We start from the raw sequence: 85582 nt of genomic DNA, 5'->3' as shown, positions 1-85582 counted from the left end.
GACAGACGGGGACGCACGGCGGGTTGTCGCACTGCATGCAGGGGCGCGGGATAAATCGCCGGGTTACGTGGGGGTACGTCCCGATCTCCTCGTCCACCACGGGCCGGTACACCACCCCCGGCGGCAACTTGTTCTCGGCGACGCACGCAATGGTGCACGCACTACACCCCACGCACTTGCGCAGGTCGATGACCATCGCCCACCGCCGCAGGTGGGCGGGTTTGCGCAAGGCTCTCTGGAGATCTCGCTGCATACGCAGGAGCACGTCCTCCTGAGGGCGCTCGGCCGGGAGCGCTGCAGGGGGTGCCGCGGGCGCCGCCTCCGCGGGTCGCGCGGTGCTCTCCAGGACCTCCAGAGCCAGCAGGGTCGCGGCTCCCGCACCCAGGGTCTTCAGGAACCGCCGCCGTCCGGATCGGGAGTCTCTCGTCTGCGTGGCAACGGCGCGCTCTTCACCTTCCACGGGTCACCTCTCCTGCGATCCGTCGCTTCCACCGCGCAGGTTACGCGACTCCGGCGGGCGGCCAGAATCCGTCCGAAGCTCGATTCAGCGATCCTGCACGGTGCTGAGGAAGACGGGGTCTCCGCTCCTGCCCGGTCATCCGGTCGGGAGAGGAGTCCCTCGGTCACAGACCGGACGGCCCCGCGAAGGGGGACCTTACTGTCCCTCCGGGCCGCGGGCCAGAGACCGCAAGCCCAGCCGGGGCGCTGTCGAACCTCAGCGCGTGTTCTTTCTCTGGCTCCCCTTGTGCCGAGGGCGTCTGTCGTGGGCGGTGCCTAGTGGTCTTTTGCTTTCCTTGCCCGCAGCCGTTCCCAGTTCGCGTCCACCCAACGCTGGAGGTCCGCCACCGCGGCCTCGTCCTGCAGGAGGTGCCGGAACCGCCCCTGGACCTCCAGGAACGCCCGGACCGGTACGGGCTCCCGGGGCACGTAGGTGATCCGGTACCGGCCGCCTTCCACCTCGTACAGGGGCCAGTAGCGGCTCTCCACCGCGAGCCGCGCCACCTCCACGGTTTTCTCCGGCGGGTAGTCCCAGCCCGGCGGGCAGGGCGTGAGCACGTTTACGAAGGTGGGACCCGAGATCCGGAGGGCCTTCTGCAGCTTGCGGCCCAGGTCCGCCCAGTGGCTGACGCTGGCCTGGGCGGCGTACGGAATCCCGTGGGCGACCACGATCTCCGTGAGGTCCTTGCGGGGCTGGGGCTTCCCCCGCTGGGCCGTCCCGACGGGGCTCGTGGTGGTGCGGGCCCCCTGCGGGGTCGCACTCGAGCGCTGGATCCCGGTGTTCATGTAGGCCTCGTTGTTGTAGCAGATGTACAGGAGGTCGTGGCCCCGTTCGAGGGCCCCGGACAGGCTCTGCAGGCCGATGTCGTAGGTGCCCCCGTCTCCCCCGATGGCCACCACCTTGAAGTCGGTGTCCAGCTGGCCCCTGCGCCTCAGGGCCTTAATGGCCGCTTCCACCCCGCTGGCGGTGGCCGCGGCGTTCTCGAACGCGTTGTGCAGGTAGGGCACGGGCCACGCGGAGTACGGGTAGATGGTGGTCACCACCTCCATGCACCCCGTGGCGTTCACCACCACCACCGGCCGCTCCGCCACCGCCAGCAACAGCCGCACCACGGGCGGAAAGCCGCACCCTGCACACGCCCGGTGCCCGGGCGCGAGGCCCTGGGTCCGCTGGGAGAGCTCACGCAGGTTCAGGGACATCTCCTGCCTCCTTCAACCCCAGGTACACCACCCTCCCTCGCGGACCCGCCTCCAGGAACGCATCGAGCTCCGCATCCCGCAACTCCCGGCCGCCCAGTCCGAAGATGGCGTCCGTCAGACGCGGCCGCTCGGCCAGGTCGTACAGGGCCGCCCGGACCTCCACCGCCAGCGGCCCTCCCAGCCCGCTCAGGGTGTCCGCCCGCTCCAGCACCACCACCTCCGAAGTCCGGGCCAGGACCCTCCGGAGTTCCTCCGCGGGGAAGGGGCGGAAGACCACCAGCCGCACCATGCCGAGCCGCCTGCCGCGCTCGCGCCACCGCCGGACCGCCTCCTCCACCACATCCGCATACGCCCCCAGGATCACCACGGACTCCTCCGCGTCCTCCATCCCGAAGGGCTCCAGGAGGGCCGGGAGATCGCGACCGAAGTGGACGTGGAAGGCCTCGGTCTCCTCCTCCAGGATGCGGAGGGCCCGCGCGTGTGCTTCCGCCAGGGCCCTCCGGAACTCCATGTACGAATCCGGGAGGGCAAGGGGCCCGACGGTGATCGGCTCTTCCCCGAGCAGGGAGGAACCGTCTCGGGGGCCCTCGCCCAAAAAGGCCTGCACCGCCTCGTCGGGGTACACCTCCACGGGCTCCAGGCTGTGGGTGAGGGTGAAGCCATCGAGGCACACCATCACCGGGAGCCGCGCCCGCTCCGCCACCCGTACCGCGAGGATCGTCCGGTCGTAGGCCTCCTGCACGGTGCGGGCGAACATCTGCACCCAGCCCGCATCCCGGGAGCCCATGACGTCCGAGTGGTCGCCGTGGATGTTGATGGGAGCGGAGAGCGCCCGGGTGCCCACGTTCATGACGATGGGAAGCCGCAGGCCGCTGGCCACGTACAGGATCTCGTGCATGAGGGCAAGCCCCTGGGATGCGGTGGCCGTGAGCACCCGGGCACCCGCGGCCGCGGCGCCCACGCACGCGGAGAGGGCGGAGTGCTCGCTCTCCACAGGGATGAACTCCGTGTCCACCTCCCCGTCCGCCACGTACTGGCTGAAGCGCTCCACGATCTGGGTGGCCGGCGTGATGGGGTAGGCGGCCACCACATGCGGGCGGATCTGCTTCCACGCCAGGGCCACCGCCTCGTTGCCCGTGAGGGCCACCCTCCGCGTCGCCACCGTCTTCATGGCTCTCCCTCCGGTACCATGTGGATGGCCCCTGCCTTCGGCGGGCAGACCGCGGCGCAGATCCCGCACCCCTTGCAGTGATCGTAGTCGATGCCCACCACCCGTCCGTCCCGCACGAGGACCGCGGAGTCCGGGCAATAGAGCCAGCAGAACAGGCAATGGACACACCGCTCCAGATCCAGCACGGGCCGCTCCTGCCGCCAGTCGCCGGTCCGGTAGGCCACGCTGCTCCCGCCGGGGATCACCGGGCCGCGCTCAAGGGCCTGCCAACGGGCCGCCACTTCCTTCCCTCCTCGATGGCCTCCCGGGCGATCCGGACGTTGGCCTGGGCCAGCTCCTCCGGAAACTCCCGGCGCAGCCGCTCCAACAGCCACCGGCAGAACGCCTCCCCGGGAAGGCCCACCAGGTCCACCGCCACCGCGGCCAGCATGGCCATGTTCGGCAGATCCCGACCCAGGACGCGCCGGGCGATCCCCGAAGCGTCCACGGTCAGCATCTGCTCCGCGGGAACCCCGGGTACCCGCACGGGCCGCGGCGCGTTCACCACCACCCACGTGCTCGGCCGGGTCCCCCGCAACACCTCCGGCACCCTCAGCAACCGGTGATCCAGCACCACCACCACATCCGGCTCCTCCACAGGACCCCGACGCCGGATCGGATGGGGAGCGATGCGGGTGTAGGCCTGTACAGGTGCCCCCCGCCGCTCGGGTCCGAACTCCGGGGCAGCCTGGGCGTGGCCTCCCGCCTCGATCACCGCCTCCGCCAGCAGCAACGCCGCGGTCTTGGCCCCGAACCCACCCCGCCCGTGCCATCGGATGTTCAGAACCGGAAGGACTCCCACGATCCGCTCCATCTTCCAAACCTCTCCCATCCTCAGCGTGGAACCCTTCTGGACTTCGCGCGATCGGACGGGGGACCGATGCGGGTCGGGCTTTGAACGGATAAAATAAAAAAGAAAAATCAAGCCGGGAGGCCGGACTTCCATGCCGGGGCAGAAAATCCGCGTCCTCATCGCGGACGACCACGGAATTGTGCGGGAGGGCATCCGCATGATCCTCGCGGCCCAGGAGGACATCGAGGTGGTGGGGGAGGCGGGCACCGGACGGGAGGCGGTGGAGCTGGCCCGGAGGATGCAGCCGGACGTGGTGCTCATGGACATCAGCATGCCGGACCTGAACGGCATCGAGGCCACCCGGCGGATCCGGGAGGAGATGCCCTCCGTGCAGGTGTTGGGGCTCACCATGCACGAGGAGGAGAACTACGTCTTCCAGATGCTCCGGGCGGGCGGCGCGGGCTACGTTCTCAAGCGGGCCGCGGCGGAGGACCTGGTGGCCGCGGTGCGCGCCGCGGCCCGGGGGGAGGTGTTCCTGTACCCCTCTGTGGCGAAGCTGGTGGTCCGGGACTACCTGGAACGGGCCCGGCATCAGGAGGACGACGCCTCCCTGGAGACCCTCACACCCCGGGAGAAGGAGATCTTGAGCCTCATCGCGGAGGGCCTCACGAATCAGGAGATCGCGCAGCGCCTGTACATCAGCGTGAAGACCGTGCAGACCCACCGCGCCCACATCATGGAAAAGCTGAACCTCCACGACCGGACGGAGCTGGTGCGGTTCGCCATCCGCAAGGGGCTCATCGAGCCGTAGCCGCCACCAGCCGCTCCAGAAGGCTGGGAAGCAGGGTTCCGAGCCGGTGCTTGGGCACCCAGGCGTCCGCGGCCAGGGCATGGGCAGCCTCCGCATAGGGCCCCTCGTCCCCTGCCGTGGCCACCACGAGCCGCACCTGAGGCCACCGCTGCCGCAAGTCCTGCAGGATCGCGCGGTGGGGGCCGCTGCACGCTCCGAAGTCCGCCACCACCACGTCCACCTCCCCCTCCCAACCCAGGAGGTCTTCCAGGGAGTCCGCCTGGAGGACCACCTGGGCATGGTCCGCCAACACCGCCCGGATCGCCTCCCGGACGAGGGGGACTCGGTCCACCACCGCCACGCGCATCTTCCTCATCTCGTCCCCACCGTAGCCCTCCCGGTGCCCTGGCGGAAATCGGGCATCCACCCGATCCCGGCCCGAGGATTTTCGAGTCACCCTGGGAACGGAGGTGGGCTCCATGGAAAAGCGGGAACCTCAGGACTACGCGGGGGTATGCGGCCTCTACTGGATCGGGAGCGCGTGGTACGAGGTCTTCGAGGCCACCTGCGGGACCCAGGGGGAGGCGCAGCTCGTGAACCTCTGTCCCGTGTACGCGTGCGCGAAGACCCGGGGGGTGGCCCACTGCGGGGTCTGCCCGGAATTCCCCTGCGCCCTCCTCACGAACCTGGCGGCCCTGGGCGGCCCGGAGGACCGGCGGATCGAGTCCGCGGCGCTCCGGGCCCGACTGGGCGATCCGGCATGGGCGGAGTGGGCGCGGACGCAGAAACTGTGGCTCAGCTACTGCCCCCTCCGGGACCACGCCTCCGCGCACACGCCTCACCTGGCCCGGACATGAGGGGTCCCGCCCCGGGCATCGGGTCTGCGCCCGATTTTTGCTGACAAAAATCAGGCCTCTGCCGGATCCCCCTGTGGCCCGGGGCTCGGTACCGTCTCCTCCGAATTCCAGCGCGACCGGGAGGTGAGATCCGATGGAAGGATTCGACGTGGTGCAGCTCGCGCACGTGGAGATCTACACCCCGAAACCCGAGGAGACGTACTGGTTCTTCCATGACCTGTTGGGCATGGAGGAGACCACCCGGGAAGGGCAGTCCGTGTACCTCCGGGGGTACGAGGACTTCTACCATCACTCCCTGAAGATCACGGAGGCCCCCAAACCCGGGCTGGGGCACATCGCGTGGCGCGCGGCCTCCCCGGAAGCCCTCGAGCGGCGGGTGAAGGTCCTCCAGTCCAGCGGGGCGGGCCAGGGCTGGCAGGATGGGGACCTGGGGCATGGCCCCGCGTACCGGTTCACCACTCCGGACGGGCACGTGATGGAGCTCCTGTGGGAGGTGGAGTACTACCAGGCTCCCCCGGCAAAGCGCAGCCCCCTCAAGAGCCGCCCCTCCCGCAGGCCCCTGCGCGGCATCCCCGTGCGCCGGCTGGACCACGTGAACTGTCTGTGCGCGGAGGTGGCGCCCAACCGCCGGTTCATGATGGAGCAGCTCGGGTTCAAGCTCCGGGAGCAGAAAATCGGGGAGCGGGGCGTGGAGGTAGGCGCGTGGCTCAGCGTGAGCCCCCTCGTGCACGAGATCGGGCTCATGCGGGACGCCACCGGTTCCCGGGGCCGGTTCCACCACGTGGCCTTCTGGTATGGTTATCCCCAGCACCTCTCTGACCTGGCGGATGCCTGCTCGGACTACGGAATCCGCATCGAGGCGGGACCGGGGAAGCACGGGACCACCCAGGCCTACTTCATGTACGTGTTCGAGCCGGGAGGAACCCGGGTGGAGCTGTTCGGGGACACCGGATACCTCATCTTCGACCCGGACTGGAAGACCGTGGTGTGGGACGTGTCGAACGAGAGCGATCTGGAGAAGAGCACCATCTGGTTCGGTGGGCGCCTCCCGGAGACCTTCTACACCTACGGCACTCCCCCGGTGGAGGGGTGAGGACGGGGAGGGGTGGCCGTCCACCCCTCCCCCAACCCGATCTCTCCGCTTGCGGTGCGGGCCCGGCAATCGGGAGCCCCGAACCCGCGCCCCGCAAGAGAGCAGGATCGCGCGGTTTCTCTTGCTCTCCCCCTTGACGCCAATTCCTGAGCGCATTAGTTTAGAATTGTTAAGGGTTACCTAATGAAAATAGTTTGAAGATCCGATCTCAATGAGTCCGGCAATCCAACAACACTGAAGGAGGGAGGGGAGTGCGGAGCGGGCGTACCTTCCCCTGGACGGGTCTCGCGGTCGGGCTCGGGGTTCTCGTGGCGGCGCTCGGAGGAGGTCAACATGCGGCCCGGGGGACCTCCTCGAAGGGGGTGGTGGTGGAGGCGAGGGAATTCGCGTTCGTCCCCTCGCGGATCACGGCACGTCGGGGCTCCCCCTTGGTGCTCCGCATCCGGAACGTGGGCAAGCAGAAGCACGATTTCCTCTCGTCCCTGCTGCGTTCCGGGGAGGCGGAGGTGACCGCGGCGGGGGTCACCGTGGAGGGCGAGATCGAGGAGGTGGAACTCGAGCCAGGGGCGGAGGCGGTGATCCGGATGCTGCCGAAGCGCGCGGGGACCTTCGAGTTCTGGTGCAGCGTGCTGGAAGGAGGTCGTCTCCACCGGGATCTGGGCATGCGCGGCCTCATCCGGGTGGCGCCGTAGGGGTTACCCCCGGCTGACCGTGGGTTTCCGGCCGGGGTTCAGGGCGCGTTGCCCGGGCGAAAGACCGGGGTCGTCCCGGAGGCGATCCTTGAGCGCTCCCCGTCAGGGGTAGATCCCCATGGTGAACAGGGCGTCGCTGACCCGCTGGATGGCCCAGATGAGGGCGGCGGTGCGCAGGTCCACCCCGTGGGCCTTCGCCACCTCCATCACCCGGTGGAAGCTGCGCACCAGCATCCGCTCCAAGCGCTGGTGGATCTCCGCCTCCTCCCAGAAGAAGGATTGGAGGTCCTGCACCCACTCGAAGTACGAGACGATGACCCCGCCCGCGTTGGCCACGATGTCCGGCACCACCAGCACCCCGCGCTCCCGGAGGATGTCGTCCGCCTCCGGAGTGGTGGGACCGTTCGCGCCCTCCACCACCACCCGCGCCCGGACGCGGGCGGCGTTCTCCCGGTGGATCTGACCCTCCAGGGCCGCGGGCACCAGGATCTCGCAGGGGAGTTCCAGGAGCTCCGCGTTGCTCACCGGGTGGGCTCCTGGAAAGCCCGCCACGCTCCCGGTTTCCCGCTTGTGTCCCTGTACCGCCTCCGGATCCAGCCCCTCCGGGTTGTAGATCCCGCCCCGGGAATCGCTCACCGCCACCACCCGGGCTCCCATCCCGTGGAGGAGCCGGGCCGCGTGGTATCCCACGTTCCCGAACCCCTGCACCGCGACCCGAGCTCCTTCCAGCCGAAGCCCCACCGCCTTCGCGGCCTCCCGGGCCACGAGCGCGCACCCCCGCCCCGTGGCCTCCTCCCGCCCCGCGGTCCCGCCTACGGAGAGGGGCTTTCCGGTCACCACGGCAGGGACGGAGTAGCCCCGGTGCATGCTGTAGGTGTCCATGATCCACGCCATCACCTGCGGGTTCGTCCCCACGTCCGGGGCAGGGATGTCGCTCTCCGGGCCCATGAGCACGCTGATCTCCGTGGCGTACCGACGCGTGAGGCGCTCCAGTTCCCCCGGGGAGAGCCGCTTGGGGTCGCACACCACCCCACCCTTGGCTCCCCCGTACGGCAGCCCCGCCACCGCGCACTTCCACGTCATCCACATGGCCAACGCCCGCACCTCGTTCAGGGTGACGTCCGGGTGGTAGCGGATGCCGCCCTTGGTGGGACCCAGGACCGTGCTGTGGTGCACCCGGTAACCGGTGAAGATCTGCACGGATCCGTCGTCCATCTTCACGGGGAAGTTCACGGTGAGCTCCCGTCGGGGATGCATGAGGAACTCCCGGATGCCCCGCTTGAGGGGCACGTGTCGAGCTGCCCGCTGGAACTGCTCCAGGGCCATCTCCCAGGGATCCTGCTGGGGTCGGAGGGTGATCTGCATCCTCAGCCTCGTCTACGGGGTTTATGGGGTTTTCTGCTTGCGCTCCAAGAACTCCTTGAGGGCCACCGCGTTGTTGTGGGCGGGGTCCCGGGCGCTGTACAAGAGCGTCACGTTCCCGCTCCGCGCGGCCTCCCAGAGCGGCCGCCAGGCCTCCGGGCGGGCCTCCAGCTCCGCGAAGTACCGCCGCTTGAACGCCTCCCACTTCCGCGGATCGTGCCCGAACCACCGCCGCAGGCCGTCGCTGGGCGCCACCTCCCGCAGCCACCCCTCCACCCGCAGGTCCCCCTTCCGCATCCCCCGAGGCCACAGTCGGTCCACCAGGTACCGCTTCCCGTCCTCGGGTTCTGCGGGATCGTACACACGTTTCACCCGGATCATTCCCTCTCCACCGCAGGTAGGTACAGCCCCGCCCCTAGTACCTTCGGGATCTACCCGGCCGGATCCTCCGGCGATCAGAACGCGGGTACGCGAGAGGGCCCCGCGCTACAGACTCGGGGGATTCGAAACGCGATGCTCAGGCGGTTCCAGGCGTTGATGGTGATCACCGCCATGGTCAGCTCCACCAGCGCCCGCTCGTCGAACCCCCCGCCGCACCTCACACGTTCCACGAGCCTCCGATCCAGCGATGGCGGGGCTACACCGCGCTCCAGGTTCCGGATGGCCTCCAGGGCCCGGGAGCCACCTGTTGGACATCCACCCGTGTCGTCATGGCGTCTCCTTCCTTCTACCGCGGAATTCCCCGGACCAGCATGACCGCGAGGGCCAGGATCGCGAGAACGAATACGGCGTTGAGGCGGCCGAGCCAGGCGGCTCTTCGTCGCAGGGCAAGGGCCTTTCGCACATCCGGGTTCCCGTTCCGCATCAGACGCGTGCTCTGAGGCCCCAGGTAGAAGTCGTGGACGGCGCTGAGCAGGACAGCGGCCAGCACGAATCCCAGCTTCCACGCGAGCACCTGCCCGAAAGGGCTTTGCCACAGCCGTCCCGTGACCACGCTCTCCCAGGTGACCCCCCGGTACGCCAGGTTCACCACACCCGTGACCACCAGGAGCACGATGCACGTCCACGCCACCGGTCGGAACCGCTCCCCCACCCGGGCCACCAGCTCCGCCCGGTGCCGATCCTCGAGGTCTCGCAGCACGGGGATGGCCACCAGGGCCAGGAACAACATCCCGCCCACCCACACCACCGCGCTCAGGAGGTGCACGTACACGCTCAGGTGGTACATCCCGAAAGCATTCTATCCGCCCTCTCCGGAGGGCTCTTTGTCCCCCGTCAAGGAGAGGTCCTCCGCGATCTCCACCAGCGCGTGGGGAATGCGAATCACCAGCCGCTGCCGTCCGGCGAAGACGATCCCCTGCCGCTCCCACCGGCTCAGGATTCGGCTCGTGGTGAAGAGGGTGGTGCCCGTTAAGTTCGCCAGGTCTTCCCGAGAAAGCGGAAGGTCGATGAGGATCCCCTCCTCCGTCCGGCGCCCTGCCTGCCGCGCCAACCGCAGCACCGCCCGCGCCACCCGCCGCTCCACCCGCTCGGAGATGAGCTCCTGGACGCGCTCCTGCAGCTCCTCGATCCGCCGGGCCTGCAGCCGGAGGAGGTTAAGGGCAACTCGCGGGTGTCGGAGGAGGAGTCGCTGCATCGCCTCCCCGGACCACCCGAGCACCATGCTGTCCTCCAGGGCCTCCGCGGAGACGGGATAGCGGGCTTCCCCCAGGGCCGCGATCCCGCCGAAGAACTCTCCCGGTGTGAGGATCCGGTGGATCACTGCCCGGCCATCCGGGAATACCTGCACCAGGCGCATCCGCCCCGCCTCCAGCACGTAGGCGTGCGTGGCCGGATCTCCTTGGGAGAACAGCACCTCGCCCCGGCGCAGCATCCTCGACCGGGCCGAGGTCCGGACGCTCCTCAGCTCCTCCGGGGTTAGCCCGTGAAAGACCGGGCAGCGGGCCAGGACCTCCACGCTCACACCCTCATGGTGGGGCCGGTGACCTTTTCAGGGCAATGCGTTTGCGCGAGCGCAAAGACAAAGCCTAAGAAATCCGCTGAACTGAAGACGACATGGAGGTGCGCAAGGACGAGATCGTGGAGACGTTCCTCCGGCGAAGGCCGCAGGCGGTGCGGGTGTTCTTGCGCCACCGCATGGCCTGCCCGGGATGCGACCTCGCCCCCTTCGAGACCCTGGAAGAGGTGGCCCGGGTGTACCGGCTGCCCCTGGAGATCTTCCTCCGGGAACTCGCACAGGAGGGAAATGATGTCCATCGTGACCTACCTGCTGGGTGAGCACGGCGTGCTGTACGCCCTGCTGGACCGGGCCGAGGAGCTGGCGCCCCACGCGGGCCTCGAGGAGCTGCGGGCCTACCGGGACCTGCTGGCGGAGGCGATCCGGTCGCACGCGCAGGTGGAGGACGAACTGCTCTTCGAGCCGCTGGAGCGGGAAACTCCCCGGGCGGAGGCCGCGGTGCGCGGGATGCGGACCATGCACGACGACATCGACGGCGCCCTGGACGAACTCGGCCGCACGGGCGACCTCCAACGCGCCCGCCAGCAACTCCTCAACGTGGCCGGGCTGGCCAAACAGCACTTCTTCGCAGAAGAGGAGGCGGTCTTCCCGATGGCCGAGCAGGAGCTGCCCGCCTCTGCCCTGGAGGGACTGGGCCGCGACTACCTGCAGCGCCGCGGGCTGCTGGGGATGGGGAGCCATGTCTGAGTCGCCTCAGGAGTCTCTGCCGCAAGTCGCCGGAGGCCCGGGAGAAGCGGCCGGGGCGCTGCAGCGCCAGGTATGGGAGACTCTGCGCGAAGTGGTGGACCCTGAGCTCGGGATCAACATCGTAGACCTGGGGCTCGTGTACGACGTGACGGTAGAGGACGAGACGGTGCGCGTGGCGGTGACCATGACCACGCCCGCCTGTCCCCTGCACAGCTACGTGCTGGACGCCATCCACTTCTTCCTGCGTCGGGACGTCCCCTGGGTCAGGGAGGTGGACGTGCGGCTCGTGTGGGACCCGCCCTGGCACCCGGACATGATGTCTCCGGAGGCCAAGCGGCAGCTCGGCTGGGAGGGGTGAGGTGGAACTCAAGGACCAGGTGTGGGAAGTCCTGCGCGGAGTCCGGTATCCAGGCTACACCCGGGACATCGTGTCGTTCGGACTCGTCCGCCGGGTGACCGCGCAACGCGACGTGGTGGGGGTGGCGCTGGCGGTGGCACACCTGGCGCCGGAAGTGCAGGAGGCGCTGGAGCGGGAGGTGCGCCGCGCCGTCCTGGGCCTGCCCGGGGTGCGGGTGGTGGAGGTGGTGCGGGTCGCCCCCGCCGGGGGTCGACAGAACGCCCCTCGCTCTTCGCCTGAGGTACCCCTCGCGCGCCGGGCGGTGGCGGTGGCCAGCGGCAAGGGCGGGGTAGGCAAGTCCACGGTCACCACCAACCTGGCGGCGGCCCTCGCCCTTGAAGGACTCCGGGTGGGCGTCCTGGACGCGGACGTGTACGGGTTCAGCATCGCCCGCATGCTGGGCGTCACGGATCGTCCGGAGGTGCGTGGTGGCCGGATCGTCCCCATCCAACGCCGCGGGATCCAGGTCGTGACCATGGGGATGCTGGTGGACGCCGGAGAAGCGGTGATCTGGCGGGGCCCCATGCTGCACAAGGCCCTGCGGACCTTCCTGCACGAGGTGGCCTGGGAGGACCTGGATGTCCTCCTCCTGGACCTGCCGCCCGGGACCGGGGATGTGGCCCTGACCATCGCGCAGGAGCTCCTGTACGCGGAGTGGCTAGTGGTCACCACCCCGCAGCCCGCAGCCGTGGAGGTGGCGCTGCGGGCCGCGCGGATGGCCGAGAAGGTGAACCTCCGGGTGCTGGGGGTGGTGGAGAACCTCTCGTGGTACCGGCCCCTCCCGGACGGGCCCGTCGTGCACCCCTTCGGCCGCGGCGGAGGTCGGGAGGCGGCCCAGCGGCTGGGCGTACCGCTCCTGGCGGAACTGCCCCTGGACCCCGCGGTCCGGGAGTGCGCGGACCGGGGAGAGCCTGTGGTGTGGGCCCGGCCGGAGCTTGAGGTATCGGCGGTGTTCCGGGACCTTGCACGCCGAGTGCGTCCGCAGGAAGTCCGTGTCAGCACCGTCCACGCGTGAGGAGGTGAAATCCATGAGCCGTCTCGGTGAAGCGTTCCGCACCCACCACCGCCAGCTCCGGGACCGCCTCGACCGCCTAGCTCAGGACGTGGCCCGTGACCCGCAGCGGGCGGACCTCGATGGCCTAGTTCGGTTCCTGCGGGAAGAGCTGCTCCCCCACGCCCGTGCGGAGGAACAGCATCTGTACCCCGCGGTGGCCCCGCTCCTCCGATTGTACGGGGACCCGACCGCCACCATGCGGATGGACCACACCTTCATCGAGGAGCACGTGCGGCAGGTGGAGGCGGCTGCGGCGGAGGCCCAGCGGGGCGCGTTCCACTGGCCCGACCGGCTGCGGCGGGAGGTCCTGGGGCTTGCGGCCCTGTTCCAGGCCCACCTGGAGAAGGAGGAGCGGGTATACCTGCCCCTGGTGGAGGCCCACCTGTCCGAGTCGGAGCAGGACGCCCTGCTCGACGCCATGCACGAGCAGCCCTCGGCCTCCGCGGAAGCCGCCCTGGGCCGCGTGGTGGACGTGCGGCGGCTGCCGCCTCCGCAGCGTCACCCGCTCATCTTCCAGACCTTCCACGCCCTTCGGGCCGGGGAGGCCTTCGAACTCGTAAACGACCACGACCCCAAGCCCCTGTACTACCAGTTCGCCGCGGAGCTGCCCGGGCAGTTCACCTGGGAGTACCTGGAGCAGGGGCCGGAGGTGTGGCGTGTCCGCATCGGCAAGCCCGCGGTCTGAGGCTGCTGCCGCGCGAAGGGGGGCCCGGGACGCCCCGGCCCGGAAGCTGGCCCGGGCTCCCCTCCTTGCAGCCGGCGCCGTCTCCCTCCTGGCGGGCATGTGGGCGGGACTCCGTCGGGCCGGATGGGACGTGCCGCTCGCCTTCGGCATGGATCTCGCGGACCACGCGGCGCTGATGGTGAGCGGGTTTTTGGGGACGCTCATCGCCCTGGAGCGGGCCGTGGCGTTGCGCCTCCCGTGGACCTTCCTCGCCCCGGCCCTGTCTGGCCTTGCGGGCGTGGGGCTGCTGCTCGGCCTTCCCCGCGCGTTCTCCGTTTTGCTGTTCGCCCTCGCCGGCGGAGTGCTCACGCTCGGGTACCTGTACGTCCTCCGCCTGCAGCCCGCCACCTTCACAACCGCCATGGCGGCGGGAGCCGGGGCGTGGCTTCTGGGGACCCTTGCCTGGGGCGGAGGGCTCCCTGCGGCCACGTGGACCACGGGCTGGGCGGCCTTCCTTGTGCTGACCATCGTGGGGGAACGGCTGGAGCTGAGCCGCCTCACCAGGCTTCCGCGCGCCGCCTGGACCGCCTTCTCGCTCCTCGTGGCCGCGCACGGTGCGGCGGTGGGGCTGTCCGTTTTCGAGCCCTCCTGGGGGTTCCGGCTGGCCGGTCTGGTGTTCGTGGGCTGGGCGGTGTGGCTGGCCCGCCACGACGTGGCCCGCCGCACGGTGCGGACTCCTGGCCTCCCGCGGTTTGCCGCGGTGGGCCTGCTGACCGGCTACGGGTGGCTGCTGGTGGCGGGGCTGCTGTGGGCTGCTGGGCCGACCCTGCCCGCGGGGCTGCGCTACGACGCACAGATGCACGCGCTCTTCCTCGGCTTCGTGTTCTCCATGGTGTTCGCCCACGCGCCCATCATCTGGCCCTCGGTGCTGGGCGGAGAGATCCGCTTCTTCCGCCGCTTCTACGCGCACCTGGGCCTGCTGCACCTGTCCCTGCTCATGCGGGTCGGCGCGGACCTCGCGGGGTGGGAGGATGGCCGCCGGTGGGCGGTGGTGCTGAACACCGTCGCCATCGTGATCTTCCTGGTGAACACCGCGGTGGCCAGCCGCCCGAGCTCCCCAGCGGCCCACGGGCGCCGCTGAAAGGACGCGCTACCGCCACCGTCCCTCCCGCAACTTGGGGACCACCTTCCCGCGGTCCTGTCCCCGCCACAGGCACGGCCACGAATCCCTCCTGCTGGAAGCGGACGTGTTCCCGGTACGCGGTGACCACGGGCTGAGCGTGGTCCACCACGGGCTGCCTCCTTCTACCGGGACAGGCGCCGCCGCAGGGCCAAGTGCTTCACCTCGAGGATGGCCCGGGCCACGTCGATCCCCCGCGGGCACGCCTGCGTGCAGTTCTGGATCGTCCGACAGCTCCACACCCCCACAGCCGGTCCAGCCGCGCCAGGCGCGCGTCCGTGGCCCGGTCCCGGCTGTCGAACAGGAACCGGTGCGCCGCCACGATGGCGCCAGGTCCCACGAAGGCCCCGTTGCCCCAGAAGATGGGGCAACTGGACGTGCACGCGGCACACAGGATGCACTTCGTGGTGTCCTCGTACCGGGCCCGCTCTGCGGGCGTCTGGAGCCGCTCCCGCGCCGGCGGCGGCTCGGGGTTCACCAGGTACGGCATCACGGACGAGTACTGGGCGAAGAAGGGCTCCAGGTCCACCACGAGGTCCTTGATCACCCGGAAGGCGGGAAGCGGGGCCACCGCGATGCGACGGCCCAGCTCCCGCACCAGGGTCTGGCAAGCCAGGCGGTTGCGGCCGTTGATGAGCATGGCGTCGCTCCCGCACATCCCGTGGCCGCAGGAGCTTCGGAACGCCAGGGTGCCGTCGTACTCCTCCCGGACCCGCCGGAGCAGGTCCAGCACCCGGTCAAAGGGCGCCGCCTCCAACTTGTACCCGGCCCACCACGGGCGGCTATCGCGCTCCGGGTTGAACCGGCGGATCCGCAGCTCGACCCTCACACCCGCAGCGCCGTGCGTTCCTCCGGTGGGGCGGCCGGTACTGCCCGGCGCAGGAAGAACCGGTAGGTCCGCCAGAGGAGTCGGTACCGGCCCACCACCCGCTGGTCCAGCACCTCGTAGCCGTTCTGCCGCGCCCACGCGGGCAGCTCCCACCACGACATGGGGTCGGTGCTGAGCAGCTCCAGCACCTGCCCCGGCTCCAGCGCCCTCAGGGCACGCTGCACGTGCACGAAGCCCGCACACGGTTTGCCCCGGTTGTCCAGGGTGCGCGCGGGTCTCGGCAGGGCGTCCTCCAAGTCCCGCAGGTTGCACATGCCCCGCACCGGCGAGCAAGCCCGCCACAGCGGACACGTGATGAAAATCCCGATCAGGATCACCAGCGCTCCGGCCTTCACGAGGATCACCCGACCCACCCACGTGCCCGCCAGGTAGGCGAAGCTTCCTCCCGCGTACGGGACGGCCTGCAGTACACCGGTGACCGCCAGCGTGGGGAGCGCTACCCGGACCGTCCACCGGAACCGCTCCAGCTGCCGGGCCGCGGCCACCACCACGGGCACCCGGGGGTCCTCCTGGGCCGCGGGGATGGCCGCCCACAGGTTCCACGCGGCTCCGCCCAGCCACAGGCCGAACGCCACCACGTGCGCGCTCCGCAGGCCTGCCGCGGCCGCGTTGCCCGGGACCTGGAGGGCGGCGTCCAGCGCCCCGGTCCCCGCCAGCAAGCCCGCGGAGCTTACCAGGAGAACCCAGCGCCGGCCGTCGCGCCAGCCGCGCGTCCGGTGCCGCGGGCACAGCGTCAAGGAGGCGGTCAGGACTGCTACCGCCGCCACGAGGACTTCCAGGAGTCCCACAAGCCAGCTGACCCCGGGGCGCGTGAGCCACAGGAGGTGCAAAGAGCTGACCACCAGCCCGGCTGCGGCAGCCGGCAGGATCCGCAAGAACCGCTCGGCCTCCCGTCGCGCGAAGCGGTCCACGGCCTGCCGATCCCTGGCCTCGGGCTCCTCCCGCACGAACGCCGCCCACCACAAGCTCCCTCCCGCCACCACGGCGGCAGACACCAGGTACGCCCACCGCAGCAGCACCACGGCAAAGCCGGCTCCGTGCGTGCCCACGGTGATGGCGGTCCCCGCGAGCGACACCCCGAGCAGGACTCCGAACGCCACTCTCGGAAGCAGGTGGCGGTTCGTGAGACCCAGCTCGACCTCCGGGAGAGGGCTCGGCCGAAAGGCTCCCTGGATCCGGACGCCCATGCCGAGTTCAGCATGTGACGTACGCGGGGCTCCGTCTTTGCCCTGCGACAAACATGAGGCGAGCAGGACCGCGTCCGCGGACGTCGAACCGCTCCTGCGTGCGGCTGACCCTCCGCCGGGCGAACGCCGTCCTCGCCGCCGTGGTGTTCGCGAGCGCCGTGGCCCTTGCCTGGGGCACGGTGCAGACCTACCGACACCTGCCCCCCCTCCCTCGGGCCTTCACTAGGTCGGACGGGACGGTGCTCTTCACGGACGCCGACATCCGGGTCGGGCAGCAGGTCTTCCAGCGCCGGAACCTCATGGGCTTCGGGACCCTGTTCGGGAACGGGAGCTACTTCGGGCCGGACTACGGGGCCGAGTACCTGGCGTTTCTCCGGGACCACCTGGGCGAGCGCCTGTCCCGACAGGCCTTCGGGCGCCCCTTCCGGGATCTGGCGGGGGAGGAGCGGGAGCGGGTTTTGCTCCGCGTCCGCACCCTCCTTCGGGCAGCGCGGCTCGACGCCGACCGCGTCCTACTGCCGCGGCAGTGGGCCGAGGCGCACCGCGCCTTCGAGCGGTTCTACCGGCAGCGCTTCGTGGACGGAGACCGGGCTTGGGGAATCGCCCGCGGCACCCTCCAGCCCGAAGAGGTAAGGCCCCTGGCGGCCTTCGTCGCGTGGGCGGCCTGGGTTTCGCTGGCGCCACGTCCCGGGTCGGACGGCTCGTACACCAACAACTTCCCGCCCATGCCCGACCTCGGCCTGGTACCCACCCACGAAACCGTCCTGTGGACCGCGTGGTCCGTGGGGTGGTTCCTCGTCCTGGCCCTCCTGGTGGTGCTGGCCTTCGGGGCCGTGGACCTGGCGCCCATCCCCGCGCTTCCCGCCCTGGAAGAGCAACGTCAGGAGCCGCCGGGCTTTTTGGCCCGCGTGAGCCTGCTCCTCGTGGGCGGCTGCCTGGCGGTGTTCTTCGTGCAGACCCTGGCGGGCGGCTACCTGGCGAACGCCTACGCCTCCCGCGAGGACTTCTACGGGCTGTTCTCGAGACTGGGGCTCGAGCGGATGGCCGTCCTGCCCTTCCAGGCGGTCCGGTCCGCCCACACCGCCATGGCGGTGGTCTGGGTGGTGGGCCTGTGGATGTCCGCCGGTCTGTACGTGGCCCTGCTGCTGGGAGGTCGGGAGCGCCCCTGGCACCGGACGGCCACGTACGTGTCCGTGGCCGTGCTCGTCCTTTCCGTGGCCGGCACCCTGCTCGGCGTGTACGCCAGCGTGCGAGGGTGGGTCCGGTCTCCCCTCCTGGGCAGCGAGGGGACGGAGTACCTGGAGATGGGCCGGCTGTGGCGGGTCGGGATCGCCGGGGGATTCAGTCTGTGGGTGGCCATCCTCGCCAGCGCGCTGCGCGGCGCCGCAGTGAGGTGGAGACCCCTGCTGCACGTGCTCGTCTGGAACGGGGTCGGGATCACCGCGGCCTTCTACGCCAGCTTCGCCTACCGACCCGCGAGCCACTGGGTGGTGGTGGACTTCTGGCGGTGGTGGGTCGTCCACCACTGGGTGGAGGGGATCTTCGCCTTCTTCCAGATCCTGGTGCTCGGGTGGTTCTTCGCGGGGCTGGGGCTCGTGAGCCGCGAGGACGTGACGAAGAGCCTGTATCTGGAGGGCGCCCTGGTGCTGCTGGCGGGCTTCCTGGCCATCGGGCACCACTTCTGGTGGGTGGGGGAGCCGCCCCTGTGGCTCGGAATCGGAAGCGTCTTCAGCACCCTGGAGGTGCTTCCGCTGTTCTTACTGCTCGCCACCGCCCTGCGGGCCTGGCGCCGGGGGATCCATGTCCCCGCCTCCCTCCGCTGGCCGCTGCGGTTCTTCGTGGCCAGCGCTCTCTGGCAGTTCGTCGGCTCCGGGGTTCTGGGCCTGCTCATCAACTTGCCCGTGGTGAACTACTACGAGCACGGCACCTTCCTCACGGTGGCCCACGGACACGCGTCTTTCCTGGGGGCCTTTGGATTCGTGGCCGTGGGCATGGGGTTGTACGCCCTGCGGCATGCCTACCCGGAGGGGTGGAGCGACCGCACACTCGGAGCGGCCTTCTGGGCCCTCAATCTGGGCCTCTCCCTCATGGTCTTCCTCAGCGTGACGCCCGTGGGCGTCCTCCAGCTCCGCGAGGCCGTCCAGGCCGACTACGCCGCGGCCCGCGCCCTGACGTTCTACGAGCGACCCGACGTGCGCCTTTTCAACAAGCTGCGCCTGCCGGGGGACGCCCTGGTGATCCTGGGAAGCGCCCTCCTGCTGGTCGCGACGCGTCCCGCGGTGCGGGGGCTCGGGCGGACCCGTCGCGTTTGAGTCGGTCGCTCCAGCCTGCGTCCCTTCGAACGCCGGCCTTTCTTCGCGGTGCGTTCCGACGTATACTGAGGTTGTACGCAGCGGTTTCCGGCGACCGCGGTCCGGACTTCCCAGTGTCCGCCCCTGTGGACGTGACTGGGCGGGTGCAACGCATCGCGCGGTGGTGGCGGGCGCCACTTCCTCAGGTGAGCGGGTTCGAGGCCACCCGCTACCTGGCCAAGTGGATCGTGCTCGGTAGCCTCATCGGCGTGGTGGCGGGACTCGGCGCGGTGGCCCTCAGCGCCGGGATCCGGGGGGTGACCGAGTTGTTCCTGGGCCGGTGGGTCGGCTACCTCCCGCCCGCGCCGGTGGGCGAGGGCCGCACGGACTTCCTGCCCATGGCCCGGCCGTGGCTGCTGCCCCTCGTTACGGGCCTCGGCGGTCTGCTGTCGGGCATCCTCGTGTTCCGCCTCGCGCCGGAGGCGGAAGGACACGGGACCGACGCGGCCATCGACGCCATCCACCACCGTGGGGCGCGCATCCGCGCCCGGATCCCCCTCGTGAAGCTCGTGGCCTCCGCCATCACCATCGGGAGCGGCGGGTCCGGGGGTCGTGAAGGACCCACCGCCCAGATCTCCGCGGGGTTCGGCTCCCTGCTGGGCCGCTGGCTGAAGCTCTCCCCCCAGGACCGCCGCATCGCGGTGGTGGCGGGCATCGGAGCGGGCGTGGGGGCCATCTTCCGCGCTCCCCTCGGGGGCGCGGTGATGGGCGCGGAGGTCCTGTACACCCACGACCTCGAGGTGGAAGCCCTGCTGCCGAGCCTGATTTCCGCCATCGTCGGCTACACGGTCTACGGCGTCATCACCGGCTTCGAACCCCTCTTCGGCCCGCACCTGAGGGTCGGCCTCGGTTCCCCTCTGGAGCTCCCGTACTACGCCCTTCTCGGCCTCCTCTGCGGCGCGGTCGGGGTGCTGTACGCGCGGACCTTCTACGCCGTGGCGGACGGGTTCCGGAAGCTCCGCATCCCCGCCATGCTCAAGCCCGCCTTGGGCGGTGTGGCGGTGGGGCTGCTGGGCCTGGTCGCCCCTGCGGCCCTCCACACGGGCTACGGCTGGGTGCAGGAGGCGATGGACCGGGGGCTTGTGTCCGTACCGCTGCGGCTCGTCCTGCTCCTGCCCTTCGCGAAGATCCTGGCCACGGCGCTGTCCATCGGCTCGGGGGGCTCCGGCGGCGTGTTCGGCCCCGGCATCGTGGTGGGAGGGCTTGTGGGCGTGGCCCTGTGGCGCCTCCTGCACGGGGCGCTGCCGCACGTCCCGGCAAGCCCCGCGCCCTTCGTGATCGCGGGCATGATGGCCCTGTTCGGCGGCATCGCCCACGCGCCGCTGGCCGTGATGCTCATGGTGGCCGAGATGACGGGCAACCTGTCCCTGCTGGCACCCGCCATGATCGCGGTGGCGGTGGCCACGGCCCTGGTGGGCGATGGGACCATCTACCGCAGCCAGCTGCTGGACCGCTCCCACGCGCCCCTGCACCGGGTGCGCCTGGCCTTCCCCCTTCTGGCGTCATTGCGAGTCCAAGACGCCATGCAGCCCAACGCGCACGGTGGGACCTCCACGGACGTCGCCGTGCGACCGGACCAGCCGCTCGACGAGGCCCTGGCCCAGCTCCTGGAGGCGGAGCAGGTGCAGGCGCCCGTGGTGGACGACGGACGGGTGGTCGGCGTTCTGCACGCGCGGGACGTCCTGCGGGTGTACCGGGAGCTCGCCCAAGCCGGGATCCGCATGACCCCCTTTCCACCCGGGCCATCCCGATCCCTGGAGGCCACCGTGCCCACCGGCTCTCCCCTGGTCGGGCACACCCTTCGGGAAGCCGGGCTTCCGCCGGGCGTCCTGGTGGTGGCGATCCTCCGCGACGGGGAGGTGATCTTCCCCAAGGCGGACACCGTCCTGCAGGCGGGCGACCGTCTCACGGTCCTCGTGGACCCCGACAACCCCGAGGTCTGGAACCGCTGGTGGGAACGGCTGGGACACGGACTCCGGGAGCGCTGATCACCCCTCCCCGGCGGCAGGAACCCTCCTCACGCTTCGAGAAACCCACCGGCACCGTCCAGATCGATCGGCCGTGCTTGCGGAGGTGGTCATGGACCCTCGCTCCGAACTTCGCTGGCTGGCGGACCGCCTGGAACGCACCTACCGGGAGGGGAACTGGGCCGGCCGGGGCCTGGCCGCCGCCCTGGACGGCGTCAGCCCAGTAGAAGCGCACTGGCGCCCCCTCACGGCCCAGCGCACCATCGCGGAGCTGGTGGCCCACGTGGCGTACTGGTGCAGGTGGACCGCCCACCACCTCCGGCCCGACCGGTACCCACACCCGGGGTCGGACTGGCCGGAGGTGACCCGGACACCGGACGCCTGGGAGCGCCTCCGCGCGGAAGTCGAGCAGGCGCACGCGGACTGTGCCGAAGCGATCCGTAGCGCCGACCCCGCGCTCCTGGACACCCCGGCCCCCGACGACTCCGCCCCGTGGCGTGAAGCCCTGGTGGACCTCGCCACCCACACCTCCTACCACGCGGCCCAGATCTTCGTCCTGCGCCGCTGGTACGCCACCCAGGAGCTGGCCGTGTAGATGGTAGAATGAAGCGGGCTTGGTCCCGCCCGTGAGGCGCTGGGTGCGGGCTCGATTCACTCCCGCGGCAGGTGCCCGCCTGCCCCCGGCTCCTGACCGGCTGATCGGTCGGGAGGAGGAGCTGGCTTGTATCCGGTCCCTGCTGCTGCGAGACGACGTCCGGCTTCTCACCCTCACCGGAGCCCCGGGAGCCGGGAAGACCTGCCTCGCCCTTCAGGCCGCCTCAGACGTGGCAGGAGCGTTCCCGGGCGGAGTGGTGTTCGTGGACCTCGCACCGGTCACCCAGCCCGTACACGTCACCCGGGCCATCGCCCACCAGCTGGACGTCCGTCTGCGCGGCGGTCCGTCCACCGTCCGATTGCTCGTCCAGGCGCTGGCTGACCGCCACCTCCTCCTGGTGCTGGACAACTTCGAGCACGTGCTGGAGGCGGCGTCAGACGTGGCCGCGTTGGTGGACGCCGCGCCTGCCCTCAAGGTCCTGGTGACCAGCCGGGAGCCCCTTTGCCTGCGCAGGGAGCGCCAGTTCGCGGTTCCGCCGCTGCGGGTCCCCGACCTGAGCCGCGCCTCCGACCCCAAGGCGGTGATCTCGTCGCCCGCGGTCATGCTGTTCGTGGCCCGCGCCCAGGCGGTGGACCCGACGTTCGCGGTGACGTCCGCCAACGCCCGGGCGGTCGCCGAGATCTGCGTGGGCCTGGACGGCCTGCCCCTGGCCCTGGAGCTGGCCGCCGCGCAGGTGAAGGTGCTCTCCCCGGAGACGATCCGCGAGCGCCTGGACCACCGCCTGACGCTGCTCCGTCGGGCGGCGCGGGACCTTCCGGCGCGACATCGGACGTTGCGGGCCGCCGTGGGGTGGAGCTACTCCCGGCTGGAACCAGGCCAGCAGGCCCTCTTCCGGCGCCTCGCGGTGTTCACGGGCAGCTTTCCTCTTGAGGCAGCCGCGGCCGTGTGCGCGGACCTGGCGGTGGACGTGCTGGAGGGGCTGGCCTCCCTCGTGGACAAGAGCCTGCTGCAGCGGGAGGAGGACCTCGGGGACACCCCGCGCTTTCGCATGCTGGAGACGCTGCGGGAGTTCGCCCTGGAGCAGCTGGCGGCCACCGGAGAACTGGACTCGGCCTGGCGGCGCCACGCCGACTTCTACCTCACCCTGGCGGAGCGGGCTGCGCCCGCGCTCACCAGCCCGGAACAGGGGCGGTGGCTCGACCGGCTGGACCGCGATTATCCCAACATCCGCGCGGCGCTGGACCGGGCGCGTCAGGCCAGAGACACTGCGCTGCTTCCCCGGTTCGCCGCCGCGCTGTGGCGCTTCTGGAACGTCCGGGGCTACTGGATGGAAGGACGCGCCTGGACCGCGGCCGCGCTGCCCTTGGTGCCCGCGGACCCGACGGCTCTGCGCCTGCAAGTCCTGCACGGCGCATCGGTCCTTGCCTGGCGGGCCCGCGAACACGCGGAGGCGACCGCCCTGGCCGAGGAGGCCATCGTCCTCGCCAGGCGGCTGAAAGACGGCCAGGCTGAGGCGCACGCGCTGCGGACCCTGGCCCTCGTGGCCCGGGACCGGCGCGAGCTGGCGCGGGCCCGGGAGCTGGCCGCCCAGAGCCTGGCGCTCTTCGAGGAGCTTCAGGACCGACAGGGGACGGCCACCGCGGCGCGGCTGCTGGGACTGGTGGCCCTCGAGGCGGACGATTTCACGAGCGCCCGACAGCCCTTTGAACGCAGCCTCGCCCTCTCCCGGCAACTCGGCGACGACCGCGGAGCGGCCTGGTCCGCCTACGGCCTGGCCGCCGTGGCCCTGGCCGAGGGCGAGCTCGTCCAGGCCGCGGCCCTGGGCGAGGCGTGCCTGCGGGCGTTCGAAGCGCGCACAGAACGGGACGGCATCGCCCAGGCGCTGGTCCACCTGGCCCGCGTCGCCCTGGCGCACCGCGACCACACCCAGGCAGGGCGGCTGCAGGCCGAGGCCCTGCACCTCCGCCGGCAGCTGGGGGAGCCGGTGATGATCGCCTCCTCCCTGCGGGAACTCGCCGTAGTCGCGCAGGACGCGAACGAAGACCAGCGCAGCCTGGGCCTTTACCGGCAATCCCTGGAGCTGTTCGAGCGGGCCGGCGACCGGCTCGGGGTCGCGCGGTGCCTGGAAGGGATGGCGGTGCTGGCGGCAGAGAACGAGCAGGCAGAGCAGGCCGCGCGGCTCTTCGGCGCTGCCGAGGCGCTGCTCGACCGCGTCGGCGTCGTCCGGCGGCCCGGCTGGTTCCCGGCAAACGTACGTCCCGACCGACTGGCGCACGCCCGTGCCACCATAAAGGAGCACCTCGGACCCGAAGCCCTCAGGCGCGCGGCTGCCGCCGGGGCAGTCCTTCCCCTGAGCGTTGCGGCAGCCGAGGCCATGGGGGTGCGCGTCCGCCGGACCGTCCCGCAGGCCGGACCGGCGCGGGCCGAACCGCTCACCCCCCGCGAGCTGGAGGTGGCGAGTCTCGTGGCCCTGGGGCTGTCGAACCGCGAGATCGCCCGGCGCCTCTTTATCAGCGAGCACACCGCCGCCACCCACGTCCAGCACATCCTGGGCAAGCTGGACTTCTCCTCCCGCGCCCAGATCGCCACCTGGGCCGTCCAGCAGGGGATCAAACCGCCGGCGTGAGAGTTCCGGTCGGGGCGGCACAGGACACCCGCCAAATACTGAATCCTCGTGATGCCGCCTGCGGCCCGGCAGCCTTACGATACAAAGCGACGCCTGGAGCCTCGTGGCCATCGAGTCCGAGAAACCGGCAACGCCACCGCTAGAAGGCGCGCGGTACGGCTCAGTTGGAGCGGCCTGTCACTATGAGGACGGCACATTCCTGGTGGCCGACGCCGGGGCGAAGTGCGCCAAGACCAATCTCGGTTGAGATTGCACGAGGGTCATGAGGAGGTGCACCCGTGCGTACAGCACTCCTGGTGAACGGCGTGTGGACCGCGCTGGCGGGCATCGTACTGTTCTTCCCGTCCATCGGTGCCGCGGTGTTCGCCTACCCGATCAAGGACCCCGCCGTCACTTCCGGCTGGGGGAGCTCGCTGATCGTGATCGGGACGCTGGCCTTCCTGGCGTCCCAGGACACCGAGCGGTATGGCCGCCTGGCCTGGGTCTTCGCGGGAGGACTGCTGCTGACGACGGTGGACCTCCTCTATTTCTGGCTCACGGGGGCCTACACGGCACGCACCGTTCTGCCTCCCATCGTAATCAACCTGGTGCTTGTCGTCTGGATCTGGACGTCCCGTCCTCGCGCGTAGGAGCCCGTCAACCCCAATAGGTCTGCCAGCCGGAGGGACCCCGTCGCCCGCGAGGAGCAGGACGCGGGCCACGTACCGTTCGGGCTCCCCCGCGGGCCGGTACACCTCCCCGGTGCGGGCATACGGATCGATCAGGACCCCGATTCGTGCGCCGTTCCGGAGGTACGCACGCCGTGGGACTCACCACCAGCCTCCCGTCCGCGGTGCGCTCGAGCTGGTAGCCTGGGTTGCGCTCCGAAAGCGGCAGCAGCTCCTCGTCCGTCACCGGGCGCAAACGGTACCCTGGGGCGTTTCCAGCCCGCCGGATCCGGGCAGCCGCCCCGGCTTGCGCTCAGGGATTCCTGCTCCTGCCGCACCCGGATCCGGCGCCCGCCACCACCGAGGCGATCCGACCGGTAGATGGCCTGGGGACTCCTCACCGCGCCGGCGCCGGGACCGCCCGTCAAATCCTCACCCGAATACTGATTCCTGGGGATTCGGCCGGTGCGGCGGTGGGTTTAGTTTCACCTCTGGCTGTACACAAGACAGTGGAGGTCACCGATGACAACCGACTCCCTGTGGTTTTTGGACACCCTGGTTACCGTGCGGGTCAGCTGGGCGGAGAACGCCGACCACATCTCGGTCCTTGAGCACCGGGCCCCTGCAGGGGACTCCCCACCCCTGCACGTGCACCACACCGAGGACGAGGTCTTCTGCATCCTGGAAGGGGCCCTCCGCTTACACGTGGGCGGGGAGGATCGGACGGTAGGTGCCGGACAGGTTCTGCTCGCGCCCAAGGGCATCGCGCACACCTACCGGGTCGAGTCGCCCGACGGCGCGCGGTGGCTCACGGTCACCGCGCAGCGGGACTTCGAGAACTTCGTGCGGGCGATGGCGCGGCCCGCCCCGCGTCCTGAACTGCCGCCTCCGTCCGGGCCCCCCACCCCGGAGGCCGCAGAGGCACTCATGGAGACCGCACGCCGGTTCGGGATCGAGATCGTGGGACCGCCCCTCGGATAGCGGCGCCGTGCCCGATCCCTAACCCGTGGCCCGAGGTGTCTCCGCCGGGCAGGTCCGGATGCCCAGGAGTCCATAGAGGGGGCAGTAGCCCACCGCCGCGGTGAGCAGCGCCACCGCGGCCGCGAACCCGGCGATCCAGACCCAGACGCCTGTCGTGCGGAAGGCCAGGATCGCAAGGACTACGCCCAGGACGGCTCGGAGGATCCGATCCACACGCCCCACGTTCCGCATCCTCGTTCACCTCCCTCCTTCCTGAACCGGTGGCCGCATGGCCCGCAGGGCCGTCACCAGGACCTCCAAAGCCGCGGCCACCTCGGGACTGCGCAGCAGGTCCCAGGCTTCCATCAGGCGCAGAGGTCGGGACCGTCCCACCAGCGTGTCCAGCTTCTCGTTCACCGCTTGCGGGGCGTGCATGGCTGCCCGGAAGAAGGGCTCGTAGCGCACCTGCCCCACCGCACCCAGCAGCATCATGAGGTTGGCCACCATGGTCATGAGCTCGGGCCGGGTGGCCGCGTTGAAGACCTCGTCGAACTCCTCCAGGACTCCATCCACCACGGCCAAGAGTCCCGTGCGGTGAAGTTTTCCGAGGACCTCCAAAAACTGCACCACCGCGTCCGCGTGCTCGCCGAGCTTCTCCAGCATCCGGTCCAAAACCTGCACCCGAGATTCCTCCATCCGAGTCCTCCTACGCGCCGAACAGGCTCGCAAACCACATGCGCTCGAACCCCACCTTCACCGCCCGAAATAGGCGCATCCCTCCCAGCAGCCGGCAGTCCGGATACGGGGAGCGACCGTACAGCTTATCCGTGAAGTCACACCACACCGCAGCCCCCATGTATCCCGTGTCCATCACGCACACCCCCACCATGTTGTACAGCTCGCCTAGGTAGGCACCCCGGATGCGGTCGAGGATCTGGCTTGCCACGTGATCCGCCTGGAAGTGGGCGAACACCCCGGCCATGCCCAGCCCGATGGTGGGAGCCACCACATCGCCGATCCCGAATACTTCAGGATAACGCGGCGAGGCCATGCTCGGCAGCGTGACGTCCATGTAGCCCCCGGGACCCGCGAGGGGAGAGGTGCGTACGGGATCGGGCGGCGCATGCGGCGGAATCAGGATGGCCAGGTCGTACTCCAGGGCCCGGCCGTCCGACGCACGCAGCCCGCGGCTGTCGGGATCGTGCTCCGCGAGCTGGAACCCACCCTGGAACTCCACCCGGAACTGCTCTAAAAACCTACAGAATCCCTCCACCATCAGGGGACCGAAGGCCTCCATGGGCTGCTGCCAGGGGTGGATCACGGTGATGCGGGTGCGGTCGGAGATGTGGCGCTGGTCCGCGAGGTACCGCAGCAGGAAGGCCACCTCGAAGGGCGCGGGTGGACACCGGTAGGGCCACTCCACAGGGCCCACCACCACGTGCCCGCCGCGGAAATTCCGCAGTCGCTCCCGCAGCCGCACCGCGTGCTCCAGCTCCCATGGCCCTTCGGACCCCTGCGTGCGAGGGTCCTCCCGCAGCACCGCGCCCAGGGCCACGATGAGGAAGTCGTACGTGAAGCTCCCCGCATCCGTCTCCACCGAACGGGCATCCGGGTCGATGCGGGTCACCGTGGCCTGGACCACCCGGGTGCCGTGCCGCGCCTCCAGCAGCTTCAACGGGCGCCGCACCGCGTCCGGCTCGCGCTTCCCGGTCATCACCCACAGGTAGCTGGGCCGGTACTCGTGCCAAGGATTGCGGTCTATGAGCACCACCTCTACTTCCCCCGGCCGGGACCAGTCCGCGAGCCGTTTGGCGGCCACGACCCCTCCGCTTCCCCCTCCCAGGATCACCACTCGTTGCATGGTTTCCTCCTCATTACCGCACCACCAGCGTCCCGTGCATCCCCGCCTCCCTGTGCCCGCTCACCGTGCACTCAAAGGGGTACGTGCCCGGCCGCAGCTCGAGCTCCAGGGTCGCCTCCTTCTTGGGCGCGATGTACTCCGTCTTCTTCCCGAGGCCCGGGATGGAGAGATCATGGGGGATCAGGCCCTCGTTGCGGACCACGAGCACCATCCGGCCCGCGGGCACCTCCAACCGCGCGGGCTCGAACTTGAACTCCCGCAAGGTCACCTCCACACGCTGGACCGCGGGGGCGGGCTCAGGGGTGGGAAGAGCGCCCCCCGTGGTCCGCTGGGCACCGAGCTGTATCGCCACCGCCACCACGCCGGCCAGGGTGAGGAGCGCCACAAACCAGGTGTAGCGGATGAGGACGCGGTCAAGCGCTTCCATTCTCCCCTCCGTGTGCCGTCTGAGCGACCCAAACAAAAGCGTAGGCCTGCGTTGTCCTGCGGTCCATCGGGCCCAGGCCGGATGCGGGATCCGATCCGAGCCCGATGCGAATCGCACGGCCTCGATTCTTCCCCCGCTCCCCACCCCGCTTCCCTCCGGTCGCCCCCCGACCCGGAAATCGGACCCCGGACGGATCCCGCGGAGACGCCGCCCGAAGTAGGCTGGAGCCGGAGGTGATGGAGATGGCACGGAATCCCCAGTACTTCGAGGATCCACCCTTCGTCCGGGCACTCCTGAACAGCACCCGGTTCGCGTGGGTTTGGCTGCTGTTGCGGCTGTGGTTGGGCTATGAGTGGATCGAGGCCTCCCTGCACAAGATCACGAACCCGGACTGGGTGGTGACCGGAGCCGCGGTGCGCGGGTTCTGGGAGCGGGCCATCCAGATCCCTCCTCCGCCGGCCCGGCCGCCCGTGGCTTTTGACTGGTACCGGGACTTCCTCGCGTGGCTGCTGAGCATCGGTGCGGAGGGCTTCTTCGGCAAGCTCATCGCGTATGGCGAACTGGTGGTCGGCATCGCCCTCGTGCTGGGCGTGTTCACCGGAATTGCGGCCTTCTTCGGGGCCTTCATGAACTGGAACTTCATGATGGCGGGGACGGCCAGCACCAACCCCATGATGTTCCTCGTCTCCATCCTGCTCATCCTCGCGTGGAAGGTGGCCGGATATTACGGCCTGGACTACTGGCTCCTGCCCGCCCTCGGGACCCCGTGGAGGCCCGGGCGCGTGTTCCGGCCTGCGGAGCAGACGAGCTAGGGAGGAGGTGAGGCCATGAAGGTCGCCCGTCCGCCCATCCGGCTCGTGGCCCGGGATGTGATGACCTCTCCCGTGGTCACCGTCCGGCCCGATACCCCCATCAAGGAGGTGGCCCGCCTCCTCCTCACCCACCACATCAGCGGCGTCCCCGTGGTGGACGAACACGGTACGCTCGTGGGCATCCTCACCGAGGCCGACCTCCTCTACAAGGAGCTCCCCGAATCCCCAGAGGAAGGAGGCCTCCTCCGCCTCCTCCGCAGAGGCCAACTCGCACACGCCGAGCGGAAGTCCGAGGGCCTCCTGGCCCGCGACCTCATGACCTCCCCGGTCATCACCATCACCGAAAATACCCCCCTCCGCGAGGCCGCCGCCCTCATGACCCGCCACCGCATCAACCGCCTCCCCGTGGTCCGAGACGGCCAGGTCGTCGGCATCCTCAGCCGCGCAGACGTCCTCAAAGCCCTCACCAGACCCGACCACGAACTCCTGGAGGCCGTCCGCAGAGCCTTCCTCGAAGAACTCTGGATCGACCCCACCCGCCTCCGCATCGAGGTCCATGAGGGCGTGGTCACCCTCGAGGGAGAGGTGGAACGCCGCTCCGATAAGGAACTCGCCGAACGCTGGGTAGCCACCATCGACGGCGTCGTCCGCGTGGAAAGCCGCCTCACCTACCGCTTCGACGACCGGCAGGTCCGCATGGAGTCCTGGCCAGGGGACCCGTGGCGGTTCGTTCCCCGCTAGCGCCCGGTCGCTCTCCTGAGGCGACCCCCCGGTCCCACCCCGGGCAGGGGCTTGGGGATTCCCCACAGGGCGGCATTCTCCGGTACCATCATGGGGAGGGAAGGATCGGACCGGAGGCCCGGGTGGAGACGGCCCGTCAGGTGGCCATTTTTCGCAGCATCGCGGAGACCCTGAACCGTTCCTATACGCTCCGGGAAGCCCTGGACGCGGCCTTGCGCCGCATCCTGGAGCTCCTGGACGTGGAGGCGGGCTGGATCTTCCTCCACGGTCCCAACCCCGGGGAGTTCTACCTGGCCGCGGACGTCAACCTTCCCGCCCCCCTCGCGGTGGCCGGCAAGCGCCGAATGACCGGAGACTGCCGGTGCCTCACGCAACTGCGGGAGGGCACGCTACGGGAGCCCGTGAGCGTCATCGAGTGCCTCCGCCTGGAGCAGGCCCTGCCTCATGCCCCTGAACGCCATCGTCATGCCTCCGTCCCCCTCGTGGCCCAGGACGAGACCGTGGGGATCCTCAACCTCCTGCTCCCACCCGGGCGCACCTTCAGCGAACAGGAGCTCGACATGCTGGAGGCCATCGGGCATGAGCTGGCGGTCACCATCCAGCGGGCGAAGCTGTTCGACCAGGTGCGGGAACAGGAACGGGTGCGGCGGGAACTGCTGCAGCGGTTGCTCGTGGCTCAGGAGGAGGAGCGCCGCCGCATCGCCCGGGACCTGCACGACCACGCGGGTCAGATCATGACCGCCCTCATCATCCAGCTCAGCCAGCTGGCGGCCCAGGCGGAGGCCACCGAAAACCCCCTCGCGCCGGCCCTCCACCGCCTGCACGAGGTGGCCCAGGAGGGATTGGACGACCTGCGCCGGCTCGTGCACGAGCTGCGGCCCGCGGTGCTGGACGACCTGGGCCTGGGGCCCGCGGTCCGGTGGTACGTGGACACGTACGTGATCCCCGCCGGTCTTGCGGCCCACGTGGAGATCCATGGGCTGAACAACCGGCTTCCCCCGGACGTGGAGACCGTGGCCTTCCGCATCGTGCAGGAGGCCCTCACCAACGTCCTCCGCCACGCCCGGGCCCGGGAGGTGCGGGTGCGGCTGGACCGGCGAGGAGAGATGCTCCTGGTGATGGTGCGGGACGACGGGGTGGGCTTCGATCCCGAGGAGGTAGACCGTCGCAGCTTCGGGCTCGCGGGGATGCGGGAGCGGGCGGAACTGGTGGGGGGGGCGGTGCAGATCCTCTCCGTACCGGGGGTCGGGACCACGGTGCTCGCCCGCCTGCCCGTGGGCGGAGCATAGGCATCCGGGAGGAACCATGGAACGCGTGGCCATCCGCAGGATTCTCGCCGCCACGGACTTCTCCCCAGCCTCTGAAGGTGCCCTGCGGTGGGCCTCCCTCCTGAGCCAGCGCTTCGGGGCGGACCTCGTCCTCCTCCACGCCCTCGCCCTGGACCCCGCCCTGCTCCTGGGACCCACCGGGGTCACGGTGGACCTCTACACGCGCCTCGTGGAGCACGCACGGCAGGAGGCGGAGCGGCTCCTGCGCCAGCTGGAAGAACGCCTCCCCGGCGCCCGGAGCATGATCCGGGAAGGTCCGGCCCGGGAGGTCATCCTCCAGGCCACCGCGGAGACCGGGGCGGACCTGGTGGTGATGGGGACCCACGGTCGCAGCGGCATCCCGCGTCTGCTCTTCGGAAGCGTGGCCCAGCACGTGGTGGTCCATAGCCCCGTCCCCGTGCTCACCGTGCGCTCAACGGTGACGGATACCCCCCAGGTGCGAACGGTGCTCGTGCCCGTGGACTTCTCCCCGGCTTCCGATGTTGCGCTTCCCTGGGCGGAACTGCTGGCCCGCGCCTTCGGTGGCCGGATCGTCCTGCTTCACGTGGTGGAGCTCACGTACGAGGAGCTGTCCGCGTTCTCGGAGTGGGCGGGCGGAGAGCCCCTCCTGGAGGCGGTGCTCCGGGCCGCGGAGGAACGGGCCCGGGAGGAGTTGCGGACGCGGGCCGAGCGCCTGCAGGGTGCGGAGGTGTTGCTCCACACCGCCTTCGGCACCGCCACCGCCCGCCACCGCATCCCGGAGGTGGCCCGGGAGGTGGGCGCGGATCTCGTGGTGATGGGCACCCACGGCCGCACGGGCGTGGAGCGGATCCTGTTCGGAAGTGTGGCGGAGCACGTGGTGCGCGCAAGCCCCGTGCCCGTCCTCACCGTGCGACACCGGGCTGAGGCGGGCTCGCGCTGAGCCCGCTTCTCCGGACGTCTAGGGATGGTAGGCTTGCCGCAGCATCATCCAAACCCGACGGGAGGTGCCTATGGGAACCGCACGCCCTCGTGTTCACCTGGTGGCCCGGGATGTGATGACCTCTCCCGTGGTCACCGTCCGGCCCGATACCCCCATCAAGGAGGTGGCCCGCCTCCTCCTCACCCACCACATCAGCGGCGTCCCCGTGGTGGACGAACACGGTACGCTCGTGGGCATCCTCACCGAGGCCGACCTCCTCTACAAGGAGCTCCCCGAATCCCCAGAGGAAGGAGGCCTCCTCCGCCTCCTCCGCAGAGGCCAACTCGCACACGCCGAGCGGAAGTCCGAGGGCCTCCTGGCCCGCGACCTCATGACCTCCCCGGTCATCACCATCACCGAAAATACCCCCCTCCGCGAGGCCGCCGCCCTCATGACCCGCCACCGCATCAACCGCCTCCCCGTGGTCCGAGACGGCCAGGTCGTCGGCATCCTCAGCCGCGCAGACGTCCTCAAAGCCCTCACCAGACCCGACCACGAACTCCTGGAGGCCGTCCGTAGAGCCTTCCTCGAAGAACTCTGGATCGACCCCACCCGCCTCCGCATCGAGGTCCATGAGGGCGTGGTCACCCTCGAGGGAGAGGTGGAACGCCGCTCCGATAAGGAACTCGCCGAACGCTGGGTGGCCACCATCGACGGCGTCGTCCGCGTGGAAAGCCGCCTCACCTACCGCTTCGACGACCGCGCCACTTAAGGGGATCCGGTTCAGGGAGGGGGATGGTCTCCGGGGAGCGGGTGCAGCCGTAGGTCCTCCACCCGGTATCGGAGCTCCGTGGTGTCCACGGACGTTACCCCGTCTACCATGGCCACATACCGGTGCACGAGCTCCACGTCGCTGGCGCGCTCCACCTCCCCCCGGATGCGCACCGTTCCCCCCTCTGCCTCCACCGCCACCCGGCTAAGGTCCACTCCGAGCTCCTCCGCGAGGACCCGCCGGACTGCCTCCACGAGCTCCGGATCCGGCCGCGCGAAGGCCTTCAGCACGTCCGCCCGGGTCACGATCCCCACCACCTTCCCTTCCCGCACGATGGGGATCCGGTTGACCTTGCGGAGGAGCATGCGCCGGGCCAGCTCCCGCACCGGGGTGTCCTCCGTGGCCGTGATCACCTCCCGCGTCATCACCTCCTCCACCCGCACCGTCCGGCCCGCCCGCAGCCGCACGTCCCGCCACAGGAAGGAGAGAAAGCCCCGCCTGGCTTCCGGCATGGGCTGGGCCTCCCGACGGAGCAGATCTGCCTCCGTCACGATCCCCACGAGTCTTCCTTCCCGATCCACCACGGGCGCCCCGCTGATGTGGTGGCGCAGGAACAGCTCCGCGGCCTCCCGGAGCGTGGTCTCCGGGCGGAGCGTGATCACGGGAGAGGTCATCACGTCCTTGGCCACGAGCCAGGTCCGCATCGGGATCCCTCCATCCCCAGTGTTCCCGGAGAGGGGCCCCAGAACCATCGGGTCCCTGACCGAATCTGGGAAGACGCGGGATTACCGCCGGCGGGTGATCCGGGGGATGCGCTCATAGGGAGCCACCCGCAGCCGGGCATCCACGATGGTGGCTCCGGATTCGTGCACGAGGACCGGGTTGAGGTCCAGCTCCGCGACCTCCGGAAGGTCGTCCGCCAGGGCTCCCACCCGCACCAGGATGTCCACGAGGGCCCGCGTGTCCCGCGGGGGCATGCCGCGGTAGCCGTGGAGGAGGGGGGAGGTGCGCAGTTGTGCCAGCATCTCCCGGGCATCCTGCTCCGTGATGGGCACGAGCCGAACCGCCACGTCTCGCAGCAGCTCCGTGAGGACCCCACCCGCCCCACACGCCACCACGGGACCGAAGGTGGGGTCGTGGACCACCCCCACGATCATCTCCACGCCCGGAGGGGCCATGGGCTGCACGAGAAAGCCGCGGAGGGAGATCCCGGAGTTCTGCAACCGGGCCCGCATCTCCTCCGCGGCGGCCCGCACCGCCTCCCGCCCCCGAAGCCCGAGCCGCACCCCTCCTACCTCGCTCTTGTGCACCAGGGCGGGGGCTACGGCCTTGAGGGCCACCTCCCCGCCGAAGGCTTCTGCCAGCTCCCCAGCCTCTTCCGGGGTAGTGGCCACCCGCTGGTCCAGGATCGGGAGCCCGTAGCAGGAGAGCACCCGGCGCGTCCGCTCCGGGTCCAGCCATCCTCCACCCTCCGCGAGGGCCCGGGCCACCTCGCCCACGGCCTCCTCCCGCCGGATCCCGGGTAGCTCCGGAGGCTCCGGGATGGGCCGGCCCAGCCACTCCCCGTACCGGGCCGACCGGGCCAGGGCGATGGCGGCCCGCTCCGGGAACTCGTACACAGAGAGCGGGATCTCTCCATCCCGCGGCTCCCGGGGAACGCCGTCCGGCGTCATGAACACCGCGAGGACCGGCTTCCGGCCCCACACCCCCGCCGCCCCTTCCCGGATGGCCCGGGCCACCTCCGCGGCGGGGATGGTGGCGGGCGGGATAAAGATGGCGACGAGGGCGTGGATTTCGGACTCCTCCCCGAGGAGCCGCAGGGCTTCCCGGTAGTGCTCCGGTCGGGCCGCGGCCGTCATGTCCACGGGGTTGGTGACCGCCGCGTGCGGCGGCAACAGGTCCCTCAGCCGCTTCTGGGTGGCCTCCGGAAGGGGTGGAACCCGCAGGCCCTGCCCTTCGCACGCGTCCGCGCAGAGGATGCCGGGGCCGCCCACGTTGGTGAGGATGGCCACATTCCGGCCCCGCGGGGGTGGCTGGTGGGCCAGCAACATGGCCACGTCAAACATCTCCTCAAGGGTGTCCGTGCGGATCACCCCCGCTTGACTGAACAGGGCGTCCACCACCGCGTCCGATCCTGCCACCAGGGCACCCGTGTGGGAGGCCACGGCCCGGGCCCCCGCGGGGGAGCGGCCGCTCTTCGTGGCCACGATGGGCTTTCGCCGGGCAACCCGGCGCGCGATACGGGCGAACTTCCGGGGATTCCCGAAGGACTCCAGGTAGAGAAGGATGACACGGGTGTCCGGATCCTCCTCCCAGTACTGGAGGAGATCGTTGCCGGAGATGTCCGCCTTGTTCCCCACGGACACGAAGCTGCTGAGGCCCAGCCCCACCCGCGCCGCGTACTCGAAGATCGCCAGCGCGAGCCCCCCGCTCTGGGACATGAACCCCACGTGTCCCCGCGGCGGGGGATGAGGCGCGAAGGTGGCCAGCAGCCGGACCTCTGGATGGGTGTTCACCACCCCCATGCAGTTCGGCCCCACCAGGCGCATGCCGCTTGCCCGGCAGATGCGCAGCAACTCCTCCTGGCGCCGGGCCCCTTCCGGGCCCGCCTCCGCGAATCCCGCGGAGATCACCACCAAGGCCCGCACCCCTTTCCGGGCGCACTGCCGGGCCACCTCCGCCACGTGCTCCGCGGGCACCGCGATCACCGCCAGGTCCACGGTCTCCGGGATCGCCTCCACGGACGGATGACTCTGCACCCCCTGGACCACCCGCGCCCGGGGGTTCACCGGATACACGGCACCCGAAAACCCGTACCGCAGGAGGTTCCAGAACAGCTGTCCAGGGATGCTCTGTCGGTCCCGGGAGGCCCCGATCACCGCCACGCTCCGCGGTTGGAGGATGGCCTTCAGGGCATTGGCCGCCGCGATGCGCTCCCGTCGCTCGAACCGCTCCACCGCCTCCGGGGTGAACCGGGTGGGGAAGGTCACCAGGAGCTCTCCCGCCCCCGCCCGCACCTCCGCGGGGAACCCGAGATCCCGCAGCACCCGGATCATGCGGTGGTTTTCCGGGAGAACTTCCGCCTCGAACACCTCGATTCCCTTTGCCGCGGCGATCTCCGCGAGCTGCCCCAAAAGCAGGGTCCCGAGGCCCCTCCCCTGATACGGATCCGCCACCACCACCGCCACCTCCGCCCGGCCCGGCGCCCGCAGGGCGTACATCCCGTGCGCCACCACCCGCTCCTCCGGTCCCGCGGTGGCCACCAGGGCCATGCGGTCCTCGTAGTCCACCTCGCACATGCGCTGGGCCTCTTCTGCCAGGGCCGCATCCCCCAAGGCCGCGAAGAACCGGTACAGGCGCGACTCCTCGGAGAGGGAACGGAGGAACTCCAGGACCCGGGGCCGGTCCTCCGGTCGGGCCGGACGCACGTGCACCGTGGTCCCGTCCCGCAGGACGAGATCCGTCTCCAGGTGCGCGGGGTACTTGCTAACGCGCAGCATCTCTCGGAGGGGCGGAGACGATGCGGATTCCCGAGACATCCACATCCACCACCCCGTCCAGGGCCCGTAGCACCAGCTCCACGAGCCGGGCGTGCTCCGGAGAATCCACCTCTCCACGGATCTCCAGCACCCCTTCCCGGGCCCGGATCGTGAGGCGCCCCGGATCCAGCTCGAGGTCGCGCAGGGTCTCCTGAGCCGCACGCTCCAGATCCTCGTCCCGCCGGAAGAAGGCCCGGAGCACGTCGTTCCGGGTGACGATGCCCACCACGCGCTCCCCCCGCACGATGGGGATCCGGTTCACCCGCTTGCGGAGCATGAGGGCCGCGAGCTGCTGCACCGGGGTGTCCTCCGTGGCCGTCACCACCTCCCGGGTCATCACCTCCCGCACCACCCGTCCCCGGTACCGGCGCAGGTGCTCCCGAACCTCTGGGGGTGCTTCCGGGCCGAGCAGGGCGGTGAGGGGAAGACCCGCGGGCCCCGCCTCCTTGGGCAGCAGGTCCGCCTCCGTCACGATCCCCACGAGCCGGCCCGTCTCGTCCACCACGGGCGCCCCGCTGATGTGCCGCTCCACCAGCAGCCGCGCCACTTCAGGCACCGGGGTCTCCGGCCCCACGGTGTAGACGGGCGTCGTCATCACGTCCCGTGCCCGCAGCCTGCGCACCGCCCCCTCCATCCCGTGACCTCCCCTCAAGCGTACCAGGCGGGCACGTGGGAGGGGATCGGACATGGAGCGGACCGGGATCCTTCCGGAGCCGGATGGCGGATCGGTCCCCACCGCCGCAAGGGACCCATGGGCGCCCTACTCCGCCCGTCCTTCTCCCACCAGCTCCAGGTACGCCCGGAGGAAGTCACTCGCGCTCACGATCCCCACCACCCGACTTCCGCGCACGATGGGAACCCGGCGGACCATCTCATCCAGCATCAGCTGCGCCAGCTCGGCAAGCGGGGTGTCCTCCGAAGCGGTCACGGGATCCGGCGTCATGATGTCCCGAACCCGGCTCCCCGCCTTCGCCACGAGGTCCACGAGGCTCACCATCCCCACCAGCCGCTCCTCCTGGTCCACCACGGGGGCCCCGTGGATCCGGTAGCGGATGAGGACGTCCGCGGCCTCCTCCACGGTCAAGGAGGGATCCAGGGTGATCACGTCCTTGGTCATGATGTCCCGGGCCAGCATTCCATCACCTCCGCAGGGACCTGACCCCTCCAGTGTATCGGGAGCGCCGCGGTTCTGCATGCGGAAGCGTGCGGCGACCACAAAGAGGAGGCGGCGAACCGACCGCGAATCTCTCCGTCGTGCACCGTCCAGAAGGGCGCGGTCAGTCCAAGCGGCCGGGCTGGGCGCTGCTGCGGGATACCCGCTTCGCCCTCTTCTTCATGGGCAACTTCCTCTCCAACCTCGGCACGTGGTTCCAGAACATCGCTCAGGGCCTTCTGGTCTTCCGGCTCACGGGTTCTCCCTTCTACGTGGGATTGGTGAACTTCGCCCAGTTCGCGGCCGTGCCGGTGTTCGCACCGCTCAGCGGTCGGCTCGCGGACCAGTACGACCGGCGGCGTCTAGGAATCCTCGCACAGATGGTGGCCGCGGGGACCGCGGGCCTTCTCTCGGCCCTGTACTTCCTGAGGCATCTCACCCCGTGGCGGCTGATCGCCGGGGCGTTCCTCCTGGGGCTGACGAACGCTTTCTCCACCCCCATCCTGCAGACGGTGGTCGCCTGTCTCGTGCGGCCCCAGGACCTCGCCGCCGCCCTGGTCATGAACTCCGCCACCTACAACCTGGCCCGGGCCGCAGGACCGGTGCTCGCGGTCCTCACCGTGGAGACCGCGGGGTTCGGGTGGGCGTTCCTCATCAACGCGGTCTCTTTCTGCGTCCTCGCCTTTGCCCTGCTCCGGATCCGACCGCAGGGGCAGGAGACGCACCCGGCCGCTTCCCCGCAACCCTCGTCCGGTACCCCGTCGCAGGCATCCGTTCCCCTGCTCCTCATCGCGGCGGGAACCCTCTCCGTGGCCATGGATCCCATCATGACCCTCTCCCCCGCCTTCGCCGCCCGGGTGTTCGGACGGCCGGACACATGGGCGGGGTACCTGGTAGGGGCCTTCGGGATCGGTGCCATCGCGGCGACCCTGCGTACCGGCGGGATGCCCTCCCCGAGGTCCATGGCCCTTCACATGCTGGTCCTGGGCATCGGCGGGCTGGGATTCGCCCTCGCTCCCTCCGGGGAGGTGGGGCTCGCGGCCGCGGGCATTGCGGGATACGGGTTCCTCTACGCGAACGCGGGCACTCAGACCCTCCTGCTCCTCGCGGCTCCTCCGGAGCGGGTAGGGCACCTGATGGGGCTGTGGAGCGTGGCCTTTCTGGGGATCCGGCCGGTGGCCGCGCTGGCGGACGGCGCCCTCGCGACCCTCGTGGGGCTCCGGGGGGCGGCGGTGTTGCTGACCTTTCCGGTGCTCGGGGTGAGCAGCTGGATGCTCCTCCATCCTGCCATCCCTTCCCGGGGCCATACCGGGAGCCGGCATCCCGGAGGGGTGATGCCACAGAGGAGATGAGAACCCCCGAGGTGGTGGCAGCTACGAGCCGGGTGTGGCGCGGATCTCTGGCGGAGGGGGAGGGATTCGAACCCCCGAGGACCTCTCGGTCCTAGCGGTTTGCTCTGTTCGATAGTAGTGGCCAGAAGTTAAGTCATGCGCGGACCCTAGATGTTCGATAGTTGCTTCCTGTCGTCCTGTGTTGGGCCCTGCGTGGCGCCGAGTGGTGACAATTTGGTGCCAACTCCCCGCCCGCCGGAGGCGTGACCGTCGGACCCTTTCTCGGGCCTTGCGCCGGTATTCCCCGGGTCGGGCCCAGTACCGCGCCCGCCGGCGGGCGGCCCGGGCGCAGGCGCTCGTACAGCCGACTGGTGTGTCGTTGGGGTACCGTTGCCGCAGACGGCAGCAGACGTTGGCGGCCTCCACGAACGCCCACTTCAGGCAGTGGTTGGCCTCCATCCGCAACCCTCATACCGACGTTTCCCCCAGACTCGTGGACCCGCAGGGCCACTTCCGCGTAGGCCGCTCTAGTGCTCAGGCCGGCTGAACCGGCTCACGGCCCCGACCTCCGTGCGGATCACCCCCGCCAGGATGAACCCTACTCCCGGCGCAGCCCGCCTCTTCCACCTCCTCCACCGCCCAGTACCAGCGTGTAGTGCTTGTGCACGTCAAAGGCGATATACGGCATCTGCCGCGCCTCCTTCTCTGGTCTGGAAGATCGGGGCCCTCTGCCCCCCTGATCTTCCCTTCGTCAGGGGCGAGGCGCTTTCATACCCTCAGATGCGAATGCAGCGCGGAGGTCAACAATGGGCGAGTTGATGACGGTTCGTGCGTTAGCGGCGCTCCTCGGCGTCAGCCGCCAGGCCCTGTACGCCGCGATTCGGCGCGGGCTGGTTCCCGGGGTCGTCCGGTGGGGGCGGCCGATCCGCGTCCGGCGTCAGGCGGTCCTCCGTTGGCTGGAGGGCAAAGAAGAAGGCAAGCCCTCGAAAGGGGCGCAGCGCCGCGGATCCTGAGACAGATTAGGCCGCGGCCTGCACCGCAACCCAGTTAGAAGGAGGTGTATCCCGTGAAGCATCGCACCAAAAGTTCCTCTTCCCGACAAGTACGCAAATCACGGTCCTGGTGGAGGAGGTACGGGCGGTGAGCCAGCCTGCCTTGGACCGGGACACAGCCCTGCGGGCGATCCGCGCCCTTCATCCGGAAGGCGGCGTCGTGGAGGTCCACGGACTTGGGCGAACCGTTTCAGAGTTCTGTTTACGGTGAAGAAAGAGGGTCGTATGACGTACCCTTCCCGTTGGACAACACCCCCCCATGGGGCGACGGGGAGGACCGCCGATGACCCTCGAGGCCAGTGTACGCGCCTGCGGGTCATAGCCCGGGCCCAGGCCCGAGGTGCGCACACCTTTCTGATACTGGCCACTCTGGTGTTCAGTTGCAGCCGGTCCCCCAGGCCTTTCCCGTCCTACGCCCGTTCTGTCCCTCAACCGTCTCTCCATCGAACGTCCTCAACGTACTTCACCAGCCGGTCGGTGACCCTGTCCGGGTCACGGATCCAGTCCGTGGACCACACGCGGACGATGTGCCACCCGAGGGATTCCAACACCATCTGCCGGATGCGGTCACGGTCACGGGCCGTGCGCGCCGAATGGTAGGTCGCCCCGTCGCATTCGATCCCCACGATGTAACGCCCCGGCGCATCCGGGTCTCTCACAGCCAGGTCGATACGGTAGCCTGAGACTCCAACCTGGCAGTCGACCTGATACCCCCGCGCGACCAGCGCGTCCCGGACTGCTTCCTCGAACTCGCTCTCCGGCTGCCCTGTGCCATCCACTCCGGCACCCATACCGCCACGCTGGGCATACTCGAGGTACTCCGCGAGCAACTTGGGGCCTTCCCAGCGCGCCTGATGCACGATGCCCTTCAACTGCTCTGGTTGCATCGAGGAGACCACAATCATCCGATACCGGGCCCGGGTGATGGCGACGTTTAACCGCCGTTCCCCTCCGCTTCGGTTGAGTGGCCCAAACTGAAGCGACGGGGTCCCGCCGGGCTCCGACGGGCCGTATCCGATATCCAGGATGACGACGTCGCGCTCGTCTCCCTGCACGGTCTCCAGATTCTTGACGAAGAACTCCTCTTTTTGGGGCAAGACCAGCTCCGGATGCTCCCTCATGAGCCGCCGCAGCGCCTCTTCGACGGCATCCCGCTGTTCGATGCTCAGGGTGATGACCCCGAGCGATAGGTCCGGCCGGGTGCGGCAGTGTTCCAGCACAAGCTCGGCCACCCGTCTGGCTTCAACCACGTTGGTGCGCGAGCCTCCCCGCCCGTAGACGCCGTCGGGGACGTAGACGAAGGAGATCCCTGTGTCAACCCCGTCCAGCCGGGGAGACGGAAACGTCACCAGTGTTCTCCCGTAGAAATGCTTGTTCGAGAACGCGATCAGTCGCTCGTCGCGGCTTCGGTAATGCCACTTGAGCATCGGCCCAGGGAAATAGGTGCTGGCGATGTCGAGGATGCTCTCGTAGTCCTGCGCGTCGGGTTCTTCCTCGTCGCCCTCCACGTGAGCCTGGAAGAAATCAGTGGGCGGCATCTGCTTCTTGTCCCCGAAGATCACCGCCTGCTGGCCCCGCAACAGCACCCCGATGGCATCACCCGGCAACAGCTGCGACGCCTCGTCGAAGATGACCAGGTCGAACGAGAAGACCTGCCAGGGTAAGTACGTCGCCACGGAGAGGGGACTCATCATGAGACACGGCTTGACGGCCAACAGCAGATTGGGGATCTGCGGGAACAGCTTCCGAAGGGGCAGATGCCTTCGCTTCTTATTCGCCTCACGAGAGAGGACGGTCAACTCGCCGGCCGGAAGGGGGTCGGGCAGGCGCGACGCTATCATCTCGAAGGTCGCCTTTACAGCCTCTTGCTGGAGGCGCCGATCCAGCTCTTGAAACCTGCGGCGCAGCTCCTCCCACTCGTACCCCTGGAAGGATCGCAACACCTCAGAACTCTCGTACGCACGCCGCAACCACTGTGTGAAGTAGGCCCGTTTAAAGGCATCGGGCAGACGGCGCGCAGGAACCCTCGCAGCCTGACAAGCAGTCAGAAACGGGGACAGCCCGGCTTCTTCCGCAGCCCGCATCTGCCGCAGGTGCTCGAGCCACTCCGGCAAACGGCCCGCTTCCCGTTCCCAGGTCACAGTGGTTTCCCGGGCCTCCTCCAAAGGCCAATCGTGCCACGAGTACCCGCCGACGCCCTTCGGGAACAGTCGGACGAAGTGCTCGTCGGCGGTCGCGCTCCCCAACGCAAGGAGAGCGGATGACGCCCGTTCGAGCAGAGCCTCTGCCCTGGCCCGGATCGCCGCCGGGTCATCGGCGAGTATCGCTCGCCGAAGTGCCTCAGGCAACTGACCTCCCGCCGCCTCCACGGTGGAGGCCGTCCACACGACGGCTTCCACGGTGGCATCGGCCGTCCGGTTCAGGCAATCCGGGGCAGGCTCCAGCCCCAGTTCGGTACGGATGCGGTCGCCGTTGGCCGTTACCCACGCCTCTGCATCCTGCACGGCGAACAGCGCCCGAACCACGGCTGCCGCCTCTCGGCGCCGCAGCTTCCTGCGCAAGAGCTGCCCCAGCCGCCGCTGCGCCTTCCACTCGGTGACCAACCGGCGGTACCACGAGCCTTTCTCAGCCTGGTCCAGCATCCCGTACAGCAACCGGAACTCGCCGGCGTCGGCTGACGGATCCACGCCCAGGCTTTCAAGGTATGCGAGGCCTTGCCTTCTCAGTTCCATGCGTTCGCCGAGCTCCCGTGCGAATCGTACCAGCGACGCTCGCTGCCCCGCCTCGGCGCTGAGCCATGACTCCCGGATGGTCACCAACGGTCTTTTTGCCAGATGCCGCACGAGATCGAGGTGTTCTTCCACCTCCCGCGCCGTGGCAGGCCGCACCCCCGTCAACTCGGCCATCTCGCCGGCAAGGGCCAGCAGGCTGTCGTAAACTCGGTTCAGCGTGCTGCAAAGGGACGCCATCGCGTCGGGAATCGGCGCGAAATCGTCGGACGGTGCAGCGTCCTTCCATGGGTGGGTTCGCTGGTGGTCCCACACACCAAGCCTGGCGATCCGTCCGAGCAACTCGATGACCCGAGCCTCTTGGTCAGGCTCGACGTCAAGTATCCGTTCGAAGGGAAGTCGTGCCGTCACCAGCGGTACGTCCCGCAAGCGGGCCAGGGTTCCATGGACCTGGAACGCGCTGCGTCCCTGACGATCTCGGGGCCGGTGCAATTCATGGACATACTCGTCGAGTTGACTCCTCAGCCGCTGGTACTGCTCGAAAGCAGCCCGGTCGCTTCGGTCCTGCCAGGCCCTCAGGTCGTCCAGGCTGCCCATGAGGTCTTCGACGACGGCCTTTCGGCTGGCCCGGCTGCTGTGGAGGTCGAGACACAGGCGGGCCAGACCTAGCTTTTCCAATCGCTCGTAGACCACCTCGAGAGCGGCCCTCTTCTCGCTCACGAACAGCACTCTCTTCCCCTCGCGCAGGGCCTGGGCGATGACGTTGACGATGGTCTGGCTCTTTCCCGTGCCAGGCGGCCCTTGCACCACAATGGTCCTGCCCTGGCGGACCTGCTCCATCACTTCCAGCTGGCTTGAGTCGGCGTCAAGGACCGGGAATAGCTCCGGCCGGGCATACTCCTCCTCGGCCCTTCGCACGTCGACGGGCCCTGGCTCGGACCGCTCCCGCAAGCCGCACAGTGCGGCCACCACGGGATGCGTGGCCGCACTTTCCGCCACCCCGGGCGCCTCGAGGTCCCGGTACATCGGGAGCTTGTAGAAGGCGAACTGCGCCAGCCATGCCTCGTCTACGACGGTCCAGCCCTTGCGGGCCGCGAGATCTCGAACTTCCCCGAAGAACCGGTCGAGTGCCACAGCGGGAGCCTGCTCCTCGGCATTGCCGTCGAGCCCTGGCAGGGTCAAGCCGAAATCGCGCTGCAACCGGTAAGCAAGAGCGGGGTTGACCTCGACGTCGTCCTCGTGCGGACAGAGCAGGTAGCGCTCCTCGGTTCGCTCCAAACGGACCGGAACGAGCAGAAGAGGGCTATCGATCGTCTCTTCAGAGTGGTCCGCCTCTCGCCATTGCAGCAGACCGAGCGCGAGGAAGAGCGTGTGGACCCCCTGCTCTTCGTAGATCGTGCGCGTTCCGCGGCGCAGGCGCTCGAGCTTTCGGTAGAGGTCCTTGAGGTCCTTCAGGGTCTTGACCGGCGGAGCGGTCTCCAGGTCGCCTGGAGCGACGCGATCCGAAGGGTCGACCGCCTCTTGGAGCTCAAGGTCGTCGACGGCAATGCCTCGTGGCCCGGGGAAAGCCAGCGACCGCTCCCCGACGGCGAGCGCCATGTAGAGGTCATGGACCCCCGGGCGGTCGAGGCGGACACGGGTCGCCAGGCCTTTGTGGAAATGAAGCAGCCGATTGCGAGCCGAGAGATCGAGGAGAGAGCGCTTCCACGCGTTGAGGTATTGAGTCACCTGGCTGAGCTGGTCGGACGTCAGAGCGGCGAGGGCCGGTACGCTTTCTGTCCGCATGGTACGAGACGACTCACCTCCGCCTACCCTTTTACTTTATTTACTTTTATTAACACTTTTCGGAGCGATCCGCTCCTCCTTGCCTGGAACATCCCCGCATCCGTCGCCGTGGCAACCCAAGGGCTGCACAGATGTCCATCGCTGTCCCTCACCCACTGCGGCACGCCACCAAGCAGCCAGGTGACCGCCGCGGACTCACGGATGGCGTCCGGAAGGTAGAGGATGAGGGTGAGACGGCCGTAGCAGGTCCAGTGCTCGCCCAGCACGACGGGAGGCCGCGTGACGAATGGGTTGCAGGCACTGTAGGTGGAGTAAGGGAATCTGTACGGGCCGTCAGGGTTCCAGATGCTGTAGAGGGCATAGCGGCTCCCGTAGCGACTGAGCTGGTTGTGCACGGAGTCCGGGTCGAACCGGCCACAGCTCAGGCACCCTAGAAACCGACGGTGCTCGTCGTCGCTGAACAGGAGCAGGCGACCTCCGGCCAGCAGGGGCGAGGCGCTTCCCAGGAACAGGAGAAAAAGCGCCAAGGCAGCTGAAGCGGTGCGGTGGTGGGCCTTCATGGTCCTGCTACCTCCTGCCCGCCTTCTCCAGGGCCCGCAGGATGTGCTGCAGCAGGCGCGCGCGGCCGGGGTTGAGGGGCTTCAGGCGCTCCACCTCCCGGAGGGCCTCCCGGGGCTTTCCTTCGAAGGCCCGCGCAAGCCCCAGCGCCCACGCCGCCTCCCAGTCCGTGGGATCCTCCTTCAGGAGCTCCCGGAAATCCTCCGCGGCCCTCGCGTAGTCCCCCCGCTCCAGGTACACCCAGCCCCGGAACAGTCGGGCATCGTGCTCGTTCGGGTCCTGCCGCAGGATGGCGTTGTACTGCTCCAGTTCCTTGCCGAATTCCCCCCTGGTGGCGTAGACCTCCGCCAAACCGTAGCGGGCCTGGATGTGCTGGGGATCGTGGATGAGGGCCCGTCTGTAGGCGGCCTCGGCGAGGTCCAGGTACCTGCGGGAAGCGGGGGAAGCCGGGTTGACGGAGGAGCGATCGAGGTACAGGTCTCCCAGCAGGATGTGTGCGTCCACGTAGGCGGGATCCATCCGGAGGGCCCTCTTGAGGTGCCCCTCTGCCCGGGCGGCCAGGTCCTGCCATTCCTTCCCTCCGAGGGGGAGCCTGCCCATCCGGTCCGCGAGCAGGCTCGCCTCCAGGTACTCCCGCACCGAGGCCGGGAGCAACCAGCGGACCACGGGCACCTGTTTTGCTGCGGCCAGGACCGCCGGCGAGCGGGCCAGGGCCGGGGAGGCCAGGGACCAAGCCAGGAGGGCCACGAGCAGAAAGGCGAGGGCGATGGCCAAGCGCTTGGGAGCCAGGTCTGTGAGCCCGCGGAGCAGCGCTTGAGGGTGCAGGGCCGAGAGCAGGAGGCGGATCCGGGAAACCCTCCGAATCCGGCCGGTCTGAGGGTCGATCCGGTAGGGGATGCGGTGCTGCTCGAAGTGCAGGAGCTTGCGGGTCTCGAGTTCCCGGTCCCGGCAGGCTAGACACCCCTCTAGGTGGCGCTCGAAGGCCTGCTGCTCGGCATGGGAGAGCAGCCCCGCGGCCGCGTGGAACACGGTAAGGTCGTCCGGACAATCCGGGCCCGGGCCGGGTTTGGACCTCAACAGGGCCTGCCTCAGTTGGTCTCCGTTCTGTCGCCCCTTCATGCTTGGCGTCCGGCCCGGCGTGGGAGGGATCCTGCGGAAGCCAAAGCGATGGAGCACAGGGCTCTGGCCTGCAACGTCCTGTTCTTGACGAGGGCGGCGAGGCCTGCGGCCTGTTCCGGCCCCAGGGACCGGGCTGCGGCTTGTACTATCCGCAGAACCGTGTGCTCCGCCGCCTTCCGGCGCCCCGGCTGGCGGGAGGTCTGCCCCGCCCCCTGTCCCTCCTGCAGGGCTCTCCGGAAGTACTCGTCTGCGGGATTCCCATCCCGGGCGGCCGCTTGTGCGATCTCCAACCAGAGCTCTGCTCGTCGCAGGCCGTCCTCGACCTCCCCGACCAGAGCGCTGGCCTCCTGCAGCCGGCCTTCCCCTACCAGTCGGCGCGCGACGGAGGCCGCGATTTCCGCCAGAGCCTCGCCCCCGAGCCGCCTCGCCACGGTCAGCACCCGGTCGGCCTCCCCTTCCCTCAAAACCGCCGTCATGACTTGGCGCTGCTGCCGGCGAACCAGGTTCTGCAGACTTTGGGCAGCTTCTTCCGGCTCGCCGGAGCGCAGCAGACGCGCGGACTCCGCCAGGTTTCGCGCCTCGCCGGCCGAGTCGGGATCCCCCAGCGTCTCCGCGATTCGGGCAGCGAGGTCAAACATCCCGACGTCGAGCAAGTAACCCACCGCGCCCTGCCACGCGTCTTCCTCCCATTCTTCTACGCCCTCGGCAAACGCCGAGTCCACCACCTCGGTGATCTGGGTGAGAATGCGGTTCGCGTCCTCCCCTCGCCCTGCCTGCGTATACACGGAAGCCAGCCCCACCAGGGCCATCAGCGAGGCGTAAGGGGGGAAGGCGCTCAGTTCCCCCAGCATGGCTTCGACGAGGTCCCCGGGGGCGCCTTCCCGGATGGCCTCCCAGGCCACAGCCTCGGAGATACCGACGACGAGTTCGTGCGCTCCGATCTCCGGGGAGTCTACGAACCTGAGGCAGCCCGCTACGGTCTTGAGGAGTTGGATGATCCCGTCCGCAGAACCGGTGCAGGCCACAGCGGCCCCGAGCTTCCTCCCCAGCTCGCCCCAGTCGGGCCATCCCTCATCGTAGACATCCACTCCGACCTCGATGGCCTCCCGCACGATGTCCCACAGGCCGAGTTGCGCGGACGGAACTGCGAGATCCAAAAGGCGTTGGCACCGGGCCTCGGGGCGCGGGATCCCCCTGACGGAGCTCAGGCACCGTTCGGAGGCATCCGGGAGCAGCTCGGCCGCGGCGCGGACGACCTGGGCCAGCACCGCAGACCGGCCCGCCGTCTCAGCAGCTTCGAGGGCTTCCCGGAATCTGGCCCGGGCCTCTTCGGTCTGCCCGGTCGCCCGGAGGCGATCCCCGATGGCCGCGAGGAGCACGGCGCGGGTTTCCGGGTCGAACTCCGACTCCGCGTGCTGCTCGACCTCGCTCAGGTAGCCTTCCTGCTCCATCCGGGAGAGAAGGCCGTTCAGGACCCGGAAACGGGTCGGCACGTCAGAGATGCCGGACGAGAGGACCAGGGCCTCCCCAAAGCGGCCGAGGCTTCCCAGCCCCTCGACGCACCCGGCGAGGGCCTCGTCGGACCAGCAGGCGGTGGCTGCCAGCGCGGCCTCCTCGACCCACAAGTCCGATCCCGACCCTGAAGCGATCCCTCGGATGTGCGAGCGGAGATCTGCCGGCAACCAGACGCTAGAGCGCTTCCGCCCGGTTGGCCGCTCCCAGGGTTCTTCCTCGACATCGAGCGGCGATCGAGGAAGAAGAATCTTGTCCGGCCCGAACACGGCTCTCACGGCCGCCCGCATCGCGGCCTGCACGAACGGGATCGCCCACTCCGCTGTGCCTGAAGAGGCGAAGCCGGCGATGGTGGAAAGCAGCTGGCGCCGCACGGAGGGCCTGGCCAGCCACAGGACCTGCCGGGCCGCCTCCAGGTCTCCTTTCTCCATCAGCTGCTGCAAAACCGGCTCCAAGGCCTTGCGTTCTTCTGCCGGGCCGAACTCGCAGGCTGCGCTGACGGCGTGGAAGAACCTCCGGGCTTCCTCTTGTGCACCCGCGTCCAGGAAGGCCCTTACGACGTCCGAACAGCGCTTTTGCAGGACTTCCAGGAACGAGTGGAAGCCGCCATCGGGGTCCGCGGCGATGGCGTACTTGAGATAGTCTTCCCAGACGTGTTCGGCGGTTTGGAAAAGGTGGTCCAGAAGTCGCACGGCGTCTCTCACGCGACCGGCCGCCGCCAGGTTGGCGACGGCACGGACGAGCAGCTCTGCCGAGTCGCCAAGATCCTCCTCCACCATCTCCTCCTCCAGGAAGAGGAGAAAGTCCTCGACGGCATCGAGAATGGCTGCGGCCACCCCGGACAGCCCGCTGGCGCAGAGCCACTCGGTCAAGTCGAAGGCCTCTTCCAGCACTTCCACGGCCCTTTCTGCCTTCTGGAACCACATCTCGGGCTCTTGTGCCTCATGTTGCTCCATCTCCTCCTGTTTGTGCGGAGGCGGCGGGTCCTCCTCAAGGAGGGCGAACTCGGGCAGGGAGGGAGGTTGACGGCTCGAGGCGTGCTCCGACAGGAAAGCTCGGGCGGCCGCCAGGAGCCGGCGTTGGCCGAGCTGGGAAAGCCGCTCCGCTTCCTCGTGGAGGCCCAGTTCGGCGAGTATGGATGTCAGTTGCGCGAGCCGCGGGAGGAGGTTGTTGAGAGGCGTTCCGGACAACACGTGGGGTCGGGTACACAGAGCGTTGACCGCGAGGGAGATCTCGGGGAGATGGCCGGAACGGGCGAGCGCCGCGATGGTGTCCCGGAACGTGTCCAGGTCCGGGAGGTGCTCGAGGAGGAGGTGCAGCTTCCCGGCACGTGCCAACGGGTAAGCGCATTCCTTGAGCAGAGGGTTGAAGTCGGGGTCGGAACCCCTGATCACCCACCGCAGGATACGCTCCGCCTCGCCTTCGTGCAGCAGCTCCCGGAGTGCCTGGCGCCAGACGGCGATGACCTGGCGCTGTCGTTGGAGTTGTGTGTGTCCGTAAATCCCCCAGGGGCCGGGGATACCGCGGATGTCCCGGTAGGCCCGCAGGGCTTCGTCAAAGAGCCGCTCGGCCTCCTGGGGGCGGCCGAGTCGCAGAAGGACCCCGGCGAGGGTTCCCAGGGCCGCGGCGCGCTCGTGGGCGTCCCGCTCGAGCACAGGGACCAGTGCCAGGTCCAGGGCCTCCTGCAGGTGTCGCGCGTCCCCTGACCTCGCGGCTTCCTCCACGGCCTTCAGCCGTTCGCGGGTCACGGTAGGGAGCAGTTGGAGTGGGTCGAGGTCTGGTGCTGGCTCTTCGGACTCCATGTCTGCGTCCTCATCAGCCAGGTCGTCCGCCTCGTCCCGGTCTTCCGCAGGCGAAGGGGCGAGGTCTCCGGAGGGTTCAGCCGGGCCATGTCGAGATCTTGTCAGGGCCCTGGAGAACTTCGACGTGACGGCCTCCCGCAAGGCCTGAAGGGCCTCCGCGAAAGCCTGCTCGAACTCCTGGGGCGCACCGGCCCTGCCCAGGATCCCGGCAACCTCTCCCAGGATCTGCGAACGGGTTTTCGGGTCCGGGATCCGGGCAGCGACCTCCCGCACCAGCCGCAGGTTGGCGTGTCCCATGTGGCGCCTCCCCGAACCAGATGGTTTTGCACAGTGCCCTCCGAATGTGGAGACGCCCGTCGGGGGTCGGGCTCTTTACAGGCCCAGGGGAATTCTCATCCGGTCTTTCCGGACCGACTTTTCAGGGCCCTGTAAAGAACCCGGCCGGCCCGGACGTCTCCGAAAAACAGAGGCTACTGACAAAGGCCTTCCGGTAAGAAGGACGGGGAGGTTGCTCCTCGCGACCGAGCGGCTCATGCCAGGTGGAGGAGGCCGGAAGTTCTCCACGGGATGTGCGGCTTTTCGGGAGGCGCGTCCTTTTGGGACCATGGACGGACGACCTCTGAGGCACGGGGCTTCGGGACGCGAAGCATGGAAGGTCGCGTGTATCACGGCCTCCTGCCTCGCGGCGTTGGGCGTAGGGAGGTTCCTCCCGAACGCAGCGGCGCTGCCTGTCGGCCTGGCCTCACTCGCGGTCTGGTTGGCCACGCTCTGGTGGGGCCGTTTTCGGATCGGGTTGGCCTGCGGTGCTGGCGTTCTCTGGGGGCTGGCGGCTGGTCTTAACGGATGGCCGGAGACCGGGGCGGGGTGGTGGGACGCGTTCATGAGCGCCTGGGGCGCGGGGATCGCTGCCGGGCACATCTACCGAAAAGGATGGGAGCCCCGGGTATGGTGGGCCATGAGCTTCCCGTCCGGAATCATGGTGGTGGGGCCGCGCGTGGGCTGTGCGTGGACGTTGTGGGGGCCGCCGAGGGCGTTCTCACTCCGGTGGTGGCTGTTTCCCGCCGTCGGGGGATGGCTTGTGCTGCTCGGCCTTGTACGCGCGATGGCCGGCCCGTGGTCCGCAATACAGCGGTTGCGGCGGCTGCACGGAGCCGAGCATGTGGTGGTGGGACCGGAACTGGCCCCCGACGAGCCGCCGGAGCCGATCTCCACACGGTGTGGGGCCACTCTCGCGGTCGCCAGCCTCCCGTTCCTAGCCGCGGGCTACGTGGTCACAGGGCAAACGAGGGGGCTGATCCAGCTTTGGGCCCTCGCCTGGGGGGAGATCCTCAGGCTCACGGCTTTCGCGGAGCCCCGGATCCGGTTCGTCCTCCTGCCGGGGCTGTGGGTCCAGCGCCTGACCACCGCTCGACCGCATCCCGAGGATCTGGAAGTGGCGCGGTTGGCCCTGACTCATGCTCTCGGACGACCGAACGTGCCCAGGGATCCCGGGCCGAGATCCGGCTGTAGTGGGAGTCCCCGGGGGCTCGGGACCCCGTAGAGGTCTGCACCCTCCGAGGCCGAGGCCTTCACGTGCCGAATCCCTGGATCTTCCGACGGGACCGGTGCCAGAGGGCGGCCACGGTACCGGGGGCCTTCCTGAGGATGCGGGCGATGTCCCGGTCTGAGAAGCCCTCCATCTTGAGCCGGGCCACCCGGTACTCCTCCGGAGAAAGCACCCGGGCGAGGTCTATCAGGAGCTCCACTTCCTCGAACCCGGACGGCTCCTGTGCCGGGAGTTCCTGTTGGAGTTCAGCAGGCCCATCGGACGCCCCGGGGAGTCCCACCACCTCCCTGTACCTCCGGCGGTGGTGATCCGTGACCTTCGAGCGGAGGGTCGTCAGGAAGTAGGAGCGGAGGTGGTCGTAGGAGTCCCCGCGGAGACGGGGGAGGGCATAGAAGGCGGCCACCAGGGCCTGCTGGAGGAGGTCTTCCCGGTCGGCCTCGGGCAGGTTGGGGAAGTGGACGGCCAGCCAGTGTCGGCCTTCCTCCTGCAGGCAGGCAAGAAGTGCGTCCGGCTCCGCCTCTCCCCTGCGGTACCGTTCGAAGGCCTCCCGGCCCCCTTCCCGATCCACACCCCGCTCCGAGAAACCGGCCCGGCCTGTAAAGAGCCGGAGGGGTTTGGGCGTCTACTTCGGCAGAGGGCAGAAGAGTTCCTTGAAGCCAGACGCGCAGGCCCGTCAGAGGAACAGCCCACCGGGACATGCTTCTGCACTTTGACGGATCCGATGGCGGGGCTTGGGCGGCAGATCAGAGAAGAAGTGGATTTTGTGCGGGAGGTAACGCTCAGCGAGCACGCCCGGCGGCGTTGTCAGCAGCGGGGCGTGCGGCCCGAAGACCTGGAAGTGGCCCTGAAGGCCAAACCTGCCTACGACCAGGGGGACCTGGTGTACCGGATCACGGACCGGCTTCTGCTCCGGCTCGGCCTGGCCCGGGAAGCAGACCGGCTGCGGGGTCTGACAGTGGTGGTAGGCCGGGAGGGGTTGGTGCGAACCGTGAAGTGGGACTCCGGGCTGCGGCAGAAGGGGCTCCTGCGCAGGAGTCAGAGGGGAAGGCTCATGAGCCGAGGCGGAAGGCGCCTGTCTGGTTCGGAGCCACGGGATCTGAAGGAGCAAGTCGGGTAGGAGGTGGGGAAGATGAAGCGGTCTGTGGGATCTTTGACAGCAGGTCTTTTGGCGGTGCTCCTCGCAGGTTTGGCTGCCGCGCAGGGAGTCGCCGATCTGGTGGACCGGGCAAGGCCTGCGGTGGCCATCGTGGTGGCACGAACGGGGAGCGGCCTGAGTCAGGGATCCGTGTTTGTGTACGACGCCCGAGGGCTTCTGCTGACGGCCGCTCACGTGGTGGAGGGGGCGAGCGAGGTAACCGTGCGGCTCCCGAATCGCCGGCCCATGGTGGCGGTCGTGGCGCACACCAGCCAAGCCCTGGGCGTGACAGCCTTGCGGGTAGGGGAGGAGGGATTGCCCTTCATTCCGCTTGCGGCAGGTCGTCCCCGGGTGGGCGAGGAAGTGGTGGTGCTCGGGTATCCCCTGGCGGAGGTGATCGGGTTTGACGACTTCACGGTCACGCGGGGGATCGTCAGCCGGGTGCTGGTGGATCAGGGCTTGTTGCAGTTCGACGCCTCCGTGAACCCGGGCAACAGCGGCGGCCCGGTGTTGAACAGCCGGGGTGAGGCGGTGGGGATCGTGGTGAGCAGGATTCGGGGCGCGGCAGGGATCGGATTCGCGGTGATGAGCGAGGCCGCGCGGGACGTGGCGCGGCTCGCTCTGCAGGCTCCGTATGCGCTTACCACCCCGCCCGTCGTCCAGACTCCTCCGACGCCGGCTCCGACGCCAACACCCGGCGTGGGCCTGGACCCGCGGGAGCTGAGACTCATCGGCCGGAAGGGACCTACGCCGCAGAACGGCGAGATCCGGACGCCCGTGAATCTGGCAATCCGCGAGGCCTATTATGTGGTGAGGAGCGGCGCGCTGTTCGTGTTCATCGCGCTCTATGAGACACCCATGGGCGATGCGGAGATATCGGTGAGCTGGAGGCTACCCGGATCGAGCGTCCCCCGCTGGCGGTTACGGTATTTCCCCTCTACCGGGAGATACGTGTTCGGACGTGTGGTCCTGGTGGACGAAGCCCGCAGGATCGAGAACGTGGAACCCGTTCACGTGGAAGGGCTCACGGTGATCGCTCGAGAGGCGCTGATCGGGATGGCCCTGCCGGTGAGCGCGCTGCGGCCGGCGACTGCCGAATGGGAGATCCAGGTGGGAACTCTGTACCGTGGCCCCGGCGACCGCTATTACTGGGTTGACTGGCTGCCGTGGGCCCGCATCACGCTCTGAGGGATTCTGGGATCGGGGTAAGAGGAGGTGAGGCGATGCGCGCTCCGTGGTTCATCCCCACCATCCCTGTGCTGATTGCGGTTCTCGTGGTCTCTTCGGCTTTTGGTCAGCTGGTTTCCATTGCAACACTGCTGGGCAACCCCGACCGCTACGACGGGCAGGTGGTAACGGTGGTAGGGATGATCTCCGGGTACCGGGAGCGGGTGTCCAGGGCCGGGAACCCCTACACCACCTTCCGGCTGGAAGAGGGCGGAAGTTCGGTGGCGGTCTTCGCCTGGGGCCGTCAGAGGTTGCAGGACGGGCTACGAGTGCGGGTGACCGGGGTCTTCCAGAAGGTCCGGCGGGTGGGCCGGTACACCTTCTACAACGAGATCGAGGCGCAGCGGATCGAGCGGCTGCGGTGATAGGCCTGCGGTCCTGGACTGTCCGGTATGGTGTACACACATCACGGATGTGAGGCTTGCCCCGATTTCGTGGACACCCTAAGACTGAGAGGCAAGAGCCTCAGGAAAGGAGTCCACGATGCCGAAGAGCAGACCTCCGTATCGGCGGGAAGTGCGGATCCTGCGGGAGGAGCGGGAGATCCTGAAGCCACCCCGTGAAGTCTCCGACTTCACGGGGACCCCGGGGGAGCGGCCGCCTTCTTCGCTCCCAAGACCGTCCAAGCCGCAAAGGCGTTTGGCCAGGTAGGAGCGGGAGAGGGCGAACCACGGGGTAGCGCGGATGTGCCGGGAGATGAGGGTCTCCCTCAGCGGGTACTACGCGTGGCGCAGTCGCAGGCCAAGCCGGCGGAAGCAGGAGGACCAGGAGCTGCTGGAGCGGATCCGACCCATCTGGGAGGGTAGCGGGGGACGTACGGGGCACCCCGGGTGACCTCGGAGCTGCGGGCCGGTGGGGTGCGGTGCGGGCGCAAGCGACTGAGCGCGGCTGATGCGGGCTGCGGGACTAGCGGGGGCGTACCGGCGCCGGCGACGCGGGTTGACGGCGCGGGACCCGCAGGCTACACCGGCGCCGGACCTGGTGGCCCGAGCAGTTCCGGGCCTCCGAGCCGGACCGGCTGTGGGTGGTGGGGCGCAATACACCAGGGGCCCCACGAAGTCCGAAGACTTCGTGGGGAGACACTCCTGCGGTTCGGGGCTCGCCTGCGGGCGGCGGGGATCCTGCCGTCCATGGGCCGCAAGGGGGACGCCTACGAGGTCGCCCTGTGCGGAGGCGTTCTTCGCCACCCTGGACCGGGAGGTCCTGGACCGGTACCGGTTCCAAACCCGGGAGGAGGCCCGTTCCGTGCTGTTCAGCTACCTGGAAGCCTCCTACAACCGCCGGCGCCGACACTCAGCTCTAGGTTACCTATCCCCTGAGGAGTTCAAGAGGAGGTGGTTGAGCGGACAGGAATCTCTCAGCGCTACACTCTCCACGAAAGCGGGGTAAGTCCACGCCCTCCTGGAAAAGGGGCTCGCCACGACCCAGTACTGGAGCGGGTTTCTGGCGGAGGGGGAGGGATTCGAACCCCCGAGGACCTCTCGGTCCTAGCGGTTTTCAAGACCGCCCCATTCAACCACTCTGGCACCCCTCCGACCTGATTGTACCCACTGCCCAGGGCCTACGCCCGGTCCCACGTGGTACCATGGAGCCATGGGCTGGGACCAGGTGGCAACCATCGTGGTGACCGTGGTCCTCGCGGTCCTGGTGGCCGTCCTGTACAACAACCGCCGCTTTGACGACATCCACAGGCGCTTCGACGACGTCAACAGGCGCTTCGACGATGCCAACAGGCGCTTCGACGACGTCAACGTACGCTTCGATGACGTCCACCGGCGCATTGACGATCTCCGCTCCGACATGAACGCCCGGTTCGCCCAGGTGGACGCCCGCCTGGCGGAGCTCCGGGAGGACCTCCGTGAGATCCGCGGCATGCTCCAGGAAGCCCTCAGGACCCGCACCGGCTGACCCAGTTCAGGTGCGGCTCCGGACAGTTTTTCCCGCGGCAACCTCCGCCCAAACCGGCCGCGCCCGCCAGGCGATCCCCTCCCACCAGCCCCTGGCGGCCTGGCGCCCGGCGCGTCCTCGGAGGGGGCGGCCGGTGGGGTTCCCATATGCCCCGGAGCGGTCCCATGAAGCTTGAGGCGGTGGAGCTGCGGGTCGTCGAGCTGCCGCTCCGCTTCCCGTTCGAGACCCGCTTCGGCCGGGAAGAGACAAAGTGCGCGATCCTGGTCTGCGCGCACGCGGACGGGCTCGTGGGATGGGGCGAGGTACCCGTAAGGGCCGCACCCCTGCACAGCGAGGAAACGGTGGAGACCGCCTGGCACGTGCTCCGGGACTTCCTCGCGCCCGCGCTGTTGGGGGTGGACCTGCAGCACCCGCGGGAAGTCCGGGACCGGTTGCGCTTCGTCCGACGTCACCACATGGCCAAGGCGGGTCTGGAGGCGGCGGTGTGGGACCTGTACGCGCAGCGGGAGGCCAAAAGCCTGCGGGAACTATTGGGCGGGGTGCGGGACCGGGTGGAGGTGGGCGTGAGCCTCGGGATCGAGCCCACGGTGGCGGACCTGCTGGGTCGGGTGGAGTCGTTCGTGGCCCGGGGCTACCGCCGGGTGAAGGTGAAGATCCGGCCGGGTTGGGACGTGCAGGTGGTCGAGGAACTCCGCAGGCACTTCCCGGATCTGCCGCTACAGGTGGACGCCAACTCCGCCTACACCCTGGAGGACAGCCCGGTCTTCGAGGCCATGGATGACCTCAACCTCCTGCTGATCGAGCAGCCGCTGGGCGAAGACGATCTGGTGGACCACGCAAAGTTGCAGGCCCGGCTGCGGACGCCCCTCTGCCTCGACGAGTCCATCGTGCACCCCCACGACGCCCGCAAGGCCGCGGAGCTCGGCAGCTGCCGGGTGGTGAACGTCAAGCCAGCCCGGCTGGGCGGCCTGACGGCCGCGGTGGAGACCCACGACGTGTGCGCCGCCCACGGGATCCCTGTGTGGTGCGGGGGTATGCTGGAGACGGGGATCGGCCGGCTGGCGAACCTGAGCCTGGCGTCGCTGCCGAACTTCCGCCTGCCGGGCGACCTGTCGGCGTCCGACCGCTACTTCGAGGAGGACCTCGTCGACCCGCCCGTGGTGCTGGAGCCCGACGGGACGATCCGCGTGCCCACGGAGGCGGGGATCGCGCCCCGCGTGAGGGCGGACCGGGTGGACCGGGTGACCGTGCGGCGGGAGTGGGTGCGTGCGGGGGAGCGATCGTCATGAGCGCCGCGGGCGCGGCTCTAGCTCCCGGAGGCAGACGGGTGCTCCGTGGTTTCCAAGACCGCTCCGTTAACCACCCCGGCACCCCTCTAGATTCAACCGTGTAGTGCATTTACAGCCGCAGACGCGGATCCAGGGCATCCCTCAGGCCATCGCCGAAGAGGTTGAACCCCAGCACCGTGAGCATCGTGGCGAGCCCCGGGAAGACCAGGGTATGGGGAGCCAGCTGGATGTACTGCCGGGCCGTGGAGAGCATGGCCCCCCACTCCGCGGTGGGCTGCTGGACGCCGAGCCCCAGAAACCCCAAGGCAGCCGCGGAGAGGATAGCGCTTGCGACCTGGAGAGTCGTCTGCACGATGAGCACCGCCACAGTATTGGGGAGCAGGTGGCGAAAGAGAATCCGGGCCGTCCCCGCGCCCAGGGCCCGCGCAGCCTCCACGAAGGTCTGCTCCTTGAGGGAGAGCACCTGGGCCCGCACAAGCCGTGCGTAGGTGGGCACCGATACCACGCCCACCGCGACCATCACGTTCTGCAGCCCCACACCGAGGATCACCACCATGAGGATGGCGAGCACGGTGCTGGGAAAAGCCAGCAGCACATCGATCAGCCGCTGCGTTAGCAGATCCACCCATCCCCCGAAGTACCCGGAAATCAGCCCCACCGGGACCCCCAACACCACCCCGATGCCCACCGCGAGGGCCCCAATCACCATGGACAGACGCGCGCCGTAGAGGATGCGGCTCAGGATGTCCCGGCCGAGCTCGTCCGTGCCCAGCCAGTGCTCCCGGCTGGGCGGCCGCAGGCTCTTGTCTAGGTCCGAGGCATACGGATCGCGCGGCGCGAGCGCCGGCGCCAGCAGCCCGCACAGGGCAAAGATCGTGAGAATCCCAAGACCAAGCTGGGCCGAGCGGTTCCGCCGCAGCTGCCGCCATACTATACCCCATGCCGACCATGTGGGCCTGAGGTGTCGCATATCCACCGCGGGCGCCATCTGCGTGAGCGCTTCTCCCTGGGACGACCTAGGTATACCGGATCCGGGGATCGAGTAGCGCATACAGGACGTCTACCACCACGTTGAGCACGACAAAGGTGGTGGCGATGAGAAGGATGGTGCCCTGGACCACGGGGTAGTCACGGGCCAGCACCGCCTCCACCAGGAGCCGCCCGATTCCAGGCCACGCGAACACGGTCTCCGTGAGCACAGCCCCGGAGAGCAGCGTCCCGAGCTGCAGGCCGAGGACGGTGACCACAGGGATGAGGGCGTTGCGGAGGGCGTGGCGGTACACCACCGCCCGCTCCGGGAGGCCTTTGGCCCGGGCGGTGCGCACGTAGTCCTGCCCCAAGACCTCCAGCATGCTGGATCGGGTCATGCGGGCGATGACCGCGGCGCTGGCGGTCCCCAGGGTCACGGAGGGGAGGATGAGGTGCCGCCAGGTCTCGTACCCGAAGGCCGGCAACCACCCCAGCCGCACGGAGAAGACCAGAATCAGGTTCAGCCCCAACCAGAACACCGGGACGGAGATCCCCGCAAGGGCCAGGACCATCACCAGGGTGTCCACCCACGAGAGGCGGTGGGTGGCCGCTGCGATCCCGGCGGGGATGCCGATGAGGGTGGCCACCAACAGGCTTGCGAACGCCAGCCGCACGGTGCGGGGAAACCGTTGCGCGAGCTCCTCCACCACGGGCGCCCCGTTGAAGAGGGAACGTCCCAGGTCCCCGTGGAGGACATTGCGGAGGAAGTACAGGTACTGGACAGGGAGAGGCTGATCAAGCCCGAGAGACCTCCGGATCTCCTCCACCACCTCCTGCGTGGCCGCCTGCCCCGCCATGATCTGGGCGGGATCTCCGGGGATCAGGCGGATGGCGGCGAAGACCACCACGGAGACCCCGAACAGGACCGGGACCGCGAGCAGCAGCCGCTTCGCGAGGTACCGCCACACTACCGGCGTAGCCAGGCCGTGTGCGCCAGGATCCGCTCCGTGGGGTGCACCACGAGGTCCTGCACCTCCCGGCGTACGCCAGTGGTCTGGGACTCGCTGTGCAGGAAGATCCAGGGTGCATCCCGCCAGATCAGGATCATGGCCTGCCTGTAGAGGTCTGCCCGCCGGGCCGGGTTCGTTTCGGTGCGGGCCTGATCCAGAAGCTGATCCACCTGAGGGTTCCGGTAGAAGGCCCGGTTAAATCCCGCGGGCGCCCACTGGCTGCTGTGGAAGAGACTGTAGAGCCCGTAGTCCGCGTCCCCCGTCACCGTCCCCCACCCCAGCATGAACATCTCCACGGGGGTGCGGTCCACGGGCTGGTTTGTGTACGCGAGGTAGGCGGCCCACTCCATGGTTTGAAGCCGTGCGTTGATCCCCGCGGCCCGCAGCTGGGCCTGTATCGCGGCTGCCACCGCCGCATCCTGCACGTACCGGCCCGTGGGGTGCAGGATCGTTACCGTAAGCCCGCCTCCGTGCCCGGCCTCCGCCAGCAGCTGCCTGGCCCGGTTCACATCGTAGGGCCACCCGCCGGGCTGGATGGGCGCGTACCCAACGATTCCGGGCGAGATGGGAGCGTCCGAGACCCGGGCGGCCCCGCCCAGCACCGTCTGCACGATGGCCCGCTTGTTCACCGCATAGTTAAACGCCTGCCGCACCCGGACGTCCGTGAACTTCTGGTTGTTGAAGGCGATGAAGATGGTGCGCACGCTGTTCGTGCGGTCAATGCGCAGGGCCCGGTTAAGCGCTAGACGCGTGGTCTCCCGGGGCGGCACCCGCACCGCCACATGCACCTGCCCGCCTTCCAGGGCCAGAACCCGGGCACCGTCGTCGGGGATGGCGCGGAATACCACTTGATCCAAGAGAGGCTTGCGGGGACCCCAGTAGTCCGGGTTGCGTTCCAGCACGATGCGGTCCCCGCGCACCCACTCCCGGAACCGGAAAGGCCCCGTACCCACGGGCTGGCGGCCGTAGGGCTCGCCGTTCGGGGGACGCATGCCGCCCGCCCGCTCCACCGCGGCGGGGCTGTGGATGGCGAGGAAGTCGTGGGTGAGGTGCGCGAGGAGCGGCACGAAGGGCCGGCGCAGCACCAGCCGCACCGTGTACCGGTCCACCACCTCCACGCTGGTCACCTCCCCCAGGAGGATGCCCCGGAAGGGCACGCGGTTTTCGGGGTTCAAGATGAAGTCAAAGTTCCACTTCACCGCGTAGGCATCGAACGGGGTGCCGTCGTGGAACCGGATGCCCCGGCGCAGCCGGATGGTCATGGTGCGGCCGTCGGCGCTCACCCGCGGCATGGATTCCGCGAGCTTGGGAACGATACGGCCCTCCGGTGTGAGCTCGTAGAGGGTCTCCACCAGGTGGGCGATCACCTCCGCATCCGGCGCTGCGGTGGCGTACGGGCTCAGAGTGACGGAGTCCACCCCACGCCCGATGATCAGGGTCCCTCCCGGCTCGGGCCCTCTGGGGGCAGATTGCCCCGGGAGGCTGAGCGCAACCAGCAATCCCAGAATCCCAACACCCAGCAGGATCCGATTCACCGCCGATCCCCCCATTGATATCGACCGATGCACACGTTTTCCTAAAATTACTTAACATGGTACTGTGGAATTTAGGAAGCGGGATGTCCACACTCCGGGAATCCCTCATCGAGGAGATCCGGCGGATCGCGGGGGGGCAGCCGGTGGTGGTGGCCTTCAGCGGGGGACTGGACAGCACCGTGGTGGCCGCCCTCGCGAAGGAGGCCCTGGGCCCCGAGAAGGTGCTGCTCGTCACCGTGAACATGGGACAGTACGCCTACCGCCGGGGCAACGAGATCGTCCTGGAGATGGCGGAGCGGCTGGGCCTTCCGCAGCGGTGCCTACTGGGCCAAGCCCTGCAGGACCGGATCATGAGCGCAGGCCCCGCCTGCAACCGCTGCACCCGGGAGATCAAGCTGGGGCTCGTGAAGGCCGCATCCCGGGGCCGGCTTGTGCTCACGGGCGCCAACCGCTCGGACACCTGGGGCAAGATGGGCCTGAAGCTCTGCAACGGGATCTACGCGCCGTTGCTGGACCTCGACAAGCCCCAGATCCGGGCGCTCGCGCAGGAACTGGGCATCGACCCCCCGCAGACCAAGATCGGGGAGAACCCGGGCCGGGAGGGCTGCAAGCTCAAGCACCTCCTCAAGCCCCTCATCAACCCCGACTACCACGGCCGGGCCGTGGCGCGGGCCAACGAGGTCATCCTGGAGGCGGTGCGGGACTGCGGCTTCCCAGCCGAGCTCGCGAACGTGAAGGTCATCGGCCCACTTTCCCGAAACATCGGGCTCGTGAACCTGCGGCCCCAGCCACCCCGGGAGGTGGCAGACCGCGTGCTCCTGGCCCTGCGGGAGATCCCGGAGCTGGACGAAGTCCACCTGGTAGACCGGCCCGTGGTGCTCGTGGCCAAGGCCAATCCCGCCATCCTCGGCGACCCCCACGCCCAGCACTGGCTGCAGCACGGCCGGATGCAGCCGGACTTCGCCCAGCCCATCCAGGTGGAGTGGCTCCCCAGCGGCAACCGGCGGTTGGGGACCTTTCACGTGGTGGCCTTCCGGTGGGCAGAGCGCCCTGAGGCTTGTCAAGTGAAAGTACTTGACAAGCCGACGGAAGCCGCGCTATAGGTAGAGCTGGACGTTGCGACCCTCCTAGACAGAGGTCGGGCGTCCGAAACTCCAGCTCGGGAGGTGGTGGAGATGCTGACCCGTTGGGGTCGGTGGGATCCCTTTGAGGAGGTCCGCGCCATCCAGCGCGAGATCAGCAATCTCTTCGACCGCTTCTTCGGCTCCACCCAGCTCGCCCCCGCGAGCCGAGCCGCCTCGTGGGTCCCGCCCCTGGAGGCCTTCTACCACAAGGACCACCTGATCCTGCGGTTCTTCCTCCCCGGGGTGGATCCCAAGACCGTGGACGTCTCCGTCACGGGGAACGTGCTGACCGTGCGGGGCGAGCGGAAGCTGGAGATGGACATCCCCCAGGAGGACTACCTCTTCTGCGAGGTGACCTACGGGCCCTTCGAGCGGACGGTGAACCTGCCCGGGGAGGTGAAGACCGACCAGGTGAGTGCCCGCTACCAGCACGGGGTGCTGGAGATCTCCCTGCCCGTGGCGGAGGCCGCGCGTCCGCGGAAGGTGCCCGTGGAGGTGAAGTAAACACCCCGCAGGACCTCCTCGAGGGTCCCGGGCGGGGCCTCGTGGCCCCGCCCGGCGTTTTTGCAGGGATGGGCGCACTCGGGGCGAACCGTTAGGGAGAACCCGGCGGGAAGGGAGGTCGCAGATGGACCTGGAAGCGCCCGAAAACCGGCTCCTCGCAGCCCTCGGCTACCCCATCTGGATCGTCGCCCTGGTGGTGGTTCTCACGGAGATGAAGAAAGATCCTTTTCTCCGTTACCACGGGTGGCAGGCCCTGTTCTGGGGCCTCGGGTGGTTCGTGCTCTGGGTGGGCCTAAACGTGGCGACGGCCCTTGTGGCGATCGTTCCCCTGCTCGGCATCGTCATCCGCTTCCTCGCAGGCCTGGCCTTCCTGGTGGCGTGGGGGCTGCTGTCCGTGGTCTACGCGGTGCGGGCCTACCGGGGAGAGCGGTTTGAGATCCCCGTGGTGGTCAACTTCGCCCGCCGGTACATGCTCGGGGAGGTCTAGCCCGGCGGTGGGCCTGCGCGGGCTGGGTCCTGCGATACCATGGATGATGGGAAGCCATGCGGGAAGAGGCAAGACGGTGGCTTGCGCAGGCGGAGGCGGATCTGGCACACGCCCGGGCCAGTGCGCAGGCAGGTTTTTACTTCGCCGCGGCCTTCAGCTGTCATCAGGCGGCGGAAAAGTGGCTGAAGGGAGCCATCATCGAGCTGCGCCGCACCCTGCCGCCGAAAACCCACAACCTGGTCGAGCTGGGACGGCTGCTGGAGGCTCCGGAGGAGGTGATGAGCGACCTGCGCCTGCTGAATCCGGAGTATGCGGTCTCACGGTATCCCGATGCCGCCAACGGGGTACCCGCGGAGAACTACGACGCCCGCAAGGCGGGAATGCTCCTTGAGGCCACGGAGCGGGTCCGGACATGGGTCACCTCGGCGTTGACTGGAAGCGGCTGAGGCGGTTCCTGCACCGGGTCCACGAGCGGTTCCCCTTGGAGCGCGTCCTGCTGTTCGGGTCCCGGGCCCGGGGCGATGAGCTGGAGACGAGCGACTACGACCTCCTCCTCGTCTCCGAGGCGTTCCGGGCACTCACCTGGCGCGAACGCCTGCGGCAGATCATGGACCTGTGGGATCTCGAGGTGGACCTCCAACCCCTGTGCTACACCCCGGAGGAGTTCGTCCGCAAGCGGCAGGAACTGTGCGTGGTCGCAGAGGCCGTCGAGAGCGGACAGGCGCTTTGGCCGGAAGCTCCGGAAACATGTCCGCCGCCACCCGATCCGTGACCTCCGAGTGGGTCAAGGCCCGGGCCCGGGAGCTTGGGTTTGACCTCGTGGGGATCGCCCGGGCAGAACCGTTGGCTGACCACGCGGAGCGGCTGCGGAGTTGGCTGGCTCAGGGGATGCAGGGAAGTATGGGGTACGTGGCACAGCACGCGGAACGGGCCCTGGACCCCACGCGAGCCTGGCCCGGGGTGCGGTCCGTGATCGTGGTGGGCCTCGCGTACCGGTGGGACGCGCCCGAACCCGAGGACGGCCGTCCGCGCGGCCGCGTCTCGTGCTACGCCTGGGGCGAGGACTACCACCGGGTGATGGAGCGCAAGCTGCAGCAGCTGTGCAGGGATCTCCTCGGCCACGGTGCCCGCCTCGCCCGCCCCTACGCGGACACGGGTCCCACCCTGGACCGGGCGTGGGCCCAGCGGGCGGGCCTCGGCTGGTTCGGCAAGAATACCATGATCCTCACCCGCACCGGGCACGGGTCCTACGTGTTCCTGGGCGAGGTCTTCACGGACCTCCCGCTGGAGCCGGATCCGCCCGTCCGGGGCTCCTGCGGGGCCTGCACCCTCTGCCTCCATCGGTGTCCCACGGGGGCCATCGTGGCGCCGTACGTGGTGGATGCCCGGCGATGCATCAGCTACCTCACCATCGAGCACCGGGGCTGGATCCCCCGTTCCCTCCGCCCCCTCATCGGCACCTGGGTGTTCGGGTGCGACGTCTGCCAGGAGGTCTGTCCCCACAACGTCCTCGTGAAAAAGGGCCTCCATGCGGAGTTCGCGCCCCGCCGGGACGTGGCCTACCCGGATCTCGTGGAGCTCCTGCATCTCGATGAGGAGACTTACCGGGAGCGGTTCCGGAACAGCGCCCTGAAGCGGGCCAAGCGGCAGGGGCTGCGGCGCAACGCTGCCGTGGCCCTGGGGAACCTGCAGGACCCCCGCGCGATCCCGGCCCTCGCAAAGGCTCTGGCGGACGAGGATCCCATCATCCGGGGACACGCGGCATGGGCCCTGGGCCGGATCGGCGGGGAGGAGGCCCAGCAGGCCCTGCGGGCACGGCTCGCGGTAGAACCCGACCCCGCGGTACGGGGAGAACTCCTGGAAGCCCTGCAGACCCCGGAGATCTCCGCACCGTGAGGGCCCTCGGGAGGCTGCTGGACCTGTGCGCCCCGACGGGGGCTTTGTTCTGGGCCTATGCGGTCTGGGCATATCGGGGTACGTACCGGCCCCGCTTTCTGGAGGACGTACCGATTCCGGAGGGACCGCTTCCCCCGTTGCGGGTGGTGGTCCCGGCCCGGAACGAAGAGGCCCGGGTGGCACGGACGATCCGGTCGCTTCTCGCGCAGCGGTATCCCGATCTGCGGGTGGTGGCGGTGGACGACCGGTCCACGGACCGTACGGCCCAGATCCTGGAGCGCCTCCGTCCGGAAGATCCTCGGTTAGAGGTGGTGCCCATCACCGGGCTCCCTCCGGGATGGCTCGGAAAGCCCCACGCCCTGCACGCGGGGGTCCAGGGCGCCACGGAGGCCTGGGTGCTCTTCACGGACGGCGATGTGGTCTTCGGGCCCGATGTGCTGGCCCGGGCGGTGGGCGCTGCGGAGCGGGAAGGGCTCGACCACCTCGCGGTCTTCCCGCACCTGGAGCTGCGCGGCATCGGCGAGCGGGCCGTGGTGGCGGTCTTCGGGTTGCTGTTCGGGGTGCGGCAGGAGCTCGGCGGGGTGGCGGATCCCCGTTCCCGGGGCCACGTCGGGATCGGTGCCTTTAACCTGGTGCGCCGGACGGCCCTGGAGGCCATCGGTGGGGTGGAGCGGCTGCGGCTTTCGGTGGTGGATGACGTGGAGCTTGGCCGGCTCATCAAGGCCGCGGGCCTCCGGCAGGGATTCCTCTTCAGCCGCGGAAGCGTACGGGTACGGTGGCAGGAGGGAGTCTGGGGGTTTGTGGAGGGCCTGGAAAAGAACGCGTTCGCAGCCGCTCATTTTCGAGCTGGGCGCGCCCTGCTTTTGGCCTTGGGACTCGTGGCCGCCCACAGCATGGCCCCCCTCGCGATCTTCTCGCCCCGCTCCCTGGCCCGGGCGTGCGCGGCCTGGGTGTGGGCTTGCCTAGCTGTGGCCTACGCGACCCTGCGGGGTCTCGTAGGAGGCCCATGGTGGCTAGTCTTCCTCCACCCCGTGGCATCGCTTGCCCTCCCGCTCGCCCTGCTCCGGTCCGCGTGGCGGGCCCTGCGCCGGGGCGGCATCGAGTGGCGGGGGACGTTCTACCCCCTCGCGTGGTTCCGGGGGATCCTATGATGGTGTCGTGGTGAAAATCCCCAGGAGGAACGTCCGATGCCACTCTCCGGGAAACGCCTCCTCGTGACCTCCGGGCCGACCCGGGCACCTCTGGATGCCGTGCGGTACATCAGCAACAAGGCAAGCGGTCGCACAGGGGCGCTGATCGCGGAGCTCGCGGTGCAGGCGGGAGCCCGGGTCACCTACGTGTACGGCCGCGGCTCCCAGCTCCCCCAGCCCCGGGCCCGGGCCCGGGACTCCCTCCGGCTCATCCCCATCGAGACCGTGCAGGACCTCATCCAGGTGTTCCAGGCAGAACTGCCCACAGGCTACGACGCGGTGGTGCATCCCATGGCGGTGCTGGACTTCGCCCCCGCGGAGGTGCGCTCCGAAAAGGTCTCCTCGGAGGAGGAGTGGGTGGTGCGGCTTGTGCCCACGCCGAAGGCCATCCGGCTCGTGAAGGAGCTGAGCCCCCACACGTTCCTCGTGGGGTTCAAGATGGAGGTGGGCAAGACCCCGGAGGAGCTCGTGCGGATCGCCCACGAATCCCTCGTACACAACCGCGCGGACGTGATGGTGGCCAACGACCTCGCGGAGATCGAGCGCGGGGAGCACCGGGGCTACTTCGTGGGGCCCGAAGGACAGGTGCTCCGCGTGGCCCTGGGCAAGGAAGAGATCGCCCGAGCGGTGGTGGAGCTGCTGGAAGAGCGGCTGGGAGCGCGGGTTTGATCGAGGACCGGACGGTCGTCCTAAATCGTTGACATAGCCTACTATCGTTACGTATCCTGGCCCCGTGGGACGCAGGGTCGCCGCGGAGCTTCAGAGCCACGTGCGCGCGGTCCGGGAATCCCGGGGGCTGTCGCAGGCGGAGCTGGCGCGGCTTGCCGGGCTTTCCAGACAGGCCCTGTCGGCCATCGAGGCGGGCCGCTACGTGCCCAACACCGCGGTGGCGCTGAGGCTGGCCGAGGCCCTGGGCTGCGCGGTCGAAGACCTGTTCCGTGTCCCCACCACGCCCACCGTCAGGGCCCGCCTGGCGGGACCGGCGAGTATCCCTCGGGTCCGGCTGGGCCGGCTCCGCTCGGAGCTGGTGGCCTGGCCGCTTGAGGGCCCGCTGGCCGCGCAGCCCGCGGACGGCACCGTGGTGTCCCGGAAGGGCCATCGAGCTGCGGTGGCGTTGCTGGGCGGTAGAGGAGACGTCGAGCGCACGGTGTTCGTGGCCGGCTGCGATCCAGCCCTGCGGATCGCCGGGTCGCTTGCGGAAACAAGCGGCCGCGTCCGGGTCCACTGGATCCCCACCAGCAGTGCCGCCGCCCTGCAGGCCCTGGGTGAGGGACTCGTGCACGCGGCCGGCACCCACCTCCACCCGCCCGGGGATCCCGAGGGCACGCAGACCATCCGGCACGCCCTGGGCCGAGCGCCGGCGCTGGTGGTGACGCTCGCGCGGTGGGTGGAGGGCGTGATGCTCCGCCCGGGTGCCCGCATCCGGAGCGCCGAGGACCTGCTGCGGCCGGGCGTGCGGGTGGTGAACCGGGAGCAGGGTTCCGGCAGCCGCCTGGTGTTCGACCAGTGGCTGCGCGGTGCGGGGATCCCGGTGGACAGCCTGGAGGGCTACCGGCGCGAGCTCTCCGGCCACCTGGCCGTGGCCGAGGCGGTGGCCACGGGCCTCGCGGACGCGGGCCCCGGGGTGCTGCCCGTGGCGCGGCTGTTCGGCCTGGACTTCCTCCCCCTGGCGGAGCACCGGTACGACCTGGTGGTCCCGGAAGACCTGACGGACCGCGAGCCCGTGCGGGTCCTGCTGGACGTGGTGGCCGGCCGGCGGTTCCGGGAGGAGCTCGCGGCCATCGGGGGGTACGACCCGGCGCCCGCGGGAAGCGTCCGGAAGCTGGGAGAGATCGCGGGGTGAGGAGGATCCTCGTCCTGCTGGCCGCGGTGTTGTCGGCGTCTGCGGCGCCGGTGGGAACGCAGCCTGCCGAGGGGTTGCTGGTGGCGGCCGCCGCCGACCTCCGGTACGCCTTCGAGGAGGTGGGGCAGGCCTTCCGCGCCCGCGCCGGCATCCCCGTCACCTTCTCCTTCGGGTCCTCGGGCCAGCTGGCCCAGCAGGTGGAGAACGGGGCGCCGTTCGACGCGTTCTTCTCCGCCAACGAGGCGTTCGTGCACCGGCTTGCCGAGCGAGGCTTCGTGGTGCCGGACTCGGTTCAGCTGTACGCGGTGGGCCGCGTCGTCCTGTGGGTCCGGCGCGAAAGCCCCCTGCCCGTGGAGCGGGGGTTGTCCGTACTGCTGGATCCCCGGGTTCGGTACGTGGCCATCGCCAACCCCGAACACGCACCCTACGGGGAAGCCGCGCGCCAGGCCCTCGTGAACGGCGGGGTGTACGACCGGGTCCGGCCGAAGCTGGTGTACGGGGAGAACGTGAGCCTGACCCTGCAGCTGGTGCAGTCGGGCAACGCGGACGTGGGGATCGTGGCCCTCTCCCTGGCCCTGGCCCCCCCCGTGGCCCGCGGCGGCCGGTTCTGGCTCATCCCGGACCGGCTACACGAGCCCATCCGGCAGGCCGCGGGGGTAGTGGCCCGGTCCACTCAGCAGGAGCAGGCGCGCGCGTTTTTGGCGTTCGTCGTCGGACCTGCGGGCCGGCCGGTGATGCGGCGGTACGGCTTCGTGCTGCCCGGGGAGGGACCGTAGCTGGACCCAGCACCCCTGTGGGTCTCCCTCAAGGTGGCGTCGCTGGCCACGCTGCTCGCGGGTGTGGCGGGAGTGGGGCTCGCGTACGTGCTGACCGCGTCGCGGTTTCCGGGACGCGGGGTGGTGGAGGCGCTCACCTCCCTGCCCATGATCCTGCCCCCCACGGTGTTGGGCTACTACCTTTTGGTGCTTCTGGGACGGCAGAGCCCGCTGGGGAAGTGGGTGGAGGCGACCTTCGGGGTGTCGCTGGTGTTCACCTGGCAGGGGGCGGTGATCGCCGCCGCGGTGCCCTCCCTCCCCCTCGTGGTGCGCACCGCCCGGGCGGCCTTCGAGGAGGTGGATCCCCAGGTGCTGGAAGCCGCCCGCATAGACGGGGCCGGCGCCCTGCAGCAGTTCGTGAGGGTGCTCCTGCCCCTGGGCCGCAGGGGTGTGCTGGCCGGGGTGGCGCTGGCGTTCGCCCGGGCGTTGGGGGATTTCGGCACCACCCTCATGGTGGCGGGAAACATCCCGGGCCGTACCCAGACCCTGCCCATCGCCCTGTACGACGCGGTGCAGGCAGGCCGCTGGGACGCGGCGGCAGCCCTCGTCCTCCTGCTCAGCGCGGTCGCGGTCGGGGTGCTGCTCGCGGTGGGGTGGCTGAGTTCCTCCCCCTCCGCAGCCCCACGAGGGCCAGGGCTGCGCCCCAGAGGAGCACGCTCGGCGGTTCCGGGACGCGAGGCGGAGGAAGGGGGTCGGTCTCCAGCGTGGCCTCAAGGAACTCCTTGGTATTGACGAACTTCTTCTTGTGGTCCCCACCCGCACGGCTCCCGAACCGGAGCTCCACGAAAAACGGGTCCCCCGTGAGCAGGGCGCGGAGCCGGGGGGAGTCGGAGAAGACGATGGTCTGGTAGCGGGAGTCTCCGGTGAGGGTGCAGGGGATCGGCGCGCAGCTCCCGCTCATGAGCGTGATGGGGCCGGAGACGGGGTTCCCGGAGGCATCGTAGAAGGCGATGGCCTCAAAGAACTTCCCGGGATCGTTGGCCCCACCGAGGTCCAGATCCTCGAACCGGAAGGTGAGGGTTGCAGAGCCTACCGGGAGGGCCACGGGCGAGAACCGGAGGAACATCCGGAGGGCGTTCCGGTTGGTGAAGGGACCCCAGCGGGAGTCGGGGGTCGTGCCGGCGGTCCTCGTAGACCACGAGAACGGTACCGGGGTCACCCCGTAGATCCCGCTGTAGGCCGGACTGAGGGGGATGTAGAATCCGATCCGCCCGGTGGTAGGGTCGTAGCACACCTCTCCCTCCAGGGTGGGACAGTTAGGGACTGCCGGGGTACTGGACCCCAGGGCCACCACCGGCACCCCCCGGGCCAGGAGGGCGGCGGAAGCCTCACCGGCGGAGAAGACGAGGACTACCCCAAGCCCGAAGCCGAGGAAAAGCCATCTGACCACGGATCGCACCTCCGGCCCGGAATTAACCTGACTAAACCAGCCCTCCCGCCGGGCTGCCCATCCTCCGATCGAAGGAATTTTCATAACCAATGGGGGATTCGCGAGCGGGAATTCGGAGGTTTGGGGCATATAAAGGGCAAGGGGAGGTTCGGGGAGCAGGCCCCCGCGGGACCGGGGTCAAAGGTGGCACAGGAGTTGCTCTGACGCCTGGGGGATCAGGGTAGGTCTGGAGGCGAGGAAGGGCGGTGCGGACGTGGTCGCCTGGTGCCGTCCGGAGCCAGTGGCGAACCCGGCCAGACCAGTGGGCCGGGTTTTGTGTCTTCGAGGGGCGGTGATGCGCGGCGGGAGGCGGGAAGCTGGGCTCACCCTGGTGGAGATCCTCGTGGCCATCGTGCTGTTTGGCCTGGTGGCGGTCTTTTTGATGTACACCTTCCTGGCCGGCATGCGGTTCACGGCCCGAGCCAACGAGACCGCGGCCGCCACCACCATCGCAACTCAGGTGCTGGAGCAGATCCGGGCGAGTCCCAACTGCGTGTGGGGGGTGAACTGGACGGACCTCCCGCGGACCCCGATCCCCCTTCCCACCCCCTACCACCGCATCGCCAACATCGGGCCGTACCGGTTCGACGTGGCGGTAGACCGGCTGGACCCGGGCTCTGCACTCTCCATCGTCTTCCCCCGGGTACGGGTGTGGCGGACCGGAGCTCCGGACACCGAGCCCCTCGTGGAGTTCGTGAGCGCGTGCGATGACCAGTAGGCGCTTCGGTTTCCTCCTAGGTCTGGCCGGGCTCACCCTGCTGGAGCTCCTGCTGGCCCTGACCCTGCTCGCCCTCGTGACCGTGGGGATCTACGCCCTGGTGGATACAGGCGTCACCGCGGCCCGGGATACGGGGGCGGTGCTGCGCACGCAGACGCAGGTACGGGCCGCCCTCGACGGGATCGTGGACGAGGCGAGGTGGGCGGCGAGGGTCCTCCCTTCCCCGGCTCCGAGCGCCACCTCCGTGGCCTTGTGCGTTCCAAGTAGCCCCCGCACGAGCACGCCCTACTATGTGCGGTTCGCCTATGATCCTGCAGACCGGGCCATCACCCGGGCAGAGGACCCGGACGGCGCCGGTTCGGAACCCTTCGGGCCGCCGGAGGTCCTGGCGAAGTTGCCGGCGGGCGGCGCGGCGCCCTCCTTCGCCCTGGAGTACTACACCTCCCTGGGGGAGGTGGCCGCGGATCCGGGGAGCGTGGCCCAGATCCGCGTCCGGATCCGGATGGAGGTGGAGACCCGGATGGGGACGCCTGCGGTGGAGCGGGAGATGATCGGCGATGTGGCGTTGCGGCAGTACGGGACCACGTGCCCGTGAGGGAGGGGAGAAGATGAAGCGGAAGGACGAGCGGGGCGTGGCCCTGATCTCGGTCCTGGTGGTGATCCTGATCCTGACCCTGCTCGGAGGGTTGGTGCTCTACCTCAGCGGGCAGGAAGGGGGGATCAGCCGGGTGCGGTACCGGGGAACTCAGAGCCTGGCCATCGCGGAGGGCGGGGCCTGGGCCGCCCGGGCGGCCCTCATGGCCCTGGTGAACGCGAACCCGGCGGACAAGGCCACGCTCCGTACGAGTCCAACTGAGATGTACACGTGGTTTACCACCCAAAGCCCCATGGAGTTTTTCACGAGGCTGTGGATCGATGGATCTTTGCTGGGGGTGACCGCCGGCCCTTCCACCAGCTGGGTGGCGTTCCGGGTCAACTGGTCCCTCAGCTCCCCGTACCGCAAGCTGGAGTTCCTCTCAAGCGGGTCCGGTGCCCCGCCCCCGCATGAGGCCCTGCTCCCCCCTCCCGGAAGTTCCACGGACTCCGTGCCTCCGAACGCACTGGGGAACGGCCGGTACCGGGCCGTGGTGGTGGTATGGAGTCCCGCGAAGGCAGGGCTGCGGGTTTGTCGGGATCGGGAGGAACCGCCCAGCGAGACCAACGAATGTCCGGTGCACCGGGACCGAGCGGCGCCCACCACCTACCTGATCCCCCTGGAGTACCGCGTGGTGGCGGAGGGATACGTGGATCCTCAATTTCGGAGGCGGGTGACGCTGGAGGGCCAGCTTCGGGCGGTCCTGGGGAGTCAGAGTTTTGCCCAATGGCTGGTCTTCACGCATATCTTTAGCTTAAGCAGTGGCAGTCGGGTCTACTTCGGCCACGAGGAGAGCTACGACGGACCGGTGCACACCAACGGGCAGTTCTGGTTCTGGGGGTTCCCCAAGTTCGGGACCCCCGATGCCTCCACCCCCTGCGACCCCGGCCGCATCCAGGCCACGCGGCTCACCAGCACCAGCACCCGCGCGGGGTTCCGCCGGATCTCGGGATCCGGCCCGGTGGAGACAGAGCTGGAGGCCAACGAGTGGGTGGTCGGGGGTCAGCGGAGGGCAGCGCCCGTCCTCCCGGACTGCACTCCGACGAACTACGGTGACGACGCCGACAACCCGGCCGCCAACTTCACCCGGGGGTTCGACGCGGATCCCACCACACCCACCATCGATCCCATCGTGGTGCCCCTCAACCCCCCGGGACGGGTCACCGACCGGGACGCCATCGCCCAGCGGGCGGTGAGCCTGGGGCTGGACCCGCAGGATACGGGCCCGAATTCCTGGACCGATGCGCAGTGGAACCGGGCGGTCCGGGAGCGGATTCCGGAGCTCCCCGACAACGCGAGCTCGGTGCCCGACGGGGTCTATTTGCCGGTGGACGACCGAAACAACAACGGCACCTCTGATCCGGGAGAACCTCTCCTCGGCGGGATCTACGTGCAGGGAGATCTTCGAAGTCTCACCATCAGCAACTGCCCACCGGGAACGCCCGGGTATCCGTACTGCCCGGCATCCGGTACGGACCGGGCTTACTACCGGTTCGAGCACGCCAACGGTCAGGTGGTGACCGTGGAGATCGACCGGGTAACGAACCGGACGACCGTCACAAACCCTTCTTGGCCGGATCCCCAGACCCGCACCTTCCAGGGCGTCCCCAAGGGCTTTCAAGGAAGTGACATCTTCCCGAACGCCACCGTCATCTACGTGCACGGGAGGATCGGTACAGGATCGGGGAACGGTCTTTGGGGCCAGGTGGAGGAACGGGAGCAGGTGATGATCGCCGCCCGCGGGGACGTGTACATCACGAACCACCTCCGGTACGAACGGCCGCCGAACATCTACGACCCCACGGACAACCCCACCAACATCTTGGGCCTGTACACCCCGCGCGGGAGGATCCGGATTCCCACCGGTACCCCCAACGACCTCGTGCTCCAGGGGGTGTTCATGGCGGGCCAGCCGGGAGTAGACGACGGGGTCCGTAGCGAGCAGGTGGTGGAAGGTCTGTGCGGGAGGCCTGCCCAGGGCAAGCTGAACCTCCTGGGAGGGCTCATCTCGGAGTACGCGGGCGTCTCCGGGTGCGCGGACTCCGGCGGGCGGCTCGTCAGCGGGTATGCGGACAACTACCGCTACGACCGGAGGCTCAGCCGCGGGTTTGCGCCCCCCTACTTCCCCACCACCACCCTCCCCCAGATCCAGGCCCAGGGCCTCGCGGGGCAGAAGCCCCGCTGGCAGGAGCTCTCCCCGCCATGAGATCCCGGGAACGGGGTCTGAGCCTCCTGGAACTCGTGGCCGCCCTGGCCCTCGTGGCCCTCCTGCTCGGACTCGCCCTCCCCAGCTGGCGGCGCAGCATTGCCATGCAGGACCTGCGCTACGGCACGGAGCAACTGGCCACCGACCTCCGGGAGGCCCAGGAGCGGGCCAAGGCCGATCGCAAACCCTACACCGTGGCCCTCACCGCGGGGAGCTCCACGTACTGGGTGCGGCGGAGCGGCGGGGGGTTCGACCACAGGGGCGAACTCCCCCGGGGACTTGCTCCTACCGCGGACGTCACCGTCACCTTCGACGCCTTCGGGAAGCCGGATGAGACGTACACCATCCGGCTCCAGAACCGCGCGGGCACGGGGATCGTGCAGGTGAGCCGGGCGGGCGGGATCGAGGTCACGCTCCCGTAAGGGCAACCGCTCCCTTCGGAGTCCTCCTTGGGGCGGCGAGCACGATCCGGGGCGCCCATCTTCGGATGGGCTTTCCGAAGGAAGCCTCGAGGAGGGTTTTGCTCCGGCGAAGCGAACTCCTTGCGAGCAGGGCAGATGGGACGAGGGGAGAACGCAAAGACGCGAGGTGGGATCATGGCCCTGCGGGAGGAAGCCCTCGAATACCACGAGCGGGGCCGGCCCGGCAAGCTGGCCATCCAGATCACAAAGCCCTTCGTCACCCAGCGGGACCTCTCCCTCGCCTACACGCCCGGGGTGGCGGAGCCCGTACGGGAGATCCACAGGAATCCTCTGGATGCTTACCGGTACACGGCCAAGGGCAACCTGGTGGCGGTGGTCTCCAACGGGACCGCGGTGCTGGGCCTGGGCAACGTGGGGGCTCTGGCCAGCAAGCCCGTGATGGAAGGGAAGGCGATGCTCTTCAAGCGGTTCGCGGACGTGGACGTCTTCGACATCGAGGTGGAGGCCACGGATCCGGAGGAGTTCGTCCGGATCGTCCGGGCCATCGCCCCCACCTTCGGAGGGGTCAACCTGGAGGACATCCGGGCCCCGGACTGCTTCTGGATCGAGCGGCGGCTGCGGGAGGAGCTGGACATCCCCGTGTTCCACGACGACCAGCACGGGACCGCCATCATCGTGGGGGCCGCCCTGCTGAACGCCCTGGAGCTGGTGGGGAAGCGGATCACCGAGGTCCGGGTGGTCATCAGCGGGGCCGGAGCCTCCGCCATCGCGTGCGCGGAGTTCTTCCTGCTGCTCGGGATGCGGCGGGAGCAGGTGGTGCTGGTGGACACCAAGGGGGTCGTGTACCGGGGGCGAGCGGAGGGCATGAATCCCTACAAGGAGCGGTTCGCCGCGGACACCCCGGCCCGGACCCTGGCGGAGGCCATGGTCGGCGCGGACGTGTTCGTGGGACTCTCGGCACCGGGGATCGTGACGCGGGAGATGGTGCGGTCCATGGCGTCCCGCCCCATCGTGTTCGCCCTGGCGAATCCGGATCCCGAGATCCCCTACGAGGAAGCCCGGGCCGCACGGCCGGACGCCATCGTGGCCACGGGCCGTTCGGACTACCCCAATCAGGTGAACAACGTCCTGGGGTTCCCCTTCATCTTCCGGGGAGCCTTGGACGTGCGGGCCCGGGCCATCAACGAGGAGATGAAGCTGGCCGCATGCCATGCCCTCGCGGCGCTCGCCAAGCAGGATGTGCCGGACTCCGTCCTGCGGGCCTACGGTTTAGCGCATCTGGAGTTCGGGCCCGACTACCTCATCCCCAAGCCCCTGGATCCCCGGGTGGCCCTGTGGGTGGCGCCTGCGGTGGCGGAGGCGGCCATGCGCACGGGCGTGGCCAGACGGCACGTGGACCTGGAGGCGTACCGGGAGGAACTGGCCCGGCGTCTTTTGCGGGGCCGGGAGGTGCTGGGGATCGTGTACCACAAGGCCCGCCAACAACCCAAGCGCATCGTGTTCAGCGAGGGCGAGGAACCCAAGATCCTTCGCGCGGCCGCCATCCTGGTCCAGGAAGGGATGGCGCACCCCGTGCTCCTGGGCCGGGAGGAGGTGGTGCGGGCCCGGATGGAAGAGCTGCGGATCACCACCTCGCTCGAGGTGGTAAACCCCGAGCGCTTTCCTCGGTTTGAGGAGTACGCGCAGACCCTCTACCGCCTGCGACAGCGCAAGGGGGTGACCCTCCGGGAGGCCCGGGCCCTCATGCGGCAGCCCAACTACTTCGGGGCCATGATGGTGCACAGGGGCGACGCGGACGGGTTCGTGGCCGGCCTCACCTACCACTACCCGGACGTGATCCGGCCCGCCCTGCAGGTCATCGGTCCCGCGCCGGGCGTGAGTCGGGTGGCGGGCCTGTACCTCATGATCCTGGAGGGCCGGGCGTACCTGTTCGCGGATCCCACGGTAAACATCGATCCCACCGCGGAGGAGCTGGCGGAGATCGCCATCATGGCCGCGGACAAGGCCCGGGAGTTCGATCTGGAACCCCGGGTGGCCATGATTTCCTTCTCCAACTTCGGCTCCACCCGCCACCCCAGGTCCGAGAAGGTGGCGCAGGCCGCGGACCTGGTGAAACGGTGCCGGCCGGACCTCATGGTGGACGGCGAGATGATGGTGGACGTGGCCCTCTCCCCCGAGCTGCGGGCAGAAGACTATCCCTTCTCCACCCTGGTGGGGGAGGCGAACGTGCTGGTGTTCCCGAGTCTGGAAGCCGCCAACGTGGCCTACAAGCTCGTGCAACGGCTCGGGGGCGCGGTGGCGGTGGGCCCCATCCTCATGGGCATGGCCAAACCCGTGCACGTGCTGAGCCGGGGTGCGGAGATCTCGGAGGTGGTGAACATGGCGGCCATCGCGGTGCTGGATGCCCAGACCCCGCGCCGGCCCGTCACCGTGCGGGAGGTGGTGGCCCAGCGGGCTTAACGCCCCCGCGTACCGCTCGGGCCAGGGCCCGGATGTGGTCGGGCGTGGTGCCGCAGCAGCCGCCGAGGACCCGCACCCCGAGGCCGATGGCCCGGCGGCCGAACTCCGCGAGCTGCAGAGGGCCGGCGTCGTAGACGGGGCCGGTCTCCGTGAACCGGGGCAGCCCCGCGTTGGGCTTGGCCACGAGGGCCAGATCCGGATCCGTCTCCCGCATCCGCCGGAGGGCTTCCTCCGTCATCTCCAGGGTGGCCCCGCAGTTGGCACCCACCGCGGCCAGCTGCCACTGCCGGGCGGCCTGGGCCACCGCCTCGGGCCGGACGCCCATGTTCGTCCGGCCGTGCGTGTCGAAGGAGAACGTCACCACCAGGGGGAGGTGCGGGGCGGCCCGCCGCGCGCCCTCTACCGCCGCTTGAGCCTCCCGCAGGTCCGAGAGGGTCTCCACGTAGAGGAGATCCACCCCCGCCGACGCGAGGGCCCCGGCCTGCTCCGCAAACAGGTCCACGGCCTCCGCGTACGTGCGCTTCCCGAAGGGGGCCAGGAGCTCTCCCAAGGGGCCCATGTCCCCGGCCACCCACACATCCCGTCCTCCCGTGACGGCCCGGACGATCTCCACGGCCCTCCGGTTGACCTCCTCCACCCGGTCTTGCAGGCCCAGACGGTGCAGCCGGGCCCGGTTTCCCCCAAAGGTGCACGTGAGGATCAGTTCCGCGCCCGCGTCCAAGTAGGCCCGGTGCACCGCGGCGATGGCCTGCGGTCGTTCCAGGACCCAGGCCTCTCCGGGCCTCCCGGCCGGGAGGCCCGCGGCGAGAAGCATGGTCCCCATGGCCCCGTCCGCGAGGATGGGCGGTCCTTGCTTGAGGCGCTCGAGGAACCTCATCCCTACCCGTACCCCAGCTCCTCCAGCCGGTCCTCGTCGAGCCCGAAGTAGTGGGCGAGCTCGTGGAGCACCGTGCGCCGAATCTCCTCCCGCAGCTCCTCCTCAGACGCGCAGGCCTCCAACAGCGGCCGCATGAACACCGTGATGCGGTCCGGCAGCAACGGCGGCTCCAGCCCCCGCTCGGGGAGCGGGGTCCCCTCGTACAGACCGAACAGCCAATCCCCGGGCCGGAGTCCCACGGAGGTTAGCTGATCGGGCGTGGGTTCGTCCTCCACCACCACGTGCACGTTCTCCAGGGCCCCCCGGAACTCGGGCGGGAGGGTACGCAGGGCTTCCTCCACCAGGCGCTCGAAGCGCTTCCGGGTCACGGCGCCTTTGCGGGCTCCGACACGGGCGGGTAGGCCAGTCTCGGCAGCACCGCTTCGATCTCCGCCCGGTGAGGCTCGAGCCAGGGCGGGAGGACGAGCCGCTCGCCCAGATGGTCCGGATCCTCGTCCACCGCGAACCCGGGGCCGTCCGTGGCGAGCTCGAACAGCACCCCTCCGGGCTCGGAGAAGTACACGGATCGGAACCAGAACCGGTCAATCACGGGGGTGGGCCGGAGTCCCACCAGGAGCACCCTCCGACGCACCTCCTGCTGATGGTCCTCGTCCTCCACCCGCCAGGCGAGGTGGTGCACCGTGCCCACGCCCCACCGCCCGCGACCCTCCCAAGGCCGTTCCTGGATCTCCAGGAAGGCACCGGAGCCGCCGCCCGCCACCCCGTACCGGTGCCAGCCCCCCTCCTCCCCGAGGGGCACAAAGCCCAGGACGTCCGTGAGGAACTGGACGGTCGGCCGGAGCCGCTGAACCCACACCCGGGCCGCGTGCAATCCCCGGATCTGGTGCTCGGGCGGCACCGGGCTTCTCCCCCAGGGCGTGAAAGGACGCTCCTCCACCTCCACGAGCGCGAGCCGCAGCCCGTGCGGGTCCGCAAAGGGCAGCACCGCCTCCCCGAACCGGACCTCGCGGGGTTCGACTCTGACCCCGTACCGATCCAGCCGTTCCTCCCAGTACCGGAGGCTCCCCTGGGGGACCGCGAGGGCCACCTCCACCGCAAGCCCGGTTCCGAGCCTTCCCGGTGGCATGTGGGCCCACGGGAAGAAGGTGAGGTCCGTCCCCGGGCGGCCCTCCGCGTCCGCGTAGAAGAGGTGGTAGGTCCCAGGATCGTCCTGGTTCACGCTGCGCTTCACGAGCCGCATCCCCAGCACCCCCGCGTAGAAGTCCACGTTCTCCTGCGCGGGGCCGGAAATGCAGGTGATGTGGTGCAGGCCCAACACCGGTCGCATGGCCCACCTCCCGGATGCCCCCAAAACACCCGCTACGCGCGCATCCCCACGGCCCGTTCCACCTCGTCCGCGAGTCCCTCGATGAGGGTTCCGTCCGCGTTGAGGGACTCCGTGCGTCGGAAGGTAAGGCCCAACTCTCGGGCGTGCTCCGCGGCCTCGATGTCCAGATCATACAGGATCTCCAGGTTGTCCGCCACGAACCCGATGGGGACCACCAGCACCGCGCTGGCCCCCTCCGCCCGGACCTCCGGCAGGACCTCCAGGATGTCCGGGCCCAGCCACGGGATCGGTCCGTGACCCGCGCTCTGGTACGCGAACCGCCACCGCGGGAGCCCCAGGCGGACGGCCAGAGCCTCACAGGTCTCCCGCAGCCGGTGCGGGTATGGGTCACCCCACTCCAGGATGCGCTCGGGCAGGCTGTGGGCGGTGAAGACCACCGCGACAGGGTCCGCGAGTTCCCCGAGGGCCTTCCGGATGCGCCCCTCCAGGGCCGCGAGGTAGCCGGGGTTGAGATGCCAGGTGCGCACGGGGTGCAGGCGGACCTGCGGGAACTCCGCGAGGACGGGGGCCGCATACTCCAGGTACTCGTCGAGGATCATGCGGGACTCATGCGGCGCCAGCACGAGCGCCACCATCTCCCGCACGCCGTCCCGGAGCATGCGGCGCGTCACGTCCGGGATAAAGGGGTCGGCGTGTTTCATGGCCAGGTACACCCGGAACCTCCCGGCCGCCCGGCGGTCCAGGACGGCCTGTAAGGAGGCGGCCTGGGCCTCCGTGACGGCCCGCAGGGGCGAGGTGCCACCGATCCTGCGGTACCGCTCCCGGAGGTCCTCCAGCTCCTCGTCCGAGGGCCGTCTTCCCCTGCGGATGTGCGTGAAGTACGCCTCCACCTCCTCCAGGCTGCGCGGCGTCCCGTACGCCATGAGCAGCACTCCCACGGGTTCAGTGGGCCGCATGCCTTCCCTCCCTCCTACCGCGTTCGTGCACGAAGTGCACCAGCATCGCGAGCCGACCGGGATCCGCCTCCGGCGGGACCCCGTGTCCCAGGTTAAAGATGTGCCCCGCGAGGCGCCTTCCCTCTTCAAGAATGGCATCTGTGCGGGACAGGAGGCGCGCCTCCTCTCCCAGGAGGAGGGCGGGGTCGAGGTTTCCCTGCACCACGGACTTCCCGGACCGGACCGCGGCGTCCTGAAGGCGCACCCGCCAGTCCACCCCGATCACCTCCGCGGGGAGATCCGCGAGGTGCCCGAGGAGGTGAGAACTCCCCGTGGAGAAGTAGATGCGGGGAACGGCGGCGCCCACCGTCTCCAGCATGGCCACGAGATACGGCCGGACGAAAGCCACGAAGTCCTCCCCGGAGAGCACCCCCACCCACGAGTCGAAGATCTGCACGAGCTGCGCTCCGGCCTCCACCTGGGCCCGGAGGTACAGGCCGAGGTTTCGGGCCAGGATGTCCAGGAGCCGGTGCCACACGTCCGGATGCCGGTGGAGGAAGGCGCGGGTGCGGGGCCAGTCACGGCTCGTCTGTCCCTCTAAAAGGTAGGCGGCCACGGTGAAGGGAGCCCCGGCGAATCCGATGAGGGGCCGGTCCAGGGCGCTCCGCAGAAGGCGGATGGCTTCGAAGGTAAACCGGACCCGGTCCGGATCGAGCTCCGGGAGGTGCGCCAGGCGTTCCACCTCCACCCGCACCACGGGCCCCCTTCCCTCCGCGAGGTGGAAGTCCAGCCCCATGCCCCACAGGGGCACGAGGAGATCGCTGTAGAGGATGGCGGCATCCACGTCCAGGCGACGCAGGGGCATCAGGGTGATCTCCGCGGCGAGCTCGGGGGTTCGGAGGAGCTCCCGCATGGGGTACCGACGCCGCAGGGCCCGGTACTCCGGGAGGTAGCGGCCCGCCTGCCGCATGAACCACACGGGCGTGGTGTCCACGGGCTCGGCTCGGGCGGCGCGGAGAATCCGGTCCCTCATCGGACCAGGCGGGTCGAGAGGTACAGGATGAAGAGCTGCAGGGCGAGGTTCGTGCGGCCAATCCCGGTGGCGAGGGAGACGAACCGACCGCGCCGGTGCACGGCCCGGGGCGCGATCCAGAAGTCGTGGGCGACCTTGAGGACGAGGGCCGCGGTCACCAGGAGGAGTTTCACCGCCAGGACGCCACCGCGGGGGTCCCATCCCGTGGCGAGGAACCACAGGCCCGTGAGCACCAGCACCGCCACCGCCGCCCACGAAACCGTTCGGAAGACCCGCCCGAGCGCCCGAAAGCCTCCGGGGTCCTCCCGACGCAGGAGGGGAGCGGCCAGGAAGAAGAGCACGTTCCCACCGACCCAGGTGGCCGCGGCCAGGACGTGCAGGAAAACGGCGACCTTCACCGACCTGCGGGCCTACCCGGATGCCCGCTCCCCGACGCGTTCCGGTTCGAGGAGGACTTCCCGCCGCACGCCCCAGCCGAAGTGCGCTTCGGACAGGACGAAGATCCGTTGAGGGGTAAGCCGGAAGAACCGGACCTCGGACCGCTCCGCGAGGACCGCTTCCGCGGGAAACCGCCCGCGGGCGGAGGGGAACCGGGCGAGGTAGAGCTCGAGGGCATGCGCGGCGGCGACTCCCCGCAGCGGCTCCGCTGTTCCGCTCAACTGCACGCCCCGCAGGGGTCGGGTGTACGGCGGGTGGATGGCCGCGGCCACCTGTGGGGTGCGGAGGATGTCCCGGGCATGGCGGGTCTGCAGCCGTGACATGAAATAGAGGAGGGGGCGGGCCGTCCCCTCCCAGGCGTACAGGACGGGGGCAGCCCAAGGCCCCTCGGGCCCCGCGGTCGCCAGGGTCATGACCCGGTTTTCCTCCAGCAGGTCCAGGAGCACCCGGAGGGGATCCGTCACGGGCCGAACACCTCTTCCAGCACCTCGTCCACGCCGCCGTACCGGGCGGTGTAGATGGGAGTGTCCCTCAGGGTGTACGGCCGAGCCGCGGTGCCGCGCATGGCCACCACGAGATCGCTGAACCGTTCCAGGTCGTCCGTCTCGTAGGCCACCACGAACTCCCAGTCCGCAAGCCCGGTAGCGTACAGCAACAGCTGGTCGATGTCCTCGTACGCGTGTCCCACCCGGGCGTGTTCCGTCATCATGGCGCGCCGGACCTCCACGGGCAGCTGGTACCACCCGTGGGTCTTCGTGAAAGGATAGACCACGAGGTATTGCTTGCGCGGCCCCGGAACCCGCATGGTGGTGCCGCTGCGGCCCGTGTACGGGGAGGGACGGACGAAGCCCCACAGGGCATCCCGTAAGGGGAGATCCGCCTGCAGGAGGCATCGGGCGGCGGCTCGATACGCCTCCACCTGCGAAGCCGCGATCCACACTCCGAGGGACGCGTCCGCCCGGAATCCCAAGAGGCTGTAGGCGTAAACCGCCACCACGCCGTCCCGCCCCGCGGCCATGTGGAAGGCCTCCCGTATCCGCCCGCCTCCGTGTCGCGCTCGGTCCCCGGTCGGAACCTGAAAGAACAGAAATCCGTGGACCCTCGCCAGCTCCATCTCTCCCTCCCAAAAGGACGCCCGTTTGTCCCGGACACGTCGTCCCGGGGTCTCCGGAGCGCTAGGCCTTCCGGGTCCCCCGGCGACGGCCCGCCGCCGCCCTGGAAGCCACCCGCCTCCTCGGCCGGGCCCCGGCAGCCCGACGGGGGCTCCGGCGGCCGGTACGCCCCAGCTCCTGCTTGAGGGCCTGGGCATCCTCCAGGCGGATCAAAAACGAACGCCCGACCCGCTGGGCGGGGAGCTTCCCCTGGTGGATGTATTTGTACACCGTCATGGGGGTTCGGCCCAGGTACTTCGCGGCCTCCTCGACCCGGAGGGTCCGGGGCGCGGCCGGAGCCGTCTCCAAGCCCTCTTGGGGTGCCGCCTCCCCGGCCGGGGCGGCTTTCTCCGGCGCCCCGATGCCGTGGAGGGCGGTCTGCAGGGCATGCACCGTCCGTTGGAGGTACTCCGCGATCTCCGCCGCGCTCATCTCCCGCTGGGCGGCCTGGGTTTTCACGATCTCTACCGCCATGTGGAGGATGTCGGACAAGGCGCACCTCCAAAAGGAGAACCGTTTCCCGTGTGACTCCATCGTATCATTCTCGGAATCGAATTCACAATTGTGTTATACGTACGGCTCGCCTGCGGATGCAGGGGGTCCCTGAGGTGAGGCGATGCCCGTGGCCGTGGGTCTCGTCCCGCGGACGCTTCCGGGCTCCCGCGCACGGCGCGAACAGGGGAATTCCGCCCCCTTCCCCCTTTTGACAGGGGGAAGGGGGGCTGCGTATACTTGCGGCAAGCCGCCGGCCGGGCGGCGTGGGAGGGACCACCGCGGGCGCGCGGTGGTCGGAGAAACCCAACGGGCCCAGCGGAGTCCTTCCCCTCCGTCTGGGCCCGCGTGTTTTGGGGACATTCAAGAAGGGGGACGGAAAGCCGAAGCTTTCTGTTAGGGGAAGCCATGGAGATCCGGACGGTGGGGGATTACCTGCAGGCGGCACGGGCCGACGAGCGGCTCACCCGCACCACGCATCATTACATCGCGGACATGATCGAGTACTTTGGGCCGGAGAATGTCTTCGAAGGCATCTACGGGATGGGCAAGCAGCTCCAGGACATCGTCTCGTACTTCCGGGGATACGCCATGTCCATGGAGCGGCGGTTGCTCCTGCTGGTGGGTCCACAGGGGTCCGGCAAGAGCATGACCGTGGACAAGCTGAAGCGGAAACTGGAGGAGTACTCCCGGACGGAGGCAGGAATCCTGTACGCGGTGGAGGGTTGCCCCTTCCACCAGCACCCCTTCGACCTCGTCCCCCATGAGGTGCTGGATCAGTACGGACTGTACTGGCATGAGGAGGCCGTGCCCTGCCCCGTGTGCGAGCGGCTCATCCGTCGGTGCGGAGGGTGGGAGCCGGTGCCCGTGAAGAGGATCTACATCTCCGCCCGCCACAAGGTGGGGATCGCCAAGCACACTCCCACGGACCTGCGCCGGGAGGACATCACCAACTTCGTGGGCAACATCAACTTCGCCATGCTCAAGGAGCGTGGCTCCACCTACGATCCGGATGCCTACGACTTCGAGGGCAAGATCATCTGGGCGAACCGGGGGATCCTGGACTGGACGGAGGTCTTCAAGAGCCGTCGGCAGCTGCTGTCCTTGCTCTTGGAGCTCATCCAGTCCAAGCGGGTGGATCTCGCCAACTTCCCCACGGTACACGTGGATCTGGTGGTCATCGGGCACACGAACTACCCCGAGTACAACGTCTTCCTCCAGGAAGACATCATGGAGCCCCTGCGGGGTCGCATCCACAAGATCGACTTTCCGTACAACATGGACCTCGCGGGGGAGATGCAGATCTACCGGACGCTCGTGGAGCGGGCCAACCGACGGCGCGGGGAGCGCAAGCACGCGCCTCAGGACGTGTACGAGCTGGCCGCTCGCTACGCCCTGAAGACCCGGGAAGAATCCGGGGGGATGCGGGGTCTGAGCCCCCGGTTCTTCGAGGACGCCTTCTCCTACGCCTATGCGAAGGCGGACACCTGCCTGGATCTCGAACTCATCTCCGAGGCCATCGAGCGCACCTTCGAGCATCAGTCCATGAAGGACCTGAACCTGAAGGAGCTCCTGCGCCAGTTCGAGGAGACCAAGATGGAGTTCATTCAGGGCAAGATCGCCCTCATCGTGGAGCGCATCGTGCCCACCCAGTTCTTCGAGTACGGCCAGAACCTCTACCGGAACTACCTGGACGCGGTGAGCCGGCACGTGTTGGGGGAACCGCTGGCGGAGCGGGAGAAGGAGCTGCTGGACGAGGTGGAGGGGATCCTCATCGCGAAGCGTCAGATCAGCCGACAGGGACGCCTGGCCTTCGAGAACGTGCTCGTGGAGCGCAAGGAAGAGCTCGTGAGCCTGCCCTACACGGAAAACGAACACCTGCGGGGGGCCATCAACGAGGTGGTGTTCAACAAGATCAAGAACTGCCTGCGCCTGTACGACAAGACGGAGGAGATGGACCCGCAGAGCCGGGCCCTGCTGCAGACCCTGTACCGCACCGCCATCGAGGAATACGGGTACTGCGAGGTGTGCGCCCGGAGTCTGCTCAAGATCATCGGGCGGAGCGTGTAGACATGCGCGTCCACCGGGCCCGGATCGCGGAGCACAAGCACGACCAGCTCCTGCGGGAGTACCTGAAGCAGAACCTCCACGAGCTCATCCAGCAGAAGGAACTGGTGATCGACGGGAAGGTGAAGACCCAGATCACCACCCTGGACCTCCCCACCCTCCGGTACGGGGAAGAGGAGCGGTTTCTGGCCCAGGGCGCGGGACAAGGACAGGGCGCGGGAGGGCAAGGGGGGGAGGAGGTGTACGCGGTCGGGGGGCTATTGGGGGGAGACCACCACGGCAAGGAGCTACGGGTCGAGCTGGACTTCGAGGAGTTCGTGCGCCTGGCCCAGGAAGTGCTCCTGGAGGAGCTGCAGCTGCCGGCCCTGCACCACGTGAGCCGGGGCGGGGAAGTGGAGACGGAGGACCTGCTCGAGCTGGACGACCTGGACCGGTGGGGGCTGGCCGCGGACCTCAACCTGGAGGAGACCATGGTCACGAGCCTCCTCCGGAACATCCGGGAGCGGGGAGTGGCAGAGTACGACGTGGACCTACGGCTGGACGGCTGGTACTTCGTGGAGGACCCGGCCGCGGATCGGAACCATCGCTCCCTGGAGATCTACGTGCTGGACATCTCCGGCTCCATGCGGGGAGATTACCTGGCCCTGGTCCGGAAGATGATCTTCCTCCTCTGGTACGCCCTGGAGCGCCGCTATCCCACCAACCTGCGCCGGTACGTGGTGTTCCAGGACGTGGCGGAGGAGAAGACCCGGGACGAGTTCTTTTCCGTCGAAAGCAGTGGTGGGACCCACATCAGCGCGGGGCTGGAGAAGGCCATGGAGCTCCTGGAGGGGGTGAGCGAGTACGACAAGTACCTGTTCCTGTTCACGGACGGAGAAACGAGCAGCGGGGACTTTGAGCTGGCCAAGCGGCGGTTCGAGGAGGCCCTGGAGCGGTTCGATGTGGTCAGCTACGGGCACGTGAATCCCGGGGGTCGGGGGATCGGGGGGTTCAGCGAGCATGTCCAGGAGTTGAGCCGGCGGCGACCCAACCTTTCCTTCGTGAACCTGGTGGACCTGGATTCCATCCGGCAGGCCCTGCGGGAGTTCATCCCCTACCTCAATGGGGAAGGGGGAACCGCGAGATGCGGGAGTACGAGACGGTCATCACGCGGGTGGAGGCGCTCGCCCGGGACCTGGGCCTGAGCTTCGATCCCGTGGTCTTCCGCTTCACGGACAGCGAGGAGATCGCGGAAGTGGCCAGCATGGGGCTTCCGAACCGGTTCGTGCACTGGTACTGGGGCGGAGCCTACAAGGAGATCCACGCCCAGCAAGCAAAGGCGGTGTTCAGCATCCTGGAGCTGGTGCTGAACACCCGTCCCTCCTATGCCTTCCTGCGCCGGACCAACACCCACCTGCAGAACCTCTGCGTCATCGCACACGTGTACGGACACGCGGACTTCTTCGCGAACAACCACTGGTTCCGCAAGTCCAACAAGGACATCCTCAACCTCGCGGAGCAGCACGCCCGGACCTTCCGGTCCTTCGAGGAGAAGTACGGACGGGAGACGGTGGAGCGGTTGCTGGACGCCTGCCTCACCGTGGCCACCAGCGTGAACGCCTTCGAGCGGGACCCCGCCCGGCGCACCCGCCGGGTCATCTACTACCTGGAGGCCCGGGCGCCCCTCCAGGACTACGAGCGGTACATCCTGGAGGCGGTCCGGCAGGAGGCGGAGTACTTCGATCTCATCCAGCGCACCCACATCATCAACGAGGGGTGGGCCACTTTCGTGGAACTGGAGCTGCTGAGGGAGCTGGTG

86 protein-coding genes, 1 tRNA gene, 1 pseudogene and 1 riboswitch (1 of these 89 cut by a window edge) are annotated in these 85582 nt (G+C 69.2%); of the genes and pseudogenes, 49 read left to right on the top strand and 39 right to left on the bottom strand.

Annotated elements, in window-relative coordinates; genetic code table 11:
* The 5 genes from QN206_02750 to QN206_02730 all read right to left on the bottom strand — a co-directional run.
* Nucleotides 1-460 (bottom strand): twin-arginine translocation signal domain-containing protein (locus QN206_02750; protein ID MDR7613726.1); only part of this gene is annotated, 460 nt, incomplete at its 3' end.
* Nucleotides 461-774: 314 nt separating this feature from the next.
* Nucleotides 775-1698, bottom strand: a complete 924-nt coding sequence (locus QN206_02745; protein ID MDR7613725.1) for a thiamine pyrophosphate-dependent enzyme — start codon at nucleotides 1696-1698, stop codon at nucleotides 775-777.
* Nucleotides 1679-2869 (bottom strand): pyruvate ferredoxin oxidoreductase, encoded by a 1191-nt coding sequence (porA, locus tag QN206_02740; protein ID MDR7613724.1) that lies wholly within the window; start codon nucleotides 2867-2869, stop codon nucleotides 1679-1681. The genes QN206_02745 and porA overlap by 20 nt, the downstream gene beginning before the upstream one ends.
* On the bottom strand, nucleotides 2866-3150 hold the full coding sequence (locus QN206_02735) for a 4Fe-4S binding protein (GenBank protein MDR7613723.1): 285 nt from the start codon (nucleotides 3148-3150) through the stop codon (nucleotides 2866-2868). The genes porA and QN206_02735 overlap by 4 nt, the downstream gene beginning before the upstream one ends.
* On the bottom strand, nucleotides 3111-3722 hold the full coding sequence (locus tag QN206_02730) for a 2-oxoacid:acceptor oxidoreductase family protein (GenBank protein MDR7613722.1): 612 nt from the start codon (nucleotides 3720-3722) through the stop codon (nucleotides 3111-3113). The genes QN206_02735 and QN206_02730 overlap by 40 nt, the downstream gene beginning before the upstream one ends.
* Before the next feature lie 130 nt (nucleotides 3723-3852).
* Here QN206_02730 and QN206_02725 point away from each other — a divergent pair, with 130 nt between their 5' ends.
* Complete coding sequence (locus QN206_02725) at nucleotides 3853-4512, top strand: response regulator transcription factor (protein ID MDR7613721.1); 660 nt, start codon at nucleotides 3853-3855, stop codon at nucleotides 4510-4512.
* On the opposite strand, the gene QN206_02720 is transcribed toward QN206_02725, so the two are convergent.
* The gene (locus QN206_02720; GenBank protein ID MDR7613720.1) at nucleotides 4499-4867 is read right to left on the bottom strand and encodes a hypothetical protein; all 369 of its coding nucleotides are present in this window, start codon (nucleotides 4865-4867) and stop codon (nucleotides 4499-4501) included. The two genes, QN206_02725 and QN206_02720, sit on opposite strands and share 14 nt — an antisense overlap.
* Before the next feature lie 103 nt (nucleotides 4868-4970).
* On the opposite strand from QN206_02720, the gene QN206_02715 reads away from it, so the two are divergent.
* From QN206_02715 to QN206_02705, 3 genes are all read left to right on the top strand, one after another.
* Complete coding sequence (locus QN206_02715; protein MDR7613719.1) at nucleotides 4971-5348, top strand: DUF3795 domain-containing protein; 378 nt, start codon at nucleotides 4971-4973, stop codon at nucleotides 5346-5348.
* Nucleotides 5349-5481: 133 nt separating this feature from the next.
* Nucleotides 5482-6441, top strand: a complete 960-nt coding sequence (locus QN206_02710; GenBank protein ID MDR7613718.1) for a catechol 2,3-dioxygenase — start codon at nucleotides 5482-5484, stop codon at nucleotides 6439-6441.
* A gap of 251 nt (nucleotides 6442-6692) precedes the next feature.
* Entirely contained in the window at nucleotides 6693-7133 is a 441-nt protein-coding gene (locus QN206_02705; GenBank protein MDR7613717.1) for a cupredoxin domain-containing protein, read from the top strand.
* 102 nt (nucleotides 7134-7235) lie between these two features.
* Here QN206_02705 and QN206_02700 read toward each other — a convergent pair whose 3' ends face one another.
* From QN206_02700 to QN206_02680, 5 genes are all read right to left on the bottom strand, one after another.
* Complete coding sequence (locus QN206_02700) at nucleotides 7236-8498, bottom strand: Glu/Leu/Phe/Val dehydrogenase (GenBank protein MDR7613716.1); 1263 nt, start codon at nucleotides 8496-8498, stop codon at nucleotides 7236-7238.
* Between the two features lie 21 nt (nucleotides 8499-8519).
* Entirely contained in the window at nucleotides 8520-8876 is a 357-nt protein-coding gene (locus QN206_02695; GenBank protein MDR7613715.1) for a DUF488 domain-containing protein, read from the bottom strand.
* Nucleotides 8877-8950: 74 nt separating this feature from the next.
* On the bottom strand, nucleotides 8951-9106 hold the full coding sequence (locus QN206_02690; protein MDR7613714.1) for a hypothetical protein: 156 nt from the start codon (nucleotides 9104-9106) through the stop codon (nucleotides 8951-8953).
* Nucleotides 9107-9222: 116 nt separating this feature from the next.
* Nucleotides 9223-9723, bottom strand: coding sequence for a DUF4149 domain-containing protein (locus QN206_02685; protein MDR7613713.1), 501 nt, complete (start codon nucleotides 9721-9723; stop codon nucleotides 9223-9225).
* Between the two features lie 12 nt (nucleotides 9724-9735).
* On the bottom strand, nucleotides 9736-10458 hold the full coding sequence (locus QN206_02680) for a Crp/Fnr family transcriptional regulator (GenBank protein MDR7613712.1): 723 nt from the start codon (nucleotides 10456-10458) through the stop codon (nucleotides 9736-9738).
* A 92-nt stretch (nucleotides 10459-10550) separates the two neighbouring features.
* On the opposite strand from QN206_02680, the gene QN206_02675 reads away from it, so the two are divergent.
* Genes QN206_02675 through QN206_02650 form a run of 6 tightly spaced genes read left to right on the top strand, consistent with a single transcriptional unit; the run spans nucleotide 10551 to nucleotide 14455 of the window.
* The gene (locus QN206_02675) at nucleotides 10551-10772 is read left to right on the top strand and encodes a DUF1858 domain-containing protein (protein MDR7613711.1); all 222 of its coding nucleotides are present in this window, start codon (nucleotides 10551-10553) and stop codon (nucleotides 10770-10772) included.
* Nucleotides 10744-11199 carry a hemerythrin domain-containing protein gene (locus QN206_02670; GenBank protein ID MDR7613710.1) on the top strand — a complete coding sequence of 152 codons (456 nt, stop codon included), beginning with the start codon at nucleotides 10744-10746 and terminating at the stop codon, nucleotides 11197-11199. Before QN206_02675 ends, QN206_02670 begins: the two co-directional genes overlap by 29 nt.
* The gene (locus QN206_02665) at nucleotides 11192-11557 is read left to right on the top strand and encodes a metal-sulfur cluster assembly factor (protein ID MDR7613709.1); all 366 of its coding nucleotides are present in this window, start codon (nucleotides 11192-11194) and stop codon (nucleotides 11555-11557) included. Before QN206_02670 ends, QN206_02665 begins: the two co-directional genes overlap by 8 nt.
* 1 nt (nucleotide 11558) lies before the next feature.
* Nucleotides 11559-12611, top strand: coding sequence for an Mrp/NBP35 family ATP-binding protein (locus QN206_02660; GenBank protein MDR7613708.1), 1053 nt, complete (start codon nucleotides 11559-11561; stop codon nucleotides 12609-12611).
* Nucleotides 12612-12624: 13 nt separating this feature from the next.
* Nucleotides 12625-13335, top strand: a complete 711-nt coding sequence (locus QN206_02655; protein ID MDR7613707.1) for a DUF2249 domain-containing protein — start codon at nucleotides 12625-12627, stop codon at nucleotides 13333-13335.
* Nucleotides 13307-14455 (top strand): hypothetical protein, encoded by a 1149-nt coding sequence (locus QN206_02650; GenBank protein ID MDR7613706.1) that lies wholly within the window; start codon nucleotides 13307-13309, stop codon nucleotides 14453-14455. The genes QN206_02655 and QN206_02650 overlap by 29 nt, the downstream gene beginning before the upstream one ends.
* A 164-nt stretch (nucleotides 14456-14619) precedes the next feature.
* On the opposite strand, the pseudogene QN206_02645 reads toward QN206_02650, so the two are convergent.
* Together QN206_02645 and QN206_02640 are read right to left on the bottom strand one after the other, a co-directional pair.
* Nucleotides 14620-15323 (bottom strand): annotated as a pseudogene (locus tag QN206_02645) (succinate dehydrogenase iron-sulfur subunit).
* A complete protein-coding gene (locus tag QN206_02640) occupies nucleotides 15320-16570 on the bottom strand; it encodes a sulfurtransferase TusA family protein (GenBank protein MDR7613705.1) in 1251 nt (416 codons plus the stop codon). The pseudogene QN206_02645 and the gene QN206_02640 overlap by 4 nt, the downstream one beginning before the upstream one ends.
* Before the next feature lie 98 nt (nucleotides 16571-16668).
* Here QN206_02640 and QN206_02635 point away from each other — a divergent pair, with 98 nt between their 5' ends.
* The 6 genes from QN206_02635 to QN206_02610 all read left to right on the top strand — a co-directional run bounded on the left by QN206_02635 (nucleotide 16669) and on the right by QN206_02610 (nucleotide 25737).
* A complete protein-coding gene (locus tag QN206_02635) occupies nucleotides 16669-18882 on the top strand; it encodes a cbb3-type cytochrome c oxidase subunit I (protein MDR7613704.1) in 2214 nt (737 codons plus the stop codon).
* 131 nt (nucleotides 18883-19013) lie between these two features.
* The gene (locus tag QN206_02630; GenBank protein MDR7613703.1) at nucleotides 19014-20909 is read left to right on the top strand and encodes a chloride channel protein; all 1896 of its coding nucleotides are present in this window, start codon (nucleotides 19014-19016) and stop codon (nucleotides 20907-20909) included.
* Nucleotides 20910-21000: 91 nt separating this feature from the next.
* Nucleotides 21001-21483, top strand: coding sequence for a DinB family protein (locus tag QN206_02625; GenBank protein MDR7613702.1), 483 nt, complete (start codon nucleotides 21001-21003; stop codon nucleotides 21481-21483).
* Nucleotides 21484-21526: 43 nt separating this feature from the next.
* Complete coding sequence (locus QN206_02620) at nucleotides 21527-24109, top strand: tetratricopeptide repeat protein (protein MDR7613701.1); 2583 nt, start codon at nucleotides 21527-21529, stop codon at nucleotides 24107-24109.
* Nucleotides 24110-24387: 278 nt separating this feature from the next.
* Entirely contained in the window at nucleotides 24388-24738 is a 351-nt protein-coding gene (locus QN206_02615) for a hypothetical protein (GenBank protein ID MDR7613700.1), read from the top strand.
* A gap of 540 nt (nucleotides 24739-25278) precedes the next feature.
* The gene (locus QN206_02610; GenBank protein ID MDR7613699.1) at nucleotides 25279-25737 is read left to right on the top strand and encodes a cupin domain-containing protein; all 459 of its coding nucleotides are present in this window, start codon (nucleotides 25279-25281) and stop codon (nucleotides 25735-25737) included.
* An 18-nt stretch (nucleotides 25738-25755) separates the two neighbouring features.
* On the opposite strand, the gene QN206_02605 is transcribed toward QN206_02610, so the two are convergent.
* The 4 genes from QN206_02605 to QN206_02590 are packed head-to-tail and all read right to left on the bottom strand — an operon-like array spanning nucleotide 25756 to nucleotide 28004.
* Nucleotides 25756-25968 carry a DUF2892 domain-containing protein gene (locus QN206_02605; protein ID MDR7613698.1) on the bottom strand — a complete coding sequence of 71 codons (213 nt, stop codon included), beginning with the start codon at nucleotides 25966-25968 and terminating at the stop codon, nucleotides 25756-25758.
* 6 nt (nucleotides 25969-25974) lie between these two features.
* A complete protein-coding gene (locus tag QN206_02600; GenBank protein ID MDR7613697.1) occupies nucleotides 25975-26412 on the bottom strand; it encodes a hypothetical protein in 438 nt (145 codons plus the stop codon).
* Between the two features lie 10 nt (nucleotides 26413-26422).
* Nucleotides 26423-27577 carry an FAD/NAD(P)-binding oxidoreductase gene (locus QN206_02595; GenBank protein MDR7613696.1) on the bottom strand — a complete coding sequence of 385 codons (1155 nt, stop codon included), beginning with the start codon at nucleotides 27575-27577 and terminating at the stop codon, nucleotides 26423-26425.
* Between the two features lie 13 nt (nucleotides 27578-27590).
* Entirely contained in the window at nucleotides 27591-28004 is a 414-nt protein-coding gene (locus QN206_02590) for a cupredoxin domain-containing protein (GenBank protein ID MDR7613695.1), read from the bottom strand.
* A 242-nt stretch (nucleotides 28005-28246) separates the two neighbouring features.
* Here QN206_02590 and QN206_02585 point away from each other — a divergent pair, with 242 nt between their 5' ends.
* From QN206_02585 to QN206_02565, 5 genes are all read left to right on the top strand, one after another.
* Nucleotides 28247-28816: a DoxX family membrane protein gene (locus QN206_02585; GenBank protein ID MDR7613694.1), complete on the top strand. Its 570-nt coding sequence runs from the start codon at nucleotides 28247-28249 to the stop codon at nucleotides 28814-28816.
* Between the two features lie 15 nt (nucleotides 28817-28831).
* A complete protein-coding gene (locus tag QN206_02580; protein ID MDR7613693.1) occupies nucleotides 28832-29557 on the top strand; it encodes a CBS domain-containing protein in 726 nt (241 codons plus the stop codon).
* 122 nt (nucleotides 29558-29679) lie between these two features.
* Nucleotides 29680-30846, top strand: coding sequence for a GAF domain-containing sensor histidine kinase (locus QN206_02575; protein ID MDR7613692.1), 1167 nt, complete (start codon nucleotides 29680-29682; stop codon nucleotides 30844-30846).
* A 16-nt stretch (nucleotides 30847-30862) separates the two neighbouring features.
* Nucleotides 30863-31786, top strand: coding sequence for a universal stress protein (locus QN206_02570; GenBank protein MDR7613691.1), 924 nt, complete (start codon nucleotides 30863-30865; stop codon nucleotides 31784-31786).
* A gap of 70 nt (nucleotides 31787-31856) precedes the next feature.
* The gene (locus QN206_02565) at nucleotides 31857-32537 is read left to right on the top strand and encodes a CBS domain-containing protein (GenBank protein ID MDR7613690.1); all 681 of its coding nucleotides are present in this window, start codon (nucleotides 31857-31859) and stop codon (nucleotides 32535-32537) included.
* A gap of 11 nt (nucleotides 32538-32548) precedes the next feature.
* Here the strand turns inward: QN206_02565 and QN206_02560 are convergent, their stop codons facing one another.
* The 4 genes from QN206_02560 to QN206_02545 all read right to left on the bottom strand — a co-directional run bounded on the left by QN206_02560 (nucleotide 32549) and on the right by QN206_02545 (nucleotide 37211).
* Nucleotides 32549-33241, bottom strand: coding sequence for a CBS domain-containing protein (locus tag QN206_02560; GenBank protein MDR7613689.1), 693 nt, complete (start codon nucleotides 33239-33241; stop codon nucleotides 32549-32551).
* 81 nt (nucleotides 33242-33322) lie between these two features.
* Nucleotides 33323-36037, bottom strand: coding sequence for a GNAT family N-acetyltransferase (locus QN206_02555; GenBank protein MDR7613688.1), 2715 nt, complete (start codon nucleotides 36035-36037; stop codon nucleotides 33323-33325).
* Nucleotides 36024-36710 carry a CBS domain-containing protein gene (locus tag QN206_02550; protein MDR7613687.1) on the bottom strand — a complete coding sequence of 229 codons (687 nt, stop codon included), beginning with the start codon at nucleotides 36708-36710 and terminating at the stop codon, nucleotides 36024-36026. The genes QN206_02555 and QN206_02550 overlap by 14 nt, the downstream gene beginning before the upstream one ends.
* 126 nt (nucleotides 36711-36836) lie before the next feature.
* The gene (locus QN206_02545) at nucleotides 36837-37211 is read right to left on the bottom strand and encodes a CBS domain-containing protein (GenBank protein ID MDR7613686.1); all 375 of its coding nucleotides are present in this window, start codon (nucleotides 37209-37211) and stop codon (nucleotides 36837-36839) included.
* Nucleotides 37212-37330: 119 nt separating this feature from the next.
* On the opposite strand from QN206_02545, the gene QN206_02540 reads away from it, so the two are divergent.
* Together QN206_02540 and QN206_02535 are read left to right on the top strand one after the other, a co-directional pair.
* Nucleotides 37331-38581, top strand: coding sequence for an MFS transporter (locus tag QN206_02540; protein MDR7613685.1), 1251 nt, complete (start codon nucleotides 37331-37333; stop codon nucleotides 38579-38581).
* Nucleotides 38582-39366: 785 nt separating this feature from the next.
* The gene (locus QN206_02535) at nucleotides 39367-39573 is read left to right on the top strand and encodes a helix-turn-helix domain-containing protein (protein ID MDR7613684.1); all 207 of its coding nucleotides are present in this window, start codon (nucleotides 39367-39369) and stop codon (nucleotides 39571-39573) included.
* 467 nt (nucleotides 39574-40040) lie between these two features.
* On the opposite strand, the gene QN206_02530 is transcribed toward QN206_02535, so the two are convergent.
* Genes QN206_02530 through QN206_02515 form a run of 4 tightly spaced genes read right to left on the bottom strand, consistent with a single transcriptional unit; the run spans nucleotide 40041 to nucleotide 49414 of the window.
* Entirely contained in the window at nucleotides 40041-44126 is a 4086-nt protein-coding gene (locus tag QN206_02530; GenBank protein ID MDR7613683.1) for a DUF4011 domain-containing protein, read from the bottom strand.
* A 23-nt stretch (nucleotides 44127-44149) separates the two neighbouring features.
* Complete coding sequence (locus tag QN206_02525) at nucleotides 44150-44686, bottom strand: hypothetical protein (GenBank protein ID MDR7613682.1); 537 nt, start codon at nucleotides 44684-44686, stop codon at nucleotides 44150-44152.
* A 7-nt stretch (nucleotides 44687-44693) separates the two neighbouring features.
* Entirely contained in the window at nucleotides 44694-45803 is a 1110-nt protein-coding gene (locus QN206_02520; protein MDR7613681.1) for a tetratricopeptide repeat protein, read from the bottom strand.
* The gene (locus QN206_02515) at nucleotides 45800-49414 is read right to left on the bottom strand and encodes a tetratricopeptide repeat protein (GenBank protein ID MDR7613680.1); all 3615 of its coding nucleotides are present in this window, start codon (nucleotides 49412-49414) and stop codon (nucleotides 45800-45802) included. The genes QN206_02520 and QN206_02515 overlap by 4 nt, the downstream gene beginning before the upstream one ends.
* Nucleotides 49415-49997: 583 nt before the next feature.
* On the opposite strand from QN206_02515, the gene QN206_02510 reads away from it, so the two are divergent.
* The gene (locus QN206_02510; GenBank protein ID MDR7613679.1) at nucleotides 49998-50657 is read left to right on the top strand and encodes a DUF1385 domain-containing protein; all 660 of its coding nucleotides are present in this window, start codon (nucleotides 49998-50000) and stop codon (nucleotides 50655-50657) included.
* A gap of 28 nt (nucleotides 50658-50685) precedes the next feature.
* On the opposite strand, the gene QN206_02505 is transcribed toward QN206_02510, so the two are convergent.
* Nucleotides 50686-51231, bottom strand: a complete 546-nt coding sequence (locus QN206_02505) for a sigma-70 family RNA polymerase sigma factor (protein ID MDR7613678.1) — start codon at nucleotides 51229-51231, stop codon at nucleotides 50686-50688.
* Between the two features lie 195 nt (nucleotides 51232-51426).
* On the opposite strand from QN206_02505, the gene QN206_02500 reads away from it, so the two are divergent.
* The 4 genes from QN206_02500 (at nucleotide 51427) to QN206_02485 (ending at nucleotide 53859) form a co-directional block, all read left to right on the top strand.
* Nucleotides 51427-51780, top strand: a complete 354-nt coding sequence (locus tag QN206_02500) for a hypothetical protein (protein ID MDR7613677.1) — start codon at nucleotides 51427-51429, stop codon at nucleotides 51778-51780.
* A gap of 12 nt (nucleotides 51781-51792) precedes the next feature.
* Complete coding sequence (locus tag QN206_02495; GenBank protein MDR7613676.1) at nucleotides 51793-52986, top strand: trypsin-like peptidase domain-containing protein; 1194 nt, start codon at nucleotides 51793-51795, stop codon at nucleotides 52984-52986.
* A 35-nt stretch (nucleotides 52987-53021) separates the two neighbouring features.
* Complete coding sequence (locus tag QN206_02490; protein ID MDR7613675.1) at nucleotides 53022-53390, top strand: hypothetical protein; 369 nt, start codon at nucleotides 53022-53024, stop codon at nucleotides 53388-53390.
* A 331-nt stretch (nucleotides 53391-53721) separates the two neighbouring features.
* Nucleotides 53722-53859, top strand: coding sequence for a hypothetical protein (locus QN206_02485; GenBank protein MDR7613674.1), 138 nt, complete (start codon nucleotides 53722-53724; stop codon nucleotides 53857-53859).
* A 610-nt stretch (nucleotides 53860-54469) separates the two neighbouring features.
* Here QN206_02485 and QN206_02480 read toward each other — a convergent pair.
* A tRNA-Ser gene (locus QN206_02480) sits at nucleotides 54470-54559 on the bottom strand.
* 59 nt (nucleotides 54560-54618) lie between these two features.
* On the opposite strand from QN206_02480, the gene QN206_02475 reads away from it, so the two are divergent.
* Together QN206_02475 and menC are read left to right on the top strand one after the other, a co-directional pair.
* On the top strand, nucleotides 54619-54933 hold the full coding sequence (locus tag QN206_02475; protein MDR7613673.1) for a hypothetical protein: 315 nt from the start codon (nucleotides 54619-54621) through the stop codon (nucleotides 54931-54933).
* Between the two features lie 164 nt (nucleotides 54934-55097).
* On the top strand, nucleotides 55098-56222 hold the full coding sequence (gene menC / locus QN206_02470; protein MDR7613672.1) for an o-succinylbenzoate synthase: 1125 nt from the start codon (nucleotides 55098-55100) through the stop codon (nucleotides 56220-56222).
* Between the two features lie 109 nt (nucleotides 56223-56331).
* Here menC and QN206_02465 read toward each other — a convergent pair whose 3' ends face one another.
* Genes QN206_02465 through QN206_02455 form a run of 3 tightly spaced genes read right to left on the bottom strand, consistent with a single transcriptional unit; the run spans nucleotide 56332 to nucleotide 59736 of the window.
* Nucleotides 56332-57210, bottom strand: coding sequence for an ABC transporter permease (locus QN206_02465; GenBank protein ID MDR7613671.1), 879 nt, complete (start codon nucleotides 57208-57210; stop codon nucleotides 56332-56334).
* A 28-nt stretch (nucleotides 57211-57238) separates the two neighbouring features.
* Nucleotides 57239-58159: an ABC transporter permease gene (locus QN206_02460; GenBank protein MDR7613670.1), complete on the bottom strand. Its 921-nt coding sequence runs from the start codon at nucleotides 58157-58159 to the stop codon at nucleotides 57239-57241.
* The gene (locus QN206_02455; protein ID MDR7613669.1) at nucleotides 58159-59736 is read right to left on the bottom strand and encodes a glutathione ABC transporter substrate-binding protein; all 1578 of its coding nucleotides are present in this window, start codon (nucleotides 59734-59736) and stop codon (nucleotides 58159-58161) included. Before QN206_02455 ends, QN206_02460 begins: the two co-directional genes overlap by 1 nt.
* Nucleotides 59737-59819: 83 nt before the next feature.
* On the opposite strand from QN206_02455, the gene QN206_02450 reads away from it, so the two are divergent.
* The 16 genes from QN206_02450 (at nucleotide 59820) to QN206_02375 (ending at nucleotide 75464) form a co-directional block, all read left to right on the top strand.
* Nucleotides 59820-60839, top strand: coding sequence for a 7-cyano-7-deazaguanine synthase (locus tag QN206_02450; protein MDR7613668.1), 1020 nt, complete (start codon nucleotides 59820-59822; stop codon nucleotides 60837-60839).
* Between the two features lie 72 nt (nucleotides 60840-60911).
* A complete protein-coding gene (locus QN206_02445) occupies nucleotides 60912-61364 on the top strand; it encodes an Hsp20/alpha crystallin family protein (protein ID MDR7613667.1) in 453 nt (150 codons plus the stop codon).
* Nucleotides 61365-61488: 124 nt separating this feature from the next.
* Nucleotides 61489-61851: a DUF4870 domain-containing protein gene (locus tag QN206_02440; protein MDR7613666.1), complete on the top strand. Its 363-nt coding sequence runs from the start codon at nucleotides 61489-61491 to the stop codon at nucleotides 61849-61851.
* Nucleotides 61852-61907: 56 nt separating this feature from the next.
* Entirely contained in the window at nucleotides 61908-62297 is a 390-nt protein-coding gene (locus QN206_02435; protein MDR7613665.1) for a HEPN domain-containing protein, read from the top strand.
* A complete protein-coding gene (locus QN206_02430) occupies nucleotides 62264-62623 on the top strand; it encodes a nucleotidyltransferase domain-containing protein (protein MDR7613664.1) in 360 nt (119 codons plus the stop codon). The genes QN206_02435 and QN206_02430 overlap by 34 nt, the downstream gene beginning before the upstream one ends.
* Complete coding sequence (queG, locus tag QN206_02425) at nucleotides 62599-63747, top strand: tRNA epoxyqueuosine(34) reductase QueG (protein ID MDR7613663.1); 1149 nt, start codon at nucleotides 62599-62601, stop codon at nucleotides 63745-63747. Before QN206_02430 ends, queG begins: the two co-directional genes overlap by 25 nt.
* Nucleotides 63744-64898 (top strand): glycosyltransferase family 2 protein, encoded by a 1155-nt coding sequence (locus QN206_02420; protein MDR7613662.1) that lies wholly within the window; start codon nucleotides 63744-63746, stop codon nucleotides 64896-64898. Before queG ends, QN206_02420 begins: the two co-directional genes overlap by 4 nt.
* 36 nt (nucleotides 64899-64934) lie before the next feature.
* On the top strand, nucleotides 64935-65606 hold the full coding sequence (locus QN206_02415) for a phosphopantothenoylcysteine decarboxylase (protein MDR7613661.1): 672 nt from the start codon (nucleotides 64935-64937) through the stop codon (nucleotides 65604-65606).
* Between the two features lie 64 nt (nucleotides 65607-65670).
* Entirely contained in the window at nucleotides 65671-66780 is a 1110-nt protein-coding gene (locus QN206_02410) for a substrate-binding domain-containing protein (protein MDR7613660.1), read from the top strand.
* Nucleotides 66777-67556, top strand: a complete 780-nt coding sequence (gene modA / locus QN206_02405; GenBank protein MDR7613659.1) for a molybdate ABC transporter substrate-binding protein — start codon at nucleotides 66777-66779, stop codon at nucleotides 67554-67556. Before QN206_02410 ends, modA begins: the two co-directional genes overlap by 4 nt.
* Nucleotides 67557-68327: a molybdate ABC transporter permease subunit gene (gene modB / locus QN206_02400; protein MDR7613658.1), complete on the top strand. Its 771-nt coding sequence runs from the start codon at nucleotides 67557-67559 to the stop codon at nucleotides 68325-68327.
* A gap of 877 nt (nucleotides 68328-69204) precedes the next feature.
* A riboswitch (cyclic di-GMP riboswitch) is annotated at nucleotides 69205-69289 on the top strand.
* A 30-nt stretch (nucleotides 69290-69319) separates the two neighbouring features.
* Nucleotides 69320-69742, top strand: coding sequence for a type II secretion system protein (locus QN206_02395; protein ID MDR7613657.1), 423 nt, complete (start codon nucleotides 69320-69322; stop codon nucleotides 69740-69742).
* Entirely contained in the window at nucleotides 69732-70337 is a 606-nt protein-coding gene (locus tag QN206_02390; protein MDR7613656.1) for a hypothetical protein, read from the top strand. The genes QN206_02395 and QN206_02390 overlap by 11 nt, the downstream gene beginning before the upstream one ends.
* A 13-nt stretch (nucleotides 70338-70350) precedes the next feature.
* The gene (locus QN206_02385; protein MDR7613655.1) at nucleotides 70351-72582 is read left to right on the top strand and encodes a DUF4900 domain-containing protein; all 2232 of its coding nucleotides are present in this window, start codon (nucleotides 70351-70353) and stop codon (nucleotides 72580-72582) included.
* Nucleotides 72579-73004, top strand: coding sequence for a prepilin-type N-terminal cleavage/methylation domain-containing protein (locus QN206_02380; protein MDR7613654.1), 426 nt, complete (start codon nucleotides 72579-72581; stop codon nucleotides 73002-73004). Before QN206_02385 ends, QN206_02380 begins: the two co-directional genes overlap by 4 nt.
* A 174-nt stretch (nucleotides 73005-73178) precedes the next feature.
* Nucleotides 73179-75464, top strand: a complete 2286-nt coding sequence (locus QN206_02375; GenBank protein ID MDR7613653.1) for an NADP-dependent malic enzyme — start codon at nucleotides 73179-73181, stop codon at nucleotides 75462-75464.
* Here QN206_02375 and QN206_02370 read toward each other — a convergent pair.
* From QN206_02370 to QN206_02330, 9 genes are all read right to left on the bottom strand, one after another.
* On the bottom strand, nucleotides 75430-76341 hold the full coding sequence (locus QN206_02370; GenBank protein MDR7613652.1) for a homocysteine S-methyltransferase family protein: 912 nt from the start codon (nucleotides 76339-76341) through the stop codon (nucleotides 75430-75432). The genes QN206_02375 and QN206_02370 overlap by 35 nt on opposite strands.
* A 2-nt stretch (nucleotides 76342-76343) precedes the next feature.
* The gene (locus QN206_02365; GenBank protein MDR7613651.1) at nucleotides 76344-76709 is read right to left on the bottom strand and encodes a metallopeptidase family protein; all 366 of its coding nucleotides are present in this window, start codon (nucleotides 76707-76709) and stop codon (nucleotides 76344-76346) included.
* Nucleotides 76706-77668, bottom strand: coding sequence for a ring-cleaving dioxygenase (locus QN206_02360; GenBank protein ID MDR7613650.1), 963 nt, complete (start codon nucleotides 77666-77668; stop codon nucleotides 76706-76708). Before QN206_02360 ends, QN206_02365 begins: the two co-directional genes overlap by 4 nt.
* 32 nt (nucleotides 77669-77700) lie before the next feature.
* On the bottom strand, nucleotides 77701-78624 hold the full coding sequence (hemH, locus tag QN206_02355) for a ferrochelatase (protein MDR7613649.1): 924 nt from the start codon (nucleotides 78622-78624) through the stop codon (nucleotides 77701-77703).
* Nucleotides 78611-79636 carry a uroporphyrinogen decarboxylase gene (gene hemE / locus QN206_02350; GenBank protein MDR7613648.1) on the bottom strand — a complete coding sequence of 342 codons (1026 nt, stop codon included), beginning with the start codon at nucleotides 79634-79636 and terminating at the stop codon, nucleotides 78611-78613. Before hemE ends, hemH begins: the two co-directional genes overlap by 14 nt.
* Nucleotides 79633-80034, bottom strand: coding sequence for a hypothetical protein (locus QN206_02345; GenBank protein ID MDR7613647.1), 402 nt, complete (start codon nucleotides 80032-80034; stop codon nucleotides 79633-79635). Before QN206_02345 ends, hemE begins: the two co-directional genes overlap by 4 nt.
* A gap of 12 nt (nucleotides 80035-80046) precedes the next feature.
* Complete coding sequence (locus tag QN206_02340) at nucleotides 80047-80538, bottom strand: pyridoxamine 5'-phosphate oxidase family protein (GenBank protein ID MDR7613646.1); 492 nt, start codon at nucleotides 80536-80538, stop codon at nucleotides 80047-80049.
* Entirely contained in the window at nucleotides 80535-81188 is a 654-nt protein-coding gene (locus QN206_02335; GenBank protein ID MDR7613645.1) for a chlorite dismutase family protein, read from the bottom strand. Before QN206_02335 ends, QN206_02340 begins: the two co-directional genes overlap by 4 nt.
* 61 nt (nucleotides 81189-81249) lie before the next feature.
* Nucleotides 81250-81717, bottom strand: a complete 468-nt coding sequence (locus tag QN206_02330; protein MDR7613644.1) for a helix-turn-helix domain-containing protein — start codon at nucleotides 81715-81717, stop codon at nucleotides 81250-81252.
* 408 nt (nucleotides 81718-82125) lie between these two features.
* On the opposite strand from QN206_02330, the gene QN206_02325 reads away from it, so the two are divergent.
* The 3 genes in view from QN206_02325 to QN206_02315 are tightly spaced (at most 2 nt apart) and all read left to right on the top strand, a layout consistent with a single transcriptional unit that may run on beyond the window.
* On the top strand, nucleotides 82126-83787 hold the full coding sequence (locus tag QN206_02325; GenBank protein ID MDR7613643.1) for a hypothetical protein: 1662 nt from the start codon (nucleotides 82126-82128) through the stop codon (nucleotides 83785-83787).
* A gap of 2 nt (nucleotides 83788-83789) precedes the next feature.
* The gene (locus tag QN206_02320; protein ID MDR7613642.1) at nucleotides 83790-84968 is read left to right on the top strand and encodes a DUF444 family protein; all 1179 of its coding nucleotides are present in this window, start codon (nucleotides 83790-83792) and stop codon (nucleotides 84966-84968) included.
* Nucleotides 84908-85582: the 5' portion of a SpoVR family protein gene (locus tag QN206_02315; GenBank protein ID MDR7613641.1), read on the top strand. 480 nt of this gene lie beyond the right edge of the window; 675 of the gene's 1155 nt are visible here — the first part of the coding sequence; the start codon lies at nucleotides 84908-84910; its stop codon lies beyond the right edge, outside the window. The genes QN206_02320 and QN206_02315 overlap by 61 nt, the downstream gene beginning before the upstream one ends.

Source organism: Armatimonadota bacterium, assembly GCA_031460175.1.
Lineage (GTDB): Bacteria > Sysuimicrobiota > Sysuimicrobiia > Sysuimicrobiales > Sysuimicrobiaceae > Sysuimicrobium > Sysuimicrobium tengchongense.
This window is presented reverse-complemented; position numbering and strand designations above follow the sequence as displayed.

Excerpts from the sequence above, each read along its gene's own strand:
- QN206_02595 (MDR7613696.1), bottom strand. The coding sequence starts at position 27,577 with ATGCAACGAGTGGTGATCCTGGGAGGGGGAAGCGGAGGGGTCGTGGCC.
- QN206_02530 (MDR7613683.1), bottom strand. The coding sequence starts at position 44,126 with ATGCGGACAGAAAGCGTACCGGCCCTCGCCGCTCTGACGTCCGACCAG.
- QN206_02565 (MDR7613690.1), top strand. The coding sequence starts at position 31,857 with ATGGGAACCGCACGCCCTCGTGTTCACCTGGTGGCCCGGGATGTGATG.
- QN206_02515 (MDR7613680.1), bottom strand. The coding sequence starts at position 49,414 with ATGGGACACGCCAACCTGCGGCTGGTGCGGGAGGTCGCTGCCCGGATC.
- QN206_02320 (MDR7613642.1), top strand. The coding sequence starts at position 83,790 with ATGCGCGTCCACCGGGCCCGGATCGCGGAGCACAAGCACGACCAGCTC.
- QN206_02625 (MDR7613702.1), top strand. The coding sequence starts at position 21,001 with ATGGACCCTCGCTCCGAACTTCGCTGGCTGGCGGACCGCCTGGAACGC.
- porA (MDR7613724.1), bottom strand. The coding sequence starts at position 2,869 with ATGAAGACGGTGGCGACGCGGAGGGTGGCCCTCACGGGCAACGAGGCG.
- QN206_02640 (MDR7613705.1), bottom strand. The coding sequence starts at position 16,570 with ATGGGCGTCCGGATCCAGGGAGCCTTTCGGCCGAGCCCTCTCCCGGAG.
- QN206_02670 (MDR7613710.1), top strand. The coding sequence starts at position 10,744 with ATGTCCATCGTGACCTACCTGCTGGGTGAGCACGGCGTGCTGTACGCC.
- QN206_02475 (MDR7613673.1), top strand. The coding sequence starts at position 54,619 with ATGGGCTGGGACCAGGTGGCAACCATCGTGGTGACCGTGGTCCTCGCG.
- QN206_02370 (MDR7613652.1), bottom strand. The coding sequence starts at position 76,341 with ATGAGGTTCCTCGAGCGCCTCAAGCAAGGACCGCCCATCCTCGCGGAC.
- QN206_02585 (MDR7613694.1), top strand. The coding sequence starts at position 28,247 with ATGGCACGGAATCCCCAGTACTTCGAGGATCCACCCTTCGTCCGGGCA.
- QN206_02375 (MDR7613653.1), top strand. The coding sequence starts at position 73,179 with ATGGCCCTGCGGGAGGAAGCCCTCGAATACCACGAGCGGGGCCGGCCC.
- QN206_02325 (MDR7613643.1), top strand. The coding sequence starts at position 82,126 with ATGGAGATCCGGACGGTGGGGGATTACCTGCAGGCGGCACGGGCCGAC.
- menC (MDR7613672.1), top strand. The coding sequence starts at position 55,098 with ATGAAGCTTGAGGCGGTGGAGCTGCGGGTCGTCGAGCTGCCGCTCCGC.
- QN206_02415 (MDR7613661.1), top strand. The coding sequence starts at position 64,935 with ATGCCACTCTCCGGGAAACGCCTCCTCGTGACCTCCGGGCCGACCCGG.
- QN206_02745 (MDR7613725.1), bottom strand. The coding sequence starts at position 1,698 with ATGTCCCTGAACCTGCGTGAGCTCTCCCAGCGGACCCAGGGCCTCGCG.
- QN206_02725 (MDR7613721.1), top strand. The coding sequence starts at position 3,853 with ATGCCGGGGCAGAAAATCCGCGTCCTCATCGCGGACGACCACGGAATT.
- QN206_02525 (MDR7613682.1), bottom strand. The coding sequence starts at position 44,686 with ATGAAGGCCCACCACCGCACCGCTTCAGCTGCCTTGGCGCTTTTTCTC.
- QN206_02495 (MDR7613676.1), top strand. The coding sequence starts at position 51,793 with ATGAAGCGGTCTGTGGGATCTTTGACAGCAGGTCTTTTGGCGGTGCTC.
- QN206_02560 (MDR7613689.1), bottom strand. The coding sequence starts at position 33,241 with ATGCGGACCTGGCTCGTGGCCAAGGACGTGATGACCTCTCCCGTGATC.
- QN206_02390 (MDR7613656.1), top strand. The coding sequence starts at position 69,732 with ATGACCAGTAGGCGCTTCGGTTTCCTCCTAGGTCTGGCCGGGCTCACC.
- QN206_02555 (MDR7613688.1), bottom strand. The coding sequence starts at position 36,037 with ATGCTGCGCGTTAGCAAGTACCCCGCGCACCTGGAGACGGATCTCGTC.
- QN206_02435 (MDR7613665.1), top strand. The coding sequence starts at position 61,908 with ATGCGGGAAGAGGCAAGACGGTGGCTTGCGCAGGCGGAGGCGGATCTG.
- QN206_02720 (MDR7613720.1), bottom strand. The coding sequence starts at position 4,867 with ATGAGGAAGATGCGCGTGGCGGTGGTGGACCGAGTCCCCCTCGTCCGG.
- QN206_02450 (MDR7613668.1), top strand. The coding sequence starts at position 59,820 with ATGTCCACACTCCGGGAATCCCTCATCGAGGAGATCCGGCGGATCGCG.
- QN206_02430 (MDR7613664.1), top strand. The coding sequence starts at position 62,264 with ATGGGTCACCTCGGCGTTGACTGGAAGCGGCTGAGGCGGTTCCTGCAC.
- QN206_02710 (MDR7613718.1), top strand. The coding sequence starts at position 5,482 with ATGGAAGGATTCGACGTGGTGCAGCTCGCGCACGTGGAGATCTACACC.
- QN206_02550 (MDR7613687.1), bottom strand. The coding sequence starts at position 36,710 with ATGGAGGGGGCGGTGCGCAGGCTGCGGGCACGGGACGTGATGACGACG.
- QN206_02715 (MDR7613719.1), top strand. The coding sequence starts at position 4,971 with ATGGAAAAGCGGGAACCTCAGGACTACGCGGGGGTATGCGGCCTCTAC.
- QN206_02695 (MDR7613715.1), bottom strand. The coding sequence starts at position 8,876 with ATGATCCGGGTGAAACGTGTGTACGATCCCGCAGAACCCGAGGACGGG.
- QN206_02445 (MDR7613667.1), top strand. The coding sequence starts at position 60,912 with ATGCTGACCCGTTGGGGTCGGTGGGATCCCTTTGAGGAGGTCCGCGCC.
- QN206_02570 (MDR7613691.1), top strand. The coding sequence starts at position 30,863 with ATGGAACGCGTGGCCATCCGCAGGATTCTCGCCGCCACGGACTTCTCC.
- QN206_02490 (MDR7613675.1), top strand. The coding sequence starts at position 53,022 with ATGCGCGCTCCGTGGTTCATCCCCACCATCCCTGTGCTGATTGCGGTT.
- QN206_02335 (MDR7613645.1), bottom strand. The coding sequence starts at position 81,188 with ATGGAGCTGGCGAGGGTCCACGGATTTCTGTTCTTTCAGGTTCCGACC.
- QN206_02590 (MDR7613695.1), bottom strand. The coding sequence starts at position 28,004 with ATGGAAGCGCTTGACCGCGTCCTCATCCGCTACACCTGGTTTGTGGCG.
- QN206_02545 (MDR7613686.1), bottom strand. The coding sequence starts at position 37,211 with ATGCTGGCCCGGGACATCATGACCAAGGACGTGATCACCCTGGATCCC.
- QN206_02605 (MDR7613698.1), bottom strand. The coding sequence starts at position 25,968 with ATGCGGAACGTGGGGCGTGTGGATCGGATCCTCCGAGCCGTCCTGGGC.
- QN206_02510 (MDR7613679.1), top strand. The coding sequence starts at position 49,998 with ATGAGCGCCTGGGGCGCGGGGATCGCTGCCGGGCACATCTACCGAAAA.
- QN206_02685 (MDR7613713.1), bottom strand. The coding sequence starts at position 9,723 with ATGTACCACCTGAGCGTGTACGTGCACCTCCTGAGCGCGGTGGTGTGG.
- QN206_02380 (MDR7613654.1), top strand. The coding sequence starts at position 72,579 with ATGAGATCCCGGGAACGGGGTCTGAGCCTCCTGGAACTCGTGGCCGCC.
- QN206_02610 (MDR7613699.1), top strand. The coding sequence starts at position 25,279 with ATGACAACCGACTCCCTGTGGTTTTTGGACACCCTGGTTACCGTGCGG.
- QN206_02730 (MDR7613722.1), bottom strand. The coding sequence starts at position 3,722 with ATGGAGCGGATCGTGGGAGTCCTTCCGGTTCTGAACATCCGATGGCAC.
- QN206_02385 (MDR7613655.1), top strand. The coding sequence starts at position 70,351 with ATGAAGCGGAAGGACGAGCGGGGCGTGGCCCTGATCTCGGTCCTGGTG.
- QN206_02675 (MDR7613711.1), top strand. The coding sequence starts at position 10,551 with ATGGAGGTGCGCAAGGACGAGATCGTGGAGACGTTCCTCCGGCGAAGG.
- QN206_02580 (MDR7613693.1), top strand. The coding sequence starts at position 28,832 with ATGAAGGTCGCCCGTCCGCCCATCCGGCTCGTGGCCCGGGATGTGATG.
- QN206_02665 (MDR7613709.1), top strand. The coding sequence starts at position 11,192 with ATGTCTGAGTCGCCTCAGGAGTCTCTGCCGCAAGTCGCCGGAGGCCCG.
- QN206_02600 (MDR7613697.1), bottom strand. The coding sequence starts at position 26,412 with ATGGAGGAATCTCGGGTGCAGGTTTTGGACCGGATGCTGGAGAAGCTC.
- QN206_02440 (MDR7613666.1), top strand. The coding sequence starts at position 61,489 with ATGGACCTGGAAGCGCCCGAAAACCGGCTCCTCGCAGCCCTCGGCTAC.
- hemE (MDR7613648.1), bottom strand. The coding sequence starts at position 79,636 with ATGAGGGACCGGATTCTCCGCGCCGCCCGAGCCGAGCCCGTGGACACC.
- QN206_02395 (MDR7613657.1), top strand. The coding sequence starts at position 69,320 with ATGCGCGGCGGGAGGCGGGAAGCTGGGCTCACCCTGGTGGAGATCCTC.
- QN206_02465 (MDR7613671.1), bottom strand. The coding sequence starts at position 57,210 with ATGGCGCCCGCGGTGGATATGCGACACCTCAGGCCCACATGGTCGGCA.
- queG (MDR7613663.1), top strand. The coding sequence starts at position 62,599 with ATGTCCGCCGCCACCCGATCCGTGACCTCCGAGTGGGTCAAGGCCCGG.
- hemH (MDR7613649.1), bottom strand. The coding sequence starts at position 78,624 with ATGCGGCCCACTGAACCCGTGGGAGTGCTGCTCATGGCGTACGGGACG.
- QN206_02360 (MDR7613650.1), bottom strand. The coding sequence starts at position 77,668 with ATGCGACCGGTGTTGGGCCTGCACCACATCACCTGCATTTCCGGCCCC.
- QN206_02485 (MDR7613674.1), top strand. The coding sequence starts at position 53,722 with ATGAGGGTCTCCCTCAGCGGGTACTACGCGTGGCGCAGTCGCAGGCCA.
- QN206_02520 (MDR7613681.1), bottom strand. The coding sequence starts at position 45,803 with ATGAAGGGGCGACAGAACGGAGACCAACTGAGGCAGGCCCTGTTGAGG.
- QN206_02700 (MDR7613716.1), bottom strand. The coding sequence starts at position 8,498 with ATGCAGATCACCCTCCGACCCCAGCAGGATCCCTGGGAGATGGCCCTG.
- QN206_02535 (MDR7613684.1), top strand. The coding sequence starts at position 39,367 with ATGGGCGAGTTGATGACGGTTCGTGCGTTAGCGGCGCTCCTCGGCGTC.
- QN206_02655 (MDR7613707.1), top strand. The coding sequence starts at position 12,625 with ATGAGCCGTCTCGGTGAAGCGTTCCGCACCCACCACCGCCAGCTCCGG.